Annotated in this window: 114 protein-coding genes and 1 tRNA gene (1 of these 115 only partly in view); 67 read left to right on the top strand and 48 right to left on the bottom strand. The window is 67.9% G+C overall.

Annotated features, from left to right (window positions below):
• Positions 1–141, top strand: the final stretch of a protein-coding gene (locus tag N0B51_RS09730; RefSeq protein ID WP_259962136.1) for an acyltransferase family protein. The gene continues 987 nt to the left of window position 1, outside the view; only the last 141 of its 1,128 coding nucleotides appear in the window; its start codon lies beyond the left edge, outside the window; it ends in the stop codon at positions 139–141.
• Here N0B51_RS09730 and bla read toward each other — a convergent pair.
• Both bla and N0B51_RS09720 read right to left on the bottom strand, forming a co-directional pair.
• Entirely contained in the window at positions 128–1,048 is a 921-nt protein-coding gene (gene bla / locus N0B51_RS09725; protein ID WP_259962135.1) for a class A beta-lactamase, read from the bottom strand. The genes N0B51_RS09730 and bla overlap by 14 nt on opposite strands.
• Entirely contained in the window at positions 1,045–1,509 is a 465-nt protein-coding gene (locus tag N0B51_RS09720; protein WP_259962134.1) for a GNAT family N-acetyltransferase, read from the bottom strand. Before N0B51_RS09720 ends, bla begins: the two co-directional genes overlap by 4 nt.
• Before the next feature lie 179 nt (positions 1,510–1,688).
• On the opposite strand from N0B51_RS09720, the gene N0B51_RS09715 reads away from it, so the two are divergent.
• Positions 1,689–2,141: a hypothetical protein gene (locus tag N0B51_RS09715; protein WP_259962133.1), complete on the top strand. Its 453-nt coding sequence runs from the start codon at positions 1,689–1,691 to the stop codon at positions 2,139–2,141.
• A 38-nt stretch (positions 2,142–2,179) separates the two neighbouring features.
• On the opposite strand, the gene N0B51_RS09710 is transcribed toward N0B51_RS09715, so the two are convergent.
• The 7 genes from N0B51_RS09710 to N0B51_RS09680 form a co-directional block, all read right to left on the bottom strand.
• Positions 2,180–3,106, bottom strand: coding sequence for an RDD family protein (locus N0B51_RS09710; protein WP_259962132.1), 927 nt, complete (start codon positions 3,104–3,106; stop codon positions 2,180–2,182).
• Positions 3,103–4,137, bottom strand: a complete 1,035-nt coding sequence (locus N0B51_RS09705) for a stage II sporulation protein M (RefSeq protein ID WP_259962131.1) — start codon at positions 4,135–4,137, stop codon at positions 3,103–3,105. Before N0B51_RS09705 ends, N0B51_RS09710 begins: the two co-directional genes overlap by 4 nt.
• On the bottom strand, positions 4,134–5,447 hold the full coding sequence (locus N0B51_RS09700) for a DUF58 domain-containing protein (RefSeq protein ID WP_259962130.1): 1,314 nt from the start codon (positions 5,445–5,447) through the stop codon (positions 4,134–4,136). The genes N0B51_RS09705 and N0B51_RS09700 overlap by 4 nt, the downstream gene beginning before the upstream one ends.
• 7 nt (positions 5,448–5,454) lie before the next feature.
• A complete protein-coding gene (locus N0B51_RS09695) occupies positions 5,455–6,411 on the bottom strand; it encodes an AAA family ATPase (RefSeq protein WP_375545955.1) in 957 nt (318 codons plus the stop codon).
• 2 nt (positions 6,412–6,413) lie between these two features.
• Positions 6,414–7,517 carry a DUF4350 domain-containing protein gene (locus N0B51_RS09690; protein WP_259962127.1) on the bottom strand — a complete coding sequence of 368 codons (1,104 nt, stop codon included), beginning with the start codon at positions 7,515–7,517 and terminating at the stop codon, positions 6,414–6,416.
• A gap of 165 nt (positions 7,518–7,682) precedes the next feature.
• Positions 7,683–8,354 carry a hypothetical protein gene (locus N0B51_RS09685; RefSeq protein ID WP_259962126.1) on the bottom strand — a complete coding sequence of 224 codons (672 nt, stop codon included), beginning with the start codon at positions 8,352–8,354 and terminating at the stop codon, positions 7,683–7,685.
• Positions 8,355–8,390: 36 nt separating this feature from the next.
• A complete protein-coding gene (locus N0B51_RS09680) occupies positions 8,391–9,281 on the bottom strand; it encodes a prephenate dehydratase (RefSeq protein ID WP_259962125.1) in 891 nt (296 codons plus the stop codon).
• 151 nt (positions 9,282–9,432) lie between these two features.
• On the opposite strand from N0B51_RS09680, the gene N0B51_RS09675 reads away from it, so the two are divergent.
• Positions 9,433–10,122 (top strand): c-type cytochrome, encoded by a 690-nt coding sequence (locus N0B51_RS09675; RefSeq protein ID WP_259962124.1) that lies wholly within the window; start codon positions 9,433–9,435, stop codon positions 10,120–10,122.
• Positions 10,123–10,170: 48 nt separating this feature from the next.
• On the opposite strand, the gene N0B51_RS09670 is transcribed toward N0B51_RS09675, so the two are convergent.
• The 3 genes from N0B51_RS09670 to N0B51_RS09660 form a co-directional block, all read right to left on the bottom strand.
• The gene (locus N0B51_RS09670; protein ID WP_259962123.1) at positions 10,171–10,302 is read right to left on the bottom strand and encodes a hypothetical protein; all 132 of its coding nucleotides are present in this window, start codon (positions 10,300–10,302) and stop codon (positions 10,171–10,173) included.
• A gap of 109 nt (positions 10,303–10,411) precedes the next feature.
• A complete protein-coding gene (locus N0B51_RS09665) occupies positions 10,412–11,074 on the bottom strand; it encodes an RlmE family RNA methyltransferase (RefSeq protein ID WP_259962122.1) in 663 nt (220 codons plus the stop codon).
• Between the two features lie 10 nt (positions 11,075–11,084).
• The gene (locus N0B51_RS09660) at positions 11,085–12,239 is read right to left on the bottom strand and encodes a Ppx/GppA phosphatase family protein (RefSeq protein ID WP_259962121.1); all 1,155 of its coding nucleotides are present in this window, start codon (positions 12,237–12,239) and stop codon (positions 11,085–11,087) included.
• A gap of 204 nt (positions 12,240–12,443) precedes the next feature.
• On the opposite strand from N0B51_RS09660, the gene N0B51_RS09655 reads away from it, so the two are divergent.
• The 13 genes from N0B51_RS09655 to N0B51_RS09600 all read left to right on the top strand — a co-directional run bounded on the left by N0B51_RS09655 (position 12,444) and on the right by N0B51_RS09600 (position 19,765).
• Positions 12,444–12,517: transfer RNA gene (locus N0B51_RS09655), tRNA-Gln, on the top strand.
• Positions 12,518–12,671: 154 nt separating this feature from the next.
• Positions 12,672–13,868, top strand: a complete 1,197-nt coding sequence (locus tag N0B51_RS09650) for a tyrosine-type recombinase/integrase (protein WP_259962120.1) — start codon at positions 12,672–12,674, stop codon at positions 13,866–13,868.
• A 97-nt stretch (positions 13,869–13,965) separates the two neighbouring features.
• Positions 13,966–15,027, top strand: coding sequence for a hypothetical protein (locus N0B51_RS09645; protein ID WP_259962119.1), 1,062 nt, complete (start codon positions 13,966–13,968; stop codon positions 15,025–15,027).
• 106 nt (positions 15,028–15,133) lie between these two features.
• On the top strand, positions 15,134–15,316 hold the full coding sequence (locus N0B51_RS09640; protein ID WP_259962118.1) for a helix-turn-helix transcriptional regulator: 183 nt from the start codon (positions 15,134–15,136) through the stop codon (positions 15,314–15,316).
• Positions 15,317–15,406: 90 nt separating this feature from the next.
• On the top strand, positions 15,407–15,619 hold the full coding sequence (locus N0B51_RS09635) for a hypothetical protein (protein ID WP_259962117.1): 213 nt from the start codon (positions 15,407–15,409) through the stop codon (positions 15,617–15,619).
• The gene (locus tag N0B51_RS09630) at positions 15,616–15,873 is read left to right on the top strand and encodes a hypothetical protein (protein WP_259962116.1); all 258 of its coding nucleotides are present in this window, start codon (positions 15,616–15,618) and stop codon (positions 15,871–15,873) included. Before N0B51_RS09635 ends, N0B51_RS09630 begins: the two co-directional genes overlap by 4 nt.
• On the top strand, positions 15,870–16,436 hold the full coding sequence (locus tag N0B51_RS09625) for a hypothetical protein (RefSeq protein WP_259962115.1): 567 nt from the start codon (positions 15,870–15,872) through the stop codon (positions 16,434–16,436). The genes N0B51_RS09630 and N0B51_RS09625 overlap by 4 nt, the downstream gene beginning before the upstream one ends.
• On the top strand, positions 16,426–17,928 hold the full coding sequence (locus N0B51_RS09620) for a DUF3987 domain-containing protein (RefSeq protein ID WP_311201836.1): 1,503 nt from the start codon (positions 16,426–16,428) through the stop codon (positions 17,926–17,928). Before N0B51_RS09625 ends, N0B51_RS09620 begins: the two co-directional genes overlap by 11 nt.
• A 188-nt stretch (positions 17,929–18,116) precedes the next feature.
• Positions 18,117–18,389 carry a hypothetical protein gene (locus N0B51_RS09615; protein ID WP_259962114.1) on the top strand — a complete coding sequence of 91 codons (273 nt, stop codon included), beginning with the start codon at positions 18,117–18,119 and terminating at the stop codon, positions 18,387–18,389.
• 38 nt (positions 18,390–18,427) lie between these two features.
• Positions 18,428–18,607 (top strand): hypothetical protein, encoded by a 180-nt coding sequence (locus tag N0B51_RS09610; RefSeq protein ID WP_259962113.1) that lies wholly within the window; start codon positions 18,428–18,430, stop codon positions 18,605–18,607.
• A 91-nt stretch (positions 18,608–18,698) separates the two neighbouring features.
• Positions 18,699–19,415, top strand: a complete 717-nt coding sequence (locus N0B51_RS09605) for a hypothetical protein (RefSeq protein WP_259962112.1) — start codon at positions 18,699–18,701, stop codon at positions 19,413–19,415.
• Positions 19,324–19,572, top strand: a complete 249-nt coding sequence (locus tag N0B51_RS14880; RefSeq protein ID WP_375545948.1) for an HGGxSTG domain-containing protein — start codon at positions 19,324–19,326, stop codon at positions 19,570–19,572. Before N0B51_RS09605 ends, N0B51_RS14880 begins: the two co-directional genes overlap by 92 nt.
• A gap of 40 nt (positions 19,573–19,612) precedes the next feature.
• Positions 19,613–19,765, top strand: coding sequence for a hypothetical protein (locus N0B51_RS09600; RefSeq protein ID WP_259962111.1), 153 nt, complete (start codon positions 19,613–19,615; stop codon positions 19,763–19,765).
• A 682-nt stretch (positions 19,766–20,447) separates the two neighbouring features.
• Here the strand turns inward: N0B51_RS09600 and N0B51_RS09595 are convergent.
• Entirely contained in the window at positions 20,448–20,864 is a 417-nt protein-coding gene (locus tag N0B51_RS09595) for a hypothetical protein (RefSeq protein WP_259962110.1), read from the bottom strand.
• Between the two features lie 83 nt (positions 20,865–20,947).
• Positions 20,948–21,175 (bottom strand): hypothetical protein, encoded by a 228-nt coding sequence (locus N0B51_RS09590; RefSeq protein WP_259962109.1) that lies wholly within the window; start codon positions 21,173–21,175, stop codon positions 20,948–20,950.
• A 150-nt stretch (positions 21,176–21,325) separates the two neighbouring features.
• Between N0B51_RS09590 and N0B51_RS09585 the strand changes: the two genes are divergently transcribed.
• A complete protein-coding gene (locus tag N0B51_RS09585) occupies positions 21,326–21,544 on the top strand; it encodes a helix-turn-helix domain-containing protein (RefSeq protein ID WP_259962108.1) in 219 nt (72 codons plus the stop codon).
• Between the two features lie 84 nt (positions 21,545–21,628).
• A complete protein-coding gene (locus N0B51_RS09580) occupies positions 21,629–21,940 on the top strand; it encodes a hypothetical protein (protein WP_259962106.1) in 312 nt (103 codons plus the stop codon).
• Positions 21,941–21,977: 37 nt separating this feature from the next.
• Here the strand turns inward: N0B51_RS09580 and N0B51_RS09575 are convergent, their stop codons facing one another.
• Entirely contained in the window at positions 21,978–22,406 is a 429-nt protein-coding gene (locus tag N0B51_RS09575) for a hypothetical protein (protein WP_259962105.1), read from the bottom strand.
• A 762-nt stretch (positions 22,407–23,168) separates the two neighbouring features.
• On the opposite strand from N0B51_RS09575, the gene N0B51_RS09570 reads away from it, so the two are divergent.
• The 8 genes from N0B51_RS09570 (at position 23,169) to N0B51_RS09540 (ending at position 31,348) form a co-directional block, all read left to right on the top strand.
• Positions 23,169–23,495, top strand: coding sequence for a hypothetical protein (locus tag N0B51_RS09570; RefSeq protein WP_259962104.1), 327 nt, complete (start codon positions 23,169–23,171; stop codon positions 23,493–23,495).
• A gap of 10 nt (positions 23,496–23,505) precedes the next feature.
• Complete coding sequence (locus N0B51_RS09565) at positions 23,506–24,624, top strand: hypothetical protein (protein ID WP_259962103.1); 1,119 nt, start codon at positions 23,506–23,508, stop codon at positions 24,622–24,624.
• Complete coding sequence (locus tag N0B51_RS09560) at positions 24,591–29,468, top strand: thermonuclease family protein (RefSeq protein WP_375545947.1); 4,878 nt, start codon at positions 24,591–24,593, stop codon at positions 29,466–29,468. The genes N0B51_RS09565 and N0B51_RS09560 overlap by 34 nt, the downstream gene beginning before the upstream one ends.
• 346 nt (positions 29,469–29,814) lie before the next feature.
• The gene (locus N0B51_RS09555) at positions 29,815–30,069 is read left to right on the top strand and encodes a type II toxin-antitoxin system Phd/YefM family antitoxin (protein WP_259962100.1); all 255 of its coding nucleotides are present in this window, start codon (positions 29,815–29,817) and stop codon (positions 30,067–30,069) included.
• The gene (locus tag N0B51_RS09550) at positions 30,066–30,332 is read left to right on the top strand and encodes a Txe/YoeB family addiction module toxin (RefSeq protein WP_259962099.1); all 267 of its coding nucleotides are present in this window, start codon (positions 30,066–30,068) and stop codon (positions 30,330–30,332) included. The genes N0B51_RS09555 and N0B51_RS09550 overlap by 4 nt, the downstream gene beginning before the upstream one ends.
• Positions 30,333–30,619: 287 nt before the next feature.
• Complete coding sequence (locus N0B51_RS14875; protein WP_375545946.1) at positions 30,620–30,853, top strand: DUF6961 family protein; 234 nt, start codon at positions 30,620–30,622, stop codon at positions 30,851–30,853.
• Positions 30,819–31,139: a hypothetical protein gene (locus tag N0B51_RS09545; protein WP_259962098.1), complete on the top strand. Its 321-nt coding sequence runs from the start codon at positions 30,819–30,821 to the stop codon at positions 31,137–31,139. The genes N0B51_RS14875 and N0B51_RS09545 overlap by 35 nt, the downstream gene beginning before the upstream one ends.
• Entirely contained in the window at positions 31,133–31,348 is a 216-nt protein-coding gene (locus tag N0B51_RS09540; RefSeq protein ID WP_259962097.1) for a DUF6961 family protein, read from the top strand. Before N0B51_RS09545 ends, N0B51_RS09540 begins: the two co-directional genes overlap by 7 nt.
• A gap of 100 nt (positions 31,349–31,448) precedes the next feature.
• Here N0B51_RS09540 and N0B51_RS09535 read toward each other — a convergent pair whose 3' ends face one another.
• The gene (locus tag N0B51_RS09535; protein WP_259962096.1) at positions 31,449–32,297 is read right to left on the bottom strand and encodes a class I mannose-6-phosphate isomerase; all 849 of its coding nucleotides are present in this window, start codon (positions 32,295–32,297) and stop codon (positions 31,449–31,451) included.
• Positions 32,298–32,575: 278 nt separating this feature from the next.
• On the opposite strand from N0B51_RS09535, the gene N0B51_RS09530 reads away from it, so the two are divergent.
• The 10 genes from N0B51_RS09530 to N0B51_RS09485 all read left to right on the top strand — a co-directional run bounded on the left by N0B51_RS09530 (position 32,576) and on the right by N0B51_RS09485 (position 43,873).
• Complete coding sequence (locus tag N0B51_RS09530; RefSeq protein ID WP_259962095.1) at positions 32,576–33,193, top strand: helix-turn-helix transcriptional regulator; 618 nt, start codon at positions 32,576–32,578, stop codon at positions 33,191–33,193.
• Positions 33,194–33,373: 180 nt separating this feature from the next.
• Positions 33,374–33,820 carry a curli assembly protein CsgF gene (locus tag N0B51_RS09525; protein WP_259962094.1) on the top strand — a complete coding sequence of 149 codons (447 nt, stop codon included), beginning with the start codon at positions 33,374–33,376 and terminating at the stop codon, positions 33,818–33,820.
• A gap of 8 nt (positions 33,821–33,828) precedes the next feature.
• Positions 33,829–34,845, top strand: coding sequence for a CsgG/HfaB family protein (locus tag N0B51_RS09520; protein ID WP_259962093.1), 1,017 nt, complete (start codon positions 33,829–33,831; stop codon positions 34,843–34,845).
• A 417-nt stretch (positions 34,846–35,262) separates the two neighbouring features.
• A complete protein-coding gene (locus N0B51_RS09515) occupies positions 35,263–36,873 on the top strand; it encodes a beta strand repeat-containing protein (RefSeq protein WP_259962092.1) in 1,611 nt (536 codons plus the stop codon).
• Between the two features lie 60 nt (positions 36,874–36,933).
• Positions 36,934–38,823 carry a beta strand repeat-containing protein gene (locus N0B51_RS09510; RefSeq protein ID WP_259962091.1) on the top strand — a complete coding sequence of 630 codons (1,890 nt, stop codon included), beginning with the start codon at positions 36,934–36,936 and terminating at the stop codon, positions 38,821–38,823.
• A gap of 55 nt (positions 38,824–38,878) precedes the next feature.
• Positions 38,879–40,966, top strand: coding sequence for a beta strand repeat-containing protein (locus N0B51_RS09505; protein WP_259962090.1), 2,088 nt, complete (start codon positions 38,879–38,881; stop codon positions 40,964–40,966).
• Between the two features lie 76 nt (positions 40,967–41,042).
• Entirely contained in the window at positions 41,043–41,444 is a 402-nt protein-coding gene (locus N0B51_RS09500; protein WP_259962089.1) for a hypothetical protein, read from the top strand.
• The gene (locus N0B51_RS09495) at positions 41,441–42,187 is read left to right on the top strand and encodes a hypothetical protein (RefSeq protein WP_259962088.1); all 747 of its coding nucleotides are present in this window, start codon (positions 41,441–41,443) and stop codon (positions 42,185–42,187) included. Before N0B51_RS09500 ends, N0B51_RS09495 begins: the two co-directional genes overlap by 4 nt.
• A complete protein-coding gene (locus N0B51_RS09490; RefSeq protein WP_259962087.1) occupies positions 42,184–42,906 on the top strand; it encodes a hypothetical protein in 723 nt (240 codons plus the stop codon). The genes N0B51_RS09495 and N0B51_RS09490 overlap by 4 nt, the downstream gene beginning before the upstream one ends.
• Positions 42,907–43,000: 94 nt before the next feature.
• Entirely contained in the window at positions 43,001–43,873 is an 873-nt protein-coding gene (locus N0B51_RS09485) for an LOG family protein (protein ID WP_259962086.1), read from the top strand.
• On the opposite strand, the gene thiD is transcribed toward N0B51_RS09485, so the two are convergent.
• From thiD to glmM, 3 genes are read right to left on the bottom strand one after another with little or no spacing between them, the layout of a single operon-like run.
• Positions 43,855–44,700 (bottom strand): bifunctional hydroxymethylpyrimidine kinase/phosphomethylpyrimidine kinase, encoded by an 846-nt coding sequence (gene thiD, locus N0B51_RS09480; RefSeq protein ID WP_259962085.1) that lies wholly within the window; start codon positions 44,698–44,700, stop codon positions 43,855–43,857. The two genes, N0B51_RS09485 and thiD, sit on opposite strands and share 19 nt — an antisense overlap.
• Positions 44,697–44,924 (bottom strand): DUF1272 domain-containing protein, encoded by a 228-nt coding sequence (locus N0B51_RS09475; RefSeq protein WP_259962084.1) that lies wholly within the window; start codon positions 44,922–44,924, stop codon positions 44,697–44,699. Before N0B51_RS09475 ends, thiD begins: the two co-directional genes overlap by 4 nt.
• Complete coding sequence (gene glmM / locus N0B51_RS09470) at positions 44,924–46,264, bottom strand: phosphoglucosamine mutase (protein ID WP_259962083.1); 1,341 nt, start codon at positions 46,262–46,264, stop codon at positions 44,924–44,926. Before glmM ends, N0B51_RS09475 begins: the two co-directional genes overlap by 1 nt.
• Before the next feature lie 57 nt (positions 46,265–46,321).
• Between glmM and N0B51_RS09465 the strand changes: the two genes are divergently transcribed.
• Positions 46,322–47,614 (top strand): dicarboxylate/amino acid:cation symporter, encoded by a 1,293-nt coding sequence (locus tag N0B51_RS09465; protein ID WP_259962082.1) that lies wholly within the window; start codon positions 46,322–46,324, stop codon positions 47,612–47,614.
• A gap of 78 nt (positions 47,615–47,692) precedes the next feature.
• Positions 47,693–48,304, top strand: coding sequence for a superoxide dismutase (locus N0B51_RS09460; RefSeq protein ID WP_259962081.1), 612 nt, complete (start codon positions 47,693–47,695; stop codon positions 48,302–48,304).
• A 78-nt stretch (positions 48,305–48,382) separates the two neighbouring features.
• Here N0B51_RS09460 and N0B51_RS09455 read toward each other — a convergent pair whose 3' ends face one another.
• The 3 genes from N0B51_RS09455 to N0B51_RS09445 all read right to left on the bottom strand — a co-directional run bounded on the left by N0B51_RS09455 (position 48,383) and on the right by N0B51_RS09445 (position 50,460).
• Positions 48,383–49,573, bottom strand: a complete 1,191-nt coding sequence (locus tag N0B51_RS09455; RefSeq protein WP_311201835.1) for an AI-2E family transporter — start codon at positions 49,571–49,573, stop codon at positions 48,383–48,385.
• Between the two features lie 84 nt (positions 49,574–49,657).
• Positions 49,658–50,269: a sigma-70 family RNA polymerase sigma factor gene (locus tag N0B51_RS09450; RefSeq protein ID WP_259962080.1), complete on the bottom strand. Its 612-nt coding sequence runs from the start codon at positions 50,267–50,269 to the stop codon at positions 49,658–49,660.
• Positions 50,269–50,460 (bottom strand): NepR family anti-sigma factor, encoded by a 192-nt coding sequence (locus tag N0B51_RS09445; RefSeq protein WP_259962079.1) that lies wholly within the window; start codon positions 50,458–50,460, stop codon positions 50,269–50,271. The genes N0B51_RS09450 and N0B51_RS09445 overlap by 1 nt, the downstream gene beginning before the upstream one ends.
• Before the next feature lie 165 nt (positions 50,461–50,625).
• On the opposite strand from N0B51_RS09445, the gene N0B51_RS09440 reads away from it, so the two are divergent.
• Positions 50,626–52,326, top strand: a complete 1,701-nt coding sequence (locus N0B51_RS09440; RefSeq protein ID WP_311201834.1) for a CHASE domain-containing protein — start codon at positions 50,626–50,628, stop codon at positions 52,324–52,326.
• 70 nt (positions 52,327–52,396) lie between these two features.
• Here N0B51_RS09440 and N0B51_RS09435 read toward each other — a convergent pair whose 3' ends face one another.
• From N0B51_RS09435 to N0B51_RS09425, 3 genes are all read right to left on the bottom strand, one after another.
• On the bottom strand, positions 52,397–53,194 hold the full coding sequence (locus tag N0B51_RS09435) for a response regulator (protein WP_259962078.1): 798 nt from the start codon (positions 53,192–53,194) through the stop codon (positions 52,397–52,399).
• A gap of 514 nt (positions 53,195–53,708) precedes the next feature.
• On the bottom strand, positions 53,709–54,173 hold the full coding sequence (locus tag N0B51_RS09430) for a response regulator (protein WP_259962077.1): 465 nt from the start codon (positions 54,171–54,173) through the stop codon (positions 53,709–53,711).
• A gap of 131 nt (positions 54,174–54,304) precedes the next feature.
• Positions 54,305–55,459: an N-acetyltransferase gene (locus tag N0B51_RS09425; protein ID WP_259962076.1), complete on the bottom strand. Its 1,155-nt coding sequence runs from the start codon at positions 55,457–55,459 to the stop codon at positions 54,305–54,307.
• Between the two features lie 107 nt (positions 55,460–55,566).
• On the opposite strand from N0B51_RS09425, the gene N0B51_RS09420 reads away from it, so the two are divergent.
• On the top strand, positions 55,567–56,712 hold the full coding sequence (locus tag N0B51_RS09420; protein WP_259962075.1) for a fatty acid desaturase family protein: 1,146 nt from the start codon (positions 55,567–55,569) through the stop codon (positions 56,710–56,712).
• 30 nt (positions 56,713–56,742) lie between these two features.
• Here the strand turns inward: N0B51_RS09420 and N0B51_RS09415 are convergent, their stop codons facing one another.
• The 6 genes from N0B51_RS09415 to N0B51_RS09390 form a co-directional block, all read right to left on the bottom strand.
• Positions 56,743–57,045 carry a hypothetical protein gene (locus N0B51_RS09415; protein ID WP_259962074.1) on the bottom strand — a complete coding sequence of 101 codons (303 nt, stop codon included), beginning with the start codon at positions 57,043–57,045 and terminating at the stop codon, positions 56,743–56,745.
• Positions 57,046–57,108: 63 nt separating this feature from the next.
• A complete protein-coding gene (gene lptG, locus N0B51_RS09410; protein ID WP_259962073.1) occupies positions 57,109–58,206 on the bottom strand; it encodes an LPS export ABC transporter permease LptG in 1,098 nt (365 codons plus the stop codon).
• An 8-nt stretch (positions 58,207–58,214) separates the two neighbouring features.
• Entirely contained in the window at positions 58,215–59,453 is a 1,239-nt protein-coding gene (locus tag N0B51_RS09405; RefSeq protein WP_259962072.1) for an LptF/LptG family permease, read from the bottom strand.
• A gap of 114 nt (positions 59,454–59,567) precedes the next feature.
• Entirely contained in the window at positions 59,568–59,927 is a 360-nt protein-coding gene (gene clpS, locus N0B51_RS09400) for an ATP-dependent Clp protease adapter ClpS (RefSeq protein ID WP_259962071.1), read from the bottom strand.
• Between the two features lie 172 nt (positions 59,928–60,099).
• Positions 60,100–60,930: a phasin family protein gene (locus tag N0B51_RS09395; protein WP_259962070.1), complete on the bottom strand. Its 831-nt coding sequence runs from the start codon at positions 60,928–60,930 to the stop codon at positions 60,100–60,102.
• Positions 60,931–61,038: 108 nt separating this feature from the next.
• Positions 61,039–62,901: a PHA/PHB synthase family protein gene (locus tag N0B51_RS09390; RefSeq protein WP_259962069.1), complete on the bottom strand. Its 1,863-nt coding sequence runs from the start codon at positions 62,899–62,901 to the stop codon at positions 61,039–61,041.
• A gap of 120 nt (positions 62,902–63,021) precedes the next feature.
• Between N0B51_RS09390 and N0B51_RS09385 the strand changes: the two genes are divergently transcribed.
• From N0B51_RS09385 to N0B51_RS09365, 5 genes are all read left to right on the top strand, one after another.
• Complete coding sequence (locus N0B51_RS09385) at positions 63,022–64,221, top strand: LL-diaminopimelate aminotransferase (RefSeq protein ID WP_259962068.1); 1,200 nt, start codon at positions 63,022–63,024, stop codon at positions 64,219–64,221.
• Between the two features lie 91 nt (positions 64,222–64,312).
• Positions 64,313–64,867: a LuxR C-terminal-related transcriptional regulator gene (locus N0B51_RS09380; protein ID WP_259962067.1), complete on the top strand. Its 555-nt coding sequence runs from the start codon at positions 64,313–64,315 to the stop codon at positions 64,865–64,867.
• Positions 64,868–64,898: 31 nt separating this feature from the next.
• On the top strand, positions 64,899–65,240 hold the full coding sequence (locus tag N0B51_RS09375) for a hypothetical protein (protein WP_259962065.1): 342 nt from the start codon (positions 64,899–64,901) through the stop codon (positions 65,238–65,240).
• Positions 65,241–65,259: 19 nt separating this feature from the next.
• A complete protein-coding gene (locus N0B51_RS09370; protein ID WP_259962064.1) occupies positions 65,260–65,769 on the top strand; it encodes a hypothetical protein in 510 nt (169 codons plus the stop codon).
• The gene (locus N0B51_RS09365; RefSeq protein WP_259962063.1) at positions 65,709–66,293 is read left to right on the top strand and encodes a JAB domain-containing protein; all 585 of its coding nucleotides are present in this window, start codon (positions 65,709–65,711) and stop codon (positions 66,291–66,293) included. The genes N0B51_RS09370 and N0B51_RS09365 overlap by 61 nt, the downstream gene beginning before the upstream one ends.
• On the opposite strand, the gene N0B51_RS09360 is transcribed toward N0B51_RS09365, so the two are convergent.
• A complete protein-coding gene (locus tag N0B51_RS09360; protein WP_259962062.1) occupies positions 66,290–67,504 on the bottom strand; it encodes a UbiH/UbiF/VisC/COQ6 family ubiquinone biosynthesis hydroxylase in 1,215 nt (404 codons plus the stop codon). The genes N0B51_RS09365 and N0B51_RS09360 overlap by 4 nt on opposite strands.
• Positions 67,505–67,532: 28 nt before the next feature.
• Between N0B51_RS09360 and N0B51_RS09355 the strand changes: the two genes are divergently transcribed.
• Entirely contained in the window at positions 67,533–69,599 is a 2,067-nt protein-coding gene (locus N0B51_RS09355) for a protein-disulfide reductase DsbD family protein (protein WP_259962061.1), read from the top strand.
• On the opposite strand, the gene N0B51_RS09350 is transcribed toward N0B51_RS09355, so the two are convergent.
• The 4 genes from N0B51_RS09350 to uvrB all read right to left on the bottom strand — a co-directional run bounded on the left by N0B51_RS09350 (position 69,556) and on the right by uvrB (position 74,750).
• Complete coding sequence (locus N0B51_RS09350) at positions 69,556–70,125, bottom strand: hypothetical protein (RefSeq protein WP_259962060.1); 570 nt, start codon at positions 70,123–70,125, stop codon at positions 69,556–69,558. The genes N0B51_RS09355 and N0B51_RS09350 overlap by 44 nt on opposite strands.
• On the bottom strand, positions 70,122–71,618 hold the full coding sequence (locus tag N0B51_RS09345) for a S10 family peptidase (RefSeq protein WP_259962059.1): 1,497 nt from the start codon (positions 71,616–71,618) through the stop codon (positions 70,122–70,124). The genes N0B51_RS09350 and N0B51_RS09345 overlap by 4 nt, the downstream gene beginning before the upstream one ends.
• Positions 71,619–71,662: 44 nt before the next feature.
• Positions 71,663–72,448 carry a class I SAM-dependent methyltransferase gene (locus N0B51_RS09340; protein WP_259962058.1) on the bottom strand — a complete coding sequence of 262 codons (786 nt, stop codon included), beginning with the start codon at positions 72,446–72,448 and terminating at the stop codon, positions 71,663–71,665.
• Between the two features lie 106 nt (positions 72,449–72,554).
• Positions 72,555–74,750 (bottom strand): excinuclease ABC subunit UvrB, encoded by a 2,196-nt coding sequence (gene uvrB, locus N0B51_RS09335; protein WP_259962057.1) that lies wholly within the window; start codon positions 74,748–74,750, stop codon positions 72,555–72,557.
• Between the two features lie 114 nt (positions 74,751–74,864).
• Between uvrB and N0B51_RS09330 the strand changes: the two genes are divergently transcribed.
• From N0B51_RS09330 to N0B51_RS09300, 7 genes are all read left to right on the top strand, one after another.
• Entirely contained in the window at positions 74,865–75,416 is a 552-nt protein-coding gene (locus N0B51_RS09330; protein WP_259962056.1) for a DUF3617 domain-containing protein, read from the top strand.
• A complete protein-coding gene (locus N0B51_RS09325) occupies positions 75,413–76,246 on the top strand; it encodes an esterase/lipase family protein (protein WP_259962055.1) in 834 nt (277 codons plus the stop codon). Before N0B51_RS09330 ends, N0B51_RS09325 begins: the two co-directional genes overlap by 4 nt.
• A 112-nt stretch (positions 76,247–76,358) precedes the next feature.
• Positions 76,359–77,786, top strand: coding sequence for a circularly permuted type 2 ATP-grasp protein (locus N0B51_RS09320; RefSeq protein ID WP_259962054.1), 1,428 nt, complete (start codon positions 76,359–76,361; stop codon positions 77,784–77,786).
• Positions 77,787–77,804: 18 nt separating this feature from the next.
• On the top strand, positions 77,805–78,749 hold the full coding sequence (locus tag N0B51_RS09315; RefSeq protein ID WP_259962053.1) for an alpha-E domain-containing protein: 945 nt from the start codon (positions 77,805–77,807) through the stop codon (positions 78,747–78,749).
• A 16-nt stretch (positions 78,750–78,765) separates the two neighbouring features.
• Positions 78,766–79,581, top strand: coding sequence for a transglutaminase family protein (locus N0B51_RS09310; RefSeq protein ID WP_259962052.1), 816 nt, complete (start codon positions 78,766–78,768; stop codon positions 79,579–79,581).
• Positions 79,582–79,645: 64 nt separating this feature from the next.
• A complete protein-coding gene (locus tag N0B51_RS09305; RefSeq protein WP_259962051.1) occupies positions 79,646–80,404 on the top strand; it encodes a proteasome-type protease in 759 nt (252 codons plus the stop codon).
• A 174-nt stretch (positions 80,405–80,578) separates the two neighbouring features.
• Positions 80,579–81,211, top strand: a complete 633-nt coding sequence (locus N0B51_RS09300; RefSeq protein WP_259962050.1) for a response regulator transcription factor — start codon at positions 80,579–80,581, stop codon at positions 81,209–81,211.
• A gap of 12 nt (positions 81,212–81,223) precedes the next feature.
• Here the strand turns inward: N0B51_RS09300 and N0B51_RS09295 are convergent, their stop codons facing one another.
• Both N0B51_RS09295 and putP read right to left on the bottom strand, forming a co-directional pair.
• Positions 81,224–81,901, bottom strand: a complete 678-nt coding sequence (locus N0B51_RS09295) for an extensin family protein (RefSeq protein ID WP_259962049.1) — start codon at positions 81,899–81,901, stop codon at positions 81,224–81,226.
• 35 nt (positions 81,902–81,936) lie between these two features.
• Positions 81,937–83,412 carry a sodium/proline symporter PutP gene (gene putP / locus N0B51_RS09290; RefSeq protein WP_259962048.1) on the bottom strand — a complete coding sequence of 492 codons (1,476 nt, stop codon included), beginning with the start codon at positions 83,410–83,412 and terminating at the stop codon, positions 81,937–81,939.
• A gap of 63 nt (positions 83,413–83,475) precedes the next feature.
• Here putP and N0B51_RS09285 point away from each other — a divergent pair, with 63 nt between their 5' ends.
• Together N0B51_RS09285 and N0B51_RS09280 are read left to right on the top strand one after the other, a co-directional pair.
• A complete protein-coding gene (locus N0B51_RS09285) occupies positions 83,476–84,039 on the top strand; it encodes a PAS domain-containing protein (RefSeq protein WP_259962047.1) in 564 nt (187 codons plus the stop codon).
• 2 nt (positions 84,040–84,041) lie between these two features.
• Entirely contained in the window at positions 84,042–87,470 is a 3,429-nt protein-coding gene (locus N0B51_RS09280) for a CheR family methyltransferase (RefSeq protein ID WP_259962046.1), read from the top strand.
• A 4-nt stretch (positions 87,471–87,474) separates the two neighbouring features.
• Here N0B51_RS09280 and N0B51_RS09275 read toward each other — a convergent pair whose 3' ends face one another.
• A complete protein-coding gene (locus N0B51_RS09275) occupies positions 87,475–87,831 on the bottom strand; it encodes a response regulator (protein WP_259962045.1) in 357 nt (118 codons plus the stop codon).
• Positions 87,832–87,900: 69 nt separating this feature from the next.
• Positions 87,901–89,730 (bottom strand): translational GTPase TypA, encoded by a 1,830-nt coding sequence (gene typA, locus N0B51_RS09270; protein WP_259962044.1) that lies wholly within the window; start codon positions 89,728–89,730, stop codon positions 87,901–87,903.
• Positions 89,731–89,985: 255 nt separating this feature from the next.
• Here typA and N0B51_RS09265 point away from each other — a divergent pair, with 255 nt between their 5' ends.
• The gene (locus tag N0B51_RS09265) at positions 89,986–92,655 is read left to right on the top strand and encodes a TonB-dependent receptor (RefSeq protein ID WP_259962043.1); all 2,670 of its coding nucleotides are present in this window, start codon (positions 89,986–89,988) and stop codon (positions 92,653–92,655) included.
• A 115-nt stretch (positions 92,656–92,770) separates the two neighbouring features.
• Positions 92,771–93,229 carry a DUF805 domain-containing protein gene (locus N0B51_RS09260; RefSeq protein ID WP_259962042.1) on the top strand — a complete coding sequence of 153 codons (459 nt, stop codon included), beginning with the start codon at positions 92,771–92,773 and terminating at the stop codon, positions 93,227–93,229.
• A 55-nt stretch (positions 93,230–93,284) separates the two neighbouring features.
• On the opposite strand, the gene N0B51_RS09255 is transcribed toward N0B51_RS09260, so the two are convergent.
• Together N0B51_RS09255 and N0B51_RS09250 are read right to left on the bottom strand one after the other, a co-directional pair.
• Positions 93,285–95,795 carry an ABC transporter permease gene (locus N0B51_RS09255; RefSeq protein ID WP_259962041.1) on the bottom strand — a complete coding sequence of 837 codons (2,511 nt, stop codon included), beginning with the start codon at positions 95,793–95,795 and terminating at the stop codon, positions 93,285–93,287.
• Positions 95,792–96,487: an ABC transporter ATP-binding protein gene (locus N0B51_RS09250; protein WP_259962040.1), complete on the bottom strand. Its 696-nt coding sequence runs from the start codon at positions 96,485–96,487 to the stop codon at positions 95,792–95,794. The genes N0B51_RS09255 and N0B51_RS09250 overlap by 4 nt, the downstream gene beginning before the upstream one ends.
• Before the next feature lie 52 nt (positions 96,488–96,539).
• Between N0B51_RS09250 and N0B51_RS09245 the strand changes: the two genes are divergently transcribed.
• Genes N0B51_RS09245 through N0B51_RS09230 form a run of 4 tightly spaced genes read left to right on the top strand, consistent with a single transcriptional unit; the run spans position 96,540 to position 99,995 of the window.
• Positions 96,540–97,250, top strand: a complete 711-nt coding sequence (locus N0B51_RS09245; protein WP_259962039.1) for an arylesterase — start codon at positions 96,540–96,542, stop codon at positions 97,248–97,250.
• Positions 97,250–97,852 (top strand): DNA repair protein RecO, encoded by a 603-nt coding sequence (recO, locus tag N0B51_RS09240; RefSeq protein WP_259962038.1) that lies wholly within the window; start codon positions 97,250–97,252, stop codon positions 97,850–97,852. The genes N0B51_RS09245 and recO overlap by 1 nt, the downstream gene beginning before the upstream one ends.
• Complete coding sequence (gene leuB / locus N0B51_RS09235) at positions 97,849–98,907, top strand: 3-isopropylmalate dehydrogenase (RefSeq protein ID WP_259962037.1); 1,059 nt, start codon at positions 97,849–97,851, stop codon at positions 98,905–98,907. Before recO ends, leuB begins: the two co-directional genes overlap by 4 nt.
• Complete coding sequence (locus N0B51_RS09230; RefSeq protein ID WP_259962036.1) at positions 98,904–99,995, top strand: glycosyltransferase; 1,092 nt, start codon at positions 98,904–98,906, stop codon at positions 99,993–99,995. Before leuB ends, N0B51_RS09230 begins: the two co-directional genes overlap by 4 nt.
• A gap of 3 nt (positions 99,996–99,998) precedes the next feature.
• Here the strand turns inward: N0B51_RS09230 and N0B51_RS09225 are convergent, their stop codons facing one another.
• Positions 99,999–101,273 carry a glycosyltransferase family 39 protein gene (locus N0B51_RS09225; RefSeq protein ID WP_259962034.1) on the bottom strand — a complete coding sequence of 425 codons (1,275 nt, stop codon included), beginning with the start codon at positions 101,271–101,273 and terminating at the stop codon, positions 99,999–100,001.
• Positions 101,274–101,446: 173 nt separating this feature from the next.
• Here N0B51_RS09225 and N0B51_RS09220 point away from each other — a divergent pair, with 173 nt between their 5' ends.
• The 5 genes from N0B51_RS09220 to apaG all read left to right on the top strand — a co-directional run bounded on the left by N0B51_RS09220 (position 101,447) and on the right by apaG (position 108,383).
• A complete protein-coding gene (locus N0B51_RS09220) occupies positions 101,447–101,659 on the top strand; it encodes a hypothetical protein (protein ID WP_259962033.1) in 213 nt (70 codons plus the stop codon).
• Between the two features lie 322 nt (positions 101,660–101,981).
• Positions 101,982–105,038, top strand: a complete 3,057-nt coding sequence (locus tag N0B51_RS09215) for a TonB-dependent receptor domain-containing protein (RefSeq protein WP_259962032.1) — start codon at positions 101,982–101,984, stop codon at positions 105,036–105,038.
• Positions 105,039–105,185: 147 nt separating this feature from the next.
• Positions 105,186–106,409, top strand: coding sequence for a trans-sulfuration enzyme family protein (locus N0B51_RS09210; RefSeq protein ID WP_259962031.1), 1,224 nt, complete (start codon positions 105,186–105,188; stop codon positions 106,407–106,409).
• Positions 106,410–106,586: 177 nt separating this feature from the next.
• The gene (locus N0B51_RS09205) at positions 106,587–107,930 is read left to right on the top strand and encodes a sensor histidine kinase (protein ID WP_259962030.1); all 1,344 of its coding nucleotides are present in this window, start codon (positions 106,587–106,589) and stop codon (positions 107,928–107,930) included.
• 39 nt (positions 107,931–107,969) lie between these two features.
• The gene (apaG, locus tag N0B51_RS09200) at positions 107,970–108,383 is read left to right on the top strand and encodes a Co2+/Mg2+ efflux facilitator ApaG/CorD (RefSeq protein ID WP_259962028.1); all 414 of its coding nucleotides are present in this window, start codon (positions 107,970–107,972) and stop codon (positions 108,381–108,383) included.
• 60 nt (positions 108,384–108,443) lie between these two features.
• Here apaG and N0B51_RS09195 read toward each other — a convergent pair whose 3' ends face one another.
• Positions 108,444–109,247, bottom strand: a complete 804-nt coding sequence (locus N0B51_RS09195; RefSeq protein ID WP_259962027.1) for a lipid II flippase Amj family protein — start codon at positions 109,245–109,247, stop codon at positions 108,444–108,446.
• 249 nt (positions 109,248–109,496) lie between these two features.
• Between N0B51_RS09195 and N0B51_RS09190 the strand changes: the two genes are divergently transcribed.
• Positions 109,497–110,288 (top strand): LysR family transcriptional regulator, encoded by a 792-nt coding sequence (locus tag N0B51_RS09190; RefSeq protein ID WP_259962026.1) that lies wholly within the window; start codon positions 109,497–109,499, stop codon positions 110,286–110,288.
• On the opposite strand, the gene N0B51_RS09185 is transcribed toward N0B51_RS09190, so the two are convergent.
• From N0B51_RS09185 to N0B51_RS09170, 4 genes are all read right to left on the bottom strand, one after another.
• Complete coding sequence (locus N0B51_RS09185; protein WP_259962025.1) at positions 110,275–110,895, bottom strand: GNAT family N-acetyltransferase; 621 nt, start codon at positions 110,893–110,895, stop codon at positions 110,275–110,277. The two genes, N0B51_RS09190 and N0B51_RS09185, sit on opposite strands and share 14 nt — an antisense overlap.
• A 75-nt stretch (positions 110,896–110,970) precedes the next feature.
• On the bottom strand, positions 110,971–111,195 hold the full coding sequence (locus N0B51_RS09180; protein WP_259962024.1) for a hypothetical protein: 225 nt from the start codon (positions 111,193–111,195) through the stop codon (positions 110,971–110,973).
• A gap of 104 nt (positions 111,196–111,299) precedes the next feature.
• The gene (locus tag N0B51_RS09175) at positions 111,300–111,512 is read right to left on the bottom strand and encodes a cold-shock protein (protein WP_259962023.1); all 213 of its coding nucleotides are present in this window, start codon (positions 111,510–111,512) and stop codon (positions 111,300–111,302) included.
• 234 nt (positions 111,513–111,746) lie between these two features.
• The gene (locus N0B51_RS09170; protein WP_259962022.1) at positions 111,747–112,406 is read right to left on the bottom strand and encodes a hypothetical protein; all 660 of its coding nucleotides are present in this window, start codon (positions 112,404–112,406) and stop codon (positions 111,747–111,749) included.
• Positions 112,407–112,625 lie beyond the last annotated feature (219 nt).

Here is a 112,625-nt window from a genome sequence, read left to right as displayed (position 1 = left end):
CTGCCGGCAGGTGCCGAGCTGCTTGTCCTGCTCGCCGCGACGGTGGCGGGATGCTGGCTGTTCTATCTCGTCGGCCGCGAGATAGCGCCTCTGCGCCCGCTGATCGGTTTGCGGTCGAAGGCGCCGGTCAGGCGGGCGTGATCGTATAGAGCGCGCGCAGCCAGGCGGTCAGCATGCGGCCGATCTCGGCGAAGGCGGCGTCGACCCCATCGGCCGCAACCGCGCTCCCCTGCCACGAACGGTGATAGACGGCGAAGCTCGCGATATCGCCGGTCGGCGCGACGACGTAACCGATGTCGGCGCGGGTATGGCCCATGCCCGGCCAGTCGCCCGAATTGCCGGTCTTGTCGCCCGCCTCCCATGCGTCGGGCACGCCGGCGCGCACCTTCTGGAGGCCGGTCGTCGTCTCGCGCATCCACTGGCGCAGGATGGCGCGGCGCGCCGGGTCGAGCGGGCCGTCCGCGACCAGCCGGTGGATCGTGCGCGCCATCGCGGCGGGGGTCGTGGTATCGGCAAGCGTGCCGTCGGGCACGAAGTTGAGCTGCGGCTCGATCCGCTCGAGGCGGCTCGTCCCGTCGCCCAGCGCGCGCCAGAACGCGGTCACCGCCTCCGGCCCCCCGACCCGGGCGAGCAGCAGGTTGGCCGCGGTGTTGTCCGACGCGGTCTGCGCCGCGCGGGCGAGGTCGCGCAGGCTCGCCCCGGTGGCGAGACGCTCGCGGGCGAACGGCGCGTATGACAGGAGGTCCGCCTCGCTCCAGCGCACTGTCTCGTCGATCGCGAGCCGGCCCTGCTGGTCGAGCCACAGCACGAGTGCTGCGAGCGTCGTCTTGAAGCTCGAGGCCATCGCGAACCGTTCGTCCTGCCGGTGGCCGAGCGATGCGTTCTGCGCCGGATCCAAGACCATGACCCCGAGCGCGCCGCCGAGGCCCGCCTCGATCAGCCGCAACTTCGCCGCCAGTCGTCCGCTGGTCGAGGTGTCGAGCGGGACGCAGGCGCCGAGGCCGAGCGCGCCGGTCCCGGCGACAAGCGCGCGGCGGTCGAGGATCACAGCCCGCGCTCCATGCACAGGCTGAAATCGTCCGACACGTAGTCTCCGAACGGCGCGCATTCGGCAAACCCGTTCGCGGCATAGAGTGCGTGGGCGTCGCGGAACGCCTGCGGCCGCCCGGTTTCAAGACCCAGCCAGGTCATGCCGCGCGCCCGCGCCTCGTCCAGCAGCCGGTCGAGCATGGCCCGGCCCGCGCCCCGCCCGCGGTAATCGGGCGCGGAACGCATCGACTTCAGCTCGCCCCGGCCCGCGCCGAGATCGCGCAAGGCCCCGACCGAGGCCAGAGCGGCGCCGTCCCACGCGGAAAAGAACGTGACATCGGGCGCGCGCAATCGTTCGGCCGCCATCGCGTGGACCTTGTCCGCCGGCGACCACCGGTTCATCTCGTCGAGGTGGAACTGCAACAGGGCCAGGACCGCGGGCTGCGTCAGGTCGTCGCGAACGATGCGATAGGCTTGCATCGGCCCGATCTGCCGGGGCGCGCAGGTCAAGGCAAGAGCGGTTGACTCTAGGTCATTGAACGGCCTAGCCTTTGCTTGCTCGGGGGCTGGCTCAAAAAGCGAGGTCGCATTGGGTCGCCCGACTCCCCAGCACGTGAAGGCCCGCCGACGGTGGCGGCGCCGAACAGTGGGGAATGCACATGAAAGCGATGACCCTGGCGGCCTCGGCGGCCGCTTGCCTGGCCTTTGCCCTGCCGCAGGCAGCGGCGGCGCAGGCCGATCCCTGGCCGTTTGACGGCGGGGACTACGTCGAAGTGACCGGCATCGAGATCTCGGACGGTTCGGAACTCAAGTACGCGAAGTGGCTTGCGGGGGAATGGCGGGCGAACGAGGATTTCTTCGTCGCGCAGGGCTGGAACACCCGCTACGAGATCCTGACCAACGAGTTTCCCCGCAAGGGCGAACCCGATCTCTATATCGTCCGCTATTTCCCGAAGTTCGTCGACAACGCGGAAGGCGAACGGCGGCGCCAGGTGATGATGGCGCGGTACAAGCGGACCCAGGAGAAGCTGCAGGAGGAATCGGCCGGCCGTGCGTCCTATCGCGAAGTCAGCGGGTCGATGCTGCTGCGCAAGATGGAATGGAAGAAATAGCCGACACCGCCTAGCCGCGGATCGCAGGGCGGGCAGGTTCAGTCGCTGAACTTGTCCGCCTTTCGCTTGCCGAACCGCATCCCGCCTTCGAGCCGCGCGCGCAGCTGGGCGTAATAGGCCTCGAGGAACGCCCGCTCGTCGCCCGCGCCGGGATTCCAGCCGATCTTGCGGCAAATGGCCGCGTGGACCGATTCGATCGCCTCGGCCCGGTTCTCGCGCAGGACCCGCTCGAGGGTCTGGAGTTCATGCTCGCCATAGACCGCCAGTTCCCGGTCGTCGAAGCGGTAGGTCGTCCCCGTCACCGCGCTGACCCCGCGCGCGGCGCTCTTCGCCGACAGCGCCTGTGCCAGCCTGGTGCGCGGCGCCTCGACCACCCAGGTCCCTGCGACCAGGTCCCCGGCGCGCAGCGCGTCGCGGTTGAAGAACGGAAACAGCGCGAAGACCAGCAGCCAGAGCAGGCCGGCCCAGCCCGCCGCGCCGGTTTCGCCGGTCGGCGCGAGCACCAGCAGCACGAGCGGCATGAACAGCTCGATGTCGCGCAGGAGGTTGCGGGCGATCACCGCCTCGGCGGTCAGCCGCTCGCCCCCGCCCGCAGGATCGGGCCGGGCCGCGACACGGATGCCGACGATCCGCTTGCCCGGCGTGGCGCCACGCGGGCCGAGTTCGAAGGCGAGGAAATAGCCGTTCCAGGCGAGGAACCAGAACAGCATCCAGACGACCTGGAGGAACTCGCCCGCGCCGCCTTCGCCGCTCTCGCCGCCACCGAGCCCCGTCAGCCCGCCGGCAACTTGCGCGAGCAGCAGGGTCACCGCGATCGTCGAGACGAGCAGGATCAGGTAATCGAGCAGCAGCGCGCCCAGCCGCGCGCCGCGCGTCGCAACCACGAACGGCAGCGCGATCCCTTCGGGCGTGACCACCGTGCGCCGCCGCTTGGCGTCATAGGGCGTGTAGGCGGTGGCGGTCACGGCGCGCCGCCCGCGGGCCGGCGGCGGAAGGCGAAGAAATAGGCCAGCCATCCGGCCAGCATCGTGCCGCCGATCGTCAGCCGCTCCCACGTCTCGCCGACCAGCTGGCGCGGGAACGCCTCGAGCACCGCGGCGACCACCAGCATCAGGACGACCCCGGCCATCACCGTCGCCGCGCGCCGGCCCGCCGCCGCGGTGGCCGCCGGTATCGAGCGGTCGCCGGGGAAGGCCATTGCGCGCCCGACGTGAAGGCCGGCCGCGCCCGCGAGCAGGATCGCCAGCAGCTCGGTCGTGCCGTGGACCGACAGCCAGGCGACGAAATCGATCGTCAGGTCGCGCGTCGAAAACAGCCACAGCATCGCGCCCAGCGTCGCCATCTCGCGCAGCAGCAGCATCAGCGTGGGGATGCCGAACGCGAAACCCAGCGCGAAGGCGAGGATCGCGACGCCGGCGTTGTTCTGGAACAGGAACGCGGCGAACCCGGTGAGGCCCGCGGCCGTCTCCTCGGTGCCGAGCGCCTGCAGGAGCACCTCGCGGCTCGCGCCCGGAACGCGGGTATCGGTGAACTGGGTGGGGACCAGCGTCCAGTACCACCCCTCGTCGCCGCTCACCAGCAGCCAGCCCGACGCCAGTCCCGCGATCATCACGGCGAGCGCGATAGAGATGTCGAGCCAGATGCCGCGTACCGCCGCGGACAGCCCGCCGCCGAGGAAGCCTGCGAACCACCGCGCGAAGCCCTGCCGGGGACCGTAGACCTGGTACCATGCGCGCCGCACGAGCCCTTCGAGATAGGCGAGGGTCGCCGCGTCGAGCGAGGTCGCGCGCGCGACCGCAAGACTCGAGGCGGCGGTGCGGTAGAGCGCGGGAAGGGCCAGGACGTCCTCGTCCGAGAGCTTGCGCAGGCGGCCCCTTTCCATTGCGGTCACGATTGCCTCGAGCCGTGTCCAGTCCTCTTCGCGTGCGATCCGGAACCGGTCCGACCGCAGCACCGCCGCCTCGAGGGCGCCCTGTTCGAGCGCACGGCCGCTCATCCGATCCCGCCCTTGCGCTTCGCCTCGAGGTAGCGGTCGATCAGGCGGTAGCCGATCGCCGCCCACGGCGCTTCGATCACGTCGATGCCCAGCTGGCGCAGCCGCTGGAGCACGACCGCGCGCTGGCGCGCCAGCGTGTCGGCGGCGACCGCGGTGGCGAGCGTGTCGACGTTGCCGGGCTCGGCGTCCTGCAGCGCGATCAGTTCGCTGTCCTCGATCGTGACGAACAGCACGCGGTGCTTCTCGGCCACCCGGCCGAGGCTCTCGACCATCAGTTCCGCGCTGGTCGGGTCGGTGAAGTCGGAGAACAGCACGACCAGGCTGCGGCGCTTCAATCGCGCGGCAAGGGTCGCCAGCGCGAGCGTGAAGTTCGGCTCCTCGGCATGGTAGTCGAGCGCGGCGGCGGCCGACTGCAGGCGGTGGAATGCGCGGGTCTCGCCGTAGAACGGGGTCATCACCTCGGGACGGCGGGCGAAGCCGAACAGGCTCACCCGGTCGCCGCCCTTGATCGCCACCCAGGCCGCCGTGAGCGCGGCGCTGACCGCGCGGTCGATGCGCGGCAGGCCGTCCACCGGCTCGCACATCGCCTGCCCGCAATCGAACGCGAAGACGATCCGGTTGTTGCGCTCGGCCTCGTTCTCGCGCGCGAAGAGCCTGGTGTGCCGCGCGCTCGACTTCCAGTCGATCCGGCGGCGGTCCATTCCGGGATGGTATTCGGAGAGCGCCTCGAACTGGGTGCCTTCGCCGCGGATCCGGCGGGCGACGATACCGAACGCCGCATCGCGCAGGAAATGCTGGAGCGCGGGACTGCGCACCGGCGACAGGTCGGGCCAGATGCGGACGGCCTCATCGAGCGGATGCGCGACCTGCCGCGCGCCAAGACCGAGCGGCCCGGTCCAGCGCAGCCACAGGTGCGGAATCGTTCCCGTGCCGCGGCGGGCGGGTGTCACGGTGACCGAGCCCTCCCATGCGCCCTCGGACGGCGCCAGCCGCAGCGTGACGCGCCCCTCGCGCGCGAGGCGCGGGTCGAGCATCAGCGCCGCCTCGACCGATCCGCCCGGCGCACGGCCGGCGATGTCGGCGAGGACGCCGATCGACAAGGGCGCGCCGACCTCGCCATCGGGCGGGGCGATCACGCGCCATTCCGCGAGCCGGCCCGCCATGCCTGCGTCGACGAGCGCGGCCAGGAGCAGCACGATGCCCGCCGCCGGGGCGACCGGCCAGGCGCCCGGCACCGAGGCGGCGATCACCAGCGCGACCGGCGCGGCGAGCGCCGCGATCCAGGCGGTGCGGGCGGTGGGGACGATCACGCCTGGGTCACCGCGGGGCTTCGGTCCGCTCGACCAGCTCGGAGACGAGGTCCTCGACCAGCCGGCCCTCGATCTCGGCCGCGGGGCTGAGCACGAGGCGATGGCGCAGGACCGCGGTGGCGAGCGCCTTGACGTCGTCGGGCACCACGTAGTCGCGCCCATCGAGCGCGGCGCGGGCGCGGGCGGCGCTGGCCAGTGCGACCGCTGCCCGGGGGCTCGCCCCGCTCGACAGCTCGGTGCTTTCGCGGGTCGCGCGCACCAGCCGCACGACGTAGTCGACGATCCCTTGCGCGACCGTCACCTGGCCGAGCGCGGCGGCGGCCCCCGACAGCCTGCCTGCGTCGGCGACGGGGGCAATCCCGAAATCGGCCGGGCGCGGCGGGCCCTGTCGCTGGCCGAAGCGGGTCACGATCGCGGCTTCCTCTTGGGCCGAGGGGTAGGGCACCAGCAGCTTGAACAGGAACCGGTCGAGCTGGGCCTCGGGCAGCGGATAGACGCCCTGGCTCTCGATCGGGTTCTGGGTCGCAACGACCATGAAGTGCGCTGGCAGCGCGTGGGTTTCGCCGTCGAGCGTCACCTTGCGTTCCTGCATCGCCTCGAGCAGCGCGGCCTGGGTCTTGGGCGGGGTGCGGTTGATCTCGTCGGCGAGCAGGAGGTCGCAGAAGATCGGCCCGCGGGTGAGGGTGAACGCGCTCGTCTGGAAGTTGAACAGGTTCGATCCCAGGATGTCGCCCGGCAGCAGGTCCGGGGTGAACTGGATGCGCCCGAAATCGAGGCCAAGCGTGCAAGCGAAGCACTGGGCGAGGAAGGTCTTGGCGGTGCCCGGCGGGCCTTCGAGCAGGACGTGCCCCTCGGCCAGCAGCGCGACGGTCAGGTGCTCGACGATTGGGTCCTGGCCGACGATCGCCTTGCCCACCTCGCCGCGGATCGCGGCGGCGAGCGAGCGGACCTCGTCGAGGGTCATGGTCATGAGCGGACAGTCCTTTCGAGTGCGTGGAGGGCGTGCGCGGCGCGCAGCGTTTCGGATGGCCCGCGCGCGGCCTCGAGCCGGGCGGCGAGCGGAGAGAATGCCGGCGCGTCGGGCGCGCGGCGGGCAAGTGCGGCGTCGATCGCCTGGCGGTCGGCGCTGCGCAGCCCGAGTGTGGCGGCAAGCCGGCGCGCGACCATCGCCGCGTATGGTGCGCCCAGCAGGTGAACGCGCCCGCTGCGGCGCAGCACCCCGGCCGAGTTCGCCGCCAGATGCGCCTTGCCGAACGCGATCGCCCGCGCCTCCGCCATCGGCGGCCCGAAGCGCCCGAACGCGCGCCAGGCGACCACCAATAGCGCGAGCAGCAGGCACAGCGTCGCCGCGAGGAACGGCGGCGCGAAGGCGAGGGTGAGCAGGTTGCGCTGTCCCGAAAGTCCGGCAAGCGTGAGATCGAACACGACCGGCAGGTCCTGCCCCTCGCGCGCCAGATCGACGACCTTCGCGGCGAGCATCGCGCGCTGGCGGTCGGCCATGCCGTAATTGTTGAACAGGTCGGGCTCGAACGCGACCGTGACGTTCCACTTGCTCGGCTCGCAGTTGTCCTGGTCGGGCGGGTCGAAGCCGGCGGCCGCGTCGAGCACCGGGTAGCAGCCGTGGTCGTCGGCATAGGCGACGAGGTCGCGTCCGGTCGAATCGCGCACGAGGCTGGCCCACGGCCCGTTTTCGAGGCCGAGGACCTGCGTCCGGTCGGGCAACGACCCGGCAAGGCCGAGCCCTTCCCAGTCGGGCGCGGCCCCTGCGAGCCTGGCAATGCCTGGCGTCATCGCGAGCGCGCCCTCCAGGTCTTTCGCGAAGCCCGGCGCGGACGCGGCGATCAGCCGGACCCAGCCCTTCTTCGCGCCTTTTGCTGTGGCGGGCAGCCGCATCGTGAACCACTTGGGCAGGATCACCAGCGTCGGGCCGACATAGCGCCGTTGCTCGACGATTTCGGCAAGCGCGTCCGCGTCGGTCCACGCGGTCGGGGTCAGCACCAGCAGCGCCTCGTCGTCGAAGCGGCCGGGCGACCGCGACCGCGTGACCGCGTATCCCTGCCGCTCGAGCATCGCGAAGGCCCGCGTACCCGGTCAGCCCGTGGGCGGAGGCGTGCGCCTCGCCGTTGTCACCCCCCGGCCCGGTGTCGCCCTGCCCGATGAACCACAGCATCGCGAGAAACGCGGCCGCGCCGACCAGCAGCAGGCCCAGAACGGTGCGCGGGTTGAACGGGCCCGTCACGACGGGACCCGCGCGAGCGGGGCGCGCGCGAAGTCGGCATGGGCGGCGCGGGCGGCCTCCCAGTCCTCCGCGCCGAGCGCGCGCAGCGCGAACAGGCTCCGTTCCACCCGACCGGCGATGGTGGCGAACGCGGTGCGCGCGGCGTCGGGCAGCGCGGCGAGCGCGGCGAGCTCGCGCGCGGTCGTGGCCGGGTCGATGAGGTCAGGCCGCGCGGCGGCGATCTGGCCGACGCTGCGCCGGAGCAGCAGGTGCGTCGCTTCGTCGAACCGGCCCTCGGCGGCGAGCCGGTCGGCGTCCTCGAGCAGCGCGAGAGCGGCCCCTGCCTCTGGCTCCCACTCTGCCGCGCCGTCGGCCGCGGTACGCGCGGCGGGCCGCCAGCCGAACAGCGGCGCGGCCATGCGCCAGGCAAGCAACAGGACCAGCGCCACGCCGATCGCCAGCAGCACCCACCGGAACACCGGCCAGCTCATGCCGAGCGCGCGGCCCACGGGTTCGAGCAGTTCGCCCAGCCAGCGGAACAACGGGTCGAGCCAGCCCGGCGGATCGGGCGGCGGCGTGTCGGGTTGCGCGACGGGCGCGTACTGGATCGCGCCGTCCGCGCGAACGGCCTGCCAGGCGTTCGCCGCGTCGCCGAGACCTGCTGCGCCCCCAGAAACCGATGCCGTCACGGGGGCGGTGGTGACACGCCCCGCAGCGCCGCGCAACTAGCCGCGCGCCCTCTCCTGCGGGTATGTCCCGAGCATGCGCAATTCCTTGCAATGAAACGCCAGTTCCTCGAGCGCGCGGTCGACCGCCGGCTCGCCCGGCGCACCGATGATGTCGGCGTAGAACATCGTCGCGGAAAAGCTCGCCCCGGCCTGGTAACTCTCCAGCTTGGTCATGTTGACGCCGTTGGTCGCGAACCCGCCCATCGCCTTGTAGAGCGCGGCGGGCACGTTCTTCACCTCGAACACGAAGGTCGTGATCGCGGTGCGGTCGATGCGCGCGGGATCGAGCGCCTCGGGGGCGAGCAGCAGGAACCGGGTGGTGTTGTCGGGGGCGTCCTCGACGTCCGAATCGACGATCCTGAGGCCGTAGAGTTCGGCGGCGAGGGGCGGGGCGATCGCGGCGATGGCGGCCTCGCCGCGCTCGGCGACATGGGCGGCGGCGGCGGCGGTGTCGGCGAAGCTCAGCGGCACGATTCCCCGCTCGCGCAGGTAATGCCGCGACTGGCCGAGCGCCTGCGGGTGGCTGTAGGCGGCCTCGAACGGTCCGTCGCCCAGCGCCATCAGCGCGTGGTTGATGCGCAGGAAGTGCTCGGCGACGATCTTGAGCCCGCTTTCGGGGAGCAGGAAATGGATGTCGGCAACCCGGCCGTGCTGGCTGTTCTCGACCGGGATCGCCGCACATCCCGCGCGGCCCGCCTTCACCGCGTCGATCGCGTCCTCGAACGAGAAGCACGGCAGTGGCAGGCAGCCGGGCACCATCTCGAGCGCGGCGCGGTGCGAATTCGCGCCCGGCGCGCCCGCGAAGGCGACCGCGCGGGCCGGATCGCCCGCGGCAGCGGCCTGCATCGATTCGACCATGGCGCGCGCGGGAAGGGGAAAGCTGCTCATCGAAATCTCGCCTCCGGGCGGGCGCGTAGCTGTGCGTAGTTGGCGCGGCAAGCGACTTCCCGTTCCATCTGGCCCTTGCGCGCGGTGGCCTCGCTGACTAGAGCGCGGCGCAAACCCGCACGTTCACTCCTTATCGCGGATCACTGCACGCATGGACGATCGTTTCAATACCGCCGCCGGCTGGGTCCTGTTCTCCGGCATCGTCGCGCTCGGCCTCTCGAGCGTGAGCGCGAAGTACTTCACGGCCGACAAGCCCCATCGTCCGCACGAGATGGGCTACCCCATCGAGGGCGTGGTCGAGGAAGGCGAGGGCGGCGAATCGGGGCCGGATCTCGCCACGCTCCTCGCCTCGGGCGACGCGGCCGCGGGCGAAAAGGCGGCGCAAGGGCGCTGCGGCACCTGCCATACGTTCGACCAGGGCGGCGGGGTCAAGCAGGGACCCAACCTGTACGGCGTGCTCGGCAAGCCGGTCGGCAAGCACGCCGCGGGCTTCGCCTACTCGAGCGCGCTGTCGGGCCACGGCGGCGACTGGACCTACGAGAACATGGACGCCTGGCTGAAGAGCCCCAAGGCGTTCGCGGCGGGCACCAAGATGAGCTTCGCGGGCCTGTCGAACGCGCAGGACCGCGCGAACATCATCCTCTATCTCCGCGAGCAGGGCGGCGGCCCGCCGCTGCCGACCCCGGCGGCCCCCGCGGCGGCCGAAGACGCGGATGGCGAAGCGGCGCCCGGCGCCGGACCCGGCGCGGCCGAGGGTGAGCCGGCCGAGGCGCCCGAAGCGGCGAGCGCGATGGGCATGGACCAGCCGGTCGCCGGCAAGGAAAAGGCAGTCGCCAACTGAGCGGCGTTCCAGCCGGCTCGCGACGAGCAACCGGCCGGACCGCATCCGTCAGTCGAGAGGGTGTCCGCGCATCGCGCGGCGGTGCGCGCGTGCGCGCAGCCGCCATCGGTGGATCATCCATGCCGCGGCGAGCGCGATGAGTGCGATCAGCCCGTAAGCGATGATCAGGCGCGTTTCCATTGGGTGCTCCGTTGCGGCGGGGGCTGCGACCGCGTTGGGACGCTCCGATCGCCAGCGTCGTTTGCGCTGACCCCGCCTTCCATTCAGCAGCGTAATGGGCCAGCCGCGCCTATGTTCCCTTGAAACCTTGCGCAATCACGTACCATTCGCTGGAATCCTTGCGGCTCGCGGGCGGCTTGGCGTGCTTGACGGTCCGGAAATGCTTCTTGAGCAGCGCGAGGATGTCCGCGTCGGTTCCGCCGGCGAAGACCTTGGCGACGAAGGCGCCGCCGGGTTCCAGGTTCTCGACCGCGAACCATGCGGCCGCCTCGACCAGGCCCATCGTGCGCAGGTGGTCGGTCGCCTTGTGGCCCACGGTGTTGGCGGCCATGTCCGACAGCACCAGGTCGGCCTGGCCGCCCAGCGCCTCGACGAGCGCGGCGGGCGCGGCGTCGGCCATGAAGTCCATCTCGAGGAAAGTCGCCCCTTCGAGCGGCTCGGTCGGCAGCAGGTCGATCCCGACGAGCGCGGCCTGCGGGCGCTTCTTGCGCACCACCTGCGCCCAGCCGCCGGGTGCCACGCCGAGATCGACCACGCGCCGCGCGCCCTTGAGCACGCCGAACTTCTCGTCGAGCTCGATCAGCTTGTAGGCCGCGCGGCTGCGATAGCCCTCGGCCTTGGCCTGCTTGACGTACGGATCGTTGAGCTGGCGCGAGAGCCAGCGGTTCGACGAGGCGGTGCGGCCGCGCGCGGTCTTCACCCGCTTGCCGGGATCCTTGCCCGAGCGGCTCATGCCGGGCCGCTCACTGGTCGCCCGACGGGGCGGGACTGCCCGCCATCAGGCTGCGCAGGATGCCCTCGCGGATGCCGCGATCGGCGACGCCGAGCCGTTCGGCGGGCCAGATATCGAGGATCGAATCGAGGATCGCGCAGCCCGCGACGACCAGGTCGACCCGGTCGTTGCCGATGCACGGCAATTGCCGCCGGTCTTCGGGCGCCATCGTGGACAGCCGCGCGGTGATGCCGCGCATCGATTGCGACGGCACGATCAACCCATCGACCGCGCGCCGATCGTACTGCGGCAGCTCGAGGTGCAGGCTGGCGAGGGTCGTCACCGTGCCGCTCGTCCCCAGCAGGCGGATGTCGTCGGCCCGCGCGGCGGCGGCGACGCGTTCGGCGAAGGGCGCAAAGCTGTCGCTCACCAGCATCCGCATCCTCCTGTAGCGATCGAGCCGGTCGGCCTCAGTATCGCCCTCGACGCGGCCCACGGTGTCCGTCAGCGACACCACGCCCCACGGCACGCTGGCCCAGTCGATGATCCGCGGCACGCGCTCGCCCGGCTCGATCAGCACCAGCTCGGTCGATCCGCCGCCGATGTCGAAGATCACCGCCGGCCCGTGCCCGCTCTCGAGCAGGATGTGGCATCCCAGCACGGCGAGCCGCGCCTCCTCCTGCGCCGAGATGATGTCGAGCGCGATTCCGGTTTCGGCGCGGACCCGCTCGATGAAATGCTCGCCGTTGGCGGCGCGTCGGCACGCCTCGGTCGCGACCGAGCGGGCGAGGAACACGTTCCGGCGGCGCAGCTTCTCGGCGCAGACGTGGAGCGCGCCCAGCGCGCGGTCCATCGCCGTGTCGCTCAGCCGCCCGCTCGCGGCGAGGCCCTCACCCAGTCGCACGACCCGGCTGAACGCGTCGATGACGGTGAAGTTCTCGCCTTCGGGGCGGGCGATCAGCAGCCGGCAGTTGTTGGTTCCGAGGTCGAGCGCCGCATAGGCCTGGCGCCGCGGGGCGCGCTCGGGCGAACTCGGCTGGCGACCGGCCGGCCCGGCTTTCGGTAGGTTCGACTGCGAGGGGCGCTTGTAGCGGAAATCGGCTACCTTGCCGGACGATCTGCCCCTTTTGCCGCCAGTCTTCCTTCCCGCGTATCCTTGTGTGTCCGGCGGAAAACGATCCGCCATTTTGCAGTACTTTCTGTTCCTCCCGCGCCGCTCGACCCAGGGCGGAAGCGGGGACCTGCCGGCGATGCTAGCGGCGGAGCGGGCGAACGGCAAGCCGGGTGGACGGACACCCGCCGGAGAAGGGCGCACGCGGCCTTGACCCGCGCGCCAAGCGAAACTAAGTGCCCCCCCGCGCCAGGCGGCAGGCCGCCGGCAGCCCGATGATGCCCCGTCCTCTAATGGTAAGAGAGCGGACTCTGACTCCGTCAATCAAGGTTCGAATCCTTGCGGGGCATCCAACTCCGACAATCCAGCCATGTCCGGTTCGCACCGATATAGTCCGCACTTCCCCTCGGGGAGGCGCCTGAATCCGCCCCCATTGCAGTCCACCCCCGTCCATTGCAATCCGACCCAATCCGGTGCATATTGTGGGAGTAGATGAGGGAGCGAGCCGTGGCCAAGCTAACCGCCCTGAAGGTGAAACACGCTAAACCGGGCCGTCATGGCGACGGCGGCGGGCTATACCTGCTCGTCTCGAAAGCTGGCGCGAAGTCTTGGTTGCTGCGAGTGGTCGTCAATACAGCGAAGGGTCCGGTGCGCCGCGATCTTGGGCTAGGCTCGGCTGAATTGGTCACACTGGAGGAGGCGCGAGAGAAAGCGAGGGAGCTTCGCAAAGTGGCCCGCGAGGGTGGCGATCCCGTTGCTGTTCGGGACAAGCGACAGGTCGTCGCGCCGACATTCAAGGAGGCTGCGGAATCGTGCCACGGCTCCCTTGCTGGGGGCTGGGCTCCGCGTCATGCAGCGGCATTCCTCTCTACGCTCAAACTGCACGTATTCCCTAAGATTGGCGGGATGCGGGTTGATGCAATCGACGAGAAAGACATTCTCTCGGTGCTGTCGCCGATCTGGAGCGCGAAGCCTGCTGCTGCCCGTAAGATACGCCAGCGGATCGGCCTCGTCCTTGATTACGCCAAGGGGCACGGTTGGCGCTCTACAGGCGCGCCTCGCGATAGCTTGCGACCTATGCTCGCCAAGCAGGCGCGGTCGGGCAACTTCGCCTCGATGCCATATCAGGAAGTTCCTGCGTTTGTCGCGTCGGTCGATGCGGGCGGCGAAACCATGGGGCGGCTCGCGCTGCTGTTCACCATCTTCACCGCCGCGCGATCTGGCGAAGTGCGGGAAGCGGACTGGTCGCAAATCGACCTTGAGGCGATGGAATGGAACCGCCCCGCCTCGATGATGCGAAAGACGGACCAAGCACACACGGTCACACTCTCGCCGGAGGCAATTGCGATCCTGCGCCGAGCCGAAGTCTTGGGGACGAACAAGAAGCCTGACGCTCTCGTTTTTCCCGGCATGAAGGGAAAGCCAATGAGCGATATGACGATGGCTAAGGTTGTGCGCCCCACTGGCTACACGGTCCACGGTTTCCGCTCTAGCTTCCGCACTTGGGCGGCTGAACGGATGCCCTCGATCCCCGAGCCAGTGGCAGAGGCCGCGCTGTCCCACGTGGTGCCCGATAAGGTCGTGCGGGCCTATCAACGGTCCGACTTTCTCGAAATGCGGCGCACCCTGCTTGATGCTTGGGGGCGCTATGCTGCCGGTTCGTCCGGCAAGGTTGTCCAGCTCCCGCTTCGGTTGGGAGCCTGAACGGGCGGGGCGGCTAGGGTAGCTCCCGAAAGACTGGCTTCCGCCCGGTCTGCCGCCTCGTTTCCTTATCTGCGGATGCCCTACGGAGGGGCGGGATATGGCGATGAACGATGAGAGCGAGCGACCCCGTTTGGCCAACCGCAGCGTTGCGCAAAGCGAAGTCGCGCAACAGGCGCTCGCAGTCGCTCGGGCCGACCGTGCAGGCTTGGTTGACGGGGTTGAAGTTGATTTTCGGCACCCTGCGATTACCCCCGGCCAGTGGGAGGCTCGGGCTTTTTGGCATGTCGCCGCCATAGGACCATCTTCGGCGGGAGTGCTCTTCCCATCGGAAGCGAGGGCTGTCGAGAAAGTCATCGACCCTGACCACGATCAATTGGAGGCGCTCTCCTTGCCCCGTGCCGAACCGGGTGACCGGCTTGCCGTTGAGAGTGTTATCGACCGGATCAGCGACCGCCGTTTCGATCACAGGCACGACGCCACTGTGAAAGAGGCCCGCCTAATCCTTACCCGGCTAAACGGCGAACAAATCCGACCTGAAGGCGCGTTGGCGTTCTATGGCGTGACTCAGCTACGCGACGGCCCACAGCGAGATGCTTACGACCGCCTCGCAGAACGCGTCCTTTCAGAAAATGGTAATCCCGACCCTCACAACCTGGATGTGCGGCGGAAGCTTCGCCCGTGGGATGAATTGTGGCGGTCTCCGAGCGACCTCACACTCTCCGAGCGCGCTGCGTTGGCCGTCGAGGAAGCAGAGCGAGCATGGCTGGCCCTTGATCGCGAATATCTTCCTGCCGATCCTCGCGCCAAGCTCATGCTACGGAGGGCCATGAATGGGGCGGTGCTGGCCGCCTTCTATCAGGCGAAACATGAGTCGAAACCCGCCGAGGAAAAGGCCCAACGGGTCGCCGAAGGTGCCCACAAAGCACGCAATCAAGCGAAGGCGAGGGACAATCGTTTCCGGTATGCCAATGATATCTGGCGCGACGAGCCGCACCTGACGCTGAACGGGCTCGCAATCCAAGTCATTGAACAGCTCTACAACGATGGCGGCGAGCTTCTGGCTCCATCAACGATGGCGGAGTCGTTGGAGCGCGCGATTGGTCGGGGGGATCTGACGGTGCCTAGGCAATCGCCCCATCATCCAGATAACAAGGGTTAGGGCCAAACCCTTCAGGGCTTGGGCCAGCCCCTTTATTCTAAGCGGGTCCAATCGGGCACCAAGGCTTCCGAAGCCGTCCAATAGGGGGCGGTGGATAGGAGGTCACATGACCCTTATGTCGCTGCGAGGGGTGCAGGAACGGGTGCCGTTCTCGCGCTCTACCATTTACGCCAAGATCGCGCGGAACGAGTTTCCCGCTCCGATCAAGATTTCAGAGAACCGAGTGGCGTGGGATAGCGCCGCAATCGACGCCTGGATCACAGACAAGCTCCAGCAGGCTGGGGTTTGACCGATGGGCGCTCTTGGAAGGGATGCGCCCCCTGAACGGCGCGAGGGCCGCAACCGGCTTTCGGTTGACGACCCTCGGACTAAGAAGTGCTTGGCGGCGCTCGATCTCAGTGGGCTCGATGTAACAGAATTGAGCCGATTTAGCAACCGACTCCACCGCGAAGCGGATGCATGGATGCGGCGCGGCGGCTTCGGCGAACGCGGGCGAATTACCCGCCGGGACGCTGACCTTATCTGGCGTTCGGAGTTCGGCTCGCTCCCGCAAAACAGCTTGGCGGAATATCGTCGGGACGGTGGCCAATGAGCGGCCTCTCTCCCGAACAGAGGGCGCGCCTCGATCGGTTCATGGCGCTTGTCATGATCCCGTGCATGGAGGACCCCGCCCAAGTTGCTGAAACGCATAGCGGTATGGCGAAGGCGATGCTGGCGACTACGGTTCGCTGGTCCGCGCTCGACCTTGCCTTTCTGCGATGGGCCGCAGCGGGCGGTGCGGATAGCGGGGTTGATTATCCCCGCCTCGAACGGCTGATGTGCCAAGCGATGGAGCGCACGGCATGAAGGGCCGCGACCTCCTGGCGGAGATGGAAGCTGCTGCCTCTCGGGTGCGCCTGCCACACCTAGAGCGCCTGCGGGCCTTAGGCGTCCCTTACGAGTCCCTCGGGGCGCTCGGGCGGGATGAACACACGTTCGGCGCTGGCCGTGCTGTGCTTGGCTCTGACGGGCTATTCCAGCCCGACGAACACGGTGAGCCGGTCGTCATCCAAGCGGTCAACGATGATCTGGTCCGGAAGCATGGGGAAGTCGGGCTAATCGACCTGATAGCCTGGCGCACCGATGAGCCAGCCCGGTGGTGGTGGCGCACTGGATCAGCGTGGGCGCTCGGGTTTGAACTGCTTGACGGTGACGAACCGGTGGTGGTGGTAGCAACGCCTTGCGACTGGCTCGCCGCTGCCGGTCGCGCCTGCTGCATCCTCGACTGGTCGGAGCGGTCGCCCGCATGGCCTGCAATGCGAGCCGGTCCGCCCCTCAGCTTCACAAACGACACCCTGCGCCAGCGCGTTCGGAACGCGCTCGTCGCGACGGCCCCGCTGCCGTCAATGGAGATTGCTGATGTTGCATAGTCTCGCCGACTTCGACCGCGCCGAATCCGCCAACGTCTGGCCCCTGCCTGACATGACGTTGGTCAACAACGGGCGGCGCGCGGCTGTCTCGATGCCCTCGGAACTGTTCGGCCCTGCGTGGCCAACGGTCCTCGATGTCGCGGACGTTACCGCAACGGCTCCCGACTATGCCGGAATCGCCTATCTCGCCTGTGCTGCCAGCCTCATCGGTGGCAAGCGGTGGGTGAGCGCATACGGCGATTGGGCAGAACCCTGCATCCTGTGGACGGCGGCGCTCGGCGATCCTAGCTCGCGCAAGTCGGCCCCGCTGGACAGGATGACGAAGCCGCTCTGGAAGATCCAGCAAAACGCCCGCCTCGATTACGACTTGGTGCGCCGCGAATGGCAAGCCGAAATCGAACGGGCGAAGGCGGAACGGGCGAAGTGGCAGGATGAGGTCAAAGGTGCTGCGGGTGGGGCCGGTGAGACCCCTCCGATGCCTGTCCTGGCGGTCGAACCGGAGGAACCGCAAGAGCGCCGGCCAATCGTTTCCGATGTCACGCCGGAAGCCGCCGCAATCATCCTCAAGGGAAACCCGCAAGGCGTCCTGTGCTACAACGACGAACTCGCTGGATGGCTGGAATCGTTTGAAAGATACACGACCGGGGGGCGCCCCTTCTGGCTCGCGGCACACGGGGGAAAGCCGCACAACATCACGCGGAAGGGCTCGGGGTCCATCGACCTGCGGTTCACCGGCATTAGCGTCCTTGGCTCGATCCAGCCCGACAAGATCGTCGAGCTGCTGGCGGGCGCGAACGATGGCCTCGTGCCGCGCATTCTGTGGGCATGGCCCGAAAAGATGCCGCCCCGGCGTCCGTCCGCCCCTGTGTCCATGGCGGCGCTAGAGCGCGCCTACGAGCGCCTTGAAATGCTCCAGTGGGGGCGCGATGCGGAAGGGCGCGAAGATCGCATCGTGCTTCGCCTGACGGGCAGCGCGGCGGACCTGTTCCATGAATGGGAACTAGAGAACGCTGCAAGCGATGGAGACGGGGGGAGTCTCTACGAGGCTTTCGCGGGCAAGATGTCGGGCGCGGCCCTCCGCCTCGCCCTCGTCTGCGAGATGACGGAATGGGCATTTGGTAACGGCGCTGAGCCCGCTGAAGTAAGCAAACAGTCGGTCGCGGCGGCAATTAAGTGGGTCGAGAACTACGCCAAGCCGATGGCCCACCGGGTTTATGGTGACGCGGCAGTTTCGGTCGCGGATCGCAATGCCGCCCTGCTCGCCCGCTATGTCCGCAAGCATCGCTTCGAGACGGTGAACCTCCGCGAACTGCGCCAGCATCCCCACAAGCAACACCTGAAACCGCTCCAGGCCAAGGGTGCACTAGATGAGGCGGTGGAAGTCATGGTCGATGCGGGCTGGTTGCTCCCCGCTTTCCAGCGCGACGGCGAAACCAAGGGCCAGCCGCGCAAGGATTACCGGGTCAACCCTGCCGTTCTGGGAGACCGATGATGGGCTGGCGCGCACAAGTAGATGAGGCACTGCAACCCAAGATCGCTAGGAACACTAGGGTCACTAGCTCGGAATCGGGGCCTAGCGTTCCTACTGTTCCTAGTGTTCCTGCGCCGCTCACTCTCCTGCGGTCGTGGTGTGACGCCATCGAGGCGCTGGACCCGTGCCAGCCGCCCTCCGGGTTCACGATGGGGCGGTGGCAAAATCTCTATGGCTGCGCGGTCTGGTGGCTTCAGAACTACGGACGGCAAGCCGCGCTCGATGGCTGGGGGACTTCGGACGTTTTCGGGATCGTTCGCCAGATTCCCGAATACGGCGGCTTGATCGATCAGCTCGGAAACGACCGCGGACTTGTGATGACAGCGGATGAGGCGCGCTGGCGGTGGCGCGGGATACGTCCGCAAATCTACCGGCGCGGTGCTTGGCCCAATCTCGAACCGTTCTGGGAGATCGTGTTGTGAGTGCTCGGAAAGACTTAGCGGCTGCCTTCAAGGGGGCATTGCTCGACAAGATCGAATGGCGGTGCGCCTCGATCACGCCGGAGGAAGGGCTAATCTCCCTGGTCGCTGCTCCAGGTCATACGGCGGCGGCTGTGTTCCGGTCGGGGCAATGGACAACTGAGCGCGGCAAGCCGCTCAAGTTCACTCCGACGCGCTACATGGTGTTCAAAGATGCCTAGGGCGCGGAATGACATAGACCCGCGCAAGCTCCACGCTGAAGCGCCGAAGCGCCATCGCTCCCGCAAGGCTCGCAAACAGCCGGACCCGCCCGTGAACCTGAAAGCGGCAGAGGCGGAGACTGTGGCGAAGCTGGAGGCGTTGCCGCTTCAACCGGGAATCATGCTGGAGCCTCAGGGGGAGGGGTGGAAGGCTGTCTCACCTCACAATGACCACGATTTGTGGGTGGCGCAGATGGCGGCGGCATTCGGTACGCGCTCGATCGCGCTAGTCCATACCTTCGCCGATCAGCTCAAGGAACTGTGCCCGCGTGATTACGACTTCGACCTGGGGCGCTGGAAGACGGACGAACGGGAATGGAACGCGTTGCTCGCGCTCGTGGCCGATCATCAGCCCGAGACCTCGACGCAAGCCGCTCTCGCCGCGCAAATGGCAAGCGTCCACCTGATGCAAATTCGGCTCGCGAAGGACGCGCTCAACAGCGGCGGGATGGTTATGGAAAAGTCGGCTGCGCTGGCAAGCAAGCTGGCGCGGACGTTCGCTTCGCAATGCGAAACGATGATGCTCCTGAAGGGCAAGAAACTGCCATCCCGGCAAACGATCCGGGTGGAGAAAACTCTGAGGCAGGAAGTCCACTACCACGACCACCGGACGGGGGGTGTGGAGGAAACAGACGGCCAATGCGATGCAAAGCCGATCGATGGAGGGGAATTGAAAAATGAAACAGCCGGAAGGATTGCGGACCTGCGCGAAGTGCCAGGCGACAACAAGGGCGGGGAAGTCGTGCCGCTCGCCCGCCGTAACGGGTAAGCGAGTCTGCCGGATGCACGGTGCCTTCGCTGGTGCGCCGCGCGGCAAACGCAATGGGTCGTTCAAGCATGGCGGGGAAACGCAAGAGGCGGTCGCTCTGCGCCGTGAAGCCTCGGCATTACTCAAGAGGATCAGGGAAGATGGAATTACCGCCTAGCTGCGTTGATCCCGACGATTTCCCGCGCGGCCCGACCGGCATGGCCCAATACCTCGAAGCGCGGATTGATGAACTGGAGGGGCAACGGCTCGATGCGCGAGACCGCCACGAACGCAGGCCCATAAACAAGCAGCTTCACGCCTGCCGGGATATGTTGCGCTGGTGCAAGTCGCGGGCGGGTTACAAGGGCTAGGGATGCTCTATAGGAATCCATATACTAGGCGTAAACGGCGCACACTAAGCCATCGCTCCCACATGAACTCCCACAATGAGCAAGAAAATGCCCGCCGATCGCTGATGCGCTCGTGTTGAAGTAACCCGCGCGATGAGCGCCAAGCGCAAAGGCAGCGTGGTCGGCGGGGACCGGCGGCAATGGGGCGGAGAGGATCACAAGGGATGGCCCAAGCGACCCGGCCGCAAGAGATACCGTCGATGGCACTGAGAGGCGATTCGGGCCGCTTGCCTGAGAATGGGCGGCTTAAGATTCCCCGGCAATTTGATTTGAAATGCGAGCGCGATAGGACGGCAGGGCATTCGAGGGTCGCATTCGAGCACTTCCCTTCGAGCCTTAAGGCCTCGCCTCCAATCTCGTCGGGCGGGGCCTTTTGCTATCCGCAGTTTGAGGGGCGATTGCGTCAGACCAGCGTGCAATGCGGCCTACGCAGATGTCCGGATATCGATTGAAACTCGCCTGAAGGTTCACTCGCCTAACAAGGCTTGGACGCCAGCAAGACCCCCAAAAGTTCTGACAGGCGTTTCCTGACCGACTGACCGAAGTCTCGGGCAGTCGAAAGCTTCGGCACTAGACCGAACACGAGGGGCGGCTCTTTCGCGAGAGCCGCCCCAAAGCGTTCACAATGCGGACCGGTCCTGCATTAGCTTGGAGGCGGGAGCAGGCGCTCGACGTCCTCGAATGTCTGACGAACGAAACCAGCGGTCCACGGCGAAAGGTCGCCGTCGCCTTCGCGCAATTGCTCCAGCTTCCACCGCAGGGCAGCGAGGTCCGGTGCGGGCGTATCCATGGCAACGCCAAGGGCGTCGGCAACGGCATCGCCTCGCCGGTCAACCTCGTCGGAAACCACGCTGTAATCGTGATAGAGCTTCGGGTTCACATCCATGAACGCCTTGCGGCGATCCCAGAAACCGAAGCGGGCGCGGTCCAGTCCTGCGGCATCTTCGATCCTGTTCAGCTTGTCCGATAACGGAAGCCAGACCTCGCGGTCGTATCGCTCTGCGTCGGCGGTCACCTTCTCGAAGTGCCGTAGGGCGCGCTCCCATTCGGTTCGGTCCACGATTGCGGACGCGGCTGCAATGGGAAGGGCCGAAATCGAGAGCGCCGCAATGGCGCTCCCCGTGATAAACTGGCGACGTTCCATTACGATGCCCTCCGCTTGATGGCCTTCGCGGTGGGGAACTCAAGCAGCTTGGCGACGCGCGCCGCCTGAATTGGCTCAACAGCCGCGCGCTGGAGTGTGTGGGAGAGTGAAAGCGCATCGTGCAGCGACAGACTGATTTCCAGAGTGGTTGGCCCGCTCTGGATGGTAGCGACGACGCGGTCGCCCTCCAGCTTGGCGCTCGGCGCGAATGTAGGTAGAATGTGCATAGGTCTGGCCCTTCTGTAGAGGGTTGGAACAGGGCCGATGTGGAGGTGCCAGCCTCTCGTCGGCCCGCCTTGGCTTAGTGCCTCGGTAGGCGAAGTGATAGCTATGCTTCACTATTGCGTCAATAGGTATTGTGCACTATGCTTCACCGAATGAACGCAAAGCAGTGTAAGATGGCCCGAGATGGGCTGGGTCTGACGGGACGCGTGCTGGCCGAAGAGGCTGGCGTTCCCTACGCCACGCTCGCGCGCTTTGAGGCGGGAGCGAATATCCGCGCTGATACGGTCGAAAAGCTGGCGGACACGCTGGCCGCCAGTGGTGCGCAATTCGTCTATGGTGCCGATCGCTACGGGGTGACGGTGCCGGAGTGAGTCTTCGGAAAGGACAACCATGAAGATACGAACTCTGGCGGTGGTGCTGACGGCCTTACCGCCCTTCCGACTGTTGCTCAGCAAGTGGGCTACGAAGATGCGACCCTTGTTGATGGCGTCCTTGTCACTAGCGGTGATGTTCTAAATTGCCCTTATCGATTTATCCAACCGGTCAAAGTCAATGCGACTGAAGATTATGGCATGGGCAAGGATCGCGCAAAAATTTTTGCCAAATTCCGGAAGGAAGCCAAAAAGCTCGGGGCGGACGCCGTCTTGATGGTCACCGCTGGTGAAACTCACATGACGGCATTTGCTTGGAATAGACGTGAATATACGGGGCGAGCCGTTCGATTCGTTGATCGGTCTTGCAAGCCTGAGCCATCGGGCGCAGCCTAAAGCTCCGCTGAGTGGCCGCCCGATTTTGATCGCGTCCCTACCTCTCTGGTAGCCTATCGGAAACCGGTCCGGTCGTTCGCAACTCACTCTCGATTCTGTCGATAGCCCTTGCCGCCTCGAGCAATGGCAATTGGGAGATCGCTGTTGTCTCGGCACGGTGCGTAGCGAGGTAATAGGAAATATCGGCTGCAAGCGGGCTGCTTGTCATCAGTCTCACCATGTCCGGCGTGATGTTCACCTCGGGCGCAAAGACTTTCTGCTCGAAATCAGGGTAAAGCCCCATCCTCGGCTGCGCTGCCCGTAGCCATGCTGTGAGATATTCGGGCGGTTGAGCTGCGGTGGAGGGCGTCTGCCTCGCGCCCTGATTGCGAACCGCCTCGGTCTGTGCGCGATAATACTCCGCCTCCGCCTCTAAGCGCTCCCGCTCAGCTCGGGCGTTCCGTGAACGCCTGACGCTCTCGCCCATCGCCAAGCCTTGGCCCAGGCTATCATTGAAGCCGCCTCTCTGGCTCAAGATACTCCAGTCGATGCCTGGAGATTGCTGTTGAACTGGAGCAGACTCATCGCAAGTCCAAGTGGGCCCCAGCCAATAGCATCGCGTTGTCGTCTGACTGGCAACTGGAGAACTAGCGGCTGCCGCCGCGACAATAAGAATGCATCGAACTCTCATAGGCCCGACCTCCGAGTGCGGGCATTATCTCATTTCTCCGGTGAATTGCCAAATGCAGGTCCGAGCCGTATTTCCCGACACCCACAGACGCCACACCTGAGCCGCCGCTCCACCTGCCCGAGTTGGTGGCTCCACCCGCGCTTGCGGCACAAGTCCAGCAAAGTCAGCGGCTCCTCGATCACGACCCGATTGCATCCCCGGCACTCGATCCGCAGCCGGTAGTGGTGACGTAGGTAGTCCCCCAAGCTGTCTAGGCGCTTGCTGCTCATCCCCACCCGCTGACAGGCCAATGACGATTCGGGAAGCGTTTGTTCACGTCTCGTTCCGTCTGACACTTGACTGACAAACGATTTTGTGATATGGCGGCCCGTGTTCGCCGATTTTGACGGGCGGGCAACCCATCGTCGGGATGACAGAGGGGGACGGAATGCAAGAAGCGCGAATTTCATTCCGGGCCAGTGCGCCCATTGCGGATGCACTGGCCCTTCGTGCGGAACGGGCGGGCTGTTCGATCAGCGAATACCTTCGCGCCGTGGTCCGCGAAAAAGTCGGCCTTCAGTGACCGATCCTCTGCCAGCAACAACCGATGAGGCTAGCCTCGGGGAAATCCTCGGCGCGGCGCTGCGATCTGTCGCGCGTGAGCCTGATGACGACCACTGCGACCGGCTGGCGGCACGCGCGCAATATCAGGCGGCGCTAGACCTGTCCGACCAGCTTGCAGGCGTGTTCGCGGTTTCATCCGGGGAAGTGTTCGATGCGCTCTGCTCGATCCCCGACAACATGCTTGTGCTGCTGGAGTCGCCGGAAGGCTGGACGGCTCTGGCTGGTTACGTTGCGACCGATTTCGGTGTGCCCATCGTGACCTATCGACCGACTATTCACTAAGGGATTTGCGATGACGGACGGGATCAGGTGGGACTTGCTTAATACCAATGGACCCAATCAAATTGCGCAGAACGCCTTGCTGGCTTTCGAGCGTGGTCGGCAGGCCAAGGAACGCCGTGAGCTGGGTGACGCGATAGAAGCCTACACCTCCAACCCGGAGGATCAGGCGGCGCTCGCGAAGGTCATGCGGCACAATCCCGAAATCGGCCTCAAGCTGTCCGAACGTGCCGATGCACGCGCCTTCAACCGCGACATGGGCGAATATCTCGCGCCGGGTGGCCAGCCGAACGCAATGCTTGGTATCCCCTCGGCCTCTCAGCGGATGCCATCTGTCGCGGCCAATGGCCCGAACCATCCCAATGCGCTTGCTGCCGCACTGACGCCCATGCCTCCGGTGCGCCCCGGCGCGGGCTTCAATGAGGCATTTGCGCCGGTTAACGAGCCGCAACCCGCCTCGATGCCTGAGATGCGCCCCCCGCAGGATGAGGCTGCGCAGCCGGACCTGTCGATGCTCGGCGAGCCGCAGAACGGGAGGGACCAAGCCTTTCTGCGCATGGTCCAGCGCGATCCAATCAAGGCGCTCAAGATTCAGTCCGCGCTGCGAGACAACTTTGTCGATCGCATCAAGGATGAGCGCGAATTTTACGGCCTGGCGGTGGAAGCCCTGTCCACGGTGCAGGATGACGCAGGATGGCAGGCCGCGCTTCAACGCCTCGTTCCGATGTCTCGGGCGCTCGGGACCGACCTAACCGCAACTGTGCCGCTGACCTATCCCGGCCCCGACGCGGTGAACCAGCTTCTCGAACGCGCCATGCCGATCAAGCAACAGCTCGATCACTTCGCCCAGGTGGCCAATATCAAGGCGGACAACGCGCGGGCCGACCGCAACACAAACAGCATGATCGAAGTCCGCGAGGGGCGGCTGGACGAATACCAACGCTCCAACCGCGCTCGTGAAGGCAACACGCGCCGGGGGCAGAACATCGCGAGCACTGACCGCAAGCGCGGCCAGGATATGCGCGGCTCATCGTCGAAGAAGGGCGGCAAGGCCCCGGCCCGCGTCATTGCCGAGGATGCTCAGGGCAACAAGGTCGAGTGGAACGGCAAGGCTTGGGTGCCGGTGAAGTGAGCGATCTTCCCCCGCCGCCTCCGGGGTTCTCGATTGTCGGACAGTCGAGGAAACCGAAGAAGCGCTCCGACATTCCCGATCCGCCTCCGGGCTTTCGCCTCGTCGATCCTGACGCCCATGACGGCGACACGATTGATTCCGAGAACGAGCGCCCTGTTCGCCTGTGGGGCGTGGACGCGCCGGAACTCGATCAGCCCGGCTTCGACCGGCAGGGCAACCCCGTCCAGATCGGCCGGCAGTCGCGCGATTGGCTGCAAGGGGAGATTGCGAACGCGGGGAGCGTGAACCTCGATAGCGTCCAGGGTCACAGCTACGGGCGGCTGGTCGGGCCGGTCGAGCTGGATGGGACGGATGCTGGCCTTGCCGCCCTGCGGACCGGGAACGCGCTCGTGGCCCCGCAATACCTGTCGAGCGATCCCGGTCGCCGCGCCGATTACGTCCAGGCTGAACGCCTCGCACGGGTCAACCGCCTCGGAATGCACGACACGTTCGCGCAGGACCCTGCCGAATATCGCGCCAACCCGGACTTCCTGCCGGAGCGGGAAACGGTCGCGCAGTTTTTCGACACGCCTTCGCCCGATGGCCTGCCGCCGAAGGTGGAGGAACAGTATCAGGTGCTTCTCCAGCACGGTACGGCGGACGAGATTAACGCCTTCCTTGATAGGCAGGGCTATCAGACTTCACGGCCCGACGACTTGCGGGCGTGGGTCAAGGATCGCGACGAACGCAAGGGCAGGGGCGAGCCGATCAATCCGCTCGTGTCCTACACCGATGCGCCGCCACTGATGATCGATAGTGGGGACGGTGCCGGTGGGGCTGCTGTTCGCAAGTTCGGTTCGGGGTTCCTCGCTGGCGGTCTCGATGAGGCCGGAGCCATCGTGGATACGCTCGGCGGCACGGGTGGCCGCGAAAACATCTTCAACAGCGACCGCAGGCTTGCCGACATCTGGCTCAACAACCAGCGCCAGAACGCGGGCACTCTGTCTTACGATCAAACCGTGCATCCCGTCGCGTCCACCGCGGGCGAGATAGCCGGTGCGCTGACCTCGGGTTTTGTCCTGCCGTATGGGCAAGGCGCTCGCACCGTTCCCCAGCTTGCAAGGGTCGGGGCGGTCTATGGCGGCGCTGAAGGCTTCCTGGGCACGGACGGATCGACCGTTGACCGCGTGAAGGGCGCGGTGATCGGCGCACCCGTGGGGGCCGTTGTAAACGCCGCTGGCGGCAAGGCGCTGGAATATTCTCTCCCTGCCCTCGGGCGGGGCGTGGACGCGCTGAGGGGGCGTTTCCGGCGCGAAGTATCGCCAGAGGCAATAACGGCTGGCGAGACGGCGGGCGAAGCCGGTCTGGACTACACCGATGTCGCCGCCCGCAACGCTGCCTCGAGCATTCCCGAACCGCCACCCGGATTTCGGATTGTTGAGGGTGGAAGCGAAGGCCAAAGGGTCGAATCTGTCGCCCCCGCTCCCGATGGGGGGCCTACCGGTCGATCGATCGCGATGGAAGGCCAGACTACGCCGTCGCTTTCCGCGAATGCGCCGCAACGTGCCCGCCGCCTGTTCGATCCCGCGACGGATGCCGAGCGCATGGCTGCCGCTGAGCGCGTGCAACCGGGCGATGTGCTGCCGCTGCCGTCCAATGTCGTCGATGGCCCTGAGGATGCCGCTGCGGTGCAAGCCGGGCGATATGCGAAGGCAAAGGCTCCGAACGAACGTGCTGAGCTTTCCAAGGGCACTGTGCGGAACTGGATGGGCGTGTCCGTTCCCAAGGTTGGCCCAACCGATCTAATTGGGTGGGTGCGACTGCGCGGGGGTCTGCAAGATCAGGGTGGCGAACTGTCCGCGATGGGGTTCACGAATGCCTCTCGCAAAGGCCTCGACCACGTTGGCCAGGAACACCGCTTCGGTCCGCTGGTGAATAACGAGGGCGGCGACAATCTCGACGATGCGGCAATGGCCGCTTGGGAGGCGGGCTATTTCCCCGAGATGACCGAACGCCCCACGGTGCCGGAATTTCTCGACGCCCTGCGCGATACCTATGAAGGCAACACCGGTCGTCGGTTCCTGCCCGAAGATGCTCCCCAGCTTGAGCGTTTCGATGCCACCCGCTCGGAGCGATACGACTTCGAGCAACAGCGTATCGAGGCGGACGGGGCGATCTGGGAGGACCGCAGCAATCCCGCTCCTGAGGGCCAGCCGTTCCCTCCCGTGCAGGCCTATGAGGAATGGCCGTCGGATGCGATTGAGCGTGTCGGCAATGTCGATGTGACCAAGCTGGATAGCCCGCAGGATATACGCAGGGCGCTCAAGACGGCTCACAACACGCTGGGCGGCTTCGACGCTGCCACGCGGGGGCGGATTACCCAGGCGGAAACCGAACGGCTGGCGTCCGAAATGGGCATGACCGCCGATCAACTGCTATCCCGTCGCAAGGGGCAGGCGCTCAACGCTGAGGAAGCGCTGGCGGCTCGCCAGATACTCGCCAAGTCCAGCAATGAGCTTGTGAACGCGGCAAAGAAGATCCGCGCGCTCGAAGTCCCCGGCGATGATGTAATGGCCGAGTTTCGCCGGAAGCTGGTCCGTCACGTGGCCATCCAGGAGCAAGTCGCGGGAATGACGGCGGAGGCGGGGCGGACGCTCCAGCAATTCCGCATGGCTGCCGATAGCCGGGCGGTTCGCGGCGATGTTCTGGCTGGCTTGGTCCGGGGCGGCGGCGGTCGCGACAACCTGCGCGAAGCGGCGGAAACCCTGATTGATGCTGTCGAGTCCGGCCCCGGCGTATTCAACGCGCTGGCGAACAAGGCGACGAAGCCCAAGTGGCGCAACAAGATCGCCGAGCTTTACATCAACTTCCTGCTGTCCAACCCGGCAACGCATGTGGTCAACATGACCTCGAACACGCTGACCGCGATGGCTCAGCTTCCCGAGTTTGCGGCGGCTTCGGCTATCGGCAAGGCGCGGCAGGCGTTCGCCAAAGGCGGGATTGATCGCGTCACGGGCTCGGAAGTCGGCGCGCGGGCTTTCGGGCTTATGGCGGGCGCGAAGGAAGGCGCTCGGATGTTTGCCCGTGCCGTCCGCACTGGCGAAGCGTCCGATTTCGTCAGCAAGGTCGAGGGCGACGAATACAAGGCCATTAGCGGCCTCAAGGGTGAAGTGATCCGCGTCCCCACTCGCCTGCTCACGGCAGAGGATGAACTGTTCAAGGGCATGGCCCGCCGCATGGAACTGAACGGCATCGCGGCAAGGCAGGCGCACAAGGAAGGCCTGAAGGGGGAGGCCGCCCGCAAGCGCATTGCAGAACTTTCGGCCAACCCGACCGATGAACTGCTGGAGCAATCGCTGAAATACGGGCGCTACCTGACGTTCCAGACGAAACTCGGGCCGATTGGGCAGAGCATATCCAACGTCTCGCAGAACAGCCTGATTGCCAAGCTCTACCTGCCGTTTATCCGCACCCCCACGAACCTGCTCAAGTTTGCTGCCGAGCGTTCGCCCGCTGCGCCTTTCATGCCGCGCTGGCGGAAGGAGATCGCAGCCGGTGGGGCGCGTCGTGACGTTGCTCTGGCCCGGATGATGGTCGGGACCGGCTTCGGCATGGCCATCTATCAGGCCGCGCTCAATGGTCACGTTACGGGGGCGCTGCCGTCCGACGCCAAGAAGGCGCGACTGCTCAGGGCTGATGGCTGGCAGGAATACTCGATCAAAATCGGGGATACCTATTACAGCTACAAGCGGCTCGATCCGTTCGCGATGACGCTGGGTGTGGCTGCGGACCTCGCAACCCTGCCGGAAGGCATGAGCGAACGCGAAAAGGACGACAAGGCGGCGCTGCTGGTGATGTCCATCATGGGCAACCTCGCGAGCAAGACTTGGCTGTCTGGGGTGTCGGACCTCGTTGCTGGCCTCGATGATCCGCAACGCAATGCCGACAACATGATTGAGCGCCTTGTCGGTTCGCTCACGGTGCCCGCTGGCGTGGCCGGTGTGGCGCGTGCGATCGATCCCACGGCGCGCCAGGTCGAAAGCGTGCAGGACGCCATCATGGCCCGCACGCCGGGGATGCGCGACGATCTGCTGCCGAGGCGGGACATTTGGGGCGAGGAAGTCACCTTTGACAGCGGGTTCCTCTCGCCTGCCTACACTTCGAAAGCGAAGCGCGATCCGGTCAACCTCGAACTGCTCAAGCTGGGCGAATACGCGCCGGGGTTCGTGCCCAAGAAGGTCGGCGGGCGCGAGCTGACGCCAGAGGAACACGACACGTATCAGGAACGGGCGGGCAAGCTCTCGCATGAACGCCTGACCTACCTCGTAACTGGGCCGGGTTGGTCTGCGCCGGATCGCGAGGAACGGACCAAGCTGGCGAAAAAGACGGTCGATGTGGCTCGGCGCGAAGTGCGGGAAAGCCTGTTCGGCGGTGGCCCCGACAAGCCGGATGGGGGCGCACCTCCGCCGCCTCAGGGCTTCAAGGTCGTCGGTGAAAGCGCGGGCGTGAATGTCTATCGAGACCTGCAAGAGAAGATCCCCGGCGTCCAATTCACAAGCGGCTTCCGAGACTACGAATATAACCAGTCGCTCAAGCGCCGGGGCTACAACGCGGCGGACGACAGCACACACATGAACGGCGACACGTTCGATGCGCTGCCGCCTGAGGGCAAGTCGATGGGCTGGTTGCGGGCACAGGTGAAACGGAATTACCCGGAAGCCGAAACCCTCATCCATGACGGGCATCTGCACTTCCGTATTCCGGGATACTACGGCGCTCCGCCTATCGGTGGGGCTGCGTCTGCGGGTGTCCGCAACCCATTGGCCGGGATGCCGCCGCCACCCCCAGGCTTCACGGTCCAATGAGTGCGCGGGCTTCGTCGGCTTCTCCAGATGGCTGGCCTAGTGTCCCTAGTGTCCCTTTTGTCCCAGCCTTCCTTAGCCTGCCGAACGTGCCATCACTCAAATGCTCGGCGGTTCTGACAGGGGGGGCTTTCGGGAGTTGTTGTTGTCAGCCGAGCGCCCCTCGATGCGACAACGACGATCAGCGCATCAAGGAGCGTGTGTGGAAGCTGGTACCTGAAACGGCGAAGCGAAATGTTCAGCGCTCGGGTACCGACGACTAAACAATCCGTTTCAGCCTTCACCCGTTGTTCACGCTTGCATCTGTACCAGATTACGTACAAGTGTGATGTAACGAAAGGAGGTAGCGATGGACGTACTCACTTATTCCGATGCCCGCGCCAACCTCAAAGGCGTGATGGATCAGGTCGTAAATGACCGCACTCACGTTGTCGTAACCCGCCAGAAGGCTGAATCAATCGTGATGCTTTCCCTTGAGGATTGGAATGCGATTGAGGAAACAATGCACCTTCTGTCTAGCCGCCCGAACGCAACGCGTTTGCGTGAGTCGATCGAGCAGCTCGATGCCGGTAACGGCACGGAGCATGACCTCGTTGACGCGTGAAGCTCACGTGGTCTGACAACGCTTGGGATGAATACCTGCACTGGCAGGAAGCTGACAAAAAGACCCTCAAGCGGGTCAACAAACTAATCAAGGAATGTAAGCGCACCCCCTTTGAGGGAACCGGAAAGCCGGAACCCTTAAAGGGGCCGCTGCAGGGTTGGTGGTCGCGGCGAATTACGCAGGAGGACCGCCTTGTTTATCGCGTCACTGGTGAAGGCAAAGCACAGGCCCTAGAGATCGCGCAGTGCCGGTTTCACTACTGACTTTCCTGCACGCCCCCAATCGGCCTAGCTGGCGATATGCGCCGTCCCCAACCGATCGAGCTTGAAGCCGCGTTCCTGGTGTTCCTGATCGGAGTGCCGATGGCGTACTATGGGCTGCGGACCGTTTTAGCGTTCGTGGGGATCGGTTAGCGAAAGCGACGGCTATGGCCGCGACGGACGTTCCGCTTGTGCCGAAGCCATCCAAACAAGACGAAAGCCGCGATCACCATAAAGGCGATGAGCGCGTAGCCGATGATTAGCCTGGTTTCCACACCGCCCAAACCGTCGTGCTGCCGCTAGGTTCCCCGGCAGGCATTGTAAAAGACAGATACGCCTGGGCGATGGCGCTGTGGATCGAGAGGCATCACGGCCCGGATGGTTCACGCTTCGTCGCCGTAATGGTTGGCTGGCTGGCGGCTATTGTTCCTATCGTTCCTACCTCGGCGGGCTTGATCGTTTGCCGATTTGGGCGCAGATTCCTCTGCTGTGAACGAAAACCTCCCCGACGACCTCCCGGATGACCTCGCGCCTTGGTTCGTCCGCGTCATTCACAACAAGGTTTCGGTCGGCATCTTCACTTGCACGGAGGAAGACCTATGGGACCTTGTGGATGAGGTGTGCGAGCCTGATCTTTGCGAATATAAGCGACTGCCACCGGGCGGCTTCGTTTTCGGTGGCGAGGTGGTCCTGCATGAGTGGGACCCGGAAACCAAGCCTGAACACATGCACGATTGTTGGCTCACCGATGATTGGGGCACGGTCTACAATGACGAAGGCGGGTGGGAGCCCGTTTCGGTGCCGTGGTAAAGCGAGACAAGGAAGCGTGGGCACTGGCCCTGTGGGTTGAGAAACACCACGGCGCTGATGGCCCACGCTTCATTGCGGAGAAGGTCGGCAAGCTCGCATTGGAAGGCGAACAGGGCGGGGTTGATCTCTGGCGCGAGGTTGCGGCCCGTTTTGGTCAGCTTTCCAATCACGATGTGGGAGCGAGTGTGGGAGCAAATGCTCTAAACTAGCGATTTACGGATAGAACATGGATGCTTGCGGGGCATCCATTTCTTCGCTGACTGATCGTCGACGGTCCGCGCTGCGGGCGGGCGGTCATGGCCGTCCCGGTCAGGTGCAGGATTGGGCGATCAGGACGAGCCCGCCTGGCGCCAGCTTCACCGCGCCGATCCCCTCTGCCACCGCGCAGGCGCCGGGCAGGGCTTCGATCCCGCCGATCGGTACCGGGCAATCGATTGGCAGCACCAGCAGCGGCCGGTCGCCGTACCGGGCCATGGTTTCCGCATCCGCCGGTCCGTCGAGGCGATCGAGGCGGAAATGCGGGCCTTCGACCAGCACCGCGTGCCCGGTGGGCGGAACCTGCCGGCGATACCGGGCGGGGTGCGGCCCACCATCGGCGATGGCGATCGCGCGGTCGAGATGGAGGTCACGCGGGCGTCCGTAATCGTAGAGGCGATAGGTCAGGTCCGAGTTCTGCTGGACCTCTATGAGCGAAATCCCCGCGCCGATCGCGTGGACCGTTCCGGCAGGCAGGTAGAAGAAATCGCCCGCAGCAACCGCGTGCCAGGCGAGCAGGTTCTCGATCGAGCCGTCGAGGGCGGCGGCGCGCATCTCTTCCGGCGACACCGCGCCGGCGAAACCGACCGCAAGCCGCGCGCCCGGCTCGGCGGCCACCACCAGCCAGCACTCGTCCTTGCCCCGCGCCCCTGCGGGCGCGTCGCGGTCCGAGGGATGAACCTGCACCGACAGCTTCTCGTCGGTGAACAGGTACTTGACCAGCAGGTCGGACGCCTCGGGCGGGGGTTCGAACCAGATCTCGCCGATCCGCCGGCCGGAGAGGGCCGCGAACGGCGGAGGCAGCGTTTCCCGGCCCCAGACCTTCTCGACCGGCCGTGCCGCAAGCGCGCGGCAGGCGCTGCCGGGGCGTTCGCCGCCTTCCTTCTCGCTGGTCGTTCTCAATGCGCCTCTCGTCGAATCGCGGCTGCGTCGTGCCGCAGGGAGCTAGCACGGATTGAAGCCTGTCCCGAGCGGCGAAGATCGAATGCCGCAAGCTCCGCCACAGGTCCGCGCCGGAGAAATGAATAATGAATATCGGTCGTCGGTGCGACCGAACACGCATGAACGGGGCACCAATTCGCGTTCGGACCGGAACGGTTCGTTTCGCGGTTGACACCATTGGTTGCCGAAGCAACTAGTTGGCAGAGGAATACGCGAAATCGAATTGGGGAGAATTCGCCGTGCGGCTGGCCGAAAAGGCGGATTCAGCATTCAACGACATGACGGGAACCGGCGCACTCGACGGCGATTCGGCCGTCGAATGGGTTTACCGGCTTTCGCTGCCGCGGCTGGTGGTGAACGCGGACCTGCAGCTGCTGTGGGCCAACCGCGTCGCCGAAACCGTCCTCGCGTCGGGCCAGATGGTGCGCCGGCGGGGCGAGACGCTGTGGTTCGACGATCACCTGGGGCAGGACCACTGGCGTGAGCGGCTGTCGGAGGTCGGGGCGGATCTCGCGCGGCTGGTCGTGACCGATCCGCGCGGCCATCCCAACCTGATCATTGGCGCCTTTCGCCGCAGCGACGGAACCCGACGCGACGCGATCTTCCTGTCGCTGATGGCCGTTTCGCAGTCGCTCGATCTGACCAAGTCCGGGCTGGCAGCGATGTTCGACCTGACCAATGCGGAGCGGCAGATCGCCCAGATGCTCGTCGACCTGCGCTCCCCCCGCGAGATATCCGAATCGCTCGGGGTGTCGATCAACACGGTGCGGACGCACATTCGCGGAATCTACGTGAAACTGGCGGTAAGCTCGCAGCGTGAACTGCTCAGGCTCGCGTCGACCTTCTGCATGGTCTGAACCGGCGATTCTGTCCTTTTTTGGGACTGCCGGGACGAACGGCAAATTTTCGCCGCCAGTTCATCAAGGTTGAGGATGCGAATCGTTAGTAAACCTTTAACAAGGGCTTAATCGAGACAGGCAGCTGGGTCGCATCGGGTAGCCTGCAACCAATCGACATCATTCGGAGGGGGCACCTCGATGCTTTTGAACGAGCGCACCTGCGTGCGCCGGCTGATGGCCGGTGCCTGCGCCGCGGCAATCGGCTTTTCCGCGCCGGTGGCGGCGCAGGACATCACCTACCAGCCGATCGATCCCTCGTTCGGGGGCAACCCGTTCAATTCCGCGCACCTGCTCGGCATCGCGAATGCCCAGAACGACTACAAGGACCCGCGGAGCACCGCCAACAGCTCGCAGGCCGACATCTTCGCGCGCCAGCTGCAGTCGCGCCTGCTCTCCGCATTGTCCTCCCAGATCGTCAACGCGATCTTCGGCGAGAACCCGCAGGAAAGCGGCACGATCCGCTTCGGCGGCCAGACGATCACGTTCGTGCGCAGCCTCGACAGCGTGACGCTGACGATCACCGACGACGACACCGGCGAAGTGACCGAGATCGTCATCCCGACCTTCATCGACGTGGGTGGATGAGCGCGCAGATGAGCATTTTTCGTCATCGTGCCAGGCTGCTGGTCGCTGCGCTGGGCGCGGCCGCGCTGACCGGTTGCGCCACCGTGGGTGAGGACGGGCGCAGCCTGTTCCCGGAAACGCGGAGCAAGGCGTTCTATCCCGACAAGACCCAGACCCAGCACCTGCTGGCGGAGATCCCCGCGCCGACCCGGCCGGTCGCGGTCGCGGTCTACGGCTTCGCCGACCAGACCGGGCAGTTCAAGCCGGTGGAGAACGGCCAGACGCTGAGCCGGGCGGTCAGCCAGGGCGGCGCGGCGATGCTGGTCAAGGCGCTGCAGGACGCGGGCAACCGGCAATGGTTCACCATCGTCGAGCGCGAAAGCCTGAAAAACCTCCTCAACGAGCGGCAGATCATCCGCGAGATGCGCGAACGCTACCTGGGCGAACAGGGGATCAATCCCCAGGCGCTGCCCGCGCTGCTGTTCGCCGGCGTGCTGCTCGAGGGCGGCGTGGTCGGCTACGACACCAACACCGTCACCGGCGGGGCGGGCGCGGCCTTCCTCGGCATCGGCGGGCGGTCCGAATACCGCCAGGACACGGTCACCGTGTACCTGCGCGCGGTATCGGTGCGCACCGGCGAAGTGCTGACCTCGGTCACCGCGTCGAAGACGATCGCCAGCCAGTCGATCGGCGCCAACGCGTTCCGCTACGTCGCGTTCAAGGAACTGCTCCAGGCCGAGGCCGGCTACACCACGAACGAACCCGACCAGGTCGCGCTTCAGCAGGCGATCGAAAAGGCGGTCTACGGCCTCGTGATGGAGGGCGTCGACCTCAAGCTCTGGGATTTCGCGGACCGCGAGGCCGGTCTGCCGATGCTCGCCGCTTACAAGCGCGAGCGTGACGGAAAGATCGACGGCGAGAAGTTCGAGGCGGCGATGCGCGCCGCCCCGCCGCTCAGGACGAAGAAACGGACCGCATCCACCGAGGAGCCGAACCAGCGGGCGATGATGCGCGCGGCAGAGGCTGCGGGGGTGCGGACGAACTGACCTGATCCGGGGCGTGCCGGCACCCGGATCAGGAACAAGGGAAGTTGCCGGTGGCGAAGGGGAAGCGGTTGCAGCCGTTTTCCCGGCGTCGGTACCAAAAAGGCGCGCCGGAGTTGCAGCCCCGACGCGCCCGGTTTGACTGAGTTGCTGTGACACAACCTTGTCTGCCCGTCGCCGAAGCGGCGGACGGACATGGTTATGAGATTCCGGAAGGGGTTTTACAACCATGTTGATGACTGCCGCCTCCGCATTGCGCCCCGTTCGGGGACAGCGCGCGGCCATCGGGCATCGTGGTTTCCTGACTCCATCCGGACGCGGTCGAGGCCGGCAAACGGCCCCCGCAATCCCGCCGCGCGCCAATCCCGGCACGCGACGTCGGGCCGCATTCACACTCAATGCTTGGATGGAGTCACTATCATGAAGCGCACTTTCCTTCTTTCCGCCTCGGCCGCCGCGCTGCTCGCAGCGTCGCCGGCACTGGCGCAGAACAACACTTCGACGGTCGACCAGACCGGCACCAACGCGACCGCAACGGTCAGCCAGGGCGGTTCGGATTCGAACAGCGACATCGACCAGGACGGCGATCTGAACAAAGCGACCGTCAACCAGGACGGCTCGATCGCGGGTGGCAAGTCGACCATTGCTCAGACTGGCGATCGCAACGAAGCGACCGTCACCCAGAGCGACGACGGCACCGACCTCATCAATGCCGCCCCGCCGATCAACACCTCGACCGTGACGCAGGGCGGAAGCGACAACAAGGCGACCGTCACGCAGAACACCGCCACCCTCGCGCTCGGCACCGTGTCGACCGTGACGCAGGGCGGGAACTTCAATGAAGCGACCGTCACGCAGGTCGACGATTCGCAGGATTCGTCGATCTCGCAGTCGTCGGACAACAACAAGGCGACCGTCTCGCAGGGTGACCTGGCGCTAGTTGCGACCGACCAGTCCTGGGGCAACGACTCGATCGTGAACCAGGGCGGCCTCGGCCAGCACACCGCAACCATCACGCAAGGAGGACGCACTTCTATCAGTAACGTCCTGCAGGCTGGCGAGGACAACGATGCAACTGTCGACCAGACTGGCAGCACCCAGAACTCCTATGTTGATCAGTCGGGTAGCTTCAACATCGCTGATGTCGAGCAGGCGGGCTTCCTCAACGGATCTCAAGTGTTCCAGACGGGCACCAACGGTATAGTTGATGTCACGCAGGGCGGGAACAACCTGACCTCGTCGGTCAGCCAGAGCGCCGACAACAACGACGCGATCGTCAACCAGTCGGGTTCGACCAGCAGCTCGACCATCACGCAGTCGGCGAACAACAACGCCGCCCGCGTGACGCAGAACGGGTCGGGCAACTCGTCGAGCGTGACCCAGGATTCGGGTAGCGGCTTCCTCGGCTACTCGGGCACCGAGCTCGGCGAAGCGGTGCTGAACTCGCCCAACTTCTTCGGCTACGCCGTTGTCCAGCAGGATGGCGACAACCTGAGTTCTTCGATCAGCTCGACCGGACTTTCGGGCTTCGCGTTCGTCGAGCAGGTTGGCGCGTCGAACTCGTCGAGCATTGCCCAGACGGGCAACTCGAACGCCGCGTTCGTCGAACAGGCTGGATCGGGCAACAGCTCGGAGTGGAGCCAGAGCGGGTACCTGACCAACGTCACCAGCTCGGAGACCCCGAATGCCGGCGACAACAACATCCAGTTGGCCCGCGGCGTTCACCAGACGGGGAATGGCAATAAGTCGCTCATCGCGCAGTCGGGTAATGCGTCGAGCTTCTCGGCGGCGCTCAACGGGCGCAACAGCGTGAACGTCCTCCAGACCGGTGACGACAACGAATCCGAGATCGACCAGGGCGGCCTCGATAACCGCGCCGACCTGACCCAGTCGGGTGCGGACAACGATTCGTTCATCACCCAGAGCGGCACCAACAACACCGCCACGGTGACCCAGTCGTCGAACGGCAACTGGTCGAGCGTGAATCAGACGGGCTCGAACAGCACCGCCACTGTGACGCAGGGCATGTGACGGGGGGAGCGGGCGGCCGGCACCGGCCGCCCGCGTTCCTGTCCTTGAAGGATTTCCATGATGAAAAGCATTCTCTTCGGCTCGGCATCGATCGCCGCGCTCCTCGCCGCCAGCCCCGCGCTGGGCCAGGCGAACACCTCGGACGTCAACCAGTCGGGCGACGCGCAGACCGCGACCGTCAGCCAGACCGGCTCGAGCTCGAGCGCCGACATCGACCAGGACAAGTCGGGCAACCTCGCCACGATCACCCAGGGCACCGGCAGCAACAACGCGGCCACGATCGACCAGAATTCGGTCAACGCCCGGGCCGACATCGACCAGGCCGACGATGACAACGTGGCGACGATCAACCAGACCGACGACAGCGACCAGTCGCTCGGCACCAGCGGGTACGATCCCCGCGCCACCGTGTTCCAGCGCGGCGACGGCAACGTGGCCACGGTTGACCAGCAGTCCGACGGCGCGGCGCGCAACCTGACCGCGAACGTCGAACAGACGGTCGGCGACAACGCGGCCGATATCGACCAGACCGCGAACGGTCCGGAATTCAACGGCACGCTGACCGCCAACGCCTTCCAGTCGGGCAATTCGGACCTCGTCGTCAGCCAGACGACCAACGACTTCCAGGACGGGCCGCTGACCGCGACCGCCTACCAGACGGATTCGACCGCGACGATCACCCAGAGCGCCTCGGGCGGGCTGGTCAATGGCCCCGCCGCGCCGCAGGGCCGGATCTCGGCGACGGTGAACCAGCAGAGCGGATCGGACGCGATCGTCACCCAGACGATCGACGCTGTCGACGCGGGCGACCTGTCCGCGATCAACGTGCAGCGCGAAGGATCGACGACTGTCGTCAACCAGACGGCGACCGGGACCCAGTCTGGCAACCTCAGGGTCGACCAGCGCCAGTACGGCGGTTCGGCATCCACGATCAACCAGACCGCGTCGCAGGCCGGTTCGGGCGACCTGTCCGCGGTGGTCCGCCAGGACAACGGCGCGAGCTCGACGATCAACCAGGTCGCCAGCGGCGTGGGCGCGAACAACGCCGACGCTTCCGTGACGCAGAACGGCATCAGCAGCTCGTCGATCACGCAGAACCTGCTCTCTGCAGGGGTCAACACCTATTCCGCGACCGTCGACCAGACGGGCAACGGCCACGTGTCGACGATCCTCCAGCAGTCGCAAGGCAACAACAACAACACGCTTACCGCTAACGTCACCCAGACCGGCGCCGACAACGATTCGGACATCAGGCAGCTCGGCAGCACGTCGAGCGCGACCGTGATCCAGTCGGGCGACCGCAACGATTCGAACATCGCCTCGCGCGGGTTCGGGCAGGAATCGATCGTCGACCAGAGCGGCGACGACAACTTCTCCGACATCGACCAAGGCGGGTTCGGCGAATTCGCCTCGGTCAACCAGTCGGGCGACCGCAACGATGCCTTCGTGACCCAGGTGAGCATGACCAACCGGGCCGACGCCTATGTCGACCAGAGCGGGGACGACAACCTGGCGCGGGTCACCCAGAACGGGGGCAGCCTGAACTACGCCTCGGTCGGCCAGGCCGGCACCGGCGGATCGGCGACGGTCCTGCAGACCGCCAGTTCGTGGGAAGACCGCGCCACGGTGACCCAGGGTTCGGGCGCGGTGAACAACGTCGCGTCGATCACCCAGCGCGGGGTCGGCAACGGGTCGAACCGCAGCCGCAACAAGGCCAGCATCAGCCAGGACGGCGGCACCGGCAATTCGTCGACCGTCGACCAGACCGGCCAGTCCCACGAAGCAACCAGCACGCAGCTCGGTTCGGAGCTCGATTCGCTGATCACCCAGACGGGCACGGGCAACACCGCGACCGTCAGCCAGTACGGCTTCGACCAGACCTCGACGGTCACGCAGGGCGGATCCGGCAACACCGCGACGGTCACGCAGGGCGTGGTCCCCACACCCTGATCGTCCACCGGGGGGGCGGGCGTTCGCCTGCCCCCACAACGGAAGGAATTGAGCGATGAAGAACATTCTCCTGGGCACGGCATCGATCGCCGCACTGCTTTCCGCAGGCCCGGCGCTGGGGCAGAGCAACACCTCGACCGTCGATCAGCAGGGATCGGCCACGGTCGCCACGGTCACGCAATCGGGTTCGGGCAACACCTCCGACGTCGACCAGAACGGCACCGGCAGCGGCGCGTTCTCGAACGGCGACACGCTGCGCGCGACGACCACGCAAGCCGGCAACGACGGCTATTCGAAGATTGACCAGACCGGCAACCGCAACGCGGCCACGGTCAACCAGACCGCCACGGCGGACGGCATGCGGTCCGAGATCGCCCAGTCGAACACCCGCAACACCGCGACCGTGAGCCAGTCGGGCCTCGGCGGCGGTGCGGGCACCGGATCGTTCATCACGCAGAGCGGCAACCAGGGGCAGGCCGTCGTCATCCAGGCCGCCGCGACCGATGGGGCGGTGAGCCGGATCACCCAGACCGGCGGCGACGAGCGTGCGAGCGTCATCCAGACCTCGGGCGCGGCCGACTCTACCATCCTCCAGTCCGGCGGCGCGCAGAACGCGTCGGTCTACCAGGACGGATCGAGCTTTTCGACGATCAGCCAGTCGAACCGCTACAACGAGGCGAGCGTCCGCCAGGACGGCGATGGCAATACCTCCGACGTCACGCAGACCGGCGTCAACGGCGCCGTCGGCGATCCCGACAACAATTATTCCAGCGCGGATCCGCTGGCCCGCGTCGGGGTCGAGCAGTACGGGGACGACAACGATTCCGACATCGTGCAGAGCGGCGACAACACCGTCGCCGACGTGCTGCAGGCGGGGGACCGGAACACCTCGTCGATCTTCCAGCAGGGCGACTTCTCGAACGCGGTGGTGATCCAGACCGGCAACGACAACGACGCCAGGATCGTGCGCCAGACGGCGGACGGTGCGGGCACGTCGGTTCCGCCGGCAAGCCCGGTGCAGCCGGGCGACAACGCCGACGCCTACGTCACCCAGACGGGCGACAACAACGACGCCAGCATCACCCAGGACGCGGTTCCGGTCGAAGCGACGATCACCCAGACGGGCAACGACAACGTCGCGACGATCACCCAGGACGCGACATCGGGCGGGGCGAGCGCCAACATCGCGCAGACCGGCGATCGGAACCTCGCCACCACCATGCAGTCCGACGACGCTCGTTCGAACATCGAGCAGGGTAACTTCACCGATAGCGACGACAACGTCGCCAATGTCACGCAGTCGGCGGGATCGGCCGGCTCGTTCAGCGACGTCAACCAGAACGGCGACAGCAACTTCGCCACCGTGGGCCAGTCGGGCGCGAACAGCGACAGCTTCGTCTACACCACCGGCGACGCCAACATCGTCGATGTCAGCCAGAGCGGCGAGCGCAGCGTCGGGATCGTGATCCAGCGCGATTTCATCGCCGACAGCCTGCCCGGCCCCGCGACGGGCAACAACGCCAAGTCGGTCCAGACCGGCGACAGCACCTACAGCTACATCGCGCAGGACGGCACCGGCAACATCGCCGACGTGGCGTTGTCCGGTACCGGCGAACATACCAGCGGACGCCATCCCGACACCGCCGGCTACGTGATCAACGAACCGGCCGAAAGCGTCGTGCTGCAGATCGGCGCGCGCAATGCGGCCTATGTCGATCAGGTCGCGGACCTGGCGGAATCGAACATCTACCAGGGCACGACGTTCGACGGGACAGGAGTGTACCTGGCGGACGGCTCGGCCGACAACACCGCCACGGTCCAGCAGCTGTCGGGTGCCACGAACAGCAGGTCCGACATGTTCCAGGGGGGTACGCAGAACAACGCGCTGACCATCCAGAACGCGTCGAATTCGCTGAGCGACGTGCGCCAGAACGGAGCCGGCAACTACTCCAAGGTCGACCAGCAGGCCGGCGACAACCTGACCGCCAGCGTCACCCAGTATGCCGATTCCAACGAATCGTACGTGACCCAGTCGGGAACGGGCAACACCGCGACCGTCAGCCAGTACTCGGACGGGAACGTGTCGTACGTGACCCAGTCCGGCAGCGGCAACACTGCAACCGTGACGCAGGGTACGCCGTAACGCCGGAGCGGGAAGGGCGAGCCCAACGACCCCTGGGCCTGCCTTCCCGTTTCGCACAACTCGAAGGAGCGCAGCCATGTTCAAAGCCTCGTCTGCCGACCGGCGTCACGATCGGTCCCGCGCGGTGCATCGCTGCATTCTGTTCGGGCTCGTCGGGTTCGCACCCACGATGACGCTGGCCGCGACCCACCCAGGTGTCGCGGCCAGTACGCCGTCGCAATCCACCGCTTGCGGAGACGCCCACATGACCAGACAAACGATCGACGGCACCGTCGTCCGGCGGACCAGTGGGGCAGGAGACACCGTCTCCATCGTCACCCGCGGACCCAACGGCGAAATCACGCTCGAACAGAGCGGGCCGTGCAACGATGCGGACATCCGCCAAGGCGGCTCGGACAACACGGCGGTCGTCCGCCAGCAGGGAACCGGCAACCGGGTGGTCGTGCGGCAGGGCGCGCCTGAAGGAGAAGGACAATGATGCATCGCCTGATCGCCGCGAGCCTCGGGCTGGCCGCACTGCCCTTGGCGGCGCCCGCAGCGGCCGACACCGATACGCCGACCCCCGGCACGCCGTGCGAGGAGGGCGGAGGGCTCGGAACCGGCAATCCGTGCAACGGCAACAACGGCAATCCGAGCCCGGAAGGCAACGTCGACCGGGAAAAGGTGCGCTACGACCGGAACCCCGATCCGTTCACCATCGCCCGTCCCGGCAACGACCGCGGGGCCTACATCACCCAGGTGGGCGACAGCGCGCAGGCATCGATCGACCAGTCCGCCAACAGGCAGTACGCCCGGATCGACCAGAACGGCGCTGGCAACGGCGCCTCGGTCAGCCAGACGGGCGAGGGCGCCCACTACGCGGCGGTGAACCAGCAGGGCGACGCCAACGCGCTTGCGCTGGGACAGGACGGGTCCGGCGTGCAGGTCGCGATCGCGGCCCAGCAGGGCAACCGCAACGCGATGTCGATCACCCAGCAGGGCGGCCTGCTGACCAACGGGGTCGCCGCGACGCAGCTCGGCGACGACAACCGGATGAGCCTGACTCAGAACGGCGACGAGAACCAGGCGCTGTTGACCCAGAACGGGTCCGGAAATGCGATGACGGCGGTGCAGAACGGCGCTAACAACCAGCTGACATGGACGCAGAACGGCGACAACCTGTCGGACCTTGCGATCACCCAGTCTGGCAGCCAGGCGATCGCGATAACCCAGTACCGATGACGCGCGCGGCGCGCCTGTTCTGCGTGACGGCACTCGCGGTGCCTGCCGCCGCGCTTGCCCAGGTCAACGCCGATAAGGCCCGGCTGGACGATTTCGCCGCTCCGGGAGCACCGGGCGGGGTGGAGATCGGGCAGATCGCGGCCCCCCGCGGGCCCGTGATCGTCGAGCAGGAGATCGACCGCGCGCTGCCTGCACCGCCGACACCTGCTGCCCCGCGCCAGGCGGCCGGGGGGACCCAGCAGATCAGCCGGGGCGAAGCGCGTGAACCCGTGGGGCAGGTCGCCCCTGCCGGCGAGCGCAGCGCCCAGGCCGCGCCGGCGCTCTCGCGCCGCGAAGACGGGCGGCGCTCGGACGCGGCGCCGGTGGGCGGCAACGATCGCTGCGACCCGCAGGCCGGCACCGAACGCGAAATGGCGATCTGTCGCCGGATACTCGAACTGCGCGCGCGCGAATTTTCCGCGACCGAGGCGCCGCGGCTTTCGCCCGAGCAGGAACTGCTCGCCCGCGAAGCGCACTCGGACCGGGTGTCGCTGGTCGACCTGGCGGGACGCAGCGGGGCGAATCGGCCGCTGGATGCCGAAGAACGGGCCGCACAGGAACTGGGCTTTCTCACCCTCCCTTCGCCAATGGTGCCGCCGGTGGAGGAAGAACTGCCCGACGCTTCGCTGTCCGACGCGGTGAAGGCCGTGCTGGTCCAGATGGGCGTGCCCGGCCCCTGACCGAAGCGGTATGCGCCGGCACGCTTCGCCGCGGGCCACCGACGCGGCGCGAAGCCCATTGTGCGCCGCCGCGCGCCCGCCTATCGGCAACCCGATGACCAGAAAAGAAGAGCGCGATCTCAAGCATCGCAAGTTCTATCGGGCCGAGCAGGAAGCGGCCTTCTCCGAGAAGAGCACCCCCGATACCCCGCAGACCCGCCACCCGGCCTACCGGCTGGCGTTCCAGGACACCGATTTCCTCCTGCGCGAGGAACTGCGGCCGGTGCGCTTCCAGCTCGAATTGCTGAAGCCCGAAATGCTGCTCGACGAAGCCGGCGTCGGATCGACGCTGGTGATGTACGGTTCGGCCCGCATTCCCTCGCCCGATCACGCCGCGGCGCTGGTCGAGAACGCGACCGGTGACGCCCGCGTCGTCGCCGAGCGGCTGGCGGCCAAGGCGAAGTATTACGACGAGGCGTACAAGCTCGCGCGGCTTGCGTCGGAAAAGTCCATCGTCGAGGACGGCAAGCGCCAGTTCGTCGTCTGCTCGGGCGGCGGGCCCTCGATCATGGAGGCGGCCAACAGGGGTGCGAGCGACGCCGGCGCCGAATCGATCGGGCTCAACATCGTGCTTCCGCACGAACAGGCGCCCAACCCCTACGTCACCCCCTACCTCAGCTTCCAGTTCCACTACTTCGCGCTTCGCAAGATGCACTTCCTGCTGCGCGCCAAGGCGGTGGCGGTGTTCCCGGGCGGGTTCGGCACCTTCGACGAGTTCTTCGAGCTGCTCACCCTGATCCAGACCGGCAAGATCATGCCGATGCCGATCCTGCTGTTCGGCAAGGACTTCTGGACCCGGGTGATCGACTGGGATGCCTTCGCCGAGGAAGGCACGATCTCGAAGAAGGACCTCGACCTGTTCCGCTGGTGCGAGACCGCGGAAGAAGCGTGGGAGCACATCGCGGGCTTCTACGAACTGTCCGCCTGATCGTTTCCGTCCAATGGGCCTGCGCGCACCGCCTGGTGCCCCAGCGGCCCGTTGCCGGCGCCGAAGCCCGGCGCGGCGATGATCGCGCGGCGCACGAACTGGCGGCCGAGCCGGACCGCGTGCTCGAGCGGGACGCCGTGTCCCTGTAGCGTCGCGATCGCCGACGACAGCGTGCAGCCGGTTCCGTGGGTGTGCGGCGTGTCGATCCGCGCATCGCCGAAAGCGGCCGAGCGTTGCTCGCCAGGCCCTGCAAGCGTGTCGATCACCCGGTCGTCGTCGGTATGGCCGCCCTTCGCGAGGACGTGCGCGGCGTAGGTCCGGGCGAGGTCCCTGGCGGCCTCGGCGATCTCGACCGTGTCGCGCAGCGTGCGGCCGACGAGGTGCTCGAGTTCGGGCAGGTTGGGGGTGATGAGGGTCGCCAGCGGGAACAGCTTGTCGCGCATCGCGGCGATCGCGTCCGCGGCGATCAGCGTCGCGCCCGATGTGGCGATCATCACGGGGTCGAGCACGACCGGCACGGAATCGGGCAGCGCCTCCAGCGCAGCGGCCACCGCGTCGATGATTGCGCGGTCGTGGAGCATCCCGATCTTCACCGCGTCGACCCCGATGTCGCCCAGGCACGAGGCGATCTGCTCGGCCACCACGTCGCCGCTCATCGGCGCGATCGCCTGCACCCCGACGCTGTTCTGTGCGGTGACCGCGGTCACCGCGGTCATCGCGTAGCCGCCAAGCATGGTGATGGTCTTGATGTCGGCCTGGATGCCCGCGCCGCCCGAGCTGTCCGAACCGGCGATCGCGAGCACGCGGGGAGGGGGCTTGCCGTTCACCCGGCGAACGTCCGCACGGTCGAGGGTGGATACTGCGCGTGGAGCTTCCTCGCCCGCGTCGGCCGGTCCATCAGTTCGCCGCCGCAGTTGGGGCAGCGGTCGTCGAGCGCGTCGGCGCAGGTCGCGCAGAACGTGCATTCGAAGCTGCAGATGAACGCGCCGGGCGCCTCGGCCGGAAGGTCCGCGCCGCAGCGCTCGCAATCGGGGCGCATCTCGAGCGGCATCAGCCCGCCGCCGCCCGGACCGCGTCGCAAATCGTGTCGACCACGCGCTCGACCTGGGCCGCGTCGTCGCCCTCGGCCATCACCCGGATCAGCGGCTCGGTGCCCGACGCGCGGATGACGAGGCGGCCCTTGCCGGCGAGCTCGGCCTCGGCGTCGGCGATCGCGGCCCTTACCTGCGCGTCGTCGAGCGGCTTGCCGCCTGCGTAACGCACGTTCTTGAGCAGCTGGGGCACCGGATCGAACTGGTGCAGCAGCTCGCTCGCGCGCTTGCCCGAGCGGACGAGGCTGGCAAGCACGCGGAGCGCGGCGACGGTGCCGTCGCCGGTCGTGCCGTAGTCGAGCAGGATCATGTGGCCCGACTGCTCGCCGCCGACGTTGAAGCCGCCCGCGCGCATCCGCTCGAGCACGTAGCGGTCGCCGACCGCGGTGCGTTCGAGCGTGAGGCCGTGGCCCTCAAGGTGCCGTTCGAGGCCGAGATTCGACATCACCGTGGCGACCACGCCGCCGCCCCTGAGGTCGCCGCGATCCTTCAGCCGCAGCGCGATGAGCGCCATCAGCTGGTCGCCGTCGACCGTTTCGCCCTTCTCGTCGACCACGATCAGCCGGTCGGCGTCGCCGTCGAGCGCGATGCCGATGTCGGCGCCTTCCTCGACGACCCTGGCCTTGATCGCGGCGAGCGCGGTCGAGCCGACGTCGCGGTTGATGTTGGTGCCGTTGGGAGTGACGCCGAGCGGCACGACCTTGGCGCCCAGTTCCCAGATCGCCGAGGGCGCGACCTGGTAGGCGGCGCCGTTCGCGCAGTCGACGACTACCTTGAGGTCGTCGAACCGGATGTCGCTCGCCACCGCCTGCTTGACCGCGTGGATGTAGCGGCCCCGCGCGTCGTCGATGCGGCGGGCGCGGCCGACTTCGGCGGCGTCGGCGAGGTCGATCTCCTCGCCGATCAGTGCCTCGATCGCCAGCTCGTCGGCGTCGGACAGCTTGAAACCGTCGGGGCCGAACAGCTTGATGCCGTTGTCTTCGTAGGGGTTGTGGCTGGCCGAGATCATCACCCCCACGTCGGCGCGCAGCTCGCGGGTGAGCAGCGCGATCGCGGGGGTGGGCAGGGGCCCGGTCATGACCACGTCCATGCCCACGCTGGTGAACCCCGCGACGAGCGCGTTCTCGAGCATGTAGCCCGACAGGCGGGTGTCCTTGCCGATGACCACGCGGTGGCGGTGGCTGCCGCGCAGGAAATGCCGGCCGGCGGCCTGGCCGACCTTCATCGCGGTCGCGGCAGTCATCACGCCGGCATTGGTGCGCCCGCGGATCCCGTCGGTGCCGAAGAACTTGCGTGCCATAATCCGTTTCGCGAACCTCTTTTACCGTTGCGGCCGCATTGGACGGACGGACGCCCGATGTCACTAGTCTGGCGGGCGAATCCCGCTATCGTCGCGGCGATGGATACGCAAAACGGGGGCGCCGGGCGCCAGTTGGTCACGGTGCGCATTCCCGCCGGCTGGACGCTGGCGGGGCTGGTCGCGGGATTGCTGGCGGGGATCGTGCTGGCACGGACGGGCGCGGCGGCGCCGGTAGTTGCGCTCACCGAACCCGTGGGCGCGCTCTGGCTGCGGGCGCTGCAGGCGACCATCGTGCCGCTCGTGGCCGGGCTGCTCGTGATCGGCATCGCCCAGCTCGCGCTCGCCGCGCGCGCCGGGGCGATGGCGCGGCGGATGCTCGGCTGGGTCGCGTCGATCCTGGCATTCTCGGCGCTGATGAGCGCCGCGCTGACCCCGCTGCTGCTCGAGCTGTTCCCGCCGCCCGCCGCGGCGGCCGGGGTGCTGTCCGCGGGCGGCACGCCGCAGGACGTGCCGGGCCTTGCCGCGTTCGTCGAATCGCTGATCGCGCCCAACATGGTCGCCGCCGCGGCGGAAACCGCGATGCTCCCGCTGACGTTGTTCTTCGCCGCCTTCGCCGCCGCGATCGCGCGGCTGCCGGCGGACCAGCGCGATACCCTGCTGGGGTTCTTCCGCGCGCTCGCCAACGCGATGCTGATCATCATCGGCTGGGTCCTGTGGGTCGCCCCGGTAGGCGTGTTCGCGCTGGCGCTCGGGGTCGGCGCGGCGAGCGGCGGTGCCGCCTTTGCGACGCTTGCCCACTACATCGTGACCGTCGTCGCGGTCGGGACGGTGATCTTCGTCGGCGGATACCTGCTCGCCTGGCTCGCCGGCGGGATACGCCCCCCGGCGTTCGCCCGCGCGATGATCCCCGCGCAGGCCGTCGCGATCTCGACCCAGAGCTCGCTCGCCAGTCTGCCCGCGATGCTGGTCAGCGCCCGGCGGCTGAACGTGCGCGAGGAAACCGCCGAGTTCGTACTGCCGCTGAGCGTTGCGATCTTTCGCGCGACGAGCCCGGCGATGAACATGGCGGTGGCGATCTACGTCGCGCACCTGGCGGGAATCGAGCTCGGCGCGATGGCGCTGCTGGCCGGCGCGGCGGTCGCGATCGTCATCGCGCTCGGTTCGGTCAGCCTGCCGGGGACGATCAGCTTCGTCATCTCGGTCGGGCCGATCGCGCTGGCGATGGGCGTGCCGATCGGCCCGCTGGCGCTGCTCGTCGCGGTCGAGATGATGCCCGACCTCATGCGCACGCTCGCCAATGTCACCGCCGATGTCGCGCTCACCGCCGCGGTCGACCGCAAAAAGGACTGACCGCGTGCAACCCTAGCGGTTCCTGCGCATTGGTGTAGGGACGCTCTTCTCACTCCAATCCGACCACGGGAGACAACCATGGCCTTCGAAGTCACGCCGCTGCCCTATCCAGACACCGCGCTCGCCCCGGCGATCTCGGCCGAAACCCTCAGCTTCCACCACGGCAAGCACCACAAGGCCTACGTCGACAAGACCAATGCCGCGATCGAGGGCACCGACATGGCGGGCGCCACGCTGGAACAGGTCATTGCCAAGGCGCGCGGGACCAACCAGGGCCTGTTCAACAATTCGGCGCAGAGCTGGAACCACGGCTTCTACTGGCACTCGCTGGCCGGCGACGGCGGCAACCCGACCGACGAGCTCAAGAGCATGATCGAAGACGCGTTCGGCTCGGTCGACGACCTCAAGAAGCAGCTCAAGGAGCGCGGGGCGGGTCACTTCGCCAGCGGCTGGGTCTGGCTGGTCGAGAAGGGCGGCAAGCTCGAGATCGGCGAGACGCACGACGGCGACACGATGGCCGACCAGGACTGCAACCCGCTCCTCGTCATCGACCTGTGGGAACACGCCTACTATCTCGATCACCAGAACGCGCGCCCGGCCTACCTCGACGCGGTGGTCGACGGAAAGCTCAACTGGAGCTTCGCGGCCGACAACCTCAATCGTGGAAGCACCTGGCAGTATCCCTGCTGACCAGCCGCGGACAAGCGATCGCCGGCGGCCCGTTCTCCGTGGGGAGGGCGGGCCGCTACTTTTTTTTGTAGGCCTGGGCTATTCGGGGCGGGGATCGGGAATGTCGTCGGTCGGCTCGCCGGTCACGGGGTCGCCGAACAGCGGCTCGCCGAACAGGAAGCCGACCAGGTTCGGGCGCCCGACATGGTCGAAGAACGCGGTCAGCGTCAGCAGGATCGGTACCGAGAGCAGCGCGCCCAGCACGCCCCAGATCCAGGTGAAGTAGCTGAGCGCGATCAGGATCATCACCGGGTTCATGGTGAACCGCTTGCCGAGGATCGAAGGCGTGATCGCGTTCGATTCGACCGCGTGCAGCGCGAGGTAGGCGGCCGCCGGAATGATCCCCACGAAGACCGTATCCGCTGTGCCCACGCCGAACAGCGCGAGCAGCCCGACCATCGTCAGCGGGCCGATGTACGGCAGGAAATTGAGGATCGCGGCAAGCCCGCCCCACATCACCGGCGCCTCGAGCCCGAGGGCCCATGCCCCCAGCGCGACGATCACCCCGACGCCGGCGTTGATCCATGTCACGGTGAGGATGTAGGCGGCGACCCGGTCCTGCACCTCGCGGATGACGCGGGCCGCCTTGATGCTGGCGCCGAAGTCGCTCCGTTCGAGCAGCAGCCGCCGGCGCATCCGCACCCGCGCCTCGACCATGAAGAAGGCCATCAGGAACGTGAGCAGGGTTTCCAGCACGACGCTCGGCGTCGCATAGGCGAACTGTTCGATCATCGACGGCGTGGCGACGACGACTTCGCGGCTCTTGTCGCCGGTGATCTCGGCGATCTGCCGGTTGGCCTCGCCGAGCCAGTAGAACTGCCGCTGGAGATCGGCGAACCGCTCGCCCAGCCTGTCGACGATCGCCGGGAGCGAATCGAACAGGTTGATCGCCGGCTGAAGGATCAGCATCGCGGCCAGCACGATCACCGCCAGCATCACCAGCAGCGCGGCCAGCGACGCGAGCACGTTGGGCAGGCCGAGGGCCGACAGCCTGTCGGCCAGCGGCGATAGCACGATGGTCAGGATCAGCGCGGTGACTACCGGCAGGAACACCACCGACCCGATCGAGAGCACGAACGGCAGAGCCAGGAACAGGCCCAGCCCGAGGATCACCACCAGCGCCGAGATGAGCCGCAGTTCCTGCGCGGCGAAGGTCATCCGCGCGGTCCGCGCCTTGGGGCGCGGCGGCGGTGCCGGTTCGGCTTCAGCGGTGGGAAGCGCTTCGCTCACGGATTTCTGGGACCCCCGGGGTGGACCGCGAGTTTGCCGGTAAGCGCGCCGCGGTTCAAGCGGCCTCGCGACCGGCGGAGCGGGTCATCGCGTGGGTTCGCTCACGCCGTTGCCGGCGGCAACTTCGTCGAGTTCCTCGAGGATGGCGCGGTGCGCGCCTTCGTCGTCGATCGACCGCTGGGGAATGTCGCCCTCGTCGAGCATCTGGGTCAGCGCGGCGCGGGCACGGCCCACCCGGCTCTTGATCGTGCCGACCGCGCAGCCGCAGATATTGGCCGCTTCCTCGTAGCTGAAGCCACCGGCGCCGACGAGCAGCAGCGCCTCGCGCCGCTCGGGCGGCAGGGTCAGCAGCGCCCGGCGCATGTCGGACAGGTGGATCGGCTCTTCCTGGCCCGCGGGGGCGGTCAGGATGCGTTCGGCGACGTTCTCGTCGAAGTCGCCGCGGAAACGGTTGCGCCGCATGTCGGTGAGATAGGCGTTGCGCAGGATCACGAACGTCCAGGCGCGCATGCTGGTCCCCGGCTCGAACCGCTCCTGCGCGGCCCAGGCCTTGAGCAGCGTTTCCTGGACGAGGTCGTCGGCCATGTCGGGCCGGCCGCACAGGCCGCGCGCAAAGGCGCGCAGGTGCGGCACCACCTCGGTCAGCTCGCGCTTGAAGTCGGCCTGTTCGGAGGCCGTCCGCTCATGCTCGGCCATCAGTTCTTGCTGTCCAGCTTCGACAGGAGGTCCTTGAATGTGTCGGGCAGAGGTTCATCGACCACGGAATCGTAAAGCTGCCGCAGCCCGCTGGCCCATCCCGGCGAACCCGGTCCATCAGCTCGTCTTACAGAAGCCGGAGTGATCTTTCTTTCCCCTTTGCCCTTCGAAGCGGATGTGCGCTTGTTCAATGTCGTTCCCGCCCAGTCATAATGAAATTTCGCCCTACAAAAACAATATCGCCCGAGACCGCAACCCTCGCCGGGTGCGGGTCGGGGAAACGAGCCCGTAGAACCGGGGAACGATCCGTCTCCGGCTTTGTTCCCCTGAAGCCTGTCCGCAAAAGCGCCGGGCGCGTGAGGGTGGGTATCATCGAGGCAAGCGACATGGACCGGACTTACGACAGCCGTCGGCGCTCGCGCCGCTGGCTGGTGTCCTATCCCCGGGCGACCCCGGTCGCGATCTTCCTGCTGATCGCCGCCATCACCGCGCTGAGCGTGTTCGCGATCGAGCGCGGCGAGCGCCGGCGCGAGGAGGCGCGACTGTCGGAAACCGCGCAGGCCGTCGCCTCTGCGATCGAGCGGCGCGCGAACACTTCGTCGGCCTACCTGCGGGCGGGCGCCGCCCTGTTCGGCACGGTCGACGACGTCCCGTCCAGCCTGTTTCGCCGGTTCGTCAGCGAACTGCGGCTCGATGCCGATTATCGGGGCGCCGAGGGGATCGGCTGGGCCGAGGCGATCAGCCCGCGCGCGATTCCCGATTACGAGCGGCGCCTCGCCGAAGAGGTTCCGGGAATGCCGAAGGTCCGCCCCGCGCCGGGGCCGAGCAGCGCGCAGATGGTGCCGGTGACCTATCTCCTGCCCGATACCGAGCGCAATCGCCGCGCGCTGGGGTTCGACATGTACTCACAGGAAACCCGGCGCGCGGCGATGGACGAGGCCGAGCGCACCGTGCGCCCGACGGCCAGCGGCCGGGTGGTCCTCGTGCAGGAAGGCGACGTGCCCTCTCCGGGTTTTCTCATCTACATGCCGGTGTTCGACCAGATCGCCGGGGGGCGCCAGCTCAAGGGGTTCATCTACAGCCCGTTCAACGCGCGCGACTTCCTCGCCTCGGCGCTCCAGCTCGAAACCCGCCGGGGCATGGGCATCCGGCTCTACGACGGAGAGCGCAAGGATCGCGGCGCCCTGCTCGCCGAGCTGGCGGGGGACGCCGAAACGGGGCGAACGATCGACAAGATCGTGTCGGTCGCCAACCGGACGATGCTGCTCGAGGTCGAATCGGCGCGCGGAACGTCGCTGTCGATGCTGTCGATGCTGACCCTGCTGTTCGGGCTGCTGGTGGCCAGCCTGCTGATGATCGTCGCGCGACTGCTGACCCAGCAGGCGGTCGAGGACCAGGCCTCGCTCGAATGGCTGGCCGAGCAGAACTCGATTCGCGACACGCTTACGCGCGAACTCAACCACCGGGTCAAGAACACGCTCGCCAACGTCCTGTCGATCGTCAGCCTGACGCGGCGGCGGGCGACCAGCCTCGACGATTTCGCCGCAGGAATCGACGGGCGCATCCGCGCGCTTTCGGCGACTCACGACCTGCTGACCCAGTCGGACTGGGGGACGACGCCGATCCGTTCGGTGATCGAGGCCGAGCTCGCCCCCTACGCGCGCACCGAAGGTTCGATCGAAATGGCCGGGCCGACGGTCGAGCTTGCACCCAATGACGCGCTGTCTCTGGGGCTGGCGATTCACGAACTCGCCACCAATGCGACCAAGTACGGCGCGCTTTCGGCCGCCGAGGGCAAGGTGCGGATAACCTGGGCGCTCGACCGCGACGACCTGGCCAGCGTGCGCTGGGTCGAAAGCGGCGGGCCGCCCGTTCCCGCTCGCCGGCCCCGCGGGTTCGGCACTGACCTGATCGAGAAGATCGTGGCCCACGAGCTGCGCCACCCGGTCGACCTGCGGTTCGACGAAAGCGGGGTCAGCTGCCGGCTCTATGTGCCCGTGCGGATGCCCAGCGCATTCGAGATGCGCGCCCGCCGGCGGATGGCGGGCAAGAGCTAGGCCGGAGCGTGCGCACGAAAAAGGGGGAGCGCCGCGGCGCTCCCCCTGCGTTCGCGTGACCGGTTAAGCGTCAGCCGAGCGGACGGCTCGAACCGAAGAACAGCGCCTGGCTGATCGCTGCCCGGACGGTCGATTCCTGGAACGGCTTGGTGACGAGGTAGGTCGGCTCCGGCCGGTCGCCGGTCAGCAGCCGCTCGGGATAGGCGGTGATGAAGATCACCGGCACGCTGTCGATGGCGAGGATGTCGTCGACAGCGTCGAGCCCGGACGAGCCGTCGGCAAGCTGGATGTCGGCCAGCACGAGGCCCGGCGTGCGTTCGGCGACCACTTCCTGCGCCTGGGTGCGCGTGGCTGCCGTGCCGCAGATGTCGTGGCCGAGCGAGCGGACGAGATCCTCTAGCTGCATCGAGATCAGCGGCTCGTCCTCGATGATGAGCACGCTGGTGGCGGATTCGCGGTCGATCTCCTCGACCGCCTCCTGGACCATCGATTCGATCTCGCTCTCGTCCATGTCCATGATTTCCGCGGCCTCGGGGACCGAGAAGTCCTCGAGCGTGGTCAGCAGCAAGGCCTGGCGGTTGAGCGGCGTGATCGCCCGCAGGCGATCCTGCGCGGCGGCTTCGTGTGCGCCGCCACCCCCGCCGCCGGCGTCGGCGACTTCCAGGTACGCGCTCGACCAGACCTTGTTGAAGGCCTTGTAGAGCGGCACCCGGCCTTCCGACAGCGAGGCCTTGAGGCTCTCATCGGCGAGCGCGGCTTCGAGCGTGGCGCGCACGAAGGCGTCTCCGGTTTGCTGCGAACCCGTGAGCGCGCGCGCGTACCGGCGCAGATAGGGCAGATTGGCGGCGACTTGATCCCCGAGCGACATGCATTCCCTTCCCGTTGATTACTGCGCACAGAACGTGGTCGCTTGCGTATGGTTCCGCTCCGCTTCCGACAATTCCCGGCACGCGCGATCGCGTGCGGCCCCGCGCGGCTGGCGGTTTGGTCGGGCCGTCCGACGCGGCTTTTGCGGTGCCGTCCGGCCTTGACCGATTGCCCGGTTGCCGCTCCTGCGAACGACAGGAAAAAAGGCATTGATACACAGATGGTTATGCAAAAAACCAGCGTGTACGAAAAAATTTTCGTGCGGCCGGGAACGCGATTCAGGGTGGGGCATTCTATCACTGTCACCGCCGAGACCCCCCCTCCCGTCCAAGCGGCTGGTGATACGATCCCGAAGGGCCTCCGCTCGAATGAGAGTGGAGGCCTTTTTTTTCGGCCGTGCGCGCAGTTGGCGACTTTTGCGCTCGCCTGGGACAGAGATCGGGTGTTCGGCAGCTGTCCGCCGCCCGATGCTGGCCATCGGGCGTCGGCGAAGCGGGCGGGCGGGGCGAAAGGTTTCAGTTGGCCGGCGTAGCCGTGCCGGACTCGTGCTTGCCCAGAACGTCACGCAACCGGGCCATCAGGCCTTCGCGCGGCGGCCGCGACAGCGCGGCGACCAATTCGGCGTGGTCGTAGGGCTTTTCGAGCACCGGGCCGAGTTCCGCGATCTGCGGGGGGATGTCCTGCGGCGCCCCGGTCGAGAACACGATCCGCGGCGGCTTCGGGCCGACCGAGTTGACCAATTCGGCCAGTGCCCAGCCGTCGTCCCGGTCGGCAAGGTGCACATCGAGGACCAGCCCGTCGGGCTTGTGGCGGCGGAGCGCGGCCATCGCGTCGGCGGTGGTGGTCGAGATCGTCACGCTCTTCGCGCCGGCTTCGAGCAGGGCCGCCTCGAGCGCGACCGCGATCAGCGCGTCGTCCTCGACGAGCAGGACGTGTCCCAGCTTCAGGGAGCCTTTCTTTTTGCCTTGGGGCCTGGCCACGCTTACCTGCTTCCCTCGCCGGGTCGGCCCAAGCGGCCCCCGTCACTGCAGCGAACGGAGCAGAGGCCCGCGCGGTTCCCGCCGCGCGCGCGATGCGGCCGCGGCGTGGCGCTGGCGCCACACGACCCGGCTCACAGCGGCTTGCGGTAGATCACGTATTCGCGGTTGACGTGGCTCTCGATCGCGTCGGCGATGGCGACCATTCCCTGGTTGTCGTCGAGGATCCAGCCGATCTCGCCCCGGGTCGCGCCATAGCGGTCAATCGCCGCGCGGCGGATGTACTCGATCATCATGAAAGCAAGCTGGCTCGCCATGCGCGAGGACTGCAGCTTCTTCTTCACGCCCATCAGCGGCACGCGCATCGTCTTCACCTGCGGCTTGCGCAGCCACAGCAGCAGCTTCGCCCAGCCGAGCGGGAACAGGCTGCCCCGTAGCGGCGCGATCGCCTCGTTGAGGTCGGGCAGGGTCATCATGAAGGCGACAGGCTCGCCGTCGTACTCGGCGACCATGATCAGGTCCTCGAATACGATCGGTTTGAACTTCTTGCCGGCATAGGCGATCTCCGCCTCGGTGAACGGCACGAAGCCCCAGTTGTCCGACCAGGCGTCGTTGAGAATCTCGAGGATCAGCCGCGCTTCCTCTTCGAACCGCGACTTGTCGACCTTGCGGATGCGGATCCGTTCGTTGCGCTCTCCGGCGGCGACGATGCGCTGGATCAGCGGCGGGAACGGGCGGGTCACGTCGAGCTCGTAGGTCAGCAGCGACTTGGCCGGCTCGTAGCCGCCCGCACTCTCGATCCAGTCGGCATAGCGCCGGGGCTGATGGCCCATCATTACCGTGGGCGGGTGGTCATGCCCGCGCACGAGCTGGCCCGGCTCTTCCCAGATCGACATGCTGAGCGGCGCCAGCACGTGGGTCGTGCCGCGCTGCCGCAGCCAGTCTTCCGCGCGCGCGATCAGGGCGTGGGCGACCGCTTCGTCCTCCGCCTCGAGCAGGCCCCAGTTGCCGGTGCCCGGACCCATCCCCTGCTCGGCCGGCTGGGCGAGCGCGAGACGGTCGATATGCGCCGAGATGCGCCCGACGGCCTTGCCGTTCTCGCGCGCGATCATCAGCTGAACGTCGGCGTGGTCGAAGAACGGGTTCTTGCCGGGGGTGACCAGTTCGACCGCCTCCATGCGCAGCGGCGGGACCCAGTTGGGGTCCGATCCATTCAATCGATAAGCGAGATCGACGAATTCGCGGCGGTCGCGCTTGCTGGCGACGGGCGTGATCTCTATCTGGCGCATGACGCGTTGTTGACCTCGTTCATTTCGCATCTGCCGCAAATCCGCTATCGCGCGGCAACAGTCGGCGCCGCCGGATAGGCCGCGCGCACGGTTCGGAAAAGCAGATTATGACCACCACGCCATCCACCCCGGCCGATCCGAAGGCACCGTCGCCGCACGCGCAGCCCTATTCGGGCGGGCGCAGCGAGGACGACAAGGCGCTGCTGCGGGCGGCGGCCGAACTCACCCGCGACCTCGGAACCGCGAAGGGTTCGATCTACTGGCCCGACATGGTGGGATCGGCGCTCGTCGGTTACGGCGCGCTCGCCGGGGCGATCGTTTCGGATTCGCTGTGGCTCACCGCCGCGCTGGCGATTGTCGCCACGCTCGCGCTCTACCGGGCGCTGCTGTTCATCCACGAGCTGACCCACCTGCACCGCGATGCGTTGCCGGGGTTCCGCACCGCGTGGAACCTGCTCGTGGGCATTCCGATGCTGACGCCCAGCTTCATGTACGAGGACGGGCACACGATCCACCATTCGCGCAAGCGGTACGGCACGCCGGAGGACCCCGAATACCTGCCGCTGGCGCTGATGAAGCCGTGGACGCTGCCCGCGTTCATCCTCGTCTCGCTGCTGGCGCCGATCGGGCTGGTGCTGCGCTACGGCGTGCTGGCCCCGCTGGGCCTGCTGTTCCCACGGCTTCGCCGCATGAACTGGGCGCGGTTCTCCACGCTCGCCATCAACCCGATGTTCCGGCGCCGCGCGCCCGCGCCGGAGGACAGGCGGCGGTTCGTGGCGCTCGAGACCGGCGCGGCGATCTGGGCGATCGTGCTGATCGCCAGCGTGCTGTGGATCGGCTGGCGGCCGCTGGCCGTGGCGCTGGCGGTGTTCTCGGCGGTGGCCGTGCTCAACCAGCTGCGCACGCTCGTCGCGCACCTGTGGGAGAACGAGGGCGAGCCGATGAGCGTGACGGCGCAGTATCTCGACACGGTCAACGTGCCGCCGCCGGGCTTCGTCGCGGCCTTGTGGGCGCCGGTGGGCCTGCGGTACCACGCGCTGCACCACCTGCTCCCGTCGCTCCCCTACCACGCGCTGGGTGAGGCGCACCGCCGCCTCGCCGCGCACGAACAGGCGCGCGGGACGTACAACCGCGCGCATTACCGCGGGATGGGGCCGCTGGTCGGCCGGATTGCGGCGAGCACCATGCGCCGGCCCGGCGCCTCTCCGGCCAAGGACGAAAAAAGGGCCGCTTCGATCGAAGCGACCCCCTGATTTGCGGGCGGCAGGGCCGCGCGGCTGCGGTCAGTCCTTGACGGTTACCGTCTTGCCGCTCGTGTCGACCTGGACGCGGGTGTCCGCGTCGCCGACGTCGGCCTTGATGCCGTCGGGCCCGATCGACACCTTGTCGCTGGTGTCGGCGGGTGCGCCGACGACCGTCGTTTCGGTCGCGGTCGGGCCGGGGACGACGACCGTGGTGTCGCCGTCGGCGGTCGTGGCCGCGCCGTCGGCGGTGACGTCGGCCCCGGCTTCGCCGGTTTCGGGCGTGCTGTCGCAGGCGGCGAGCGCGAGCGCAGCGGCAAGGGCGGGGAGAGCGAACTTCTTCATGGCAATAACTCCAGGTTACGTGGCTCGCTCAACCGCCAAGTCCTGCCAAGGTTCCGCCACAATTCACTCTTCGGTGCGCACCAGCACGGTTTCGCCCACCAGCGCGAACAGGACGAACGGCGCCCACGCGGCGAGGAGCGGCGGATAGCCGCCGAAATTGCCCATCGCGAGCGCGGCGTTGTCCACCACGAAGTAGGCGAAGCCCAGCGCCATGCCGATCACCGCGCGCACGAACAGCTGGCCCGACCGCGCGAGCCCGAACGCGGCCACCGCTCCCAGGAGGGGCATCAGCACCGAGGACAGCGGACTCACCAGCTTGTGCCACCACTTGGAGCGGATCTCCGCGGTGCGGCGGCCGGCCGCCTCGTAGGCGGCGATCGAATCGCGCAGGTCCCAGAACGACTGCGCGTCGGGATCGACGCTGCCCAGCCAGACCTGTTCGGGGGTGATCGCACTGCCGACCACCGTTTCGCCGAGGTCGACGCTGCGGGCGCCCGCGACCTCGAACCCCACCGCGTCCTCGATCTTCCACCCGTTACCGGTCCAGGTCGCGCGGCTGCCGCGGACCTGGTCGGCGATCGCGCCGCTCGGCGCGCGGCGGTACCAGGTAACGTTGGTCAGTTCTGTCCGGTCGCCGCCCCCGGTGACGGTGCCCGCGGCGAGGATATCCTCGCCATCGCTGATGTAGACGTTGGCGCGCACGCCCGAATCCTTCGGCACCGCCTTGTATTCGTTGGCATCCCACGCCTTGAGCGTCGCGGTCGCGCGGGTGACGACCCGTTCGTTGAAGACGAAGCTGCCGATCCCCACGACGAGCGCGGTGAGCAGCAGCGGCGCGAGTACCTGGTGGGCGCTGAGGCCGGCGGCCTTCATCGCGACCACCTCGCTGTTCTGGTTGAGGCCGACGAGCGTGATGATCGTCGCCAGCAGCACCGAGTAGGGCAGGAACCGCGCGACGAGCTGCGGCATCCGCAAGGTGGCGTAGGTCCAGATCTCGCCCTGGCCGTTGCCCGGCACGGCGAGGATCTTGCCCGTCGCGGTCAGCAGGTCGAGCATCAAGAGGACCAGCACCAGCATCACCAGCACTGCCAGGATGCGCACGACGAACATCTTCGCGAGGTAGAGCGTCAGGGTCCGCGAGGGGAAGAAATCGAACTGCACCGGGGCTCCTACTCGGCTGGCGCCAGCGCGGGCGCGCCGCGCACTCCGCGGCGGCGAAAGAGCTTGCGGAGCCGCTTGCCCAGTTTGGCGAAGACGGCCTCGAGCGCGCCGATCGCCTGCCCGCCGGGGACGTAGGCGACACGCCAGTACATCCACAGGATCAAGGCCGCGAACAGCACGAACGGCAGCCACAGCGCCAGCGTGGGATCGACCCGGCCGAGCGAGGCATAGTCCTCGGCGTACTGGTTGATCTTGTGGTAGGCGACCACCATCACGATCGACACGAACACGCCCAGCGCGCTGGTCGATCGCTTGGGCGGGATCGCCAGCGCGACCGCGAGCAGCGGCATCAGGAACATCATGACCACCTCGACCAGGCGAAAGTTGAAGCTCGCCTGGCTGCCGATGCGCTCGACCCGGTCGGTCGACGGCGCGTCGCCCCAGCCGATCCGCAGCAGCTCGGGCAGGATGAATTCGCGCGTATCCTCGCCGCCTGCCCGCGCGCGGAACTTGGCGACGGTCGGCAGGTCGATCGGCAGGTCGTGGCGGGTGAAGCTGAGCACGCGCGGGGTCTGCTTGCCGCCCATGTCCTGGATGATCGTGCCGTCGGTCAGCCGCAGGATGATCGTGTCGGGGTTGTCGGTCGTAGCAAGGAAAGCGCCCTCGCGCGCCGAGATCGAAAGGACCTGTCCCTTGTCGTTGGCGACGCGGGCGAAGATGCCCATCAGGCGCCGCCCGTCGTCCTCGCTGCGCTCGATCCGCAGCGCCATGCGGTCCTTGAGCGTGGTGAATTCGCCGACCTTGATCGACGCGCCGAGCGCGCCCGACTTGAGCTCGTATTCGAGCCGTTCGTACCAGTAGCGGCTGACCGGCTGGACGTAGAACACCAGCGCGACGTTCACCGCCACCAGCACCAGCGCGATCGCGTAGGGCACCCGCAGCAGCCGGCCATAGCCCTGTCCCACCGCGCGCATCACGTCGAGCTCGCTCGAGGTGGCGAGCTTGCGGAACGCCATCAGCACGCCGAGCAGCAGGCCCAGCGGAATCGCCAGGCTGGCGTATTCCGGCATCATCGTGGCGAGCATCTTGAACACCACGCCGATCGGTCCGCCCTGGACCGCCACGAAATCGAGCAGCCGCAGCATCTTGTCGAGGATCAGCAGCGAGGCCGCGAGCACGAACACCCCGATCATCGGGACGATGGTCAGCCGCAGGATGTAGCGGTCGATCGCGGGGAGGAAGTTCAACACGGGGTCGGGCGGTCTCGTCTGTCGTGGGCTGCGCCCTTAACCGCAAATTGCGCCGCGGTCATGCCCCATGGTCGAACGCGCGGGCGTCCGGCGGGTTTCGGCCGGCTGGTTTCAGGCTTTCTCAAGCGTGCACTGGAGCGGGTGCTGGTTCGCCCGCGCGAAGTCCATCACCTGGTTCACCTTGGTCTCGGCGACCTCGTAGGGGAACACCCCGCACACCCCCACGCCGCGCTGGTGCACGTGGAGCATGACTCGCGTCGCCTGTTCGAGGTCCATCCGGAAGAACCGCTTGAGCACCATGACCACGAATTCCATCGGGGTGTAGTCGTCGTTGAGCATCAGCACCTTGTACTGGCTTGGCTTCTTCGGCTTGGCGCGCGTCTTGGTGGCGATGCCCACCGCGTCGCCGGTGTCGGCATCGTCCTCGCGTCCGGCGTTGCGGACGGGATCGGCGGAAAGGGGCATCATCATCGGGGTGGCAATATCGTATCGCGGCTGGCGCAAGCAAGATGCCGCAACGCGGTTAAGCGCACGCAAACGGCCCGCGAACGCCAGACGGGCCGGACGACTTGCACCGTCCGGCCCGCTGAGTGGACCCGCTTCCGACGAGACAGGAAGCGGGCCTTGTTGCGAAAGGGGTCGCTTACGCGGCGGCCTTCGAGACCTTCTCGACCGCGAGGCTCACGCGGTTCGACAGCGGCGCGAAGGCGTCGTTGGCGAGCTTCATCGAGGTCTCGGCGTTCTTCGAGTAGCGGGCGACCGCGGCGTCGAAGTTGCGGCGGGCGATCTCGCCCTGCAGCTTGAACAGCTCGGCCGGGCTCTTGACCGCAGCCATCGCCTTCAAATCGGCGGTGACGGTCTCGAACGCGCCCTTGGCGGCTTCGACTTCACCGCGCGCCATGTCCTGCACGCCGGCACCGAGGATCTTGCCCGATTCGACCACGGCTTCGATGTTGCCCTTGGTGAATTCGGTCATCTCGCCGGCATAGGCCTGGAGCTTGTCGTAAGCGGCCTTCGCCTTGGTCTGCGCTTCGGCGGTGGCGGTCTTGAGGGTGTCGGTGAAATCGGTCTTCTTGGCAGTGGCCATGATCTTGTCCTTGAGCTGGGCGACCGCGGAAACGCGCGGCGCGGGGGTCTTGGTGGCAGTGTTCTTGACGGTCTTCTTCGCAGCCGCCCGGGCGACCGGCTTCTTCGCCGGGGCCGCCTTGGCGACGGACTTCTTCGGAGCGGCAGCCTTCTTGACGACCTTCTTCGCCGCCGGCTTCTTCGCCTTGCGGACCGGGGCGGCCTTCTTCGGCGCCGCCTTCACTTCCGCGACGGCGGCATCGATCTTGGCGGGAACGGGCGCAGGCTCGAGAGCCACGACCGCGGTTTCGGTCTTCTTGGCGGGCACGGCGCTGGCGGCGTCGGCATAGGCCTTCTCGGCGGCGGCGTCGGCCTTGGCGGTGTCGTTGGTGTCGGCAGCAGATGCCATCGGACTTCGCTCCTATGTTGCACTGCACAAAATAGGCATCGCAACCGCGAAGTCAAGGATTTTTTGTGCAGTGCACCATAACTGCGTCAGGTCAATGTTTTCAATCGCCTAGCGGGTCTTGACGTAGCGCCCCGGGGCATCCTCGATCACCGGATCGCCCTTTCCGCCGGGCTTTCGCTTGCCGTTCGCGGGGACCTGCTTGCCGCCGCGCTCAGCGAGCCACGCGCGCCAGTGCGGCCACCAGCTGCCGGGGTGCTCGGTCGCGCCCGCGATGAATTTTTCCAGGCTCGGCGCGCTGCTGTCGCCGGTCCAGTACTGGTACTTGCCCGCGTCGGGGTGGTTGACCACGCCGGCGATGTGGCCCGACCCGGCGAGGACGAAGGTGGTGGGCCCACGCACGTGGCGGGTCATTCGCCAGACGCTTTCGGCGGGGGCGATGTGGTCTTCCTTGCCCGCCTGGATGTAGATCGGGGTTTCGATCCGGGTGAGGTCGATCGGAGTTCCGTCCGCTGCAAGCGCGTCGGGCACCACCAGCTTGTTGCCCCGGTAGAGGTCGCGCAGGTAGTCGCCGTGCCACTTCGCCGGCAGGTTGGTGACGTCGCCGTTCCAGTGCAGCAGGTCGAACGCGGGGTAGTCGTCGCCGAGCAGGTAGTTGTTGACGACGTAGTTCCAGATCAGGTCGCGCCCGCGCAGCAGGTTGAACGTGGCGGCCATGTATCGCCCGTCGAGGTAGCCCTCCTGCGAGAGGTTGCCGATCATCTCGAGCTGGCCCTCGTCGATGAAGTTCTTGAGCTCGCCCGCCTTCTCGAAATCGACCTGGGCGGTGAAGAAGGTGGCCGAAGCGACCTTGTCGGCCTCTCCCCGCCGCGCGAGGATCGCGAGCGCCGCGGCGAGCGTGGTACCGGCCACGCAGTAGCCGATCGTGTTGACGCTCTTCACCCCCAGCCGCGCGCGGATGACGTCGATCGCCTCGATCTCGGCGCGGATGTAGTCGTCCCAGACCACGTCCTTCATGCTCGCGTCGGCCGATTTCCAGCTGGTGACGAACACCGTCAGCCCCTGGTCGACCGCCCACTTGATGAAGCTTTTCTTCGGCGTGAGGTCGAGGATGTAGAACCGGTTGATCCACGGCGGGAAGATCACCAGCGGGATTTCCGCCACCGTCTCGGTGCTCGGGCTGTACTGGATCAGCTGGTAGAGCGGACCCTCGTGGACGACCTTGCCCGGCGTGGTCGCGATGTTCTCGCCCAGCCGGAACGCATCGGCGTCGGTATGGGTGAGCTGGCCGCGCTTGAGGTCGTTGATGAGGTGCTGCAGCCCCTTCACGAGGTTGGCGCCCCGTGTCTCGATCGTCCGCTGCAGGACCACCGGGTTGGTGGCGAGGAAGTTGTCGGGGCTCATCGCCTCGACCAGCGCGCGGGTGGCGAAGGCGAGCTGCTCCTTCTTCTCGGGGTCGACACCCTCGACCCGCTCGGCGGCGTCGAGCATGTACTCCGACACCATCAGGTAGGTCTGGTGGAGCAGCGCGAAAGCCGGATGGCTGCGCCAGGCGGGGTCGGAGAACCGCCGGTCCTTGCGCGGCAGCTCGGGCTTTGCATCCCCTTCCGCGAACGCGCCGCCGAGCACGCCCTGCCACAGCTTCATGCCCTCCTCGAAGAACTTCTGCTGCGCGGCGATCCCCTGCGTCGCCGCCGACTGCCAGGTCTGCGCCCAGCCCTGGCTGAGCAGCATGAACTGCGCGGGATCGAGCGCCATCGCCCCGCCGGTGGCATCGCGGGACTTCTCGCCGAGGAACTCGAGCCACATGGCCTGCAGCTTCTGCGCGGTCTCCCCCCAAGCCGAAATCTCGCCCCAATCCTTCATCACCGGGGCGCCCGCGGGCATGAACTGGTCCCATACCTCGCGCATCGTTTCGCCCTGCATGTCGAGAAAGCCGGCGAACGGATCGGCGGGCTTGGTCTGGTCGGCCATCGGGGATCCTTTCGCGAGAGTCGGCGCAACAACTTGGCGTGGTTGCCGGTTTCGCCGCAAGAATAATTGCCCTACAGCAGCAGCCCCGCGGTCGCCACCCACGCCAGAACCGAAAGAACGATGAACGACGAATTCTACCGCATCAAGCGCCTGCCGCCCTACGTCATTGCCGAAGTCAACGGCATGCGGGCCGCCGCGCGCGCCGCGGGGAAGGACATTATCGACCTCGGCATGGGCAACCCCGACCTGCCGCCGCCCCAGCACGTGATCGACAAGCTGTGCGAAGTGGCGATGAAGCCCGACGCGCACGGCTATTCGCAGTCGAAGGGCATTCCGGGGCTGCGCAAGGCGCAGGCGAACTACTACGGGCGCCGCTTCGGGGTCGAGCTCGATCCCGAAACCGAGGTGGTCGTCACGATGGGCTCGAAGGAGGGACTCGCCAGCCTCGCCACCGCGATCACCGCGCCCGGCGATGTCGTGCTGGCCCCGAACCCGAGCTACCCGATCCACACCTTCGGCTTCATCATCGCCGGGGCGACGATCCGCAGCGTGCCGACCACGCCCGACGACGATTATTTCCGCAGCCTGGAAAAGGCGATGCACTTCACCGTGCCGCGCCCAAGCGTGCTGGTGGTCAACTATCCGTCGAACCCGACTGCCGAGGTGGTCGACCTTGCGTTCTACGAGCGGCTGGTCGCCTGGGCGAAGGAGAACAAGGTCTGGATCCTGTCCGACCTCGCCTATTCGGAGCTCTATTACGACGGCAATCCGACGCCTTCGATCATGCAGGTCAAGGGCGCGAAGGACGTCGCGGTCGAGTTCACCTCGATGTCCAAGACTTACTCGATGGCCGGCTGGCGGATGGGGTTCGCGGTCGGCAACCGGACGCTCATCGCGGCGATGACGCGGGTCAAGAGCTACCTCGATTACGGCGCGTTCACCCCGATCCAGGCGGCCGCCTGCGCCGCGCTCAACGGCCCGCAGGACATCGTCGAGCGCAACCGCCAGCTCTACCACAAGCGCCGCGACGTGATGGTCGAGGCGTTCGGCCGCGCGGGCTGGGACATTCCGCCGCCCCCGGCCTCGATGTTCGCCTGGGCCCCGCTGCCCCCGGCTCTGAAGGACATGGGCAGCCTCGAGTTTTCCAAGCAGCTGCTCACCCATGCCGAAGTCGCGGTCGCGCCGGGCGTGGGGTATGGCGAGGACGGCGAGGGGTTCGTGCGCATCGCCATGGTCGAGAACGAGCAGCGCCTGCGCCAGGCGGCGCGCAACGTGAAGCGGTGGTTCCAGTCGCTCGGCATCAACGCGAGCGCTGCCTGACCGGGCAGGGATACCCGCTGGTCGATGCGCGTTGTCGGGATCGGGCGCATCGGATAAGGTGACTTCGCGCCCAAGGAGCCAGATACCCGCGATGCCGGTCGTGACACGCCCCGAGCTGACGGACCGCGAGCGCGCGGTCCTCGACGGAATCGATCGCCGCCTGCCGCTCAAGGCAGTCGCGGCCGAGATCGGCGTGTCGGAATCGCGGGTGAACCAGCACGTGCGGGCCTTGAAGGAACGATTCGCGGTCAACACCCTGACCGATCTGGTCGATGCCTGGCGGCGTGAAGACGCTGAAATATCTACGGAAACGGACTGCAGAACTTCTGCATGGAGAAATTCGCAGGTTCCCGGCGCGGACCGGCGCGGCGAAAGCGGAGGCCGGGTCGCACCCGGGGAATTCGTTCTCTCCGACGCCGCGCTAATAGCGATCGAGGCGCCGTGGGCGGTAGAGAACGAGCCCCGGGTAGTCCCCGGGATGCTCGATGGCGACAACGCCGTCCTGCTGCGCCTGGCCGTCATCATCGGGATCACGTTCGGCCTCGTCGCCGCGGTCGTCCTGGTGGTGACGGCATCACTCGCGCTGAGCGAGGCGCTGCAGGGCAATGCCGCCGTCCCCGAAGAGCAATCACCGCCGACCGGGTGAGCACCGGCGGTCGCCGCCGGAGTTTCCTCCCATGTCCGACAAGATCCAGCAGGACGCGCTGCACATCCGCAAGCTCATCCGCGAAGCCGAGGCCGTGAGCGACGAGGTGCTCGTCGCCTGCGCCCGCCTCAAGCAGGCGATGGTCCGCGCCCGTCAGAACCCCCAGGTCAACGTCGACGCCGGCCAGCGCGCGCTGATGCGGCTGACCCAGGCCGAAAGCCAGGCGCTGTCGCTCTCGACCAGCCTGCTGCGCGTTCACGACGAACTCAGCAAGGTTGCCCGCGAGACGATGGGGGTCGAGGACGGCACCGGCGATACGGTCATCAACCCGGTGGCGATCGCCGAAGCAGCCCCGGCCTTGATCGAGGCCTGATCGGCAGTAGTGCGATGCAATGGTTCTGGCAGCTGAAGCGCGACTTTGGGTTCAGTTCGGTTGCATCGCGCTGGTCGCGCTCGCGGCGTGGCGCGTCGGGGGCGGACCCGAGCGGGCGCTGGCGGCGACACTCCTCGCGATGGTCCTTTCAGACCAGGTCTATCACCTCGCGTTCGAAGGACTGCGGTTCGTGCCGGCGGCGCCGGCGATGCATCTCGCAATCGACGTGTCCGCGCTGCTGGCGGCGCTGGCGGTCGCCCTCCTTGCCAACCGGATCTACCCGTTATGGTTCGCAGCGTTTCAGTTGATCGCGGTGTTAGCCCACGTGGCGAACGACGTGGCGCCCGGCGTGGCAAGCCTGGCCTATCGCATCCTCTACGTGGGTCCGTCGTATTTTCAGATCATGCTGCTGGCGGGGGGAATCTGGTTGCACCGGCGGCGGGTGCGGCGCCACGGCCCCTATCGGCCGTGGCGGACCTCCTCGTCCCTTTCGCCGGCGATTCGGCACCGGAGCTGGCCGAGCGGCTGATCGGCCGGTTCGGTTCGCTCGGCCGGGCCCTGGCGGCAAGCCCGCGCCAGCTGCACGATGCGGCGAAAGGCCACGAACAGGCGTGCGCCGCGATCCTGGGCGCGCGCCGCCTGGTCGACGCGGCGCTGGGCGAGGACGTGGTCCGATCGCCGGTTCGCGGCGACGAGGATGCGCTGCACCGCTACTTGCGCGCGCGGCTGGCGTGGGCGGACACCGAGATGCTCCACGTCGTGTTCTGCGACACGGCCGGCGGTTACCTCGCCGACGAGACCGTCTGCGAGGGCAGCAGCGGGCGGATCGAGGCACGCGCCCGACCGCTGATCGAGCGCGCGCTCGCGCTCGGCGCGGCGGGGTTCCTGCTGGCGCACAATCATCCCTCGGGCGTGTGCCGCCCCAGCCGCGAGGACATCGCCGGCACCCGCCGGATCAGCGATATCGCGGCCGCGCTCGAACTCGAGCTGATCGATCACCTGATCGTCACCCGGCGCAGCGTCTACAGTATGCGCGCGGGCGGCTGCCTCTAGCCCTTGAGCAGGTCGGGCAGGGCGCCCGATACGCCGCGCGCCTCGTCCATGAACCAGGTCTTGAGCGGGGCAAGCCGCTGGACCCCGGCCATCCCGAACCGCCGCACCGCGCTTGCCGCCCGGCCGGGCACCCCGAACAGCCGGGTCAGCCCGTCGGTCGCCAGCGCCACCGAGAACGCGTCGAGCCCGCGCCAGCGTTCATAGCGGTCGAGCAACTGCGCGTCGCCCGGATCGAGGCCAAGCCGCCGCCCTTCGGCGATGACTTCGACCAGCGCGCCGACGTCGCGCAAACCCAGGTTCAGGCCTTGGCCCGCGATCGGGTGGATCCCGTGCGCCGCGTCGCCGACGAGCGCGAGCCGCTCGTCCACGATCCGGGCGGTGTGGTGGAAGCCCAGCGGGAACGACGAACGCGGTCCCACCGATAGGACCTCGCCCAGCACGTCGCCCATGCGCTTGACGATCTCGGCGTGGAACGCCCGGTCGCCCAGCTTGAGCGTGCCCGCGGCGTCCTTTTCGTCGACCGTCCACACCAGCGCGCTGCGGTGGCGGCCCTCGGCGTCGTCCTGCATCGGCAGCAGTGCGAAGGGACCGGCCGGCCAGAAGATTTCCCACGCGGTTCCGCCGTGCGGGCGCGCGTGCACCAGCGAGGCGATGATCGCCCGGTGGCGGTAGTCCCAGGTGGCGACGGCGAGCCCGGCCTCTTCGCGGGTGGGCGAGCGGCGGCCCTCGGCGGCGACCATCAGGCTGCCGACGAGCGTGCGCCCGTCGGCCAGCCGGACGGCGACCCCGTGCGGGCCGCGCGCACGCTCGGCCACCTCGCTCAGCGGGTGGAACGCGATCAGCGGCTCGCGCTCGGCGGCCTCGTAAAGCGCGAGGCGCAGCCGGCGGTTCTCGAACATCCGGCCGAGCGATCCCTGTTCGGGCTCGGGCACGAAGTCGATTTGCCCGGGCTTGAGCTGGTCGCTGACCGCGATCCGCTCGATCGGGCAGGCGAACGGCTCGAGCGCGTCGGCAAGATCGATGTTCGAAAACAGGTTCCAGCTCGCGGTCGAGATCGCCGAGGCCCGGCCGTCGAACCCCTCGGCGGTGAGGTCGGCGGGATCGGCGCGGTCGACGACGTGGCTCGAGAGGCCGTTCTTCGCCGCCGCCAGGGCCAGCGTCATGCCGACGAGGCCGCCGCCGAGGATCACGAGGTCGCGCTTGTCGTCCATAGGCACTCGCCCTAGAGCGAGCGCCACGATGCGCGCAAGGACATTGCCTCTGCTGGCCGCGATCTGTGCGCTGCTGTTCGCGCTCGTACCGGGCATGGCTGCCGCGCAGGACCGGCCGACGCACATCGCCGCGCGGCTCGTCGCCGAAGGTCCCGCCGTTCCGGGCAAGCCGCTCACCCTCGCGATCGCCTTCGATCCCGAGCCGGGCTGGCACGGTTACTGGAAGAACCCCGGCGACGCGGGTTACGGAATGGAGCTCGACTGGGACCTTCCCGCCGGCTGGCGCGCGGGCGAGCCGCAGTACCCGGTGCCGCAGAAACTCGTCATCGGCGGGCTGATGAATCACGTCTACGAGGGCCCGTACGCGGTGCTCGTCGACGTGGCGGTGCCCCCCGGGGCAGGGGATCGCGCGGCCTGGGCCATCGCGGTTGACGCGCAGTGGCTGGCCTGCACCGACACGATCTGCGTTCCCGAACGCGCGCGGCTCACCCTCGACCCGGGCGTGGCCCCGCAAGCGCCCGCGTTCGACAAGTGGCGCGCGGCGATCCCGGCGATGCTCGACCGGCAAGCCAGCTTCGCGCTGCGCGGCGAGCGGCTGCGGATCGCGATACCGATTCCCGCCTCGATGGCGGTGGGAACGCCGCACGTTTTCCTCGGCGAGCGCGATCTCGTCCGTTACGCGGATGTCCAGACCTTTGCGGCCGAAGGCGACCTGCTGATCGCCGAACTGCCGCTCGCGGAAGGTGCGCAAGCCCCGGAGGGCGTGAGCGGCATCCTCTCCTTCGGCGACGGAAACGGGGTCCGGTTCGCGGCCTCTCCCGGCCCCGTCCCGTCCGGCGGCGTTCCGCTGCGCGAGGCCGGCGCCGCGGGCGTGATCGCGCCGCTGTGGCTGCTGCTGCTCGGCGCGCTCGCGGGCGGGCTTCTTCTGAACGTCATGCCCTGCGTGTTCCCCATCCTGAGCCTCAAGGCGCTGAGCCTTGCGCGGGCCGGCGAAAGCGATGCGAAGGCCCGCGCCGAGGGCCTTGCCTATTCGGCCGGGGTGATCCTGGCGACGGTCCTGCTCGGCGCGCTGCTGCTCGCGCTGCGCTCGGCGGGCGAGATGGTCGGCTGGGCCTTCCAGCTGCAGGAACCGGCGGTCGTGGTCGGCCTGCTGGTGCTGGCGACCGCGATCACCGCCAACCTCGCCGGTCTCTACGAACTGCCGTCGCTGTCGCTGACCCGCGGGGGCGAACCGGCGAGCGCCTTTGCCACCGGCCTGCTCGCGGCGTTCGTCGCGACGCCGTGCACCGGCCCGTTCATGGCCGCCGCCATGGGTGCCGCGCTGCTGCTGCCCAAGCTCGAGGCGATGCTGCTGTTCGCGGTGCTGGGCCTCGGCCTCGCCCTGCCGTTCCTGCTGCTCGGCTTCGTCCCGCCGCTGCGCCGGATGCTGCCCCGCCCGGGGCCGTGGATGGAGCGGTTTCGCCGCTGGATGGCGCTGCCGATGGGCCTCACCGCGCTCGCGCTGGTATGGCTGTGCTGGCGGCTGGGGGGCACCGCGTTCGCGCTCATCGCCCTGGCGCTGGCAGTGGCGGCGGTAGCGATCCTGGCCTTCGTCGGACGGCGCCAGCACGCCGGTCGCCCGGTCGCCGCGGGGGCGCTGGCGGCGTTCGCCGTACTCGTCGTCGTTGCCGTCTTCAGCCTGTCGCGGATCGACGCCGCGGCGCCGGGAGCGGCGCGCGTGCCCGAAGGCGAAGCGATCGCGGCGCGCCCGTTCAGCGAAGCCCGGCTCGCCGCGGCGCGCGCGGGCGGCAAGCCGGTATTCGTATGGTTCACCGCCGACTGGTGCCTGACCTGCAAGGTCAACGAGCGGGTCGCGATCGACCGCGAGGCGACGAAGGCCGCCTTCGAGGCGGCGGGGGTGGTCGCGCTGGTCGGCGACTGGACCCGCCGCGATCCGGCCATCACCCGGTTCCTCGCACGCCACGGCGCTGCCGGGGTCCCGCTGTACCTGTGGTATGCGCCTGGCGGCCAGGGCGAGGTCATGCCGCAGGTGCTGACCTCCGACGACCTCGTCAGGCGGGCGGGCGCGGCGAGCCCGCGGACGGCTGCCCGCTAGCCTCGGGCGAGCCGAGCCGGCGGCAGCGCTCGATCAATTCGCCCGGTCGCGGGCTGCCGGGCAGCGCCAGGGTGCCGGCGCCGGGAATCGTCAGTTCGAGCTTGCGGGCGCCGGTCAGCGCGTCGAGCCGGGTGTCGCCTGGCCGGAACCGGCCCTGCCAGAGCCAGCCGCGGTTGCCGCCGAGGTCGAGCGCATCGACCTTGAGCCGCTCGACATGGCCGTTGCCGATCAACGCCATCATCCCCTTGGCGTGGGGATCGGTGGCGGCGAAGCGGGTCACCTCGATCCGCTCTCCGTTGCCGGCGCATTCGATCGCCAGCAGCGGCGGTTTGCCCGGGTGACCGAAGACGATCCGCCTCGGCCCGCCGCTCGATGCCCAGATCGCCCCATCGGTGTCGGGCGAACGCGGCAGCACCTTCGGTCCGCCGCGCGGGTCGTCGAGCGCGATCCGCTCGACGTAGCGGTCGCTCGCGGGCGGACGGCACGCGGCCAGCGCGACCAGGGCCAGGATCGCCGTGCGCTTCACCGGGCGCGAATGAACGCGCGCAGGTCCGCCGAGAGCTTGCGGCGATCCTCGTCGCGCACGTACATCATGTGCCCCGCGTCGTAATACTTGTACTCGATCCGGTCCTGCGGAAAGCCGGTGCGGGTGAGCGAATATTCCGCGGCGAAGAACGGCGTCGCGAAATCGTACCACCCCTGACCGACGAAGATCCGCATCCCCGAATTCTCGCGCATGGCCCGGCCAAGGTAGGGGGCGACCGTCAGGTAGGCGTTGGTGTCGCGCCCGCCGCGCAGCCGCCAGTCCCAGTCCCCGACCCCGCCGATGGTGACGTAGCGGCGGTCGGTCTTGTAGCCGATCGAATCGCGCATCCACGCATTGATCGCGGCGGTGTAGCCCGCGTCGATGCCGTAGAAGCTGGGGTCGTTGTCGGGCGTTTCGCCTGCGGCGTCGTAGTCGGTGCCGGTGTAGCGGCTGTCGAGCCGGCCGACCGTCAGCGCGCGGTCGCGCAGCAGTTCCTTGTAGAACCGCCCGCTCGAGACCCGCAGGTCCGCGCGGTCGAGAAACGCCTCGGACAGGCCGGTGAAGCGCGCCAGCTCGCGGCGCACGGCGGCGCGTTCGTCAGCAGGGGCGTTCTGACCCTTGAGCAGGTAGGCGGCATAGGGGCCGATGGCGAACTGGCGCGCTTCCTCGACGAAGGCCTCGACCGACGGGGCGCTCGCCTTGCCATGATAGAGCGCGGTCGCCGCCATCGTCGGCAGGGTGGTGATGTAGCCAAGCTCGGCGCCTTCGGTTTCCGCACCGGCGCCGAAGTCGAGGATCGTCGAGATCAGGATCACGCCGTTCAGCGCCACGTCGTTGTACCCGCCCTCGAGCTCGTTGACGACCGCGGCCGAGCGGGTCGTGCCGTAGCTTTCGCCGCCAAGATACTTGGGGCTGTTCCAGCGGCCGTTGGCGTCGATCCACTGGCGGATCACCTGCGCGACCGACTTGGCGTCCTGGGTCACGCCCCAGTAGTCCTCGCCCTTGGTGTCGCCGATCGTGTGGCTGAAGCCGGTGCCGACGGGATCAATGAACACGAGGTCGGTGACGTCGAGCAGCGAATCGGGATTGTCGAGGATCGGGTAGGGCGGCGCGCCGTCGTCGCGCGCGTCGCTGGGGATCGCCACCCGCTTGGGGCCGAACGCGCCCATCTGGAGCCAGACCGAGCCCGAGCCGGGGCCGCCGTTGAACAGGAACGTGACCGGGCGCGACGGATCGCGCGGCTCGGCGACGTAGGCGGAGGTGACGATCGCCGCCTTGGGCGTGCCCTGGTCGTCCTTGAGCACCTGCTCCTCGACCGTGGCGGTGTAGCGCATCGTGCGCCCGCCGAACGTGCCGGTCATGACCTTCGAGGCGCGGTTGGCCTGGTAGTCCTTCGCCGGGGCGGTCGGCTTGGGTTTCGCCTCGTCGTCGGCTGCGATGGCGGGAAGGGCGAGGGCGAGCGCGGCCGAAGCCGTCAGGATGCGTGCGAACATGGGGGTCCCTATGGCAAAGCCGGAGCGCGGGGTAAACGAAGCCGTCAGCGCGGCTTCACGAACTTGTAGAGAAACCGGTCGGTCCGCCCGCGGATCGACGGATCGAATACGTTGACGGTATGGTCGTCGGCCGGGTTGGCGAGCAGGTCGCTCTGGCCCGCCAGCCGGAATCCCGCGCGCGCGAAATCGGCGCGCACCACCGCCGGATCGATCCGGTGCAGCTTGTCGACCAGCGCGCGGGTGTCGCTGCCATGGCCCACATGGTCGATCACCCCGACGACGCCGCCCGGCTTCATCGCGGCGTAGAGCGCCCGCACGTAAGCGTCGGGGTCGGTCCGCGGGATCTTGTACTGCTCCGAGGTCCAGTAAAGGTCGTGGTACGACAGGTTGATGAGCGCGAAGTCGAGCGACCGCGCCGGCGGCGCGAAGGCGTCGAACGGATAGCGCGCCTCGCGCACTGCGGGCGAACGCGCCACCAGCTCGGCCCAGGCGGCCTTGCTCTTGTCGTCGGTATAGAACTGCGCGGGCTGGTAGGCGACGACCTCGCCCTTCGGGCCGACGACGTGGCCCATGATCTCGGCCCAGTAGCCGGTCCCCGTCAGGAGGTCGGCGGCGGCCATGCCCGGCCTGAGGCCGAGGAAACGCAGGGTTTCGACCGGCTTGCGACTGGCATCGAGGGCGCGCGCCGCCTCGGGCCGATCCGGCGATGCCACCGCCGCTGCGATCGGGTCCGCGGCCGCCTCGCGAGCAAGCGGCTCCCCGGTTTCCATCGTGGCGCAGGCGCCGAGCGACATCAGCGAAAGCGCGGCAAGGGCGGCAAGCGGCTTCATCGGTGTTCCCCCAAATAGCAGGCTCGTCAGTCCGCGCGGACTGCCAGTTCCTCGCTCATGTTTCGTCTCCCGCTCGACGAATGTCGATCCCCTTGCTGCCAACGCCTCAGGGCTTGCCGCCCATCCGCTTGTAGCGGGTCTTGCCGAACCGGGTCTTGCGCGTGCCGGGCTTGCCCTCGTTGCTGCGGCCCACGATCGGGGCCGCCTTCTGGCCGTCGGGAATGCCGAGCTCGTCGGCCTCGAGCCGGCGGATCTCGTCGCGCAGGCGTCCGGCTTCCTCGAACTCGAGGTCGGCGGCGGCCGCGCGCATCCGCTTTTCCAGGTCCTGGATGTAGGCGCGCAGGTTGTGCCCGACGAGGTTGTTGCGCTCCGGGTCGCCGGTGTCGACGGTCACCCCGTCCTGGCTCGCCGTGTGGGCGACGATGTCCTGGATGTTGCGGATGATCGTGCGCGGGGTGATCCCGTGTTCGCGGTTGTATTCTTCCTGCTTGGCGCGGCGGCGCTCGGTCTCGGCCATTGCGCGCTCCATGCTGCCGGTGATCCGGTCGGCGTAGAGGATGACCTTGCTGTCGACGTTGCGCGCGGCGCGGCCGATCGTCTGGATGAGGCTCGTCTCCGAGCGCAGGAAACCCTCCTTGTCGGCGTCGAGGATGCACACGAGCCCGCATTCGGGGATGTCGAGCCCCTCGCGCAGCAGGTTGATCCCGATCAGCACGTCGTAGACGCCGAGCCTGAGGTCGCGGATCAGCTCGATCCGTTCCAGCGTCTCGACGTCGGAGTGCATGTAGCGCACGCGCACGCCCTGTTCGTGCATGAACTCGGTCAGGTCCTCGGCCATCCGCTTGGTCAGCGTGGTGACGAGCGTGCGGTAACCCTTCTGCGCGGTCGCCTTGCATTCGGCGATGCAGTCCTGGACCTGGTCCTCGACCGGGCGGATCTCGACCGGCGGGTCGATCAGGCCGGTCGGGCGGATGACCTGTTCGGCGAACACGCCGCCGGTCTGGTTCATCTCCCAGTCGCCCGGCGTCGCGCTGACCGCGAAAGTCTGCGGGCGCATCGCGTCCCACTCGTTGAAACGCAAGGGGCGGTTGTCGATGCAGCTCGGCAGCCGGAAGCCGTATTCGGCAAGCGTCAGCTTGCGGCGGTGGTCGCCCTTCGCCATCGCGCCGATCTGCGGCACCGTCTGGTGGCTTTCGTCGACGAACAGCAGCGCGTTGTCGGGCAGGTATTCGAACAGCGTCGGCGGCGGCTCGCCGGGCAGGCGGCCGGTGAGGAAGCGGCTGTAGTTCTCGATCCCCGCGCAAGAGCCGGTGGCGGCGATCATCTCGAGGTCGAAATTGGTCCGCTGCTCGAGCCGCTGGGCCTCGAGCAGCCGGCCCTCGGCGTGCAGTTCCTTGAGGCGCTCTTCCAGCTCGAACCGGATCGCCTGGCTCGCCTGCTTCATCGTCGGGCCGGGCGTGACGTAGTGGCTGTTGGCGTAGACGCGCACGGAGTTGAGGCTCGCGCCCTTCGCGCCGGTCAGCGGGTCGAACTCGGATATCTCCTCGATCTCGTCGCCGAAGAAGCTGATCCGCCAGGCCATGTCCTCGTAGTGCGAGGGAAAGATCTCCAGGCTGTCGCCGCGCACGCGGAAGTTGCCGCGCTGGAAGGCGGCGTCGTTGCGCTTGTACTGCAGCGCGACGAGCTTGCGGATGATCTCGCGCTGGTCCTGCGTCTCGCCCTTCTTGAGGTCGAAGATCATCGCCGAATAGGTCTCGACCGAGCCGATGCCGTAAAGGCACGACACCGAGGCGACGATGATCACGTCGTCGCGTTCGAGCAGCGCGCGGGTGGCCGAGTGGCGCATCCGGTCGATCGCCTCGTTCACCGAGCTTTCCTTCTCGATGTAGGTGTCCGACCGCGGGACGTAGGCCTCGGGCTGGTAGTAGTCGTAGTAGGAAACGAAATACTCGACCGCGTTGTTCGGGAAGAAGCTCTTGAACTCGCCGTAGAGCTGCGCGGCGAGGATCTTGTTGGGCGCGAGGACGAGCGCGGGGCGCTGCAGTTCCTCGATCACCTTTGCCATCGTGAAGGTCTTGCCCGACCCGGTGACGCCGAGCAGCACCTGCGTCTGCTCGCCGTCGCGCGCGGACTGCACCAGTTCGGCGATCGCGGTGGGCTGGTCGCCCGACGGCTCGTAGTCCGAGATGAGCTCGAACCGCCGGCCGCCCATCGATTTCTCGGGGCGGGCGGGCTTGTGGGGCACGAACCTGTCGGAGGTGTCGGGTTCTTCCAGTCCGCGTCGGATTACGAGTTCGGCCATGCGCCGCGATATGGGGAAGCTGCCCTTTGCGGGCAAGTCGGCGGGCAAGGCGGTTGGCGCGCCGCCAAACGGTTGATAGCCTGCAAGCCCATCTCGTCTGCCGGGAGTTTGCGCATGAACCGTATCGTGACCGCCGTCGCCGTTCTCGCCGGCTCGACGATGCTGGCCGCCTGCAGCAAGGAACCGGCCGCGCCCCGGACCGCTGACGAGGTCATCGCCGAGGCCGGCAAGCTCGAACAGCCGCGGCCCGGCCGGTACGAGACGACGGTCGACCTGATCGATTTCTCGGTACCCGGTATCCCGCAGGAACAGGCCAACGCCATGAAGTCGATGATGGGCCGGGCCTCGCAGGAAGCCAGCAGCTACTGTCTGACCGAGGCCGAGGCCGCGAAGGGCTTCGAGGAATCGGTCCGCAAGATGACCGAGGGCCAGGGGCAGATGAAGTGCGAGTTCGGCCGGTTCGCGGTCGACGGCGGCAAGCTCGACGCCGCGCTGACGTGCTCGGGTCCGCAGGGGATGACGGCCGATATCGCGCTCGACGGCACCGCATCCGCCGAGGCTTCGACCATGCACATGACGATGGTGCAGAAGGCGGCAATGATGCCCGGCGGACAGATGCGGGTGGAAATGCGGATGAATTCGAAGCGCACCGGCGACTGCGAGTGAGCGGTCCCGCGAAACCCGGGGGCGACCTCGCGCGTTTCACGGGCATGATCGACCTCGGCATCCGCGAACGGCTGGCCGGCGCCCCTGGCCTGGCGCCGCTCGCCGAAGCGCGCGACGCCCTCCTCCAGCGCGTCGCCATCGCCGCCGAGGACTGCCCCGACGACGTCGCCGGCCCGCCGGTGCGCCGGATGCTGGGCGAGCTGGAATGGGTCGTCGAACCCTTCCGCCGGATCGTCCGCAAGCACGAAACGGTGTCCGCCCGGCACCCCCGCACGGTCATGCTCCTGCCCGGCTTCGCCACCCACCCGGTGCGGATGCGCTACATGGCGCGGCGGCTCGAGGCGGCGGGGCACACGGTCAAGCGGTGGGGGCTGGGCTTCAACTGGGGGCCGACCCGCGACAACATCGCGCGGCTCGAGTGCCGGCTCGACGATCTGGCCGAGCGGCACGGCGAACCGGTCTATCTCGTCGGGTGGAGCCTTGGCGGGCTGTTCGCGCGCGAGCTTGCCAAGCGGCGGCCCGACAGCGTCGCCAAGGTGGTGACGATGGGCTCGCCGTTCTCGTGGAGCCCGCGGGCGAACAACGTCTGGCGCGCCTATCACTTCGTCACCGGCCACCGGGTCGAGGAACCGCCGGTCGATATCGAGCTTGCCGCCAAGCCCCCGGTCGAGACGATCGCGCTGTGGAGCCCGCGCGACGGCATCGTCCACCCGCGCGCGGCCTGCGGGGCGCCGGGCGAGCGCGACCGCGCGGTGGCGCTGCGCTGCACCCACATGGGTTTCGCCTACGATCCCCAGGCGATCGCCGCGGTGTTGCGCGAGTTGGACTGATCGTATGCGATGAGCGGGCGGGCGGGAAACCGGCGCCTCGCCGTGCGTTGGGAGCGCGAGGGGCTGCATTTCCGGTAGCCAAGCGCTTCTTCGCAATGCAGCATGGGGTTCCATGAACGGTCCGTCCGACAATTTCGACGAGATGCGCGACCCGGCGGGCGCGGTGCGCCCTGCCTATGCCGGCTACGCGCAGTGGTTCGACGAACAGGATCGCGGCTGGCTGCGCCGCAAGGACCGCGAGGCGGAGAACGTCTTCCGCCGCACCGGCATCACCTTCAACGTCTACAGCGAGCAGGAGGCCGAGGAGCGGCTGATCCCGTTCGACATGGTCCCGCGGATCGTCTCGGCGGGCGAGTGGCGCAAGCTGACCAAGGGCATCGAGCAGCGCGTCCGCGCGCTCAACGCCTTCATCCACGATCTCTACCACCGCCAGGAAATCATCCGCGCGGGCCGGGTGCCCGAGCGCCTGCTACGGAACAACGAGGCCTGGCTTCCCGAGATGGTCGGCTTCACCCCGCCTGGAGGGGTCTACACCCACATCGTCGGGATCGACCTCGTGCGCACCGGGCCGAACGATTTCTTCGTGCTCGAGGACAACGCGCGCACGCCGTCGGGCGTCTCGTACATGCTCGAGAACCGCGAGACGATGATGGCGATGTTCCCCGAGCTGTTCACGCGGGTCGGGGTGGAGACCGTCAGCGACTATCCGCGCAAGCTCGCCCGCAGCCTTGCTGCCTGCGCGCCGCCCAAGTGCGAGGGCAAGCCGCGCGTCGCCGTGCTGACGCCGGGAATTTACAATTCCGCCTACTACGAGCACGCCTTTCTCGCCGACCAGATGGGGGCCGAGCTGGTCGAGGGCGGCGACCTCAGGGTCATCGACGGGCGCGTGGCGATGCGCACGACCGGCGGCTACGTGCCGGTCGACGTGCTTTATCGCCGGGTCGACGACGACTTCCTCGATCCCTTGAGCTTCAATCCCGACAGCATGCTCGGCGTGCCGGGGATCATGGACGTCTATCGCTCGGGCGGGATCACCATCGCCAACGCGCCGGGCACTGGGATCGCCGACGACAAGGCGATCTATTCGTTCATGCCCGAGATCGTCGAGTTCTACACCGGCGAAAAGCCGCTGCTTCCCAATGTCGAGACGTTTCGCTGCGCCGATCCGGACAGTCTCAAGTACGTGCTCGACAACCTCGCCGAGCTCGTCGTCAAGGAAGTCCACGGCTCGGGCGGGTACGGGATGCTCGTCGGCCCCACCGCGACCCGGCGCGAGATCGCGCTTTTCCGCCGCAAGCTCGAGGCAAAGCCGGAAAACTACATCGCCCAGCCGACCCTCGCCCTCAGCACCTGCCCGGTGTTCACCCGCAAGGGCCTCAGCCCCCGCCATGTCGACCTGCGGCCGTTCGTGCTGGTCTCGCCCGACGGGGTCGAGATCACGCCGGGCGGGCTGACCCGCGTCGCGCTCAAGAAGGGCAGCCTCGTGGTCAACTCGTCGCAGGGCGGGGGCACCAAGGATACCTGGGTGCTGAAGGACTGAGATGGCCCGGAACCGCTCATGCTAGGCAAGACCGCCAACGGACTGTTCTGGATGTTCCGCTATCTCGAGCGGGCCGAGAACACCGCGCGCCTGCTCGATGCGGGCCTGCGCATGGCGCTGACCCGCGACGTGATCAGCGCCGAGGAAGAGTGGCGCTCGGTCATTCAGGCGTCGGGCCAGGCCGATGCCTATCGCGCCAAGCACGGCACCTACACCGGCATCCAGGTGTGGAACCACATCCTGCGCGACGGCGACAATCCGGGCAGCGTGCGCGAGATGATGCGGCAGGTGCGCACCAACGCACGGCTGGTCCGCAACGCGATCTCGGGCGAGCTGTGGAGCGTGGTCAACGAGAGCTGGATGCAGATCGACGGCGTCCTCGCGCGGCCGGTCGGGCAGGGCGCGGTGGGAGAGGTCATCGCGCTGGTGCGGCGGGCCGGCACGCTGGCGCACGGGGCGATGGTCAACTCGATGCTGCGCGACGCGGGCTTCAACTTCGCCAACGCGGGCACGTTCGTCGAGCGGGCGGACAACACCGCGCGCATCCTCGACATGAAGTACTACCTGCTGCTGCCGTCGCTCAGCTACGTCGGGACCACGCTCGACAGCGGGCAGTGGGACCAGGTGCTGCGATCGGTTTCGGGCGACCGCGCCTACCGCTGGCTCAACGCGGGACAGGCGGACTCGCGCGGGATCGTCGAGTTCCTCGTGACGGACGAGCGGTTCCCGCGCAGCCTCGCCTTCAGCCACATGATGCTGCGGGCCAACCTCAAGTCGCTCGCCAAGATGCACGGCGGCGAAGGCGAGAGCAGCCGGCTGATCGAGAAATCGTGCGAGATGCTGGGCGAGCTGACGATCGAGCGGGTCTTCGACCTGGGCCTGCACGAGTTTCTCACCGGGTTCATGCGCGACAACGCCGACATCGCCCGCGCCATCGCCGACGACTACCGGTTCCTGCGATAGGGAAGGCCCAGACGCCATGCGCCTCGCGATTCGTCATACCACCCGCTACAGCTTCGAGCAGCCGGTCGTGCACGCGCTCCAGCGGTTGCGCCTGACTCCCAAGACCACGCAGGGCCAGTCGATCCTCGACTGGACGATGGAGTACGAGCACGCGCACAGGGAACTCGAATACGAGGACCAGAACCACAACACCGTGACGCTGGTCTCGATCGAGCCGGACGCCCGCGAGGTCGTGGTGACCTGCCGCGGCACGGTCGAGACGCAGGACCACGCCGGGGTGATCGGGCACCACGCGGGACACCTGCCGCTGTGGAGCTTTCTCGGCCAGACCCGCCTGACGCGGCCCGGGCCGCGCCTGCGCCAGCTGGTCCGCGGCATCGAGTTTTCCGACCAGAAACGGCTCGATTTCCTGCACACGCTGTCACAGGCGGTGCGCGACGCGGTCGAATACCGCAAGGGCTCGACCGGCGTGTCCACGACCGGCGAGGAATCGCTCGAGGCGGGATGCGGGGTCTGCCAGGACCACGCGCACATCTTCATCGGTGCGGCGCGCGACGTCGGGGTGCCGGCGCGCTACGTTTCGGGCTACCTGATGATGAACGACCGCATCGACCAGGAAGCGACGCACGCCTGGGCCGAGGCCTATATCGACGGGCTCGGCTGGGTCGGCTTCGACGTGTCGAACGGGATCAGCCCCGACCCGCGCTATGTCCGCGTGGCGACGGGCCGCGATTACCGCGACGCGGCGCCGATCACCGGGATCACCTTCGGTTCGGCGACCCAGGACCTCAGGGTCGACGTCGCTGTGGAACAGCAGCAGCAGGAACAGTGACGCCCGCGAAGCTTTGGTTACACTCACGACCTGCGATTGACGCCGGGGGGCGAAAGAGAAAACGATGACCTATTGCGTCGGAATGGTGCTCGACAAGGGCCTCGTGCTGATGAGCGACACGCGGACCAATTCGGGCGTCGACAACATCTCGGTGTTCCGCAAGATGATGCACTGGGAACAGCCCGGCGAGCGGGTGATCGCGGTCATGACGGCGGGCAACCTCGCCACCACCCAGGCCGTGATCAGCCAGCTGGAGGAGCGCACGAAGACCCCGGGCGAGCGGCGCAACACCGTCTACGACGCGCCGACGATGTTCCAGGTCGCGACCGAGATCGGGCGGCTGCTGCGCGACACGATCGACGAACGGCAGGCGGCGAACGGGGCGCAGGGGCAGGGCCGCTTCACCGCCTCGATGATCGTCGCCGGCCAGATCAAGGGCATGGAGCCGCGCCTGTTCCTGATCTATCCCGAAGGCAACTTCATCGAGGCGAGCTGGGACACGCCGTTCTTCCAGATCGGCGAGACCAAGTACGGCCGCCCGATCCTGATCCGCGCCTACGACCGCGGCATGAGCTTCGAGGACGCGGTCAAGCTGCTGATGGTCAGCTTCGATTCGACGCTCAAGGCCAACCTCTCGGTCGGCCTGCCGCTCGACATGATGGTGATCGAGCGCGACACCTTCGCCGCCGGGCACCAGCGGCGGATCACTCACGAGGATACCTATTTCCAGGCGATCTCGGCGGGCTGGAGCGATTCCCTGCGCAACGCCTTCAACGAACTGCCCGACTACAGTTTCTACGCTTCGGCCGACGAAACCGCCTGATTTGCCGCCGATTTCGAGCGGCGAATGCGCAGATTCCCGTAGAATTGGCTCCGATCCGGATCAATGCCCTCCAGTCGGCGCGCCAACGGATAGCGGCGATTACTTAGCGCATTACCTCCGTTTCGGAACGCGACCGGAATTGTAACGCGCGCGCCACGCGGCATCATTGCCGGCATGGGTCAGCGCAACATCATCCACTTCGTCGACGCCGACACGCGCACGCGTGCCGACCTTGCCCGGATCGCCTTCGGGTTGGGGCATCATGCCGAGGTCTATGCCGATCTCGCCGAGCTGTGCGAGCATCCCCCGCAGCGCGGCATCGTCGTCGTGCGCGACGACGCAACGGCCGGCGGGATCCAGGAAACGCTCGACCTGCTCGCCCGCTGCGGCGTGTGGCTGCCGCTGGTCGCGATGGACGAGGCGCCGCGCACGTCGCGCGTCGTGGCGGCCATCAAGGCGGGCGCGATCGACTACCTGCCGCTGCCGCTCGAGCCCGAGCGGCTGACCGCGGTGCTCGACCGGATCGGCGAGGAAGCACGCGACCACGCCGAAGCGCGGCGGCGGATGATCGAGGCGCGCGGGCGGATCTCCAGCCTCTCGGCGCGCGAGCGCGAAGTGCTGGACTGGCTCACCCTCGGCAGCAGCAACAAGACGATCGCGCGCGAATTGCAGATCAGCCCGCGGACGGTCGAGATTCACCGCGCCAACATGATGAGCAAGCTGGGCGCAAGCCACGCGGCCGAGGCGGTCCGGCTGCGGCTCGAGGCGCGGCTCGAAGGGCCGATGATCCAGCCGCTGGACGGCTGACGCGCGCGCCGCCTAGCGGCAGAAGCTGCCGCTGCCGGAAAGCTTCGCGGCCTCGAGATGGAAATGGTCGCGGTGGGCGGCGTTGTAGGCGGGGCCCAGTATCGTGCCGAACCGCTTGCACGCGCTGGCGTGCACCACCCGGAGGAAACGTTGCTCTTGCTCGGTCCCGCCGCTCCAGGAGCCCAGCACGCTGATCCGGCGCCCGTCGGCCAGCACGAACGCGGCCACGTCGATCGCCTCGGCGGTGGCGTGGGCGGAAAGGCGCGCGCTGCCCGCGATCGTCCGGCAGTTGTAGCTGCCCATCGTCTCGATCCGGGCGAGCGGGCTGCCCAGCACCTCGCGCGCGGCCCGGTCGACCCCGAACCGCGCCCAGCCCGCCAGGGCATCGGCGAGCGGGCACGACACCGGCCCGAGGTTGGTAAGCAGGAAGCGCGCCGCGTCGCCCTGCAGCCCGGTCAGGCTGACCGTGCCGACGGTGGCGCACCCGGCTCCGTAATAGCGATCGGGCAGCGGGGTGAAGTTGGCACCGGTCGCGCCCAGTTCGCCGAGGCACAGGCGCGCCTGCGGGCTTATCGCCACGGCGGGCGGCGCGGCCTGCGCCTGCGGGCGCACCGGGGCGCGGCCGTCGGGCACCAGGTTGCCGCACGCGGCCAGCGCCACGGCGAACAGCGGGGCGAACTTGCGAACCATGGCGGCGAGTGTCGCGCGCCGTGGTTAACAACGCCCTAATCGGCGGGTGCGGCCGCGGTGGACGGAGCCGCGGGTGCGGTCGCCAGGCTGACCGCGACGACCGCGATCCACGCGGCGATGAAGCCGGGCAGGATCTCGTAGACGCCTTCGCCGCCGAGGAAGCTCGTGTCCCACCCGTTGGCGATCCACACGATCACGACCGCCGCCCCGGTGACGAGACCCGCGAGCGCGCCGGCGCCTGTCATCCGCTGCCAGGTCAACGACAGAATGATGAGCGGGCCGAACGCCGCGCCGAAGCCCGCCCAGGCGTGCGCCACGAGGCCGAGCACTTCGCTGTCGGGATCGGCCGCCAGCAGGACCGCCATCACCGCGACGAGCGCGACGCTGATCCGGCCCACGGTCACCGCTTCGCGCTCGCTCGCGTTCTTGCGCAGGAACAGACGGTAGAAGTCCTCGGTGAGCGAGCTCGACGAGACCAGCAGCTGCGAGGAGATCGTCGACATGATCGCCGCCAGCAGCGCGGCGTAGAGGAAGCCGGTGACGAGCGGGTGGAACAGGAGGTTCGAGAGCACGATGAAGATCGTTTCCGGGTCCTCGACCACCAGGCCGTTGCGCTCGACGTAGGCGCGCCCAGCAAGCCCGACGCCCAGCGCGCCGGCGAGGCACACGGCCATCCAGCTCATCCCGATCCAGCGCGCGGTGGCGACCGCCTTGACCGAGCGGATCGCCATGAACCGCACGATGATGTGCGGCTGGCCGAAATAGCCCAGGCCCCAGGTGACCGCCGACAGCCAGCCGATCGCGGTGAGGTTGTGGCCGATGTCGAGGAAGCCGGCCTGCGGCACCGCGGCGATGCTGCCGCCCGAACTGCCGCCCTCTCCGAACATGACGACGAGCGGCATCACGACGAGCGCCAGCACCATGATCACGCCCTGCACGAAGTCGGTCAGGCTGACCGCGAGGAAGCCGCCGACCATGGTGTAGGCGAGCACCACCAGCGCGGTCACCCACACCCCGGTCATGTAGCCGCCGCCGGTGAATTCGGAAAACGCGCTGACGAACAGCTTGCCCCCGCCGACGAGGCCCGCGGCGGTGTAGACGGTGAAGAACAGCACGACGATCACCGCGCTGACGACGCGCAGCGCGACGGCGTAGTTGGGAAACCGGTTGCCGAGGAATTCGGGGATCGTCAGCGAATCGTTGAGGTCGATGGTCTGCTTGCGCAACCGCGGGGCGACCACGATCCAGTTGACGAGCGCGCCGAGGAACAGCCCGATGCCGATCCACGCCTCGACCAGCCCGCTCGCATAGAGCGCGCCGGGCAGGCCCAGCAGCAACCAGCCGGACATGTCCGACGCGCCGGCCGACAGCGCGGCGACCGCCGGGTGCAGGTTGCGTCCGGCCAGGAGGTACCCCTCGGTATCCGCGGTCGACTTGCGCCAGGCGTAAAGGCCGATGGCGATCATCAGGAGGAAGTAAAGGGCGAGGCTGATCAGTATTCCGGTCTGCATGGCACCGCTTGCTAACAGCCGGACCGGTTGCTGGCCAGTATGGCGGCTATTTGACGCAAGACAATGTGCGCTTACAGCCGCTCGATGACCGCATTCGACGAATCGGCCGCCTTGCCGCAAGACATCATCGACATGTTCGCCAGGAGCGGGGTGGCACTGACGATTGCCGACTGCACCCGCCCCGATAGCCCGCTGGTAGGGGTCAACCAGGCGTTTCTCGACCTGTCCGGATATCCCGCCGAAGCGGTGATCGGCCGCAACTGCCGGTTCCTTCAGCCGCAGGAAGGGCCGGGGCCGGTTCGCCGGCGGATGCGCCAATTTCTCCGGAGCCCGGAACAGTATGACGAGAAGTTCGTCGTCCCCAACGTGACGCGCGACGGACAGCCATTTCTCAACCTCGTCTACATGGCCAAGCTCGCGCGCGGCGGCGAGACGACCCACGTGCTCGGGTCGCAGTTCGCGATCGACGCGCCCGGCCGGCTCGATCCCGCGCTCTACGATCGCGCGCTGTCGGAAGACCTGCGGCAGATCGACGTCCGGGCGCGCGACGCCGGCTGGACGTTGCTCGGCAGTTTCAACGTCCTCGCGTCGAGCCATTCGATCATCGCGCGGGCGCGGATGGACTGACCGTGGGGGCGGCGGGCGACAGTTTCCCGATCGTCGGAGTGGGCGCGTCGGCGGGCGGGCTCGAGGCCCTGCGCGCGGTGTTCGGCGGCGCTTCGGGTGCGACCGGCATGGCGTTCGTGGTGGTCCAGCACCTCGATCCGACGCACGAATCGCTGATGGCGCAGCTGATCGAGCGATATACCGCGATGCCGGTCAAGCAGGCCTCCGGCGACGAGACGGTGGAGGCGGACCACGTCTACGTGATCCCGCCCGGGCACGGGCTCGCGCTCGAGAGCGGGGTGCTCAAGCTCACCGAATTCACGGACCCGCGCGGAATGCGCCGGCCGATCGACGATTTCTTCGAAAGCCTCGCCGAAGACGCGGGAACGCGGGCGGCCTGCGTGATCCTGTCGGGCACCGGTGCCGACGGCAGCCGGGGCCTGCGCGCGATCAAGGAGCACGGCGGGCTGTGCATCGCGCAGGAACCCGAAAGCGCGGCATACGACGGGATGCCCGGCTCGGCGATATCGACCGGGCTGGTCGACATCGTCGCCGCGCCGCGCGAGGTGATCGGCGCGCTGCGCAACTTCTTCGCGCGCGCGTCCGGCGGCGCGCCGACCGACGAAGCGCGGGAGGTGACCGATCACATCGACGACCTGTGCGACGTGCTGCGCGAGGCGGTCGGGCACGATTTCTCGCTCTACAAGCGCAGCACGCTGACCCGGCGCATCGCGCGGCGGATGCAGCTGCTGGGGATCGAGGGCGCGGCCGAGTACCTCGAACGGCTGCGCGGCGACGCCGAGGAGTGCCAGGCGCTGTTCCGCGACCTGCTGATCAACGTCACCCGGTTCTTCCGCGATCCCGAACATTTCGAGGCGCTCGACCGGCTCGTCATCGACCCGCTGGTGGCGAACTGCCCGACGGGGGCGGAACTGCGGTTCTGGGTGGCGGGCTGTTCGAGCGGCGAGGAGGCCTACTCGCTCGCCATGCTGGTCGCCGACGCCGCCGAGCGGCACGGGACGCGCCCCTATGTGCAGATCTTCGCGACCGACATCGACGAGAAGATGCTCGATATCGCGCGCGCCGGTGCCTATCCGCTGTCGGCGCTGGGCGACATTCCCCGGCCGCTGCGCGACCGCTACACGGTCGGCGGCAGCGACAAGTTCATCGTCGCGAACGCGATCCGCGACATGGTCCGGTTCAGCATGCACAACGTCGTGCGCGATCCGCCGTTCTCGAAGGTGGACCTGATCTGTTGCCGCAACCTGCTGATCTACTTCAACGAGGAACTGCAGCGGCAGGTCGTGCCGATCTTCCACTTCGCGCTCGCCGAAGGGGGCTACATGTTCCTCGGTTCCTCCGAAGCGGTCGGCCGCTACGAGGACCTGTTCGAAGTGGTCGACCAGGGCGCGCGGATCTTCCGTCGCCGCAACGTCACGGGGCGGTATTCCCTGCAGATCAGCCCGCCGACCCCGCGCCTGCGCGCCCCCCATCGCGCCCGCGTCGAGCAGGAGCGCCCGCGGGTCAACGGGACCGAGATCGCCGCGCTCAACCTTGTCGCCGATCGCTACGCCCCGGTCAGCCTGCTGGTCGATGCCGAGGGCCTCCTGCTCGAACGCTGGGGCGCGGCGGGACGGTACCTCGATTTTCCCGACCGGCTCGAGCGGACGGTCCACGTACCCTCGCTCGCCCGACCGGGCCTGCGCGAACTGATCGGGCCGCTGATCCGCCAGGTTTCCGACACCGGTCGCCGGGCGGGGGCCACCGGGGTCGAGATCCGCACCGCCTTCGGCACGCTCGAGGCGCGGGTGATCTGCGAGCGGCTCGACGAAGGCGCGTTCCTTTTCGTCATCGAGGAGACCGGGCCGCTCGCGGTGAGCGAGGACGATTTCGACGAATTCGACATGGAGGACGGCCAGCGCCAGTTCCTCGAGGAAGAGCTCCAGGCCACGCGGCACCGGTTGCGCTCGACGGTCGAGGAACTCGAGACGACCAACGAGGAGCTCAAGAGCTCCAACGAAGAAATGATGTCGATGAACGAGGAGCTCCAGTCGACCAACGAGGAGCTGACCACGGTCAACGACGAACTGAAGAACAAGGTCGACCAGCTCACCGTTGCCAACGCCGACCTCAGGAACTTCTTCGACAGCACGCAGATCGCCGTGCTGGTGGTCGACGGCGACCTTCGCCTGCGGAGCTTCACCGAGGCCGCGCTCGAGCTGTTCCCGATCGACAACAACGACATCGGCAAGCCGCTCGCCGATCTTGCATCGCGGCTCGACGGGCAGTCCCACGTGGCGCTCGCCCGCAAGGCGCGCGACGGGGAGACGCAGGAAGAGCGGATCCGCGCCGAGGCGACCGACGCGGACATCATCGCCCGCGCGATACCCTATACCCGCGGCGACGGGTCAATCGACGGCGCGACGCTGATCTTCACCGACGTGACCCAGGCGCTGTCGCTCGAGCGCGACCTGAACGAGGAGCGCGAGCGCCTGCGGCTCGCGCTCGAGGTCGCCGGGATCGGCGTGTGGGAATACCAGCCCGCGACCGATCGCGTGGTGCTCGACGCGACCGCGCGGCGGCTGCTGGTGATCGGGGACGACGAAGCGGGGGACCGGATGGAGCCGATCCTCACCGCGATGGAGGATGGCGACCGCGCGCGGGTCAACCAGGCGCTGCGCAAGGCGATGGACGGGGAATCGGACTTCGACGAGACATTCCGGGTCGCCGGCGAGGAGGGGGAAACGCGCTGGCTCCACGGCCTGGGCCGGATGATGGACGGTTCGGCCAAGCGCAAGCTGATCGGGGTGATGTTCGACGTGACCGCCGAACGCGCGCTGCTCGCCCAGCGCGAACTGATGATCCGCGAGATGAACCACCGGGTGAAGAACCTGTTCTCGGTGATCAGCGCGATGATCTCGATCGCCGCGCGCGAAAGCAGGGACATCGACGCCTTCGCCGAAGACCTGCGGGGCCGGATCCACGCGCTCGGCCGCTCGCACGCGCTCACCAGCCGGATCGAGAGCGGCATGAGCGCGGGCGGCGCGATCCCCTTGCGGCAGCTGGTCGAAACGGTGATCCGCCCGAGCCGGTCCTCGCAGGCGATCACCGTCGAGGGCAGCGAGGTCGAGGTGCCCAACAGCCAGATCACCTCGATCGCGCTGATCCTGCACGAATGGGCCACCAACGCGGCGAAATACGGCGTGCTGGCGAACGAGGCGGCGAAGAACGGCGGGCGGCTGGCGGTCGACTGGGCCGAGAAGGACGGCAGGATCGAACTGACCTGGGTCGAGAGCGGCCATGCGCCCGAGGGTGGCGACGACGACGACGACGGCGGCGCCGGGTTCGGCACCCGCCTGGTCGAGACCGCCGCTAGGCAGCTGCACGGCGAGATCGCGGGCGAGCGGCGGCCCGACGGCTTCGCGCGCCGGCTGGCGTTCCCGCTCGCCTGAGGCGTCAGGCGGCGGCCGAAAGGACCTGCTTCAGCGCGTCGGTGATGTCGCCGCTGGAGGCGGGCTTGTCGATCGCGGGGCAGTGCGCGAACTCGGTTTCGAGTTCGTCGTGCGCATGGTTGGCGCTGACGAACACCGTGGGCACCCCGCGCTGCTTGAGCGCGCGCGCCAGCGGCCACACCGGGGTGCCGCCCACGTCGATGTCGAGCAGCGCCGCGTCGGGCCGGTCGTCGCCGAGGCTGTTCATCGCCTCTGCCACGTTGGTGCTGTCGCAGAACACCCGGTACCCGAGACTTTCGACCGTCAGGACGAGGTCGAGCAGCACGAGCGCCTCGTCGTCGACAATCATGATCCGTTGCATGCCTGGGAGCCTCCGTCGGAGGCCCTAACCGGCGAGGGCGCGATTCGGTTCCCTCGGTAATGCAATTCGTTAGTCCGCCCGGCGACTGGCCTTCTTGCGCTCGTGCGGATCGAGGATCGCCTTCCTGAGGCGGATCGACTTCGGCGTCACCTCGACCATCTCGTCGTCGTCGATGTAGGCGATCGCCTGCTCGAGCGTCATGACCTTCGGCGGGGTCAGCCGGATCGCGTCGTCCTTGCCGGTCGAGCGGAAGTTGGTCAGCTGCTTCGACTTCATCGGATTGACTTCGAGATCGTCGGGCTTGGCGTTCTCGCCGATGATCATGCCCTCGTAGATCTTCGCCTGGGGGCCGAGGAACAGGATGCCGCGCTCTTCCAGGCTGTTGAGCGCATAGCCCACCGCCTCGCCGGTGCCGTTGGAGATCAGCACGCCGTTCTGGCGGCCCTCGATCGGGCCCTTGTAGGGGCCGTACTTCTCGAACAAACGGTTCATGATCCCGGTGCCGCGGGTGTCGGACAGGAACTCGCCGTGGTAGCCGATCAGGCCGCGGCTCGGCGCCGAGAAGGTGATCCGGGTCTTGCCCGCGCCCGAGGGACGCATCTCGGTCAACTCGGCCTTGCGGCGCTGCATCTTCTCGACAACCGTGCCCGAGTGCTCGTCGTCGACGTCGATCACGACCTGCTCGTAGGGCTCCATGCGCTCGCCGTTCTCCTCGCGGAACAGCACGCGCGGGCGGCTGATGCCGAGTTCGAAGCCCTCGCGGCGCATCGTCTCGATCAGCACGCCGAGCTGAAGCTCGCCGCGCCCGGCGACCTCGAAGCTGTCCTTGTCGGCGCTCTCGGTCACGCGGATGGCGACGTTGACTTCCGCCTCGCGCATCAGGCGGTCGCGGATCATCCGGCTGGTCACCTTGTCGCCCTCGCGGCCCGCGAGCGGGCTGTCGTTGACCGCGAAGCGCATCGACAGCGTCGGCGGGTCGATCGGCTGCGCGGCAAGCGGCTCGGTCACCTCGGGGCTGGCGATGGTGTTGGCGACGGTCGCCTTTTCGAGACCCGCGAGCGCGATGATGTCGCCCGCGCGCGCGCTGTCGACCGGCACCCGGTCCAGCCCGCGATAGGCCAGCAGCTTGGTCGCGCGGCCGGTCTCGATCACCTTGCCGTCCATGTCGAGCGCGCGGATCGGGTCGTTGACCTTGATCGTGCCCGAGTGGACCCGGCCGGTGAGCACGCGGCCCATGAAGTTGTCGCGGTCGAGCAGCGTCGCGAGGAAGGTGAACGGCCCGCTGTCGTCGACCTGCGGCGCGGGAACGTGGTCGACGATCTTCTGGAACAGCGGGGTGAGAGTGCCTTCGCGCAAGGACGGGTCCTCGTTCGCGTAGCCGTTGCGGCCCGAGGCGTAGAGCACCGGGAAGTCGAGCTGTTCGTCGTTCGCGTCGAGCGAAACGAACAGGTCGAACACCTCGTCGAGCACTTCCTGGATGCGCTCGTCGGGCCGGTCGATCTTGTTGACGACGACGATCGGCCTGAGGCCGAGCGCGAGCGCCTTGCCGGTGACAAACTTGGTCTGCGGCATCGCGCCTTCGGAGCTGTCGACCAGCAGGATCACGCCGTCGACCATCGAGAGGATGCGTTCCACCTCGCCGCCGAAGTCGGCGTGGCCGGGGGTGTCGACGATGTTGATCCGCACCGTCTCGCCGCCGCCTTCCGGCGCCCACTCGACCGAGGTCGGCTTGGCGAGAATGGTGATGCCGCGTTCCTTTTCGAGGTCGTTCGAATCCATCGCGCGTTCCTCGACGCGCTGGTTCTCGCGGAAGGTTCCGGACTGGCGAAACAGCTGGTCGACGAGCGTGGTCTTGCCATGGTCGACGTGGGCGATGATCGCCACGTTGCGAAGGGACATCGGTTTTCTCTTGGGTTGGCGCAGGAACCCCTGCGCGAAGAGTCGGCGCGCCCCTAGCCGAGCGGGCGCGCGAACACAACCGGCGGTGACGCAACGGCAGGTGTGTCGCCTTTGCCACAGTGCTTATCGCGTTCATGTGCTTACGAAATGTCGCTTGAGCGCGCGATTCCGTAAGTTTATTGACCCTGATGTCAGCTAAGGGAGGGGGAGCTGCTGCAAGGGCGGCCATCCTCCCCGCTCAGGAGAGGACGTTTCATGATCAAGACGCGCACCGGATTCGCCGGCTCGGCCCGATTCACCCTTCTCGCCGGCGCCGCCGCGCTCGCGCTCCCCGGCATCGCGCATGCGCAAAGCGCCGAGGCGCAGGAACAGGTCGACGTCGACAGCGACAGCTTCCCGGTGGCGAGCGACGCGGAAACCGGCAACCAGATCGTCGTCACCGCGACCAAGCGCGAACAGACGCTGCAGGACGTGCCGGTCGCGGTCAGCGTCACCACCGCCGAAACGATCGAGCGCGCGCAGATCCGCGACGTGACCGACCTTGCCTCGGTCGTCCCCTCGCTGCGGGTGACCCAGAGCCAGAGCCAGTTCGCGACGACCTACTCGATCCGCGGTTTCGGCACGAGCGGCAACAACATCGGCCTCGAGCCGTCGGTCGCGGTCTTCGTCGACGGGGTCTACCGCAGCCGCGCGATCGCGCAGATCTCCGACCTTCCCGACATCCAGCGCGTCGAGGTCCTGCGCGGACCCCAGTCGACCCTGTTCGGCAAGAACGCATCGGCCGGCGTGATCTCGATCGTCACCAAGGATCCCAGCTACGACTTCGGCGGCAGCGTCGAGGCAAGCTACGGCAACTACGATGCCTTTGTCGCCAAGGGCTACCTCACCGGCGGCCTGACCGACACGATCGCGGCCAGCCTCGCAGGGGGCTACAACCGCCGCGACGGTTACCTGACCAACGCCTTCAACGGTGACGACGTGAACAACCGCAACCGCTGGTTCGCCCGCGGCCAGCTCAAGTTCGAACCGTCCGACGCGCTCAAGGTCCGCCTGATCGCCGACTACGACGAGATCGACGAAAAGTGCTGCGGCGTCACCGCGCTGCTTATCGGCCCGTTCACTCAGGTCATCCAGTCCCTGGGCGGCCGCGTGAACGACCCGAACCGCCCGTTCGACAACGTGATCTATTCCGACGTGGTCCCGAACAGCCGGGTCAAGAACTGGGGCGTCTCGGGCCAGGCCGACTACGAGATGGGGCCGGTGACCCTGACCTCGATCACCGCCTATCGCACCACCGAACTGAACGCCAACCAGGACGTGGACTTCACCAGTCTCGCCTCGGCCACGGGCGCCAACATCGGACAGGCGAAGATCGAGACCTTTACCCAGGAACTGCGCTTCGCCAGCGACTTCGACGGACCGCTCAATTTCCTCGTTGGCGGTTACTACTTCAACGAGAAGGCCGATTCGGCCGATCAGATCGTCTACGGTCCGGGCTTCCGCGGCTACGCCAACAGCCTGATCACCCTCCTGTCGCAAGGGCAGCTCAACGCCTCGCTGCTGGAAACGTATTTCGGCGTCCCGCAGAATACTTACTGGCAGGCCGGGCAAGGGTTCTTCAACCACTTCACCCAGGATAACGAGGCATACAGCCTGTTCGGCAACGTCGACTTCGAGATCACCGACGCGCTGACCCTTACGCTTGGTGCCAACTACACCCACGATGCCAAGGATGTCGTCAGCGATTCGCGCTCGACCGACGCGTTCTCGAACGTCAATCTGGTCACGGCCGGTGCGGCGGTCGTGCGCAACCAGGTGATCGCGCAGCAGGTTGGCGCAGCGATCGGCCTTCCGGCCGGCTCGCTCGCCTCGCCCGCGCAGATTGGCGCGTTCGCGGTCTCGCAGCCGACGATCTTCGCGGCGATCAACACCGGGGCGACCAATTTCGCGAACGCGAATGCCACCAATCCGGCGGTCAATTCTTTCCTCGGCCTGAGCGCGCTGCAGTTCCTGCCGCCCTTGCAGAACATCCCGAATGCCGTGGAAGACGGCAAGAGCCGCGACAGCGACTGGAGCTGGACCGCGCGGCTCGCCTACGAGATCAGCCCGACGCTCAACGCCTACGTCAGCTATGCGACGGGCTTCAAGGCAAGCTCGTGGAACCTGTCGCGCGACAGCCGGCCGCTCGCGGCGGACTATGCCCAGCTCGTGGCGCAGAACCTGGCCGTCACCAACCTGCGGCCGGGCACGCGCTTCGCGCTGCCCGAGAACTCGACCGTCTACGAACTGGGTCTGAAAGGTGACTGGGGGCGGATCGCGTCGGCCAACCTCACCTTCTTCAAGCAGTCGATCACGAACTTCCAGACGAACACCTTCGTCGGGGCCAGCTTCGTCTTCGCAAACGCTCCGAAGCAGTCGACCTTCGGGATCGAGTTCGACGGGCGGGTGAGCCCGACGCGCGACCTCTCGCTGTTCCTCGCGATGACCTATCTCGAACCCAAGTACGACAGCTTCCCCGGCTCTCCGCTGGGCGACCTGTCGGGCCGCGAGATTTCGAACATTCCGAAGATCGCGGCTTCGTTCGGCATGCAGTACGACAAGGAGCTTTCGGGCGGTAACCACCTGATCTTCCGCGGCGATTACAACTATCAGTCGCCCGTGCAGGTCGAGGAAGGCTTCACCAAGTTCGGAACCCCCGCGGCCGGCATTCTGCTTGCTTCGCGGTATCGCCGCGAGGTCGACGACCTCAACGCATCGCTTACCTTCGCGATGCAGAACGGCCTCGAGCTGTCGGTCTGGGGCCGCAACATCCTCAACGACCGCTACATCACCGGCATGTTCGATTCGGTGGCGCAGGACGGCTCGCTGTCGGGTTACATCAACCAGCCGCGCACCTACGGCGTGGCGGCGCGCTTCAAGTTCTGATCGCGCCCGTCGACACACGAGAAAGGGTCCCGTCCGCGGGGCCCTTTTTTTGTTGCGCGTCAGGCGCTTGTGTGATTCCCTCGCGCCAGGGAAAGACAAAGGGGGAGTACACGACATGGAATGGATGATCCTGCCGTTCAAGCGCTACGCCGAATTCTCGGGCCGGTCGCGCCGGATGGAATACTGGATGTTCACGCTGCTCAACGTCATCGTCGTGACGGTGCTGATGTTCATCGTGCTCGGTGCCGGGGGTGCCGCCGGCGTGCTCGATGCCGAGGCGAGCGGCGATCCCTCGGCCGGGCTTGCCGCGCTGTTCGGGGGAATGGGTTTGCTGATTCTCGTATGGTTTCTCGTGATCCTCATCCCGAGCATCGCGGTCACCGTCCGGCGTCTGCACGACCGCGACATGAGCGGCTGGTGGTACCTGGGCGCGATCATCGGCGGCATGATCCCGTATCTCGGGTTCCTGGTGTCGATCGCCTTCCTCGTGCTGATGGCGCTGCCGGGCACGCCGGGCCCGAACCGTTTCGGTCCCGATCCCAAGGGCATGGGCGAGGCCGAAACCTTCGCCTAAGGGTCACCGGGAACGGCAAGAAAGGCCCGCTTCCCCGGGGAGGCGGGCCTTTCTCCTAAAGCGCCCGCAGCGCCTGCGCCGGTTTGGCGCGCAGCAGCGGCAGCGCGCCGATCAGCGCGAAGCCGACCACCAGCGCCAGCCCCGCGGCCAGGACACCGCCGACCGCGCTCCACTGCGGCAGCCACTCGAACTCGAACATCTGCGTGACCACGTACCACGCCGCGCCGAGGCCCATCGCGAGCGCCACGCCCGCCAGCACCAGCGCCAGCGCGCCGTATTCGGCCAGCGCGAGCAGCAGCACCTGCCGCCGGCTCGCGCCGAGCACGCGCAACACCACGGTATCGTAGGTCCGCTGTGCGCGCGCGGCCGCGATCGCGCCGAGCAGCACGGCTAGGCCCGCCAGCACCGCGACCGAGGCCGCGGCGAGCGTGGCGAGGCCGACCTGCGCGAGGAGGTCGCGCGCCTGGCGCAGCACCGGGCCGGTCTCGATCACGCTCGACGAGGGAAACGCCCGGACCAGCGCTTGCAGCAGCACGCTTCTGCCTGCCTCGCCGGGCAGTTCGATCGTCGCGGCGAGGTTGTGCGGCGCGTCCGCGAGCGTGTTGGGACTGAACACCAGCACGTAGTTGAAGCCCATCGACTGCCAGTCGATCCGCCGCAACGAGGCGATCCGCGCGGTGCGTTCGACCCCGAGCACGCCGATCGTCAGGTAGTCGCCGACATCCAGCCCGATCGCGTCGGCGAGGTCCTCGTCGATCGAGACGAGCGGTTCGCCATCGTAATCCGCCGGCCACCACTTGCCCGCGGTCACCGTGTTCCCCGGCGGGACGGTTTCGGCATAGGTCAGCCCGCGTTCGCCCCGCAGCGCCCAGGCGCCTTCGGGCAAGTCGTCGCCGAGGCTGGCGACGCGGGTCATCGCGTCGCTGGGGCCATAGGCGAGGATCGCCCCGCGCAGCGCGGGCACCGTGCGCACGTCCGATCCCGGCGCATCGCGCTCGACCAGCGCGCGGAACTTTGCGGCCTCGTCCTTCGGCAGGTCGAGCACGAAGTAATCGGGCGCTTCCGCCGGCACGCGCTTGGCCACGGTGCCGTCGATGCTGGTCTGCACCGCCGCGAGCAACACGAACGCGGCAAGGCCGAAGCCGAGGGCTGTCACCAGCGTGCCGGTCGCCGCGCCTGGGCGGTGGAGGTTGGCGAGCGCGGCGCGCCACAACGGATCGCGCGGGCGGGGCAGGCGTGCCGCACCCTTGCGGATCGCCCAGCCGAGCAGCGCTAGCAACGCCAGCGCGCCGGCGGCGCCAACAAGGAAGCCCGCGGTCAGCAGCGGCTGCCGCGCCGTGCCGAGCGCGAGCGCGACGATCGCGCCGAGCCCGGCGAGCACGGGCACCAGCGCGGCCCGGTCGCGCGCCAGCGGGCTCACCCGTTCGCGCATCAACGCCATCGCTGGGAAATGCCGCGCGCGCACCAGCGGCGGCGCGGCGAACACCAGCGCGACCAGCAGGCCATAGGCGAGCGCGGTCAGCAGCGCTCCGGGAGCGAACGTCACCCCGCTACCCACGGGCAGCAGTCCGTCAAGCGCCTGGGCGAGCAGGGGGGTGATCGCCACCCCGGTCGCGATCCCGGCAAGGCTGCCGACGAGCGCGGCGGCGCCGATCTCGAGCGCGTAGATCCGCGCGATGTCGCCGCTTGTCGCGCCGAGCACCTTCAACGTCGCGATCCCCTGCCGCCGCGCGTCGAGGTACGAGGATACTCCGCCGCCGATGCCGATCCCGGCGATCACCAGCGCGGCAAGCCCGACCAGCGTCAGGAATTCGCCCATCCGGCCGACGAAGCGGTCCGCGCCCGGCGCCCCGCGGTCGCGAGTGCGGATCTCGAACCCGGCGTTCGGGAAGCGCGCCTTGAGCGCGTCCTCGGCGGCCTGCGCGTCGCGGTCTTCCGCGAAGGCGACGTTGGTCTTGGTGCGGTACATCGCGCCCGGCGCGGTGAGCCCGGCGGCCGCGGCCACGCTTTCGCGGACGATCACCGTCGGGCCGAGCTGGAAGCCCTCGCCGAGCCGGTCGGGCTCTTCATCGAGGACGCCGCCAACCGCCAGTTCCGCCGTGCCGATGGAGAATCTGTCGCCTACGCCCACGCCCAGCCGGTCCGCCGCGCCCTGTGCCAGCCACGCCTGTCCCGGCGGCGGCGCACCCACCGCCTTGCCGCCGGCCAGTGTCGCGGTGCCGTAGAGCGGCCAGCGGTCGTCGACCGCCTTCAGCTCCACCGGCGCCGCCGCCGCGCCGGTCGATGCCATCGCCTGCATCCGCGTACCCTGCGAAACTTCGCCGAGCTCGCGAAGCGCGGCCACTTCGTCGGGCGCGAGGGCGCGCTGCCAGACCGCGACCTGGAGATCGCCGCCGAGAAATTCGCGGCCCCGTTCGTCGAGCTGCTGCTCGATCGTACCGGTCAGCGTGCCGATCGCGGCGAGCGCGCCGGTGCCGAGGAACAGGCAGACCAGCAGGAGCCGCAGCCCGCGGAAGCGCGCCGACAGGTCGCGCCGCGCGATGCGCCAGGCCGTGCCCCAACTCACCGCGACACGTCGCTCGCGATCCGGCCGTCGCCGATGGTGATGACCCGGCCGCAGCGCTCGGCAAGTTCGACGTCGTGGGTGATGACGAGCAGCGTCGCGCCGGTGTCGGCGGCCTGTGCGAACAACAGGTCGATGATCGCGTGGCCGGTCGCGGCGTCGAGGTTGCCGGTCGGCTCGTCGGCGAAGATCAGCGGCGGGCGCGGCGCGGTGGCGCGGGCGATTGCGACACGCTGCTGCTCGCCGCCCGACAGCTGCGCCGGGTAATGGTCCTTGCGGTGCCCGAGGCCGACCGCGTCGAGCTCGGCCGCGGCGCGCGCGCGGGCATCGGGCATGCCGGCCAGCTCCATCGGGGTGGCGACGTTCTCGACCGCGGTCATCGTCGGCAGCAGGTGAAAGGCCTGGAGCACGATCCCGATCCGGCCCCGCCGCGCGCGGGCGAGGCCGTCTTCGTCCATGTCGGAGAAATCGGCGCCGGCCACTGTCAGCGACCCGCCGCTCGCACGCTCGAGCCCGGTCAGCACCGCCATCAGGCTCGACTTGCCCGAGCCCGAGGGGCCGAGCAACGCGACCACTTCGCCGCGCGCGACGTCGAGGTCGATGCCCTTGAGGATCTCGACCGGGGCGGCCGGCGTGCCGAGGGTGAGGGTGAGGTTGCGGGCGGAAATCGCCGCGTCTGGGCTTGTCACGGGCATGGAATGGCATAGCTGGGGTCGGGCACCAAGGGTAGCAATAGGAAACCGGTCGATGCGGGTAGGTGGATTGTCGATTATCCTGGCGCTGGGGGCGCTCGGGGCGCTGGCGGGTTGCCGCGACGAGGCGCCGGTGCCCGAACCGGCTGCCACACCCGCCGCGACCGCCGCCGCTGCGGCCGAAGTCTCCGGTCCCGAGCTGCGCGTGCTGGCGTTCGGCGATTCGCTGTTCGCCGGCTACGGCCTCGCCGATCCGGCGAAGCAGAGCTATCCGGCCATGCTCGAGGCCGCGCTGCGGGCCGAGGGGCGCAACGTGCGGATCGCCAACGCCGGCGTTTCCGGCGAAACGACCGCCGCCGGCCGCCAGCGGCTCGCCTTCACGCTCGATGCCCAGCCCGAAAAGCCCGACCTCGTCATCCTCGAACTCGGCGGCAACGACCTCCTGCGCGGCCTGCCGCCCGAGCAGACCCGCGCCAACCTTGCCGCGATGCTGGACGAGTTGAAGGCGCGCGGCATACCGGCCGTGCTCTACGGATTGCAGGCGCCCCCCAACTACGGGGCCGCGTGGCAGGAGACGTTCGACGCGATCTATCCCGATCTCGCGAAGGAATACGGGGCGAAGCTGGTGCCGTTCGTGACCGAGGACGTGTTCACCGACCCGGCGATGCTCCAGCCCGACCGCATCCACCCGACCGCGCGCGGGGTCGCGGCGCTGGTCGCGGCGACCGACGATGCTGTCGCCGCCGCGCTGCCTCCGGCCGGTTGATGCACCTCGCGTTCCCCGCGATCCTCGTCGCCGCGCGCCAGCACGGCGAGACGGCGGTCATCGCGCGGGTTCTCACCGAGGACCACGGGCTCGTCGCGGGCTACGTCGCAGGCGGGCGCGGGCGGCAACTGCGCCCGGTGGTGATCCCCGGCAACCGCGTCGCCGCCGAACTCAGCGCGAAAAGCGACAGCCAGCTGCCGTTCCTGCGCCTCGAACTCGTCGAAAGCCGGGGGCCGTGGCTCGGCGAGCCGCTGGCGGCCAGCGCGATCGGCTGGGTGACCACGCTGACCGCGCTCGCGCTGCCCGAGCGCAATCCATACCCCGCGCTCTATTCGGCGCTCGGCGCCACGCTCGACGCGATCTGCCACGCGCCCTCGGCCCGCGGCTGGCTGCGCGCGCTGGTCGGCTACGAGGCGCTGGTGCTGCGCGAGCTCGGCTACGGAGGCGGCCCGCCGCCCGCCGAAGCTGACCTTGACGCGCTCCTCGAATTGTTTGCCCGCACCGCCGTTCCGCTGGACCGCTACCTGCTTGCCGACCGGAGGGGCGATGCTATGTCGCTGCGCGCCATGCTGGGCGAGCGTCTGGAGAAATTGAGCGGATGAAGGTCGCGGTTTTGCCCGGCGACAGGATCGGTCCCGAGGTCACCGCCGAGGCGCTGCGCGTGCTCGAAGCGCTCGACCTGCCGGGCCTGACGCTGCTCGAGGGCGACGTCGGCGGGATCGCCTGCAAGCGCCACGGCCACCCGCTGCCGCCCGAGACGCTCGCAGTGGCCCGCGCGGCCGACGCGATCCTGTTCGGCGCGGTGGGCGATCCCGACTGCGACGGCCTCGAGCGCGCGCTGCGGCCCGAACAGGCAATCCTCGGCCTGCGGTCCGCGTTCGGCCTGTTCGCCAACCTGCGTCCGGCGACGACCTTTCCGGGCCTCGAGGGGATGAGTGCGCTAAGGCCCGAGATCGCCGCGCGGATCGACCTCCTGATTGTCCGTGAACTCACCGGCGACGTCTATTTCGGCGACAAGCGCATCGAGACGCTGCCCGACGGCCGCCGCCGCGGGTGGGACATGATGAGCTATGCCGAGGACGAGGTGCGGCGGATCGCCCACGTCGCCTTCCGCGCCGCGCAGGGCCGCAAGCGCCGCCTGTGCAGCGTCGACAAGGCCAACGTGCTCGAGACCAGCCAGCTGTGGCGCGATGTCGTGATCGAAGTCGCGGCCGAATATCCCGACGTCGTCCTCGAGCATATGTACGTCGACAACGCGGCAATGCAGCTCGTGCGCGACCCGGGCCGGTTCGACGTCGTGGTGACCGGCAACCTGTTCGGCGACATCCTGTCCGACCAGGCGAGCATGTGCGTCGGCTCGATCGGCCTGCTCGCCAGCGCCTCGCTCGGCGAGCGGCAGACCGATTACGGCACGTTCGGCCTCTACGAACCGATCCATGGCAGCGCGCCCGATATCGCCGGGCGAGGGCTCGCGAACCCGATGGCGACGATCCTGTCCGCCGCGATGATGCTGCGCCATTCCTTCGGGCGCGAGGCCGAGGCGGCGCGGATCGAAGCGGCGGTCGCGGGCGCGCTGGCGGACGGCGTGCGGGGCGGCGACCTCGGCGGCGAAGCGGGCACCGCCGCGATCGGCGACGCGGTCCTCGCCCGCCTGTGAGCCTGTCGCTCGGCATCGTCCTGCCCACGCGCAACGAGCGCGACAACCTGCCCACGCTGATCGCGCGGATCGAGGACGCGCTCGGGCCGGAGGGGTGGGAGGTGATCGTCGTCGACGACGACAGCCCTGACGGCACCGCCGACGCCGCCCGCGCGCTTGCCCGGGCCGACGGCCGCATCCGCGTGCTCCAGCGGTTCGGCCGCCGGGGGCTGGCGAGCGCGGCGATCGAGGGAATGTGCGCCACCGCCGCGCCGTTCGTCGCGGTGATGGACGCCGACCACCAGCACGACCCCGCGCTGCTCGCGGCGATGCACGACGCGGTCGCGGCCGGGACCTGCGACATCGCGGTGGCGAGCCGCTTCGCCCCGGGCGGCAGCGCGGCGGGCCTGCCGAACGAACGGCGCGAGAAGGGGAGCCGGCTTGCCAACCGCCTCGCGCGCCATATCACGGGGGTCGAACTCACCGACCCGATGAGCGGATATTTCCTGCTGCGCGCCGAGACGCTGCGCGCCGCCGCGCCGGGACTGTCGGGCATCGGCTTCAAGATCCTGCTCGACCTGCTCGCCACCGCCGACCCGCCGCTGCGGGTGAGGGAATTCCCGCTCGCGTTCGCCGAGCGCCGGGCCGGGGAGAGCAAGCTCGACACCGCGGTCGCGTTCGAGTTCCTCGTCGGGCTCTACGATCGCAGCTTCGGCCGGGTGGTGCCGAGCCGCTTCGCGCTGTTCGGTACCGTCGGCGCGCTGGGCGTGGCGGTGCACATGGCGGTGCTGGTCGCGCTCTACCGCCTCGCGGGGGAGGGCTTCGCGCTGGCGACGGTCATCGCGACGTTCGCGGCGATGACGTTCAACTTCTGGCTCAACAACCGACTGACCTATCGCGACGCCCGGCTGAAGGGGATTGCCGCGGTGCTGCGCGGCTGGGCGGGCTTCTGCGCGACTTGCGCGGTCGGCGCGCTCGCCAACGTCGCCACCGCGACGCTGCTTCAGGGTCGGGGGGTCTACTGGGTGGTCGCCGCGCTGGCCGGGATCGTCATCGGGTCGGTGTGGAACTACGCGCTGTCGAGCCGCTTCGTGTGGGGCCGGTTCTGACGCTCACCGCCAGCTGTCGAGCCACATCCACTTCTCGAACCCGCGCTCGCCCGGCAGCGCGCCCGCGCTGAGGATCGGGTAGAACCACGCGAACAGCGCGAGGCTGCCGGTCAGGACGAACCAGGACAGCCACGCCCAGCCCCGCTCTCGCAGCGCGTCGAGCGCGAGCGCGAGCGCAGCGAGCAGCGCCATGCTCGGCACGAAATAGTGATAGTAGAACTGCACCGGCTTGTCCGCGACGATCCAGAACCCCAGGCTCGCCGCGAAGATCAGCACCGCGGCCAGCGCGTCCCACCGGCGGCGGCGGACGCCGGCCCATGCCGCCCAGCCGAGCGCGGGCAGCCCGGCGAGCATCGACAGCGGGTTGCCGATCAGCAGCACCCCGCGCTGCGCGCCGTCGCTCGGCTCGTAGAAGTACCAGATCGCGCGGCGGTCGATCACCCAGTCGGTCCACACGCTCTGGTAGGGGTGCGGCTTGACCACGCTTTCCTGCATCCGCAGCATCATCTCGTGCAGGCCGATGAAGCCGCCCGGAGGCAGGGTTCCGGGGGCGATCAGCCAGACCGGTGCGTAAGTGAGCGCGTAGACCGCGAGCGGCACCAGGCCGAGCCACAGCGCGGCCTCGGGCAGGCGCACGCCCGGCACCGGCGCGCCGCGGTGGCCGACCAGGCCCTTCCACCCGGCGGCGTGGAGCCGGATCGCGAGAAACGCGAGGCCCGGCAGCGGGGCGAGCGGCACCGCGTTCCACTTGGCCCCGATCGCAAGGCCCAGCGCGATACCCGCGAGTGCGAGGCTGCGGCGTCCGTGCTCGGGTTCGCGCACCGCGGCCGCGCACTGCCAGAACGCGACCGCGAGCGCGGCGACCATGAACACGTCGAGCATCGCGATCCGCGCATGGACGAACAGGAAGAAACCGCTCGCCAGCAGCACGCCGTAGGCGAGCGTGGCGTAGCGCCGCAGCGAGGCGAACCAGAGCGCGCGCATCGCCGCCCACAGCGCCAGCGTGCCCGCCAGCGCGCTCATGATGCGCCAGGCCCACGGCCGGTCACCGAACAGCGCGATCCCCGCGGCCAGCATTTCTTTGCCGAACATCGGGTGTTCGCGGTTGAGCCAGTCGCTCTGCGCCAGCAGCGCGCGCGCGGCGGGCAGGTAGTGGATCTCGTCGAAGTAGGGCTTGGACGGAATGCCCAGGCGGACGATGGCGAGCGCGAGGAAGCCGAGAGCCAGCGCGGCGCACCATCGGGCGGGGTCGCGGGGGTGGTGCGGCGCTACGCTCATGCGCAGCGGGCTTTAGCCGCGTGCAAGTCGCCGGGCTACCCCTGCCGCAAATTCCGAACGCTCTGGCGCGGCAACTCGCCGCACGCTTGTCTTTGTCTTTTCATATATATAGCGCAATCCAACAAGAATGGACGGGTCGCACTGAACTCAAGTCCATGCTCAGGGGAAACACGATGAGGTTCGACAAGATTGCATCTTCGCTGGCGGCCGTCTCGCTGATGGTGGCGCCGGTTGCGGTCCAGGCCGCTCCGGCGGATCGCGCGTCCGCACCCGCCGCCGAGGAAAGCGAACTGGGCGGCACGCTTGTGCTGATATTCGTCGCGATCGCCGCGATCGTCGCGGCGATCCTGATCATCGACGGTGACGACGACCCGGTCAGTCCGTAAGGTCGGCCGGAACCGAAGGAAACGAGAGGCGGGGCCCGTGCGGCCCCGCTTTTTTTGGGTCACCCGATACCACCGGACCGGAGGGGGCGAAGGCCGGGTGCTTCGCCTGCAACCGCGATGCCACCGCGGACATGTGGCCTAACTGCCACAATTCTCGGCAAAAACGACTGCCCCCTAACCTTCGATAAATGCCCACGTCCCGGTGAATGCCTCATGTGGCGCGCCCTTGGGGGTATTCCTGTGACGGGTCGGAGCCCTCCGCCACGACAATGACCAGTCGCTTTGAAACCGCCACGCGGTTCTGGCTAAGGGGACTTTGACCTTGAACTATTTCGGTAAGGCCGCGCTTCGCGGCTCCACTTCGCTATGTGCCGCGGCGGTTCTCGCGGCGGGCGTCTATGCGGCTCCCGCATTTGCACAGGACGCGGTCGATGAACCGGCCTGCGTCGACGCAGACAACGACGGACAGTGCGACACGCTGTCGAACGCCGACGGTTCGAGCGCCACGTCGGGGGCGATCGTCGTCACCGGCTCGCGGCTTCGCAGCCGCGACGGGTTCAACACGCCGGATCCGATCCAGGTCATCACGCGTGAAGAGACCACGCAGGCCGGCTTCAACTCGCCGGCGGAAGTCCTGCAGAGCGCGGCGTTCACCAACGGCCAGGCGCAGATCAACAACTCGTACGGCGGTTTCGTCGTCAACGGCGGGCCGGGCGTCAACACGCTGTCGCTGCGCGGCCTTGGCCCGACCCGCACCCTCATCCTGCTCAACGGACGCCGCGTGGCGCCGGCCGGATCGCGCGGCTCGGTCGGCTCGGCCGACCTCAACGTGCTCCCGAGCGCGATGATCGAGCGCATCGAAGTGCTCAATGGCGGCGCCTCGTCGATCTACGGCTCCGACGCGATCGCGGGCGTGGTGAACATCATCACCCGCAACCAGTTCTCGGGACTTTACCTCGAGGCGCAGCAGAACGTGCCGCAGGCCGGCGCGGGCATCTCGGGCCGCTATTCGACGGTCCTCGGCTACAACGGCGATCGCTTCAACGTCGCCGCATCGCTCGAGTACTACAACCGCACCGCGTTCAAGTTCCGCGACGCCGACTTCACCCAGTGCCAGACGCAGAACCGTCCGACGGGGGCCGGCGCAGACATCAACAGCGGCAGCTACATCGACCCGCGGACCGGTCAGCCCAAGTGCTACACGACTGGCACGACCGGCGAATCGGGCACCTCGATCAACCTGATCGGCACGCCCAACCTGTCCGCCTCGACCGTCGCGCTCGGCGCGGGCGTTCCCGCCGGCTACAACAGCACCTGCAACCGTTTCCGTCCGAACCCGGCTGCCGGCGGCGCGCTGCCGGGCTACGAATGCGTCGGCGGCGGCTCGGGCGCGACCGCGCTTTCGGTCAACATCCGCGACACGTTCCCGCAGTCGCTCCTGAACAACGACCTGGTCTCGCCCGCCCGCATCTACACCGGTTTCTTCCAGGCCGGGTATGAGCTGCAGGCGCTGGGCGATGCCGAGCTCTACACCGAGGTGCTGGTCAACCGGCGCAAGTCGAGCCAGCTGCAGAGCCGCCAGTTCACGATCGACTATCCGTTCGGCAGCCCGCTCATCCCGACGGGTCTGCGGTTCCCCACCGCGTTCCTCGGCCCGCAGGCGACGAACCCGGGCGTGTCGGTCGGCGTTCGCGTGTTCGCGGACTACGGCAACTACGAGAACCGCCAGACGGTCGACTACGTGAAGGGCCTCGCCGGCCTGCGCGGCAACCTGCCGATGGACTGGGAGTATGACCTCTACGTCGCCAAGGCCTGGTCGGATTCGGACTACACCACCGACCTCATCCTCACCGATCGCCTCAACCAGAGCCTCGACGTCGTGGCGTCGGGTTCGGGTTTCGCCTGCCGCAACACGGGCCGCGGCTGCGTCGCGGCGCCTGCCCTGACCCCGGCGGTCGTCGGCGGCCAGTATCCGTCCGACTGGTTCAACTTCGTGGTGCAGCCCGTCACCGGACACACCGCGTTCCGCGAAGAAACCGCGGCGATGTTCCTCAACGGCCCGCTGTTCGCGCTGCCGGGCGGCGACATCCAGCTCGGCGTCGGTGCGGAATACCGCAAGTCGTCGATCGACGACACGCCTTCGATCGAAAGCCAGACCGGCAATCTCTACAACTTCACCGGCTCGGGCCTGACGCGCGGTTCGGACTCGGTGTGGGAAATCTTCGGCGAGGCCGAACTGCCGATCCTGCGTGACCTGCCGTTCGCCTACAACCTGTCGATCACCGGATCTGCCCGCTACACGAACTACAAGTCGTACGGCGGCCAGACTACCTACAAGGTGGGCGGCATCTTCCAGCCGATCCGGGAGATCTCGCTGCGTGGCAGCTATGGCACCTCCTACCGCGCCCCGGCGCTGTTTGAGCAGTTCCTTGGTGCGACGAGCGGGTTCCAGTCGAGCGCGAGCGACCCCTGCAACAACCTGACCACCGCTGCTTCGAACCCGATCCGGATCGCGAACTGCGCGGCCGACGGTATCCCGAACGGCGGTCTCGGCTTCAGCGCGACCTCGTCGATCCGCGTGCTCCAGCGCGGCGGTGCGGAGTCGGGCCTCGGCGCCGAAACCTCGCGCAACTGGACCGCTGGCCTCGTGGTACAGCCGAACCTGGGCAGCTTCGGTCGCCTGTCGCTTTCGGCCGACTACTGGAACATCCTCGTCGAGAACGGCGTGTCCCAGCTTGGCTTCGGCACGATCCTGCAGCAGTGCTATGACGATCCGGACTTCCGGGCGGAGAGCATCTGCGGTCTTGTCGTCCGCGAAAAGACGGCGCCGTACCAGCTGACCGTCACCACCGGCTACGTGAACATCTCCACCGCCCGTGCTTCGGGCTGGGATTTCAACGCCCGGTGGGAGCTGCCCGTCGGTCCCGGCAAGTTCCGTCTGAACGCGGACGTGACCAAGTTCGACGACCGGTTCACGCAGACTCTCCCGACCGACGCCGTGCGTGACAACATCGGCACGCTGAACAACCCCGAGTGGAGCGGCACCTTCGCCGCGAACTACTCGATCGGCCGGGTCGACCTGCGGTACGGCGTGGACTGGCTGAGCTCGACCTACAGCGATGCCGACTATCTCGGCGTCACCCAGGCCGTGCGCGACACCTACATCCTGGAGGCACCGGATTACTTCCTCCACCAGGCTTCGGTGCGGTGGAAGGGTGACAATTTCAGCTTCACCGTCGGCGTCCGCAACCTGTTCGACACCACGCCGCCCTACATCTCGTCCGGGTTCTACAACCGGGTGGGCAACGCGCCGCTGTACAACGGCTTCGACTATCTCGGCCGCACCTACTTCGCGAACATCTCGACGAAGATCAAATAGGACCGGCGATCCGAAAGCGGGGGGCGGCAACTTCGGTTGCCGCCCCCTTTTTCGTTTGGCCCCGACCGCGCGTGTCCCGCACCGGCTTTCGCGGCCCGCAGACCTTTTTGTTTGCAACCGCGCGCGCCGACCCTAGACGCGCGAGGGATGAAGAAGACGACCGGCATGGATCGCGCCGCCACGGCGAACTGGCGCCCCGCCACCCGCGCGGTGCGCGGCGGCACCTGGCGCAGCGAGCACGGCGAGACGAGCGAGGCGCTGTTCCTCACCTCGGGCTATACCTACGACGACGCGCAGACGGTCGCCGACCGGTTCGCCGGCGAGGCCGAGGGGATGACCTATTCGCGCCTGCAGAACCCCACCGTCGCGATGCTGGAAGAACGCATCGCGCTGATGGAGGGGGCGGAAGCCTGCCGCGCGCAGGCGAGCGGGATGGCCGCGATGACCGCGGCGCTGCTGTGCCAGCTGTCGGCCGGCGACCATGTCGTCGCCGCGCGCGCCGCGTTCGGTTCGTGCCGCTGGCTGGTCGATCACCTGCTGCCGCGCTTCGGCATCGAGACGACCGTGATCGACAGCGCGGTCGACGGCGAGTGGGACGCCGCGATCCGCCCGAACACGAAGGTGTTCTTCTTCGAGACCCCGGCCAATCCCACGCTCGACGTCGTCGACCTCACGTACGTCTGCGACCTCGCAAAAGCGCACGGCATCGTCACCGTCGTCGACAACGCCTTCGCCACCAGCGCGCTCCAGCGCCCGCTCGAGTTCGGCGCCGACGTGATCGCCTACAGCGCGACCAAGCTGATGGACGGGCAGGGCCGGGTGCTGGCGGGCGCGGTCTGCGGATCGCGGGCGTTCATCGACGAGGTGCTGCTGCCGTTCCAGCGCAACACCGGGCCGAACCTGTCGCCGTTCAACGCCTGGGTCGTGCTCAAGGGCCTCGAGACGCTCGACTTGAGGGCGCAGGCGCAGAGCCGCGCGGCGCTCGAGCTCGGGCGGTTCATCGAGCCCCGCCTCGCGGGCGCCGGCGGGCGAATGCTCCACCCCGGCTTGCCGAGCCACCCGCGCCACGATCTCGCGACGCGCCAGATGCCCCGCGGCACCGGCCCGATCTTCGCGTTCGAGCTGCCCGGCGGCCGCGCCCAGGCCTTCGCCCTGCTCGACGCGCTCGAGCTGGTCGACATCTCGAACAACATCGGCGACGCGCGCACGCTGATGTGCCACCCGGCCAGCACCACCCACGCCAACATGGGGGCCGAGGCGCGAGGCGAGATGGGGGTCACAGAGGGCCTGGTGCGGATCAACGTCGGGCTCGAGGACCTCGACGACCTCAAGGAGGATCTCGACCGCGCGCTGTCGGCGGCCGGCCTCTAATCGCACCCCGCGCAGTTTTTGCGCGGAACTTCCGGGGCCATGGCGGATTCTACCCTCGATCGGGGGTTAGCGCGTGGCCAGTTGCGTCTTTTCGGATTTCGTCTGCGTTTCGCCCGGCAGCCGCGCCCTGACGTCCGCCGCGCGCGCGTTGTTCGCCCCCGCGCCGGAACGGCACGGATGAACCCGCAGGACCACTACGCGGCGCTGATCCAGTCATCGCACGATGCGATCGTCGCCAAGGACCTGGAGGGCAACGTCCTTAGCTGGAACCCCGCCGCCGAAAAACTGTTCGGCTGGTCGAGCGACGAGATGGTCGGCCATTCGATCCGCCGCCTCCTTCCGGGCGACCTGCAGGACGAGGAAGACCTCATCCTCGCCCGCATCCGCGCGGGCGAGGGAGTCGGGCTGTTCATCACCCGCCGGATCCACAAGGACGGCCACGAGATTCCCGTCGCGGTCACGATCTCGCCGGTGCGCGACGCCGCCGGGCGGGTCATCGGCGGCAGCAAGATCGCGCGCGACGCGACGCTGCACGTGGCGATCGAGGCCAGGCTGCGCGAAAGCGAGGAGCGCTTCCGGATGCTGGCGGAAAACATCGCCCAGCTCGCCTGGATCGCCAAGCCCAGCGGCGACATCTTCTGGTACAACCAGCGGTGGTACGACTACACCGGCAGCGACCTTGCATCGATGGAAGGGTGGGGCTGGAAGGCCGTCCACCACCCCGACCACATCGTCCGCGTCGAGCAGAAGTTCCGCGCCGCGCTGGCCGAGGGCGAGGAGTGGGAGGACCTGTTCCCCTTGCGCAGCGCCAGCGGGGAATGGCGCTGGTTCCTCAGCCGCGCGAAGCCGATCCGCGACGATGACGGCGCCATCGTCTACTGGTTCGGCACCAATACCGACATCACCGAACAGCGCGAGCAATCGGAACAGATCGCGTTGCTGCTGCGCGAGGTGAACCACCGGTCGAAGAACATGCTGGCCAAGGTCCAGGCGCTCGCGCGCAGCAGCATCGAGGGCGACGAGGCGCTGATCAAGCGGTTCGAGGAACGCGTGGGCAGCCTGGCGGTGAACCAGGACATCCTCGTCCGCCGCGACTGGCGCGAAGTGCCGGTCGAGGAGCTCGTCCGGCTCCAGCTCAAGTTCATGAGCGGTGCGATCCGGCAGATCGCGACGTCGGGGCCGGATTGCGCGCTGATTCCGCGGGCGGCGGAAATCATCGGCATGGCGCTGCACGAACTGGCGACCAACTCGCTCAAGTACGGCGCGCTGTCGGGACCCGAAGGCCGGGTGACGATCGAATGGCAGTGCGACGGCGACCGCTTCATCATCGCCTGGCGCGAACGCGGCGGCCCCCCGGTGAAGACACCCGCGCGCCGCGGCTTCGGCAGCCAGTTGATCGAGGACATTCCGCGTCGTTCGCTCGACGGAGAGGTGGATTACACGTTCGCGCCGAACGGCGTCGAATGGACGCTTTCGGTGCCGGCGGATCTGCTCGCGGACGGTGTACGAACCATCGCCTGACCCTTGCGCCGCCCCGCGCACTTGCTACCTTTGCAGATGATGAAGCAGCTTTTCCAGCACGCCGCGATTACCGAGGGCATCACCGTGCGGGTGGCGGTCAATTTCCTGCCCGAACAGTCGCGCCCGCAGGACGGCAAGTGGTTCTGGGTCTATCACATCCGCATCGAGAACGGATCGCACGAGCGGGTGCAGCTTGTCAGCCGCCACTGGCGGATCACCGACGGGCGCGGGATGGTCAGCGTGGTCGACGGCGAGGGCGTGGTGGGCGAACAGCCGGTGCTCGAACCGGGGCAGAGCCACGATTACGTTTCCGGCTGCCCGCTGGCGACCCCGCACGGGACGATGGAGGGGTTCTACACCTTCCACCGGCTGTCGGGCTTAAAGTCCCGCGGCGGCGAACCGCTCGAGGTCCGCATCCCCTTCTTCCCGCTCGCCGCGCCGGCAGAGGCATAATCGTCTCGCATGACCCCGCGCTGCCGCTTGATGCGTCAGCTTCCGTAATATCCGCAACGGCTAGATCAGGTCGGCCGCCCACGCGATCGCGATGGCCGCAGGAACGAACAGCGCCTGCGCCAGCAGCGTGCCGGCCAGCCGGCTGCCCGAGATCCACAGGATCGCGCGGCGGAACGCCGGTTCGCTGACCTGCCCGTCGACCACGTCGTCGGTCAGCACCGAGAGCTGGGGGTCGATCACCAGGAACAGCAGGATCGTGGCGAACCCGTTGATCAACGCCGACAACTGCGAGGCGGTCACGCGGTATTCGGGCACGAGGTACCCGGCGTAGATCGAGGCCAGCACGCCCACGACGAGGATCGCCTGCGCGAGGCAGTTGGCGAAAAGGATGCCCCAGCTCACCTCGGCCGGCCGGGTGTACGAGCGCAGCGACGCGACAGAAGGAATCGTCACCGCCTCGCGCAGCGTCCTGAGGCCCGCCGGGGTCACGCTGCGCAGCGCCAGTTCGGCCAGCGACTTCTTTTTCTGCATCCCGCCGATCACCCGCGCGAACAGCCGCTGCGTGCTCGGCACCAGCGCGATGCCGACCACCACGCCGACGGTGGCGGCGAGCATGAACAGGCGGAAGTCGCCGAGCAGGCCCTCGCCCCCGCCGCCCGCGAGCGCCTGTTCGACGCGGTTGGCGATCAGCGGGCCGAGAAAGCCGTTCGACAGCCGGGAGACGAGCACGAGCGCGTTGAACAGAGCAAAGCTCATCGCGATCCGCCGGGTGCGCACGCCGGCGATCCGCGCCGCGTAGGCGAGCGTCCCGATGAGGTTGATGATCACGGTAAGGATCAGGATGGCGGCGAGCTGAGCGTCCATGAAGCGTGTCCCGGCTGCGGTCGGGGACGACCGCCTGTCCCTCGCGCGGTAATGCCGCCCCGGGGCCGCGCCAAGGCTCCTTGGCGGGATATTCCCGGACACGACCGCTTCGTTCTTTGAAAGCGGGGGACTGCCTGATGCGCTACCGCTTCGCCACTTGAGCGCGGGGGACTTCCTGATGCGCTACCGCTTCGCTACTTGAGCGCGGGGACTTCCTAATGCGCTACCGCTTCGCTACTTGAGCGCGCGATGAAGCGCACTCACCTGCCCCTGAACGCCCTGCGCGTGTTCGATGCCGCGGCGCGGCACCTCAGCTTCACCCGCGCGGCGGACGAGCTGGCGGTGACGCCCGCCGCGGTCGGCCAGCAGATCCGCGCGCTCGAAGATCACCTCGGCACCGTGCTGTTCCGCCGTACGAGCAAGGGGCTCGAGCTGACCGACGAGGCGCTCGCCGGGCTCGATGCGCTGCGCGAAGGCTTCCTCAAGTTCGAGGAATCGGTCCAGGCGATGCAGGCGGGCCAGGCGAGCGACCGCTACACCATCGCCGCCCCGCGCGAGTTCTACGCCCAGTGGCTCAGCCACCGGCTGGCGAAGTTCGTCGAGGGGCACCCCGGCGTGCGGTTCAACCTCATCGCCGACGAGAACGCCGACTTCACCGAGACCAACCTCGACGTGGCGATCCGGCTGGTCGACGGCCCGGGCGACCTCGAAGGGGTCGAGCTGGCGCCCGCGCGCCGCGTCGTGGTCGCCGCGCCCGGCGCTGCCGACCAGTGGATCCAGTGGCCCGGTGCCCCGCTGCCCGACGGGGCCGAGGCGATGGTCCAGGTCGCCAATCCCGGCCAGGCGCTGTCGAGCGCGGTCGCCGGGCTCGGCAAGGCGGTGATGCCCTACCTGCTGGTGGAAGAGGCGATCGAGGCCGGCCGGCTCGAGGTGCTCGAGGGGCCGGACGAGGGGCGCCGCGCCTACTGGTTGGTCGCCCCGCTGCCGCAGTGGCGGCAGAAGAAGGTGAAGGCGCTGGTCGCCTTCCTCACGGCGCCCTGAAGGCGCGGAATACGTCGGCAAGGCCCGGCGGGTCGCATTCGGCGCGCAGCGCCTCGATCGCGCCGGGAACCGGCAAGTGGTATTCGAGGGCGTTGTCCTCGCGCCCGACCAGTTCGGCGCCCAGCGCCTTGACGAAGCCGATCGCGCGGGTGTTTTCCGCCAGCGTCCACGCCTGGAACGCCGCGTAGCCCGCCTCCGCCGCGTCGAGCAGGATCGTCGCGGTGAGCAGCCGGCCGAGGCCGCGGTCGTGAAAGTCGTCGATCACCGCGACCGAGAACTCGGCCCGGTCCGGTTCGCCGTCCTCCGCGATCGCGTGGACCGCGCCGATCGCGGGTTCGCCCGGCAGGTCGCTGGCGATGGCGCCCCAGGCGATGTGCTGGTCGCCATCGGCCCCCAGCAGCTTGTCGATCACGTGCGGCGGGGGCACGCGCACCCCGGTGAAGAAGCGCATATAGCGCGAGCGGTCGCTCATCCGCGCGATGCCTTCGCGCATCCGCGCCTCGTCGTCGGGCCGGATGGTGCGGATGCACACGCGGGTGCCGTCCTCGAGCCGGGTGTGGATCTGCCGCTCGTCGGGGCGTGCCGAGGCAGCGGCGCGCTCGCTCATCAAAGTGTCTCCGGCCGCGACCCGGGGGCGAGCGGCCGGACTAGCACGGCGGTGCGCGCCGGGAAATGCGCCGCGTCAGTCGGCGGCCGCGGCGGCCTCGGCCTCTTCGGCGCGGCGGGCGGCCTTCTCGGCCTCGGTCTTCTGCCGGTCGACCATGACCTTGCGCGCCTGGTTGGCGAGCGCGCGCCAGGTCTTTTCCGCGCGCAGGTTGCGCTCCCGCACGTTGTCGAGCGTCGCCGCTTCGGCGTCGGCCGCGGCCTCGTTGGCGCGGGCATCGTAGAATTCGAAGGTCTGGCTCATCGGCGGGTCTCTCTCGGCGCGGGGGGCGGGGGCAGGGGCGGGAAGTGCCGCTCCCGCGCGCGGCAAGGATGCTGCGCGCGGGAGAGACGGTTGCGGGCGTCCGCTCAGTCGGCGGCCGACAGGTTGACCGCGCTGGCCTTCCCGTTGCGGCCGGTCTCGACCTCGTAGTTGAGGCGCTGTTCCTTGTTCAGCGTGTTCATCCCCGCGGCCTGGACGGCGGTGATGTGGACGAAGCTGTCGGGGGTGCCGTCGTCGGGCTGGATGAAGCCATAGCCCTTGTCGAGGTTGAAGAACTTCACGGTTCCGGTCTTGCTCATGATGTTTCCTTTCGAGAAACGCTTGGGTGTGCCCCGGGGCGGAAATGCCCGCGAAGCCGTGCGTCGGGTCGTCTCGTGAAAGGAAGTCGTCGTCTGGGTAGCGCCGGGAACCCTGCCCGCAAGGGCGGAAGGGACGGTAAGCACATCGTCAAAAGCCGAAGTCCGTCGCAAAATTCGACGTCAGCGAGCGCGCCACTACCACGACTTGTGGAAAACGCCTAATCGCGCGCCTCCTCAGTAGTCCGCGCCCGGCGATCCGTCGTCGCCCAGCCAGCCTTCCGCCTTCGCGATGCGCTGGCGCTCGGCCATCAGTTCGAGCTTGGCGCAGAGCGAATCGATCACCGCGTCCTCGTCATAGGCGCGCGCCGCGGCGTCCTCGGCCAGGACCTCGGCCTTGATGCCTTCGTAGACCGGGTGGCCGGGCCGGATCTGCTGCACGCCGTAGCGCGCCGGCATCCGGTATTGCATGAGAAAGCGCAGCAGCGCGTTGTCGGGCTTGTCCCACCAGCCGAGGATTTCCCCGCCCGAGACGATGGGGGTGGAGGTGCCCTTCAATGCGCGTTCGAGCGCGCAGTCCTCCAGCCGCTGCACCCCGCGTTCCAGCGCCGCGTCCCACGCGGCCGCGAACCCTTCCGCGCCGGGCCGGTGCCGCAGCTTGTAGAGCGCCTCCATCGACTTGCCGATCGACCGCGCGGCCTGGGAGACGATCCCCGTCGCCGCGAGCGTGGCGACGAACCGCCGCTGCAGCGCGGGCGTGATCGAGTTGCGGCGCGGGGCGGGGTGGAGAAACGGCGCAAAGCCGAGCAGCGGATCGTCCTCGTCCGGCTCGGGCGCGGGGGCATAGGCGACGGCGGAAGTCGCTTGGCGCGGCGTGGCGCGGGTGGGTTGGGTCATAGAGCGACATCGCTGGCGGACGGTGGATCGGGGTGCGACCAGCACCCCGCAAGCGCCAACGCGCGCCGGCCGGTTAGGCCGAAAGCCAAGCAGCGCGGAGGCGCTGCGCCCGGCGTTTGAGGGCGTAAACAAAGGACTCTCATGGCCCGCGGGTAGGTTGCAGATTTGAGGCGTGTAGGAAAATCATTTGGTTGCGAGCCGAATCCGGTTCGTTAGAAC

The sequence above is a fragment of the Tsuneonella litorea genome (assembly GCF_025154015.1).
Classification (GTDB): Bacteria; Pseudomonadota; Alphaproteobacteria; order Sphingomonadales; family Sphingomonadaceae; genus Tsuneonella; species Tsuneonella litorea.
The sequence above is the reverse complement of the archived record's forward strand: the minus strand, read 5'-3'. Positions and strand labels throughout refer to the sequence as shown.

Bases quoted from the DNA above. Each gene is read 5' to 3' on its own strand.
- N0B51_RS09320 (WP_259962054.1), top strand. From the start codon at position 76,359: ATGAACGGTCCGTCCGACAATTTCGACGAGATGCGCGACCCGGCGGGC.
- N0B51_RS14880 (WP_375545948.1), top strand. From the start codon at position 19,324: ATGAAACAGCCGGAAGGATTGCGGACCTGCGCGAAGTGCCAGGCGACA.
- N0B51_RS09640 (WP_259962118.1), top strand. From the start codon at position 15,134: ATGACCCTTATGTCGCTGCGAGGGGTGCAGGAACGGGTGCCGTTCTCG.
- N0B51_RS09465 (WP_259962082.1), top strand. From the start codon at position 46,322: ATGTCACTAGTCTGGCGGGCGAATCCCGCTATCGTCGCGGCGATGGAT.
- N0B51_RS09180 (WP_259962024.1), bottom strand. From the start codon at position 111,195: ATGAGCCAGACCTTCGAATTCTACGATGCCCGCGCCAACGAGGCCGCG.
- N0B51_RS09360 (WP_259962062.1), bottom strand. From the start codon at position 67,504: ATGGACGACAAGCGCGACCTCGTGATCCTCGGCGGCGGCCTCGTCGGC.
- N0B51_RS09195 (WP_259962027.1), bottom strand. From the start codon at position 109,247: ATGGACGCTCAGCTCGCCGCCATCCTGATCCTTACCGTGATCATCAAC.
- N0B51_RS09260 (WP_259962042.1), top strand. From the start codon at position 92,771: ATGGAATGGATGATCCTGCCGTTCAAGCGCTACGCCGAATTCTCGGGC.
- N0B51_RS09495 (WP_259962088.1), top strand. From the start codon at position 41,441: ATGATGCATCGCCTGATCGCCGCGAGCCTCGGGCTGGCCGCACTGCCC.
- N0B51_RS09585 (WP_259962108.1), top strand. From the start codon at position 21,326: ATGAACGCAAAGCAGTGTAAGATGGCCCGAGATGGGCTGGGTCTGACG.
- N0B51_RS09370 (WP_259962064.1), top strand. From the start codon at position 65,260: ATGGTTCTGGCAGCTGAAGCGCGACTTTGGGTTCAGTTCGGTTGCATC.
- N0B51_RS09380 (WP_259962067.1), top strand. From the start codon at position 64,313: ATGCCGGTCGTGACACGCCCCGAGCTGACGGACCGCGAGCGCGCGGTC.
- apaG (WP_259962028.1), top strand. From the start codon at position 107,970: ATGAAGCAGCTTTTCCAGCACGCCGCGATTACCGAGGGCATCACCGTG.
- N0B51_RS09680 (WP_259962125.1), bottom strand. From the start codon at position 9,281: ATGAGCAGCTTTCCCCTTCCCGCGCGCGCCATGGTCGAATCGATGCAG.
- N0B51_RS09630 (WP_259962116.1), top strand. From the start codon at position 15,616: ATGAGCGGCCTCTCTCCCGAACAGAGGGCGCGCCTCGATCGGTTCATG.
- N0B51_RS09245 (WP_259962039.1), top strand. From the start codon at position 96,540: ATGCGGGTAGGTGGATTGTCGATTATCCTGGCGCTGGGGGCGCTCGGG.
- N0B51_RS09665 (WP_259962122.1), bottom strand. From the start codon at position 11,074: ATGAGCCGCTCGGGCAAGGATCCCGGCAAGCGGGTGAAGACCGCGCGC.
- N0B51_RS09625 (WP_259962115.1), top strand. From the start codon at position 15,870: ATGAAGGGCCGCGACCTCCTGGCGGAGATGGAAGCTGCTGCCTCTCGG.
- N0B51_RS09460 (WP_259962081.1), top strand. From the start codon at position 47,693: ATGGCCTTCGAAGTCACGCCGCTGCCCTATCCAGACACCGCGCTCGCC.
- N0B51_RS09695 (WP_375545955.1), bottom strand. From the start codon at position 6,411: ATGACCCTCGACGAGGTCCGCTCGCTCGCCGCCGCGATCCGCGGCGAG.
- N0B51_RS09420 (WP_259962075.1), top strand. From the start codon at position 55,567: ATGACCACCACGCCATCCACCCCGGCCGATCCGAAGGCACCGTCGCCG.
- leuB (WP_259962037.1), top strand. From the start codon at position 97,849: ATGAAGGTCGCGGTTTTGCCCGGCGACAGGATCGGTCCCGAGGTCACC.
- N0B51_RS09175 (WP_259962023.1), bottom strand. From the start codon at position 111,512: ATGAGCAAGACCGGAACCGTGAAGTTCTTCAACCTCGACAAGGGCTAT.
- N0B51_RS09355 (WP_259962061.1), top strand. From the start codon at position 67,533: ATGCGCGCAAGGACATTGCCTCTGCTGGCCGCGATCTGTGCGCTGCTG.
- N0B51_RS09485 (WP_259962086.1), top strand. From the start codon at position 43,001: ATGACCAGAAAAGAAGAGCGCGATCTCAAGCATCGCAAGTTCTATCGG.
- N0B51_RS09375 (WP_259962065.1), top strand. From the start codon at position 64,899: ATGTCCGACAAGATCCAGCAGGACGCGCTGCACATCCGCAAGCTCATC.
- N0B51_RS09720 (WP_259962134.1), bottom strand. From the start codon at position 1,509: ATGCAAGCCTATCGCATCGTTCGCGACGACCTGACGCAGCCCGCGGTC.
- N0B51_RS09385 (WP_259962068.1), top strand. From the start codon at position 63,022: ATGAACGACGAATTCTACCGCATCAAGCGCCTGCCGCCCTACGTCATT.
- N0B51_RS09715 (WP_259962133.1), top strand. From the start codon at position 1,689: ATGAAAGCGATGACCCTGGCGGCCTCGGCGGCCGCTTGCCTGGCCTTT.
- N0B51_RS09505 (WP_259962090.1), top strand. From the start codon at position 38,879: ATGAAGAACATTCTCCTGGGCACGGCATCGATCGCCGCACTGCTTTCC.
- typA (WP_259962044.1), bottom strand. From the start codon at position 89,730: ATGTCCCTTCGCAACGTGGCGATCATCGCCCACGTCGACCATGGCAAG.
- N0B51_RS09620 (WP_311201836.1), top strand. From the start codon at position 16,426: ATGTTGCATAGTCTCGCCGACTTCGACCGCGCCGAATCCGCCAACGTC.
- N0B51_RS09395 (WP_259962070.1), bottom strand. From the start codon at position 60,930: ATGGCATCTGCTGCCGACACCAACGACACCGCCAAGGCCGACGCCGCC.
- N0B51_RS09170 (WP_259962022.1), bottom strand. From the start codon at position 112,406: ATGACCCAACCCACCCGCGCCACGCCGCGCCAAGCGACTTCCGCCGTC.
- N0B51_RS09185 (WP_259962025.1), bottom strand. From the start codon at position 110,895: ATGAGCGAGCGCGCCGCTGCCTCGGCACGCCCCGACGAGCGGCAGATC.
- N0B51_RS09190 (WP_259962026.1), top strand. From the start codon at position 109,497: ATGAAGCGCACTCACCTGCCCCTGAACGCCCTGCGCGTGTTCGATGCC.
- N0B51_RS09660 (WP_259962121.1), bottom strand. From the start codon at position 12,239: ATGGCGGATCGTTTTCCGCCGGACACACAAGGATACGCGGGAAGGAAG.
- N0B51_RS09315 (WP_259962053.1), top strand. From the start codon at position 77,805: ATGCTAGGCAAGACCGCCAACGGACTGTTCTGGATGTTCCGCTATCTC.
- putP (WP_259962048.1), bottom strand. From the start codon at position 83,412: ATGCAGACCGGAATACTGATCAGCCTCGCCCTTTACTTCCTCCTGATG.
- N0B51_RS09295 (WP_259962049.1), bottom strand. From the start codon at position 81,901: ATGGTTCGCAAGTTCGCCCCGCTGTTCGCCGTGGCGCTGGCCGCGTGC.
- N0B51_RS09205 (WP_259962030.1), top strand. From the start codon at position 106,587: ATGAACCCGCAGGACCACTACGCGGCGCTGATCCAGTCATCGCACGAT.
- N0B51_RS09210 (WP_259962031.1), top strand. From the start codon at position 105,186: ATGAAGAAGACGACCGGCATGGATCGCGCCGCCACGGCGAACTGGCGC.
- N0B51_RS09600 (WP_259962111.1), top strand. From the start codon at position 19,613: ATGGCCCAATACCTCGAAGCGCGGATTGATGAACTGGAGGGGCAACGG.
- N0B51_RS09515 (WP_259962092.1), top strand. From the start codon at position 35,263: ATGAAGCGCACTTTCCTTCTTTCCGCCTCGGCCGCCGCGCTGCTCGCA.
- N0B51_RS09590 (WP_259962109.1), bottom strand. From the start codon at position 21,175: ATGCACATTCTACCTACATTCGCGCCGAGCGCCAAGCTGGAGGGCGAC.
- N0B51_RS09225 (WP_259962034.1), bottom strand. From the start codon at position 101,273: ATGAGCGTAGCGCCGCACCACCCCCGCGACCCCGCCCGATGGTGCGCC.
- N0B51_RS09565 (WP_259962103.1), top strand. From the start codon at position 23,506: ATGACGGACGGGATCAGGTGGGACTTGCTTAATACCAATGGACCCAAT.
- N0B51_RS09300 (WP_259962050.1), top strand. From the start codon at position 80,579: ATGGGTCAGCGCAACATCATCCACTTCGTCGACGCCGACACGCGCACG.
- N0B51_RS09490 (WP_259962087.1), top strand. From the start codon at position 42,184: ATGACGCGCGCGGCGCGCCTGTTCTGCGTGACGGCACTCGCGGTGCCT.
- N0B51_RS09310 (WP_259962052.1), top strand. From the start codon at position 78,766: ATGCGCCTCGCGATTCGTCATACCACCCGCTACAGCTTCGAGCAGCCG.
- N0B51_RS09390 (WP_259962069.1), bottom strand. From the start codon at position 62,901: ATGGCCGACCAGACCAAGCCCGCCGATCCGTTCGCCGGCTTTCTCGAC.
- N0B51_RS09275 (WP_259962045.1), bottom strand. From the start codon at position 87,831: ATGCAACGGATCATGATTGTCGACGACGAGGCGCTCGTGCTGCTCGAC.
- uvrB (WP_259962057.1), bottom strand. From the start codon at position 74,750: ATGGCCGAACTCGTAATCCGACGCGGACTGGAAGAACCCGACACCTCC.
- N0B51_RS09555 (WP_259962100.1), top strand. From the start codon at position 29,815: ATGGACGTACTCACTTATTCCGATGCCCGCGCCAACCTCAAAGGCGTG.
- glmM (WP_259962083.1), bottom strand. From the start codon at position 46,264: ATGGCACGCAAGTTCTTCGGCACCGACGGGATCCGCGGGCGCACCAAT.
- N0B51_RS09425 (WP_259962076.1), bottom strand. From the start codon at position 55,459: ATGCGCCAGATAGAGATCACGCCCGTCGCCAGCAAGCGCGACCGCCGC.
- N0B51_RS09220 (WP_259962033.1), top strand. From the start codon at position 101,447: ATGAGGTTCGACAAGATTGCATCTTCGCTGGCGGCCGTCTCGCTGATG.
- N0B51_RS09690 (WP_259962127.1), bottom strand. From the start codon at position 7,517: ATGCTCGAGCGGCAGGGATACGCGGTCACGCGGTCGCGGTCGCCCGGC.
- N0B51_RS09265 (WP_259962043.1), top strand. From the start codon at position 89,986: ATGATCAAGACGCGCACCGGATTCGCCGGCTCGGCCCGATTCACCCTT.
- N0B51_RS09575 (WP_259962105.1), bottom strand. From the start codon at position 22,406: ATGGGCGAGAGCGTCAGGCGTTCACGGAACGCCCGAGCTGAGCGGGAG.
- N0B51_RS09250 (WP_259962040.1), bottom strand. From the start codon at position 96,487: ATGCCCGTGACAAGCCCAGACGCGGCGATTTCCGCCCGCAACCTCACC.
- N0B51_RS09415 (WP_259962074.1), bottom strand. From the start codon at position 57,045: ATGAAGAAGTTCGCTCTCCCCGCCCTTGCCGCTGCGCTCGCGCTCGCC.
- N0B51_RS09525 (WP_259962094.1), top strand. From the start codon at position 33,374: ATGCTTTTGAACGAGCGCACCTGCGTGCGCCGGCTGATGGCCGGTGCC.
- N0B51_RS09520 (WP_259962093.1), top strand. From the start codon at position 33,829: ATGAGCATTTTTCGTCATCGTGCCAGGCTGCTGGTCGCTGCGCTGGGC.
- N0B51_RS09330 (WP_259962056.1), top strand. From the start codon at position 74,865: ATGAACCGTATCGTGACCGCCGTCGCCGTTCTCGCCGGCTCGACGATG.
- N0B51_RS09475 (WP_259962084.1), bottom strand. From the start codon at position 44,924: ATGCCGCTCGAGATGCGCCCCGATTGCGAGCGCTGCGGCGCGGACCTT.
- N0B51_RS09305 (WP_259962051.1), top strand. From the start codon at position 79,646: ATGACCTATTGCGTCGGAATGGTGCTCGACAAGGGCCTCGTGCTGATG.
- N0B51_RS09645 (WP_259962119.1), top strand. From the start codon at position 13,966: ATGGCGATGAACGATGAGAGCGAGCGACCCCGTTTGGCCAACCGCAGC.
- N0B51_RS09500 (WP_259962089.1), top strand. From the start codon at position 41,043: ATGTTCAAAGCCTCGTCTGCCGACCGGCGTCACGATCGGTCCCGCGCG.
- N0B51_RS09285 (WP_259962047.1), top strand. From the start codon at position 83,476: ATGTGCGCTTACAGCCGCTCGATGACCGCATTCGACGAATCGGCCGCC.
- N0B51_RS09340 (WP_259962058.1), bottom strand. From the start codon at position 72,448: ATGAAGCCGCTTGCCGCCCTTGCCGCGCTTTCGCTGATGTCGCTCGGC.
- clpS (WP_259962071.1), bottom strand. From the start codon at position 59,927: ATGATGATGCCCCTTTCCGCCGATCCCGTCCGCAACGCCGGACGCGAG.
- recO (WP_259962038.1), top strand. From the start codon at position 97,250: ATGCACCTCGCGTTCCCCGCGATCCTCGTCGCCGCGCGCCAGCACGGC.
- N0B51_RS09510 (WP_259962091.1), top strand. From the start codon at position 36,934: ATGAAAAGCATTCTCTTCGGCTCGGCATCGATCGCCGCGCTCCTCGCC.
- N0B51_RS09675 (WP_259962124.1), top strand. From the start codon at position 9,433: ATGGACGATCGTTTCAATACCGCCGCCGGCTGGGTCCTGTTCTCCGGC.
- N0B51_RS09450 (WP_259962080.1), bottom strand. From the start codon at position 50,269: ATGGCCGAGCATGAGCGGACGGCCTCCGAACAGGCCGACTTCAAGCGC.
- N0B51_RS09670 (WP_259962123.1), bottom strand. From the start codon at position 10,302: ATGGAAACGCGCCTGATCATCGCTTACGGGCTGATCGCACTCATCGCG.
- N0B51_RS09345 (WP_259962059.1), bottom strand. From the start codon at position 71,618: ATGTTCGCACGCATCCTGACGGCTTCGGCCGCGCTCGCCCTCGCCCTT.
- N0B51_RS09705 (WP_259962131.1), bottom strand. From the start codon at position 4,137: ATGAGCGGCCGTGCGCTCGAACAGGGCGCCCTCGAGGCGGCGGTGCTG.
- N0B51_RS09615 (WP_259962114.1), top strand. From the start codon at position 18,117: ATGGGGCGGTGGCAAAATCTCTATGGCTGCGCGGTCTGGTGGCTTCAG.
- N0B51_RS09435 (WP_259962078.1), bottom strand. From the start codon at position 53,194: ATGTCGCTCGGGGATCAAGTCGCCGCCAATCTGCCCTATCTGCGCCGG.